The organism is Lactococcus sp. NH2-7C, from assembly GCF_029953655.1.
Classification (GTDB): Bacteria; Bacillota; Bacilli; order Lactobacillales; family Streptococcaceae; genus Lactococcus; species Lactococcus lactis.
Map to the genome: position 1 here is coordinate 1494686 of NZ_CP124538.1, position 114561 is coordinate 1609246.

The 114561-nt window shown below is 34.8% G+C and carries 119 protein-coding genes, 3 tRNA genes, 2 pseudogenes and 1 other annotated feature (2 of these 125 only partly in view); of the genes and pseudogenes, 76 read left to right on the forward strand and 48 right to left on the reverse strand.

Annotation, left to right across the window (positions count from 1 at the left end; translation table 11 throughout):
- From QJV49_RS07545 to QJV49_RS07560, 4 genes are all read left to right on the forward strand, one after another.
- On the forward strand, window positions 1–536 hold the 3' portion of the coding sequence (locus QJV49_RS07545; RefSeq protein WP_225512459.1) for an Rgg/GadR/MutR family transcriptional regulator. Its footprint begins 346 nt before the window's first position; the window shows 536 of its 882 coding nt (coding positions 347–882); its start codon lies beyond the left edge, outside the window; it ends in the stop codon at window positions 534–536.
- Window positions 537–767: 231 nt separating this feature from the next.
- Window positions 768–1655, forward strand: a complete 888-nt coding sequence (locus tag QJV49_RS07550; RefSeq protein WP_225512458.1) for a radical SAM protein — start codon at window positions 768–770, stop codon at window positions 1653–1655.
- 242 nt (window positions 1656–1897) lie between these two features.
- The gene (locus tag QJV49_RS07555; protein WP_281449123.1) at window positions 1898–2038 is read left to right on the forward strand and encodes a hypothetical protein; all 141 of its coding nucleotides are present in this window, start codon (window positions 1898–1900) and stop codon (window positions 2036–2038) included.
- A 69-nt stretch (window positions 2039–2107) separates the two neighbouring features.
- On the forward strand, window positions 2108–3604 hold the full coding sequence (locus QJV49_RS07560; RefSeq protein ID WP_281449124.1) for an ABC transporter ATP-binding protein: 1497 nt from the start codon (window positions 2108–2110) through the stop codon (window positions 3602–3604).
- Window positions 3605–3685: 81 nt separating this feature from the next.
- Here the strand turns inward: QJV49_RS07560 and lpdA are convergent, their stop codons facing one another.
- The 8 genes from lpdA to trpS form a co-directional block, all read right to left on the reverse strand.
- Window positions 3686–5104 carry a dihydrolipoyl dehydrogenase gene (gene lpdA, locus QJV49_RS07565; protein WP_010905074.1) on the reverse strand — a complete coding sequence of 473 codons (1419 nt, stop codon included), beginning with the start codon at window positions 5102–5104 and terminating at the stop codon, window positions 3686–3688.
- A 194-nt stretch (window positions 5105–5298) separates the two neighbouring features.
- Window positions 5299–6915 (reverse strand): 2-oxo acid dehydrogenase subunit E2, encoded by a 1617-nt coding sequence (locus QJV49_RS07570; protein ID WP_225512456.1) that lies wholly within the window; start codon window positions 6913–6915, stop codon window positions 5299–5301.
- Window positions 6908–7888, reverse strand: coding sequence for an alpha-ketoacid dehydrogenase subunit beta (locus tag QJV49_RS07575; RefSeq protein WP_225512455.1), 981 nt, complete (start codon window positions 7886–7888; stop codon window positions 6908–6910). Before QJV49_RS07575 ends, QJV49_RS07570 begins: the two co-directional genes overlap by 8 nt.
- A gap of 2 nt (window positions 7889–7890) precedes the next feature.
- A complete protein-coding gene (locus QJV49_RS07580; RefSeq protein WP_225512454.1) occupies window positions 7891–9015 on the reverse strand; it encodes a thiamine pyrophosphate-dependent dehydrogenase E1 component subunit alpha in 1125 nt (374 codons plus the stop codon).
- Between the two features lie 88 nt (window positions 9016–9103).
- Window positions 9104–10105, reverse strand: coding sequence for a lipoate--protein ligase (locus tag QJV49_RS07585; protein WP_225512453.1), 1002 nt, complete (start codon window positions 10103–10105; stop codon window positions 9104–9106).
- A gap of 199 nt (window positions 10106–10304) precedes the next feature.
- Window positions 10305–11150: a glycerophosphodiester phosphodiesterase gene (locus QJV49_RS07590; protein WP_225512452.1), complete on the reverse strand. Its 846-nt coding sequence runs from the start codon at window positions 11148–11150 to the stop codon at window positions 10305–10307.
- An 81-nt stretch (window positions 11151–11231) separates the two neighbouring features.
- Window positions 11232–11882 (reverse strand): HD domain-containing protein, encoded by a 651-nt coding sequence (locus QJV49_RS07595; protein WP_225512451.1) that lies wholly within the window; start codon window positions 11880–11882, stop codon window positions 11232–11234.
- Between the two features lie 117 nt (window positions 11883–11999).
- On the reverse strand, window positions 12000–13025 hold the full coding sequence (gene trpS / locus QJV49_RS07600; protein ID WP_225512450.1) for a tryptophan--tRNA ligase: 1026 nt from the start codon (window positions 13023–13025) through the stop codon (window positions 12000–12002).
- Between the two features lie 104 nt (window positions 13026–13129).
- Window positions 13130–13364 (reverse strand) — a binding site (T-box leader).
- Window positions 13365–13526: 162 nt separating this feature from the next.
- Between trpS and QJV49_RS07605 the strand changes: the two genes are divergently transcribed.
- Window positions 13527–13964: an OsmC family protein gene (locus tag QJV49_RS07605; protein WP_003132235.1), complete on the forward strand. Its 438-nt coding sequence runs from the start codon at window positions 13527–13529 to the stop codon at window positions 13962–13964.
- Between the two features lie 160 nt (window positions 13965–14124).
- Window positions 14125–15438, forward strand: a complete 1314-nt coding sequence (locus QJV49_RS07610) for an APC family permease (protein WP_023163567.1) — start codon at window positions 14125–14127, stop codon at window positions 15436–15438.
- A 466-nt stretch (window positions 15439–15904) separates the two neighbouring features.
- On the opposite strand, the gene plsX is transcribed toward QJV49_RS07610, so the two are convergent.
- The 8 genes and pseudogenes from plsX to QJV49_RS07650 form a co-directional block, all read right to left on the reverse strand.
- A complete protein-coding gene (gene plsX, locus QJV49_RS07615; RefSeq protein ID WP_225512449.1) occupies window positions 15905–16900 on the reverse strand; it encodes a phosphate acyltransferase PlsX in 996 nt (331 codons plus the stop codon).
- A 102-nt stretch (window positions 16901–17002) separates the two neighbouring features.
- Window positions 17003–17815 (reverse strand): Cof-type HAD-IIB family hydrolase, encoded by an 813-nt coding sequence (locus QJV49_RS07620; RefSeq protein ID WP_225512448.1) that lies wholly within the window; start codon window positions 17813–17815, stop codon window positions 17003–17005.
- Window positions 17816–17940: 125 nt separating this feature from the next.
- Window positions 17941–19578 carry an ABC-F family ATP-binding cassette domain-containing protein gene (locus tag QJV49_RS07625; protein ID WP_225512447.1) on the reverse strand — a complete coding sequence of 546 codons (1638 nt, stop codon included), beginning with the start codon at window positions 19576–19578 and terminating at the stop codon, window positions 17941–17943.
- A gap of 313 nt (window positions 19579–19891) precedes the next feature.
- The gene (locus tag QJV49_RS07630; RefSeq protein ID WP_225512446.1) at window positions 19892–20095 is read right to left on the reverse strand and encodes a hypothetical protein; all 204 of its coding nucleotides are present in this window, start codon (window positions 20093–20095) and stop codon (window positions 19892–19894) included.
- A 14-nt stretch (window positions 20096–20109) separates the two neighbouring features.
- Window positions 20110–20598, reverse strand: coding sequence for a hypothetical protein (locus QJV49_RS07635; RefSeq protein ID WP_225512445.1), 489 nt, complete (start codon window positions 20596–20598; stop codon window positions 20110–20112).
- Window positions 20585–21400 carry a hypothetical protein gene (locus QJV49_RS07640; protein WP_225512444.1) on the reverse strand — a complete coding sequence of 272 codons (816 nt, stop codon included), beginning with the start codon at window positions 21398–21400 and terminating at the stop codon, window positions 20585–20587. The genes QJV49_RS07635 and QJV49_RS07640 overlap by 14 nt, the downstream gene beginning before the upstream one ends.
- 385 nt (window positions 21401–21785) lie before the next feature.
- A pseudogene (locus QJV49_RS07645) lies at window positions 21786–23066 on the reverse strand (O-acetylhomoserine aminocarboxypropyltransferase/cysteine synthase family protein).
- A gap of 226 nt (window positions 23067–23292) precedes the next feature.
- A complete protein-coding gene (locus tag QJV49_RS07650) occupies window positions 23293–24126 on the reverse strand; it encodes an SDR family NAD(P)-dependent oxidoreductase (RefSeq protein ID WP_225512443.1) in 834 nt (277 codons plus the stop codon).
- A 400-nt stretch (window positions 24127–24526) separates the two neighbouring features.
- Between QJV49_RS07650 and QJV49_RS07655 the strand changes: the two genes are divergently transcribed.
- From QJV49_RS07655 to QJV49_RS07675, 5 genes are all read left to right on the forward strand, one after another.
- The gene (locus QJV49_RS07655) at window positions 24527–24994 is read left to right on the forward strand and encodes a universal stress protein (RefSeq protein ID WP_010905090.1); all 468 of its coding nucleotides are present in this window, start codon (window positions 24527–24529) and stop codon (window positions 24992–24994) included.
- 127 nt (window positions 24995–25121) lie between these two features.
- Complete coding sequence (locus tag QJV49_RS07660; protein WP_012896939.1) at window positions 25122–25319, forward strand: DUF4649 domain-containing protein; 198 nt, start codon at window positions 25122–25124, stop codon at window positions 25317–25319.
- Between the two features lie 30 nt (window positions 25320–25349).
- Window positions 25350–25970, forward strand: a complete 621-nt coding sequence (locus QJV49_RS07665; protein ID WP_225512442.1) for an alpha/beta hydrolase — start codon at window positions 25350–25352, stop codon at window positions 25968–25970.
- Window positions 25971–26020: 50 nt separating this feature from the next.
- Window positions 26021–27190, forward strand: coding sequence for a ring-cleaving dioxygenase (locus QJV49_RS07670; RefSeq protein WP_225512441.1), 1170 nt, complete (start codon window positions 26021–26023; stop codon window positions 27188–27190).
- 10 nt (window positions 27191–27200) lie between these two features.
- Window positions 27201–27791: a flavin reductase family protein gene (locus QJV49_RS07675; RefSeq protein ID WP_225512440.1), complete on the forward strand. Its 591-nt coding sequence runs from the start codon at window positions 27201–27203 to the stop codon at window positions 27789–27791.
- Window positions 27792–27994: 203 nt separating this feature from the next.
- On the opposite strand, the gene QJV49_RS07680 is transcribed toward QJV49_RS07675, so the two are convergent.
- A complete protein-coding gene (locus QJV49_RS07680; RefSeq protein ID WP_225512483.1) occupies window positions 27995–28660 on the reverse strand; it encodes a site-specific integrase in 666 nt (221 codons plus the stop codon).
- Window positions 28661–28768: 108 nt separating this feature from the next.
- Between QJV49_RS07680 and QJV49_RS07685 the strand changes: the two genes are divergently transcribed.
- Window positions 28769–28831 (forward strand): hypothetical protein, encoded by a 63-nt coding sequence (locus tag QJV49_RS07685; RefSeq protein ID WP_223804547.1) that lies wholly within the window; start codon window positions 28769–28771, stop codon window positions 28829–28831.
- Window positions 28832–28912: 81 nt separating this feature from the next.
- On the opposite strand, the pseudogene QJV49_RS07690 reads toward QJV49_RS07685, so the two are convergent.
- From QJV49_RS07690 to QJV49_RS07710, 5 genes and pseudogenes are all read right to left on the reverse strand, one after another.
- A pseudogene (locus QJV49_RS07690) lies at window positions 28913–29347 on the reverse strand (hypothetical protein); the annotation flags it as partial.
- 11 nt (window positions 29348–29358) lie between these two features.
- Entirely contained in the window at window positions 29359–29631 is a 273-nt protein-coding gene (locus QJV49_RS07695) for an AlpA family transcriptional regulator (protein WP_225512439.1), read from the reverse strand.
- 66 nt (window positions 29632–29697) lie between these two features.
- Window positions 29698–31068, reverse strand: coding sequence for a Rep family protein (locus QJV49_RS07700; protein ID WP_225512438.1), 1371 nt, complete (start codon window positions 31066–31068; stop codon window positions 29698–29700).
- Between the two features lie 351 nt (window positions 31069–31419).
- A complete protein-coding gene (locus QJV49_RS07705; RefSeq protein ID WP_225512437.1) occupies window positions 31420–31812 on the reverse strand; it encodes a hypothetical protein in 393 nt (130 codons plus the stop codon).
- Complete coding sequence (locus QJV49_RS07710; protein WP_130124200.1) at window positions 31809–32252, reverse strand: hypothetical protein; 444 nt, start codon at window positions 32250–32252, stop codon at window positions 31809–31811. Before QJV49_RS07710 ends, QJV49_RS07705 begins: the two co-directional genes overlap by 4 nt.
- A gap of 265 nt (window positions 32253–32517) precedes the next feature.
- Here QJV49_RS07710 and QJV49_RS07715 point away from each other — a divergent pair, with 265 nt between their 5' ends.
- Complete coding sequence (locus QJV49_RS07715) at window positions 32518–33309, forward strand: helix-turn-helix domain-containing protein (protein ID WP_081043275.1); 792 nt, start codon at window positions 32518–32520, stop codon at window positions 33307–33309.
- A gap of 193 nt (window positions 33310–33502) precedes the next feature.
- Here the strand turns inward: QJV49_RS07715 and QJV49_RS07720 are convergent.
- A protein-coding gene (locus tag QJV49_RS07720) for an IS3 family transposase (protein WP_225512436.1) occupies window positions 33503–34614 on the reverse strand; the annotation gives its coding sequence in 2 pieces (ribosomal slippage) (window positions 33503–34398 and window positions 34398–34614; 1113 coding nt in all).
- A gap of 516 nt (window positions 34615–35130) precedes the next feature.
- Between QJV49_RS07720 and QJV49_RS07725 the strand changes: the two genes are divergently transcribed.
- The 16 genes from QJV49_RS07725 to QJV49_RS07795 all read left to right on the forward strand — a co-directional run bounded on the left by QJV49_RS07725 (window position 35131) and on the right by QJV49_RS07795 (window position 48240).
- Entirely contained in the window at window positions 35131–35448 is a 318-nt protein-coding gene (locus QJV49_RS07725) for a helix-turn-helix transcriptional regulator (protein WP_003131262.1), read from the forward strand.
- A 33-nt stretch (window positions 35449–35481) separates the two neighbouring features.
- The gene (locus tag QJV49_RS07730; RefSeq protein WP_225512435.1) at window positions 35482–36249 is read left to right on the forward strand and encodes a polysaccharide biosynthesis protein; all 768 of its coding nucleotides are present in this window, start codon (window positions 35482–35484) and stop codon (window positions 36247–36249) included.
- Window positions 36250–36288: 39 nt separating this feature from the next.
- A complete protein-coding gene (locus tag QJV49_RS07735) occupies window positions 36289–37068 on the forward strand; it encodes a Wzz/FepE/Etk N-terminal domain-containing protein (protein WP_225512434.1) in 780 nt (259 codons plus the stop codon).
- A 9-nt stretch (window positions 37069–37077) separates the two neighbouring features.
- A complete protein-coding gene (locus QJV49_RS07740; protein ID WP_225512433.1) occupies window positions 37078–37773 on the forward strand; it encodes a polysaccharide biosynthesis tyrosine autokinase in 696 nt (231 codons plus the stop codon).
- Window positions 37774–37827: 54 nt separating this feature from the next.
- Entirely contained in the window at window positions 37828–38592 is a 765-nt protein-coding gene (locus QJV49_RS07745; protein WP_225512432.1) for a tyrosine-protein phosphatase, read from the forward strand.
- A 21-nt stretch (window positions 38593–38613) separates the two neighbouring features.
- A complete protein-coding gene (locus QJV49_RS07750; RefSeq protein WP_225512431.1) occupies window positions 38614–39300 on the forward strand; it encodes a sugar transferase in 687 nt (228 codons plus the stop codon).
- Window positions 39301–39309: 9 nt separating this feature from the next.
- Window positions 39310–39780, forward strand: a complete 471-nt coding sequence (pssD, locus tag QJV49_RS07755; protein ID WP_225512430.1) for a PssD/Cps14F family polysaccharide biosynthesis glycosyltransferase — start codon at window positions 39310–39312, stop codon at window positions 39778–39780.
- Window positions 39780–40262: a PssE/Cps14G family polysaccharide biosynthesis glycosyltransferase gene (gene pssE, locus QJV49_RS07760; RefSeq protein WP_225512429.1), complete on the forward strand. Its 483-nt coding sequence runs from the start codon at window positions 39780–39782 to the stop codon at window positions 40260–40262. The genes pssD and pssE overlap by 1 nt, the downstream gene beginning before the upstream one ends.
- Before the next feature lie 202 nt (window positions 40263–40464).
- Window positions 40465–41562, forward strand: coding sequence for a glycosyltransferase (locus QJV49_RS07765; RefSeq protein ID WP_225512428.1), 1098 nt, complete (start codon window positions 40465–40467; stop codon window positions 41560–41562).
- Window positions 41559–42632 (forward strand): glycosyltransferase, encoded by a 1074-nt coding sequence (locus QJV49_RS07770; protein ID WP_225512427.1) that lies wholly within the window; start codon window positions 41559–41561, stop codon window positions 42630–42632. Before QJV49_RS07765 ends, QJV49_RS07770 begins: the two co-directional genes overlap by 4 nt.
- Window positions 42629–43834, forward strand: a complete 1206-nt coding sequence (locus tag QJV49_RS07775) for a hypothetical protein (protein ID WP_225512426.1) — start codon at window positions 42629–42631, stop codon at window positions 43832–43834. Before QJV49_RS07770 ends, QJV49_RS07775 begins: the two co-directional genes overlap by 4 nt.
- On the forward strand, window positions 43835–44746 hold the full coding sequence (locus QJV49_RS07780) for a glycosyltransferase (RefSeq protein ID WP_225512425.1): 912 nt from the start codon (window positions 43835–43837) through the stop codon (window positions 44744–44746).
- Window positions 44747–44815: 69 nt separating this feature from the next.
- A complete protein-coding gene (locus tag QJV49_RS13235; RefSeq protein WP_396427041.1) occupies window positions 44816–45019 on the forward strand; it encodes a glycosyltransferase in 204 nt (67 codons plus the stop codon).
- 80 nt (window positions 45020–45099) lie between these two features.
- The gene (locus QJV49_RS07785; RefSeq protein WP_225512424.1) at window positions 45100–45309 is read left to right on the forward strand and encodes a hypothetical protein; all 210 of its coding nucleotides are present in this window, start codon (window positions 45100–45102) and stop codon (window positions 45307–45309) included.
- A gap of 525 nt (window positions 45310–45834) precedes the next feature.
- Window positions 45835–47271, forward strand: a complete 1437-nt coding sequence (locus QJV49_RS07790; RefSeq protein WP_225512423.1) for a polysaccharide biosynthesis C-terminal domain-containing protein — start codon at window positions 45835–45837, stop codon at window positions 47269–47271.
- Between the two features lie 54 nt (window positions 47272–47325).
- Window positions 47326–48240 (forward strand): phosphodiester glycosidase family protein, encoded by a 915-nt coding sequence (locus tag QJV49_RS07795; RefSeq protein WP_309568387.1) that lies wholly within the window; start codon window positions 47326–47328, stop codon window positions 48238–48240.
- A gap of 24 nt (window positions 48241–48264) precedes the next feature.
- Here QJV49_RS07795 and QJV49_RS07800 read toward each other — a convergent pair whose 3' ends face one another.
- The 3 genes from QJV49_RS07800 to rpmF all read right to left on the reverse strand — a co-directional run bounded on the left by QJV49_RS07800 (window position 48265) and on the right by rpmF (window position 50379).
- Window positions 48265–49167 (reverse strand): LCP family protein, encoded by a 903-nt coding sequence (locus QJV49_RS07800; RefSeq protein WP_225512421.1) that lies wholly within the window; start codon window positions 49165–49167, stop codon window positions 48265–48267.
- Window positions 49168–50026: 859 nt separating this feature from the next.
- Window positions 50027–50176: a 50S ribosomal protein L33 gene (rpmG, locus tag QJV49_RS07810; protein WP_003132258.1), complete on the reverse strand. Its 150-nt coding sequence runs from the start codon at window positions 50174–50176 to the stop codon at window positions 50027–50029.
- Between the two features lie 29 nt (window positions 50177–50205).
- Entirely contained in the window at window positions 50206–50379 is a 174-nt protein-coding gene (gene rpmF / locus QJV49_RS07815; RefSeq protein WP_010905107.1) for a 50S ribosomal protein L32, read from the reverse strand.
- Window positions 50380–50742: 363 nt separating this feature from the next.
- Between rpmF and QJV49_RS07820 the strand changes: the two genes are divergently transcribed.
- The gene (locus QJV49_RS07820; protein ID WP_225512420.1) at window positions 50743–52524 is read left to right on the forward strand and encodes a heavy metal translocating P-type ATPase; all 1782 of its coding nucleotides are present in this window, start codon (window positions 50743–50745) and stop codon (window positions 52522–52524) included.
- 51 nt (window positions 52525–52575) lie between these two features.
- Here QJV49_RS07820 and QJV49_RS07825 read toward each other — a convergent pair whose 3' ends face one another.
- From QJV49_RS07825 to QJV49_RS07835, 3 genes are read right to left on the reverse strand one after another with little or no spacing between them, the layout of a single operon-like run.
- Window positions 52576–53361: a ParB/RepB/Spo0J family partition protein gene (locus QJV49_RS07825; protein WP_225512419.1), complete on the reverse strand. Its 786-nt coding sequence runs from the start codon at window positions 53359–53361 to the stop codon at window positions 52576–52578.
- A 54-nt stretch (window positions 53362–53415) separates the two neighbouring features.
- A complete protein-coding gene (locus QJV49_RS07830; protein WP_225512418.1) occupies window positions 53416–54675 on the reverse strand; it encodes a replication-associated recombination protein A in 1260 nt (419 codons plus the stop codon).
- Between the two features lie 43 nt (window positions 54676–54718).
- Complete coding sequence (locus QJV49_RS07835; RefSeq protein ID WP_225512417.1) at window positions 54719–55207, reverse strand: GNAT family N-acetyltransferase; 489 nt, start codon at window positions 55205–55207, stop codon at window positions 54719–54721.
- Between the two features lie 152 nt (window positions 55208–55359).
- On the opposite strand from QJV49_RS07835, the gene QJV49_RS07840 reads away from it, so the two are divergent.
- The 8 genes from QJV49_RS07840 (at window position 55360) to QJV49_RS07875 (ending at window position 63582) form a co-directional block, all read left to right on the forward strand.
- A complete protein-coding gene (locus QJV49_RS07840) occupies window positions 55360–55827 on the forward strand; it encodes a DUF3013 family protein (protein ID WP_225512416.1) in 468 nt (155 codons plus the stop codon).
- Between the two features lie 29 nt (window positions 55828–55856).
- Complete coding sequence (locus QJV49_RS07845) at window positions 55857–57410, forward strand: ABC-F family ATP-binding cassette domain-containing protein (RefSeq protein ID WP_225512415.1); 1554 nt, start codon at window positions 55857–55859, stop codon at window positions 57408–57410.
- 129 nt (window positions 57411–57539) lie between these two features.
- On the forward strand, window positions 57540–57824 hold the full coding sequence (locus QJV49_RS07850) for a hypothetical protein (RefSeq protein WP_225512414.1): 285 nt from the start codon (window positions 57540–57542) through the stop codon (window positions 57822–57824).
- Window positions 57825–57862: 38 nt separating this feature from the next.
- Entirely contained in the window at window positions 57863–58351 is a 489-nt protein-coding gene (locus QJV49_RS07855; RefSeq protein ID WP_225512413.1) for a YdeI/OmpD-associated family protein, read from the forward strand.
- Window positions 58352–58368: 17 nt separating this feature from the next.
- Window positions 58369–59322: a 50S ribosomal protein L11 methyltransferase gene (prmA, locus tag QJV49_RS07860; protein ID WP_225512412.1), complete on the forward strand. Its 954-nt coding sequence runs from the start codon at window positions 58369–58371 to the stop codon at window positions 59320–59322.
- Between the two features lie 99 nt (window positions 59323–59421).
- Complete coding sequence (locus QJV49_RS07865; RefSeq protein WP_225512411.1) at window positions 59422–60174, forward strand: 16S rRNA (uracil(1498)-N(3))-methyltransferase; 753 nt, start codon at window positions 59422–59424, stop codon at window positions 60172–60174.
- 24 nt (window positions 60175–60198) lie between these two features.
- Window positions 60199–61155 (forward strand): polysaccharide deacetylase family protein, encoded by a 957-nt coding sequence (locus QJV49_RS07870; RefSeq protein WP_225512410.1) that lies wholly within the window; start codon window positions 60199–60201, stop codon window positions 61153–61155.
- 204 nt (window positions 61156–61359) lie between these two features.
- Entirely contained in the window at window positions 61360–63582 is a 2223-nt protein-coding gene (locus tag QJV49_RS07875) for a bifunctional (p)ppGpp synthetase/guanosine-3',5'-bis(diphosphate) 3'-pyrophosphohydrolase (RefSeq protein WP_225512409.1), read from the forward strand.
- A 14-nt stretch (window positions 63583–63596) separates the two neighbouring features.
- Here QJV49_RS07875 and QJV49_RS07880 read toward each other — a convergent pair whose 3' ends face one another.
- The gene (locus QJV49_RS07880; protein ID WP_225512408.1) at window positions 63597–64532 is read right to left on the reverse strand and encodes a glycosyltransferase family 2 protein; all 936 of its coding nucleotides are present in this window, start codon (window positions 64530–64532) and stop codon (window positions 63597–63599) included.
- A gap of 196 nt (window positions 64533–64728) precedes the next feature.
- Here QJV49_RS07880 and dtd point away from each other — a divergent pair, with 196 nt between their 5' ends.
- The 5 genes from dtd to QJV49_RS07905 all read left to right on the forward strand — a co-directional run bounded on the left by dtd (window position 64729) and on the right by QJV49_RS07905 (window position 69135).
- Window positions 64729–65184, forward strand: coding sequence for a D-aminoacyl-tRNA deacylase (dtd, locus tag QJV49_RS07885; RefSeq protein ID WP_225512407.1), 456 nt, complete (start codon window positions 64729–64731; stop codon window positions 65182–65184).
- Window positions 65177–66172 carry a TMEM175 family protein gene (locus QJV49_RS07890; RefSeq protein ID WP_225512406.1) on the forward strand — a complete coding sequence of 332 codons (996 nt, stop codon included), beginning with the start codon at window positions 65177–65179 and terminating at the stop codon, window positions 66170–66172. Before dtd ends, QJV49_RS07890 begins: the two co-directional genes overlap by 8 nt.
- Window positions 66173–66174: 2 nt before the next feature.
- Window positions 66175–66798 (forward strand): HAD family phosphatase, encoded by a 624-nt coding sequence (locus QJV49_RS07895; protein ID WP_225512405.1) that lies wholly within the window; start codon window positions 66175–66177, stop codon window positions 66796–66798.
- Between the two features lie 136 nt (window positions 66799–66934).
- Window positions 66935–68344, forward strand: a complete 1410-nt coding sequence (locus QJV49_RS07900) for an APC family permease (RefSeq protein WP_225512404.1) — start codon at window positions 66935–66937, stop codon at window positions 68342–68344.
- 149 nt (window positions 68345–68493) lie between these two features.
- Window positions 68494–69135 carry a 1-acyl-sn-glycerol-3-phosphate acyltransferase gene (locus tag QJV49_RS07905; RefSeq protein WP_017863968.1) on the forward strand — a complete coding sequence of 214 codons (642 nt, stop codon included), beginning with the start codon at window positions 68494–68496 and terminating at the stop codon, window positions 69133–69135.
- A gap of 37 nt (window positions 69136–69172) precedes the next feature.
- Here the strand turns inward: QJV49_RS07905 and QJV49_RS07910 are convergent, their stop codons facing one another.
- The gene (locus QJV49_RS07910) at window positions 69173–69664 is read right to left on the reverse strand and encodes a MarR family transcriptional regulator (protein ID WP_309568396.1); all 492 of its coding nucleotides are present in this window, start codon (window positions 69662–69664) and stop codon (window positions 69173–69175) included.
- 34 nt (window positions 69665–69698) lie between these two features.
- The gene (locus tag QJV49_RS07915; protein WP_225512402.1) at window positions 69699–70343 is read right to left on the reverse strand and encodes an NAD(P)H-dependent oxidoreductase; all 645 of its coding nucleotides are present in this window, start codon (window positions 70341–70343) and stop codon (window positions 69699–69701) included.
- Between the two features lie 173 nt (window positions 70344–70516).
- On the opposite strand from QJV49_RS07915, the gene secA reads away from it, so the two are divergent.
- The 5 genes from secA (at window position 70517) to QJV49_RS07940 (ending at window position 77001) form a co-directional block, all read left to right on the forward strand.
- Entirely contained in the window at window positions 70517–73114 is a 2598-nt protein-coding gene (gene secA / locus QJV49_RS07920) for a preprotein translocase subunit SecA (RefSeq protein WP_153242030.1), read from the forward strand.
- Between the two features lie 129 nt (window positions 73115–73243).
- Window positions 73244–74281, forward strand: coding sequence for a 3-deoxy-7-phosphoheptulonate synthase (locus tag QJV49_RS07925; protein ID WP_225512401.1), 1038 nt, complete (start codon window positions 73244–73246; stop codon window positions 74279–74281).
- A gap of 250 nt (window positions 74282–74531) precedes the next feature.
- Window positions 74532–74798, forward strand: coding sequence for a phosphocarrier protein HPr (locus QJV49_RS07930; RefSeq protein ID WP_003132292.1), 267 nt, complete (start codon window positions 74532–74534; stop codon window positions 74796–74798).
- Window positions 74799–74800: 2 nt separating this feature from the next.
- Window positions 74801–76528 carry a phosphoenolpyruvate--protein phosphotransferase gene (gene ptsP / locus QJV49_RS07935; RefSeq protein WP_010905129.1) on the forward strand — a complete coding sequence of 576 codons (1728 nt, stop codon included), beginning with the start codon at window positions 74801–74803 and terminating at the stop codon, window positions 76526–76528.
- A gap of 164 nt (window positions 76529–76692) precedes the next feature.
- Window positions 76693–77001 (forward strand): hypothetical protein, encoded by a 309-nt coding sequence (locus QJV49_RS07940; protein WP_225512400.1) that lies wholly within the window; start codon window positions 76693–76695, stop codon window positions 76999–77001.
- A 40-nt stretch (window positions 77002–77041) separates the two neighbouring features.
- Here the strand turns inward: QJV49_RS07940 and QJV49_RS07945 are convergent, their stop codons facing one another.
- The 3 genes from QJV49_RS07945 to QJV49_RS07955 form a co-directional block, all read right to left on the reverse strand.
- Window positions 77042–77341, reverse strand: a complete 300-nt coding sequence (locus QJV49_RS07945; RefSeq protein WP_010905131.1) for a YbaB/EbfC family nucleoid-associated protein — start codon at window positions 77339–77341, stop codon at window positions 77042–77044.
- 419 nt (window positions 77342–77760) lie between these two features.
- A tRNA-Leu gene (locus tag QJV49_RS07950) sits at window positions 77761–77846 on the reverse strand.
- Between the two features lie 84 nt (window positions 77847–77930).
- Window positions 77931–78866, reverse strand: coding sequence for an alpha/beta hydrolase (locus QJV49_RS07955; RefSeq protein WP_225512399.1), 936 nt, complete (start codon window positions 78864–78866; stop codon window positions 77931–77933).
- Between the two features lie 241 nt (window positions 78867–79107).
- On the opposite strand from QJV49_RS07955, the gene QJV49_RS07960 reads away from it, so the two are divergent.
- Complete coding sequence (locus QJV49_RS07960) at window positions 79108–79428, forward strand: SugE family quaternary ammonium compound efflux SMR transporter (RefSeq protein ID WP_021723289.1); 321 nt, start codon at window positions 79108–79110, stop codon at window positions 79426–79428.
- Window positions 79429–79549: 121 nt separating this feature from the next.
- A complete protein-coding gene (locus QJV49_RS07965) occupies window positions 79550–80713 on the forward strand; it encodes an MFS transporter (RefSeq protein WP_225512398.1) in 1164 nt (387 codons plus the stop codon).
- Window positions 80714–80911: 198 nt separating this feature from the next.
- On the opposite strand, the gene QJV49_RS07970 is transcribed toward QJV49_RS07965, so the two are convergent.
- Window positions 80912–80998: transfer RNA gene (locus tag QJV49_RS07970), tRNA-Ser, on the reverse strand.
- 159 nt (window positions 80999–81157) lie between these two features.
- On the opposite strand from QJV49_RS07970, the gene QJV49_RS07975 reads away from it, so the two are divergent.
- The gene (locus QJV49_RS07975) at window positions 81158–82351 is read left to right on the forward strand and encodes an argininosuccinate synthase (RefSeq protein ID WP_031287878.1); all 1194 of its coding nucleotides are present in this window, start codon (window positions 81158–81160) and stop codon (window positions 82349–82351) included.
- Between the two features lie 30 nt (window positions 82352–82381).
- On the forward strand, window positions 82382–83761 hold the full coding sequence (gene argH / locus QJV49_RS07980; protein WP_225512397.1) for an argininosuccinate lyase: 1380 nt from the start codon (window positions 82382–82384) through the stop codon (window positions 83759–83761).
- A gap of 13 nt (window positions 83762–83774) precedes the next feature.
- Here the strand turns inward: argH and QJV49_RS07985 are convergent, their stop codons facing one another.
- Window positions 83775–84971, reverse strand: coding sequence for a multidrug efflux MFS transporter (locus tag QJV49_RS07985; RefSeq protein WP_225512396.1), 1197 nt, complete (start codon window positions 84969–84971; stop codon window positions 83775–83777).
- A gap of 194 nt (window positions 84972–85165) precedes the next feature.
- Between QJV49_RS07985 and QJV49_RS07990 the strand changes: the two genes are divergently transcribed.
- The 12 genes from QJV49_RS07990 (at window position 85166) to QJV49_RS08045 (ending at window position 92389) form a co-directional block, all read left to right on the forward strand.
- Window positions 85166–85741, forward strand: coding sequence for a TetR/AcrR family transcriptional regulator (locus tag QJV49_RS07990; RefSeq protein ID WP_039114470.1), 576 nt, complete (start codon window positions 85166–85168; stop codon window positions 85739–85741).
- Between the two features lie 135 nt (window positions 85742–85876).
- A complete protein-coding gene (gene rnpA, locus QJV49_RS07995; RefSeq protein ID WP_225512481.1) occupies window positions 85877–86245 on the forward strand; it encodes a ribonuclease P protein component in 369 nt (122 codons plus the stop codon).
- The gene (locus QJV49_RS08000) at window positions 86242–87051 is read left to right on the forward strand and encodes a YidC/Oxa1 family membrane protein insertase (protein WP_010905140.1); all 810 of its coding nucleotides are present in this window, start codon (window positions 86242–86244) and stop codon (window positions 87049–87051) included. The genes rnpA and QJV49_RS08000 overlap by 4 nt, the downstream gene beginning before the upstream one ends.
- Window positions 87052–87138: 87 nt before the next feature.
- Window positions 87139–88053: an RNA-binding cell elongation regulator Jag/EloR gene (jag, locus tag QJV49_RS08005; RefSeq protein WP_225512395.1), complete on the forward strand. Its 915-nt coding sequence runs from the start codon at window positions 87139–87141 to the stop codon at window positions 88051–88053.
- A 131-nt stretch (window positions 88054–88184) separates the two neighbouring features.
- Window positions 88185–88319: a 50S ribosomal protein L34 gene (gene rpmH / locus QJV49_RS08010; protein WP_003131818.1), complete on the forward strand. Its 135-nt coding sequence runs from the start codon at window positions 88185–88187 to the stop codon at window positions 88317–88319.
- Window positions 88320–88525: 206 nt separating this feature from the next.
- Window positions 88526–89437 carry an aldo/keto reductase family oxidoreductase gene (locus QJV49_RS08015; RefSeq protein ID WP_225512394.1) on the forward strand — a complete coding sequence of 304 codons (912 nt, stop codon included), beginning with the start codon at window positions 88526–88528 and terminating at the stop codon, window positions 89435–89437.
- 66 nt (window positions 89438–89503) lie between these two features.
- Complete coding sequence (locus QJV49_RS08020; protein WP_058219472.1) at window positions 89504–89824, forward strand: helix-turn-helix transcriptional regulator; 321 nt, start codon at window positions 89504–89506, stop codon at window positions 89822–89824.
- Window positions 89825–89995: 171 nt separating this feature from the next.
- A complete protein-coding gene (locus QJV49_RS08025) occupies window positions 89996–90154 on the forward strand; it encodes a class IIb bacteriocin, lactobin A/cerein 7B family (RefSeq protein ID WP_225512393.1) in 159 nt (52 codons plus the stop codon).
- A gap of 84 nt (window positions 90155–90238) precedes the next feature.
- Window positions 90239–90919, forward strand: coding sequence for a CPBP family intramembrane glutamic endopeptidase (locus tag QJV49_RS08030; RefSeq protein ID WP_225512392.1), 681 nt, complete (start codon window positions 90239–90241; stop codon window positions 90917–90919).
- A gap of 297 nt (window positions 90920–91216) precedes the next feature.
- Entirely contained in the window at window positions 91217–91483 is a 267-nt protein-coding gene (locus QJV49_RS08035; RefSeq protein ID WP_003131820.1) for an IreB family regulatory phosphoprotein, read from the forward strand.
- Window positions 91483–91914, forward strand: coding sequence for a Holliday junction resolvase RuvX (ruvX, locus tag QJV49_RS08040; protein ID WP_225512391.1), 432 nt, complete (start codon window positions 91483–91485; stop codon window positions 91912–91914). The genes QJV49_RS08035 and ruvX overlap by 1 nt, the downstream gene beginning before the upstream one ends.
- Window positions 91915–92065: 151 nt before the next feature.
- Window positions 92066–92389: a DUF1292 domain-containing protein gene (locus QJV49_RS08045; protein ID WP_003131822.1), complete on the forward strand. Its 324-nt coding sequence runs from the start codon at window positions 92066–92068 to the stop codon at window positions 92387–92389.
- A gap of 31 nt (window positions 92390–92420) precedes the next feature.
- On the opposite strand, the gene QJV49_RS08050 is transcribed toward QJV49_RS08045, so the two are convergent.
- The 4 genes from QJV49_RS08050 to QJV49_RS08065 form a co-directional block, all read right to left on the reverse strand.
- The gene (locus QJV49_RS08050) at window positions 92421–92972 is read right to left on the reverse strand and encodes a TMEM175 family protein (RefSeq protein WP_225512390.1); all 552 of its coding nucleotides are present in this window, start codon (window positions 92970–92972) and stop codon (window positions 92421–92423) included.
- A gap of 96 nt (window positions 92973–93068) precedes the next feature.
- On the reverse strand, window positions 93069–93854 hold the full coding sequence (locus QJV49_RS08055) for an SDR family NAD(P)-dependent oxidoreductase (protein WP_225512389.1): 786 nt from the start codon (window positions 93852–93854) through the stop codon (window positions 93069–93071).
- A gap of 19 nt (window positions 93855–93873) precedes the next feature.
- Window positions 93874–94185, reverse strand: a complete 312-nt coding sequence (locus tag QJV49_RS08060; RefSeq protein ID WP_225512388.1) for a DUF2316 family protein — start codon at window positions 94183–94185, stop codon at window positions 93874–93876.
- Window positions 94186–94194: 9 nt separating this feature from the next.
- Window positions 94195–94980 carry an SDR family oxidoreductase gene (locus QJV49_RS08065; RefSeq protein ID WP_225512387.1) on the reverse strand — a complete coding sequence of 262 codons (786 nt, stop codon included), beginning with the start codon at window positions 94978–94980 and terminating at the stop codon, window positions 94195–94197.
- A 110-nt stretch (window positions 94981–95090) separates the two neighbouring features.
- Between QJV49_RS08065 and QJV49_RS08070 the strand changes: the two genes are divergently transcribed.
- Window positions 95091–95636: a TetR/AcrR family transcriptional regulator gene (locus tag QJV49_RS08070; protein ID WP_010905153.1), complete on the forward strand. Its 546-nt coding sequence runs from the start codon at window positions 95091–95093 to the stop codon at window positions 95634–95636.
- 80 nt (window positions 95637–95716) lie between these two features.
- Here the strand turns inward: QJV49_RS08070 and QJV49_RS08075 are convergent, their stop codons facing one another.
- The 4 genes from QJV49_RS08075 to tgt form a co-directional block, all read right to left on the reverse strand.
- Window positions 95717–97663 (reverse strand): alpha-amylase family glycosyl hydrolase, encoded by a 1947-nt coding sequence (locus tag QJV49_RS08075; RefSeq protein WP_225512386.1) that lies wholly within the window; start codon window positions 97661–97663, stop codon window positions 95717–95719.
- A gap of 126 nt (window positions 97664–97789) precedes the next feature.
- Complete coding sequence (locus QJV49_RS08080; protein WP_225512385.1) at window positions 97790–98110, reverse strand: hypothetical protein; 321 nt, start codon at window positions 98108–98110, stop codon at window positions 97790–97792.
- Window positions 98111–98557: 447 nt separating this feature from the next.
- Window positions 98558–98630, reverse strand: a tRNA-Thr gene (locus QJV49_RS08085).
- 62 nt (window positions 98631–98692) lie between these two features.
- Entirely contained in the window at window positions 98693–99841 is a 1149-nt protein-coding gene (tgt, locus tag QJV49_RS08090) for a tRNA guanosine(34) transglycosylase Tgt (protein WP_225512384.1), read from the reverse strand.
- A 191-nt stretch (window positions 99842–100032) separates the two neighbouring features.
- Here tgt and QJV49_RS08095 point away from each other — a divergent pair, with 191 nt between their 5' ends.
- A complete protein-coding gene (locus tag QJV49_RS08095; protein ID WP_225512383.1) occupies window positions 100033–100725 on the forward strand; it encodes a DUF975 family protein in 693 nt (230 codons plus the stop codon).
- 59 nt (window positions 100726–100784) lie between these two features.
- On the opposite strand, the gene QJV49_RS08100 is transcribed toward QJV49_RS08095, so the two are convergent.
- Entirely contained in the window at window positions 100785–101966 is a 1182-nt protein-coding gene (locus QJV49_RS08100) for an MFS transporter (protein ID WP_225512382.1), read from the reverse strand.
- Between the two features lie 180 nt (window positions 101967–102146).
- Window positions 102147–102584, reverse strand: a complete 438-nt coding sequence (locus QJV49_RS08105) for a CoA-binding protein (RefSeq protein ID WP_225512381.1) — start codon at window positions 102582–102584, stop codon at window positions 102147–102149.
- 134 nt (window positions 102585–102718) lie between these two features.
- Here QJV49_RS08105 and QJV49_RS08110 point away from each other — a divergent pair, with 134 nt between their 5' ends.
- The 10 genes from QJV49_RS08110 to QJV49_RS08155 all read left to right on the forward strand — a co-directional run bounded on the left by QJV49_RS08110 (window position 102719) and on the right by QJV49_RS08155 (window position 113751).
- Window positions 102719–103510, forward strand: coding sequence for a DNA/RNA non-specific endonuclease (locus QJV49_RS08110; protein WP_225512380.1), 792 nt, complete (start codon window positions 102719–102721; stop codon window positions 103508–103510).
- A 165-nt stretch (window positions 103511–103675) separates the two neighbouring features.
- Window positions 103676–103885: a hypothetical protein gene (locus QJV49_RS08115; protein ID WP_010905160.1), complete on the forward strand. Its 210-nt coding sequence runs from the start codon at window positions 103676–103678 to the stop codon at window positions 103883–103885.
- Window positions 103886–103896: 11 nt separating this feature from the next.
- On the forward strand, window positions 103897–104136 hold the full coding sequence (locus QJV49_RS08120) for a hypothetical protein (protein WP_225512379.1): 240 nt from the start codon (window positions 103897–103899) through the stop codon (window positions 104134–104136).
- Window positions 104137–104332: 196 nt separating this feature from the next.
- A complete protein-coding gene (locus tag QJV49_RS08125) occupies window positions 104333–105916 on the forward strand; it encodes a glycosyltransferase (RefSeq protein ID WP_225512378.1) in 1584 nt (527 codons plus the stop codon).
- 74 nt (window positions 105917–105990) lie between these two features.
- Window positions 105991–107205: a pyridoxal phosphate-dependent aminotransferase gene (locus tag QJV49_RS08130; protein WP_281449126.1), complete on the forward strand. Its 1215-nt coding sequence runs from the start codon at window positions 105991–105993 to the stop codon at window positions 107203–107205.
- A 152-nt stretch (window positions 107206–107357) separates the two neighbouring features.
- On the forward strand, window positions 107358–108146 hold the full coding sequence (gene codY / locus QJV49_RS08135; RefSeq protein ID WP_225513024.1) for a GTP-sensing pleiotropic transcriptional regulator CodY: 789 nt from the start codon (window positions 107358–107360) through the stop codon (window positions 108144–108146).
- A gap of 445 nt (window positions 108147–108591) precedes the next feature.
- The gene (gene gatC, locus QJV49_RS08140; protein ID WP_010905163.1) at window positions 108592–108897 is read left to right on the forward strand and encodes an Asp-tRNA(Asn)/Glu-tRNA(Gln) amidotransferase subunit GatC; all 306 of its coding nucleotides are present in this window, start codon (window positions 108592–108594) and stop codon (window positions 108895–108897) included.
- Window positions 108897–110363: an Asp-tRNA(Asn)/Glu-tRNA(Gln) amidotransferase subunit GatA gene (gatA, locus tag QJV49_RS08145; protein ID WP_017864006.1), complete on the forward strand. Its 1467-nt coding sequence runs from the start codon at window positions 108897–108899 to the stop codon at window positions 110361–110363. Before gatC ends, gatA begins: the two co-directional genes overlap by 1 nt.
- The gene (gene gatB / locus QJV49_RS08150) at window positions 110363–111796 is read left to right on the forward strand and encodes an Asp-tRNA(Asn)/Glu-tRNA(Gln) amidotransferase subunit GatB (RefSeq protein ID WP_225513025.1); all 1434 of its coding nucleotides are present in this window, start codon (window positions 110363–110365) and stop codon (window positions 111794–111796) included. The genes gatA and gatB overlap by 1 nt, the downstream gene beginning before the upstream one ends.
- A gap of 455 nt (window positions 111797–112251) precedes the next feature.
- The gene (locus QJV49_RS08155; RefSeq protein ID WP_225513026.1) at window positions 112252–113751 is read left to right on the forward strand and encodes an amidase family protein; all 1500 of its coding nucleotides are present in this window, start codon (window positions 112252–112254) and stop codon (window positions 113749–113751) included.
- Window positions 113752–113833: 82 nt separating this feature from the next.
- On the opposite strand, the gene QJV49_RS08160 is transcribed toward QJV49_RS08155, so the two are convergent.
- Window positions 113834–114561, reverse strand: the 3' portion of a protein-coding gene (locus tag QJV49_RS08160; protein ID WP_225513027.1) for an MATE family efflux transporter. Its footprint extends 613 nt past the window's final position; 728 of the gene's 1341 nt are visible here — the last part of the coding sequence; its start codon lies beyond the right edge, outside the window — the gene reads right to left on this strand; it ends in the stop codon at window positions 113834–113836.

Genomic DNA, 114561 nt, shown 5'->3' on the forward strand with positions numbered 1-114561 from the left:
AAAATAGAATAGATTATTGGAGTGCTTTAGAATACAAGTCATTTTTGGCACAAAAAAACTATAAATCTTATCAGATAAGTGAAGAGGAAATTCAAGAAATTAGTGATGATCTATTTTCCATGTTGGAATGGGGTGAGGCTGAACTCTTTTTATTTAGTGAATTTATTTATTTTTTACCTGAAACTCTCGTTTTTGAGTTTTCAAAAGAGCTGATTAAACGGACAAAGTTTTATCGAAAAATACCAGAAAATAAAACTCAAGTCACCCTCGTTATTCGAGATTGTACCAATTATTTCATTGAAAAATCTCAGGTGGAGCAAGCTGAAGTACTTCTAAATAGTTATGAAAAATTGATTGAAAGTCCGATTGTTGACGTTTATTCTCGTAAAGAGTATCTATTTGTTGAAGGAAATTATCAATTTTTGATTGGTAACATAGAAAAAGGAAATCAGATTTTTGAAAATTTAGCCATTATGTATGAAAAATTAGGTTATGACAAAACGGCAAGTTATATGAAAGAAAAACGTCACAAATAAGTGACGTTTTTTGATTTTGAAAATGGAGTGGTAGAATGGATTTGTGATTAGAAATAGAATTTTAATTTCAACTCATAATAGAATATTTGGAGGATTTTCATCATGAAAATTACAATCAAAAGGAACAAAAAAGCAGAAGATGTACGTGCGCACACAATTAACAATTGCAATAGTTGTTAAAATGTGAAAATTCGTCTTTTAAAGGCGAATTTTTTAATAAGGAGAGAAATGATGAGAAAGTTAAATCAGTTTGTAAAGCAAGTAGAAAATGCTGAGAATATTATTCTATATAATTTTTATAATGGAAAATCAATAAAATATTCCAAAGTTAATTTTCCCACGACTGAAAGTTTTATAGCAAATGATGATATTTATGAATTACTAAAATCTGAAGAATTTTTACTTGAAAACTTTAACTTTAAAAATCCTTATCAAGAATTAGAACGAACCCTTCAACTGATTCTATTAGTTCATGAAGATTGTAATTTTAGATGCACTTATTGTTATGAGAAATTTGAAAAAAGGGCAATGTCATTAGAAACGGCTAATGATATTATTAAATATATAAATAATGAAATCAAAAATAATAGAAGTAAATATGATAAGATTCAACTTTCATGGTTTGGTGGAGAACCTTTATTAAATCTAAAAATTATTGAATATATAAGCTCTTCAGTAATAGAAATTGCACGAAAGAATAAGATTGAATATAGTGCTGATATGACTACGAATGGCTACCTTTTAAATCCAAGAGTTTTTCAAAAATTGGTGAATTTGAAAGTTAAAAGTTTTCAAATCACAGTAGATGGTGGACAAAAATATCATGATAAACAAAGAATACTAAAAAATGGTCATGGAACTTATGAAAGAATTATCAGTAATTTATTATTAATACAAGAAATGATTCCATCTGATATCTTTATTATGTTAAGAACGAATGTTGGAGAAGAAAATTATAAGTTCATGGAGGAGTATATCCATGAATCAATCATAAATTTTGGAAAGTGTGAAAATATTTTGTTCGCCTTTCATAATATTGGTAATTGGGGAGAAAGAAATTCAAAAATTATTGAGAAAGATGTTCGTTTTGAACTGGCTAGTAAAGTTATTGAGCAATGAGGGCACACGGTTCCGTTTATTTGGTCTATGACCGCTTCCAATTTATGCTATGCTTCAATAAAAAATCACTATGTCATAGGGTCAGATGGATTAGTTTATAAATGTACAGTAGCACTTTATCAAGCTAATAATATTTTATCGGTAGGGGCGGAAAACTATTAATTAGCGAAAATAAAGAGTCACTTTGGGTAAATTCTACTGAAACTGAAGAATGTAAAAGCTGCTCGGTATTACCTATCTGTATGAATAATCGTTGTCCCTTGAAAAGATTAAATGCTGATAGCTTACAGTACTGTATTTCCTCAAAAGATAAGACTTCTGATATGATTTTAATGTTAGAAAAGCAAAATTTGATTACTTATGAGATTGGAATTGAGGTTTAAAATATGCTCACTTACATTAAAAAAAACAAATTTCAGAATATTATTCTACTTCTCATAATTATCACTAATATGGCTTTATATGTTTATGGGAACTATCTTAAAGTCAATTTGGTTAATGCTCTGATGAAATCAAATATTTCCAAAGGACTTTTTTGGTTTCTTCTTAGCTTAATTATTTTTCTAATCATGATGATTATTAGAAAAATAGAAGTGGTTCAGACAGAAAAAACAACACAAACCCAGTTAAATTTAATCCGTAAAGATATTTTAAAAAATTTGACTTCACTTACTTATCAGGAATTTTCTAAAGAGAGCAAGGATCAATACAATTCGTGGTTAAATAATGATGCAATACTCTTAGACACAGATGGTTATAAAGAAATATATTTCATGATAGAAAATATTTTTCTGGTGCTTTTCTCAAGTTTTGCCTTATTTACTTTTCATTGGATTCTTTTTGCGACAACCCTTGGCTTAGCTCTTATTTTATTGATTCTTCCAAAGTTATTTCAAAAGAAAATGGTCAAAGCGACCCAAGAGGTGTCAAATAGTGCCGAAAAAGCATTAAAAGAAAGTAATGACAAACTCAAAGGGTATGAAGTAATTTATCACAATCGGCAGTTTGATTTTTTTACTTCTCGCTTGCTTCAAGTTTATGAGCAACTAAAAGCGGTAAAAATAAGCAAAGCAAAGTTAGTCTCGACAGCAATGATGTGTACAGTTGGCCTGAGTTTTCTTTCACAGTCCGTAATTTTGGGGGTTAATGCACTTTTAGCTTTTAAGCATATTGTCCTTTTAGGGACATTATTAGTTTCAGGAAATTTTGCTGGAAATATTTTTAATGGACTGAATACCATTGCTGATTGCTTCACTATTGCTTTAGGAACTGATAAATTACTGACGAAATATCCGAAAGTATCAAATCAAAGAGAAAGCAAGTCTGTCAGTACTTTTGAGAAGAAATTATCTTTTGAAAATATTTCGATTAAATTAGGAGATAAGAAAATTACTTATCCAAATTTTGAAATTAAAAAAGGGAAAAAGTACGCAATAGTTGGTGAGAGTGGGTCAGGAAAAACAACATTAATTCAATTGCTCAATGGAGATTTAGAAGATTATCAAGGGACTATTAAGCTGGATGGTTTAGATTACAAAATTATTGATAAAGGGAAGCTACAATCTATCATTGCAACGATTAGCCAATTTCCCTATCTTTTTAATGACAGCTTAAAAGAAAATTTAAAAATGAATCGAGAAATTACTGACGAAAAATTAGAAAAAGTGTTGAAAGAAGTCAAAGCAGAGGACTTTTTAAAAGGCAAGCTGACCAATAAATTTGATAATAATTTATCAGGAGGACAAAAGCAAAGAGTGGCTATTGCTCGGGAATTATTAGGAGAAAAACCAATTTTAATTATGGATGAAAGTACGGCTAGCCTTGACAAGTTGACAGCTCTAGCTGTTGAACAAAGTATATTACAAAATCCAAGTTTGACAGTAATTATGATTACTCACCATTTTTATGCTGAAACTCGTCCTTATTTTGATGAAGTCATAGAATTATAAAAATTTACTGACAGATTTTCCGTTAGTAAATTTATCCATAGAAAAAATCACTGACAAATCCGTCAGTGATTTTTAATTTTATTAAACGTGAATTGGTAAGCCATCAGCCAATTCAGCTGTATCCATAATCGCTTCACCAAGTGTTGGGTGAGGTTGGATAGTCAATGAAATGTCTTTAGAAGTCAATCCATTTTCAATCGCTAGTGATAAACCAGAAATCAAGTCAGATGCACCAGGGCCAACGATTTGAGCACCGATTAAGGCCCCTTCTTTAGTTTCAGTAATCAAACGTAAGAAACCAGTCGTATCATTCATTGAAATGGCACGGCCATTTGCAGCAAATGGGAACTTAGAAATTTTAACATCTTTACGGTCTTTAACTGATTCAGGCGTTTCTCCAACTGTTGCCAATTCAGTTGTTGTATAAGCTACAGCAGGCAAAGCAACGTGTAAGTCCACGTCGTCCTCAGCTCCAGCAATCGCAGCAGCAGCAACTTTAGCTTGGAAAGAAGCTTTGTGAGCGAGCATTGGACCAGGAACCACATCACCGATTGCATAAATGTGAGGAACATTAGTTGCATAAGAATCGTCAACTTCAATCAAACCACGGTCAGTCAATTTAACATCAGTGTTGTTCAAGCCGATTAAATCAGTATTTGGACGACGTCCAACAGAAACGAGTAAGTAATCACCAGTCACTGTTTGTTCTTTTCCATCAACCTCAAAAGTCAAAGTTACATCTTTATCAGTTTGAGTAGCTGATTTAGCCATTGCTGAAGTAAAGATTTCAGAACCAGCAGATTTAACGCGATTAGCAATGATATCAGACATTTCTTTATCAAACCCGTTTAAAATGTGGTCCAAACCTTCAACAATTGTAATCTTAGAACCAAGCATACGGTAAGCTCCACCAAGCTCAGAACCAATAACTCCTCCCCCAACAATAATCAAATGTTTAGGAACTTCTGGAAGTGACAAAGCACCAGTAGAGTCAATAATGCGACCACCAAATGGGAAAGAAGGAATTTCGATAGGACGTGAACCAGTTGAGATAATCACATCATTAAATTGCAAAAGTTGGAACCCATCTTCTTGTTCAACATTTATTGTATTGTTATCAATAAATTCTGCAGTTCCTTGAATCACGTCAACTTTGTGTTTTTTAAGTAGCATTTTAACGCCACCTGTCAACTGGTTGACAACTTTATCTTGTTTCCATTTTTGGGCAGATTCCCAGTTTAATTTAACATTTCCGACAGAAAGACCAAAAGGATTTTCTCCTTTTTCTTCCTCCAAAGATTCTTGGTAATGATGACCAATATTAATCAATGCTTTTGATGGGATACAACCAATATTTAAACAAACCCCACCAACATTATCTTTTTCAATAATTGTAACTTTTTTACCAAGTTCAGCCGCACGGATGGCTGCAACATAACCACCAGGGCCTGAACCAATAACAACCAAATCAACTTCTGTTGCTTGTGCACCAACAACCATAATATATCCTCTTTCTTGTAAACATTAGTGTCAACTTGAATTTACAATACTGTAAACTAGTTTTTTAAATCTATGACAGAAAGAAACGAAAAAAATATTTTTTCGTTCCTTTACTAATAAGACAATTAGCGAGTATCCTCTAGGGAGACACGCCTGTAATAAATAGATGCTTTAGCACCATTTATTACAGCCTATTAGATTTCCATAAGCATGAACTCAGGGTCAGCCAATAGAGATTTCAAGTAGTTAAGTGATGTTTGACCCAACATACCATCAATCAAACGGTGGTCATAAGTCATAGACAATTTCATGTTTTGTCCCACAACGATTTCGCCTTCACCATTAACAATTGGTTCTTTAACAATTGAACCCAGTCCTAAAATCACGACATCAGAACCATTAATGATTGGTGTAAACCAAGAACCACGAGCAGATCCAATATTTGAAATTGTAATTGTTGAACCTTGCATTTGTTGAGGTTTAAGTGTTCCTTCTCGTGTAGCAGTAGCTAATTCAGCGATTTCTTTAGCAATTTCAAGAATTGATTTAGTCTCAGCTTCATGAATAACTGGAACATACAAACCAGTTGGAGCATTTACAGCTATTCCAAGGTTGACATGTTCATGATAAACAATTTCTTGTTTTTCATAGTCAACAGAAGCATTGATATCTGGGAATTTATGAGCAGTAGTAGCCAAAGCTTTAGCAACATAAGCAAGATAAGTTAATTTAATATCTTGTTTTGCAGCAATTTCTTTAAAGACAGCACGATGTTTCACGAGTTTAGAAACTTCAACTTGGTCAAAGTTTGTTACTGGTGGAATGTGTGTATGTTGAGCAGTCATGACTTTAGAAACAACTTTACGGGTTGGATTCATTGCTTCACGTCGATCACCAGCCCCTGCTTTAACGCTTGGCGCTTTTTCAGCAACAGGAGCTGCTGGTTTGTCAGCCTTAGGTGCTGGAGCAGCTTCTGGAGCTGTTTGAGCGATAGGAGCGACATTGCCAGATTCAAAAGCTTTAACATCAGCCAACGTTGTGTGACCGTGACGACCAGTTGCAGGAACTTGACTTAAATCAATACCAGCCTTGCGTGCGTAATGACGAACAGAAGGCATAGCGAGAATGTGGCCAGTAGAAGTTGTTTTAGTCAATGGAGCATTTGCAGGGCTTGCAGGACTAGTAGCAGGAGTAGCTGCTTTAGGTGCTTCTGCGACTGGAGCAGGACTAGCAGCTGCTGGAGCAGCCCCATTTCCATTGTATTCAATCAAAGGAGCCCCAACTTCTACAGTTGTTCCAGCTTCAACGAAAAGTTTAGTGACTTTTCCAGAATATGGAGAAAGAATTTCTTGCATGAGTTTATCATTTTGAACCTCTGCAACAGGATCATCTTCTTTAATTTCATCTCCAACTTTAACTAACCAGTTGGCGATATCTCCTTCATGCATTCCTTCACCAATATCAGGCATCGTAAAGATTTGAGCTTCTCCAGAAGGTGCATCAGTTGCAGCAGTATCAGAACTAGCTGTTTCTTGAGCAGTAGGAGCAGCTGCAGCTGCAGAAGATCCTGAACCGTCACCATCAAACTCAACCAAAGGAGAATCAACTTCTACGGTTGTTCCAGCTTCAACGAAAAGTTTTGTTACGGTACCAGAATAAGGAGAGAGAATTTCTTGCATAAGTTTATCATTTTGTACTTCAGCAATTGGGTCATCTTCTTTAACCACATCTCCAACTTTAACTAACCAGTTGGCAATGTCTCCTTCGTGCATTCCTTCGCCAATATCAGGCATTTTAAAAATCTCAGTCATAGTCAACCACCTCTTTAACTTTATTCACAATATCTTCAGCTTTTACTGCCCAGTCATTTTCTGCTTGTGCAAATGGGAAAATTGAGTCAGGACCAGTAACACGTCCAATTGGCGCTTTAAGGTTCAAAACAAAACGTTCTGAAATTTCGGCCATGACATTCGCTGCGATACCGGCTGTACGTTGAGCTTCTTGAACAACGACCACACGCCCAGTTTTTTCAACTGTTTTACCAATTGACGCAATATCAAGAGGAGCAACTGTTCTGAGGTCAAGGACTTCAGCTTTAATTCCATCTTTTTCGAGTTGTTCAGCTGCTTTAAGAGCAAGTGGAACTGTTCCACCATAAGCAATGATTGAAACATCAGAGCCTTCTTTAGCGACTGCAGCAGTATCAAGTGGTGTAGTATAGTAACCTTCAGGAACTTCACCTTTAAGTGAGCGATAAAGGTGAAGGTTTTCAAGGAAAATAACAGGATCGTTATTTTCAATTGAAGCCAACAACAATCCTTTAGCGTCAGCTGGATTTGAAGGCATTACAACACGAATTCCTGGGATTTGTGAAAATAGCCCTTCAATTGAATCTGCGTGCATTTCAGGCGTTTTAGTTCCGATTCCATAAGGTGTACGCACGACAATATTATTTGAACGCGTGTTATTAAAACGATAACGTGTCCGGCTCATTTGTCCAGCAATTGAGTCGAAAACTTCAAAGATAAAGGTTCCGAATTGAATTTCCATAATTGGGTGGAAACCTTGTGTTGCAAGACCAATTGCCATTCCACCAATTCCTGATTCAGCAAGTGGAGTATTGAAAACACGTTCTTCTCCGTATTTTGCTTGCAGACCATCAGTAGCACGGAAAACCCCACCATTTTGTCCAACGTCCTCACCAAAAATGAGTGCATCTTTATCTTTTTCAAGCGCCAAATCAAGCGCTTCTGTAATTGCTGCAATATAAGTTTTTACTGCCATTCTTATTTGCCCTCGCTTTCAAATTTTGCAATTTGTTCTGCCATTGCTTGGCTTGGCACTTCAAGTGTATTTTTAATGAAGCTAGAAATTTTTTGTTTTTCAACATTATTGGCTTTCTTAATGTCGGCATCAATACCTGCATCAAGTTCAGCAATATAAGCTTCCTCTTTCTCTGTATCCCAAAGTCCTTTTTCAGTCAGGAAATTACGCATACGAACGAGAGGTTCTTTTTTCCACCAAGCTTCAATGTCTTCTTTAGTACGATAGCGAAGTGGGTCATCACCAGCTGTTGAGTGTGGTTCTAAACGGTTTGTAATTGCTTCAATAACAACTGGACCATTTCCAGCTACTGCCCAAGCACGAGCTTCTTTAGAGGCAAGATACATAGCAATCGCGTCCATTCCATCAACTACGATAGAAGGAGCACCTGCGGCCCAACCTTTAGCAGCCAAATGAGGAGCAGCACTCTGGAGACTACGTGGAGTTGAAATTGCGTAGCCGTTATTTTGGATAAAGGCAACAAGTGGGGCTTTATAAGCTCCAGCAAAGTTAATTCCTTCATAAGTATCACCTTGTGAAGAACCACCATCACCAGTGTAAACGAAAGCTACAGCATCTTTTTTACGTTTTTTGAGTCCGAGTGCCACACCAGCGGCTTCAACATATTGAGCACCAATGATAATTTGTGGGAACCATGAGTTTACAGGTTTACCATCCTCGGTAGTGTATTCATTTCCAAGTTGATGTCCACGAGACCAAAGAAGACCTTTCCAAATTGGCCAACCTTTTGCGTAAATTTGTGGCAAGTCACGGTAACCTGGGAAAAGCCAGTCTTCGTCAGTGAAAGCGAATGATGAGGCCATTTGAGAAGCTTCTTGACCAGCGTGAGGTCCAAAGAATCCCATACGTCCTTGTTTAGCTAATTTCATTGAACGAATGTCAACTTGACGTGCAAAAAGCATGCTTTTAAAGAGTTCAACGAGTTTTTCATCAGAAAGTCCTGCACGTTTAAGACCATCTTCGTCAACAATTTTTCCTTCTTCGTTAAGAATTTGAAGCATTGGAAATGTGGTGTCTTGCAGTTCTAGCTGCGCTTTGAAATCTAAGATTTGTTCTGAATTTGACATAATAGATTCCCTTTCTATTTTATGTGTCTATAATTAGAAATTTATCATTTTTTGGAGAAATTTCCTAAGGTTATGCTTGTGAAATAACTTAATTTGTTCGGTAGTCAGCTTTGAACATTTCAGAAAGTTCAGTATTTTGAATTGTTCCAAAATATTGTCCTTCTTTATTTGTTTCAAGAACTTCAAGAATTGCAGAAGGCTCAAATTCTAGACCAATAAATTGCTCTTTAATATCTCGCCAATCTCGAACGCCTAAGAAATCTCCTTGGAAATTAATTTCAGTGATTTTACCATTTTCGACATTGACTTGAATATCAATGGCTCCGCCGGTAAATTTAGCGTGATTTTGGAAGGAGAATTTTGGTGATTCGCCATAATTCCAATCCCAAGTCGCAAATTGTTCATCTCTTATTTTTTTGATTGAGCTAAGTTGGTCATCAGTTAAAACTAATTCACCATCTTTTCCTTCGTCTGTGAGATAGTATTTTAATGCGTCAATAAAACTATCTAAGGTTAAGTCCTCAGGGGCAAAATCTTTGATATTTCCCACACGAGCGCGAACTGATTTAGCCGCTTTACTGACAAATTTCTCATCAGAAACATTGAGAGAACGAATCATTGCTTCAACATCAGTGTCCCAAAGGAGGGTTCCGTGATGCATCAAATAACCTCCGGCATAGCGTTGGGCATTTCCCGAAATCTTTTTACCCTCAACCTCAAGGTCATTGCGTCCAGTGATTTCAGCTTTGATTCCAACGGCATGGAGTGCTTCATACATCGGTTGAACAAATTTTTTAAAGTTGACAGAGCCAGAATTTTCGACAGGAACAAAAAAGGTGAAACAGATGTTTCCTTCATCATGATAAACTGCACCACCGCCAGATACTCGACGAACAACTTGAACATCATGACTGTCAATGTAGTCTTGATTCACTTCAGCAAAAGTGTTTTGGTTGCGCCCCACAATAACTGCACGTTTATTTTGCCATAAAGCGAAAACAGGCTCAGTTGGTTTTAGGTGATAAAGTAGCCAGCTGTCCATCGCGATATTTGTGTAAGCGTCTTGACCTAGATAGTTAATAAATTGCATGTTTATGCATCCCTTCCAAATCCTTGTGCTTATTTTGTCAAACAAGTTTGACAAAATAACACGCACGATTTAATTATACCCTTTGTGAAACAAAATGTAAAGAGAAATGCTTTACGCTTACAATTCCTGTACTATGTGATTTTTCCCTCAAAAATTTGTGAAATAGATATCATTTATGACAGATGAAAAAAAGACCAGTCTATTTTGACTGGTCTTGGATTTCTCGACGAATTTCGAGGGCACGTTCTGGAAAATCGGTGATAATTCCAGCAACATGATGTTGAAAAGCTTGTCGTATTTCTGTTTCTTGATTAACTGTCCAGAGACGAAGGGGTCTTTTTGAACTTTTGAGAAGAAGTGGGTGCTTGAAGGCGTATGTTCTTCGTGGATGAATTCCTGAAATAAAATCTGTTGAGCTGCCTTTATAATGACTTTTTAGGATTAAAAGATTTTTTGTCAGATAATTAACCTCAGCCTTTGAATCAAAATTGTGTATTTTTTTTAATGAATCGAAATTAAACGAACTATAAATATAGCTAAAAGGCCATTTAGTTTCTGTCATTAAGTCTGAGAGTTTTTTTTCAATTCCGGGATAGTCAAATTTATCAGTTTTAATTTCGATATTTAAATAACCAGTAAATGACAGGTCTGTCAGTAATTTTAAAACCTCTGACAAAGTTGGAATTTTTTCGTCAGTAAATTTTGGATTGAACCAAGAACCAGCATCAAATTTCTTTAAATCTATAGTATTCATATTTTTGACAAGACCTTTACCATTTGTTGTCCGGTCAATTTTCTCATCGTGAATAACAATTAATTCATTATCGAGTGATAAGTGGACATCAAGCTCAATTCCATCAGCATGGACACGAACAGCTTCATGAAAAGCGGCCAATGTATTTTCTGGACAGTTCGATTTAGAACCACGATGAGCAAAAACCAATGTTTTAGAAGTGAGGCTTGGCTTGAATTTCAAATTTTTTTTGATTTTATTTCTGTCAAGAAAATTATGAAGTTTAAAAACTATTTTTGTGAAGCCGAACATTAGTCACTTCCTTTCCATTTGGGAATAATTTTTACTGACAAGGTAATAAAAGAAGCACTGATAGAGAGTCTGTCAGTAAAATTAAAGATGAGTTTCCTTGTATTCTTCTTCAATTTGGCTGACAAAAAGGTGCATTATTTTATCACGCTTTTCGCCTAGTCTTTTTCCTTCGGTTGTATTTAATAAATCTTTTAACAAAAATAATTTTTCATAAAAATGATTAAGTGTGGAGTTGTTTTTTTGGTCATGATAGTCTTCTTTAGAGCTGTAATCTAAAGGTGGCAAATTTGGGTCATAAAAGACTCGATTTTTTGCCCAACCATATTCAAGTGTCCGTACAATTCCCCAAGCTCCCATTGCATCAAGACGGTCAGCATCTTGCACAATTTGTCCATTCAAAGAGAGTGTCTTTTTCTCGATTAAATTACTTGAGAAACTCATGTTGTCAATAATCATAAAAAGTTCATCAATAAGCTTTTTATCAATTTTGAGCTCATTTAAAAATTGAGCAATTTTAGCTTTTTGTTTAGGAACATCCTTTGTTAGTTTTTCATCATAGGTGTCATGTAAATAACAAGTTGCTAAGACAAGTTCTTGATTTGCTGAAGGCTCAGTCAGTAAAATTTTTTGAGCAAGAGCAACGACCCGTTCAATATGGTCAAAACCATGTCCATCATTATTTTTATCATGAATTTCTTGAGCAAATCTTTTAATTTTTGTTAAATCAATCAAGTTAAATCTCCAAAATAGATGACTTGGGTTTACACCAGTGTCAACTAAAACCAAATAGTGTAAACTGGTAAATCCTCAAGATTAGTAAGGCTAAGTAAGTAAAATTTTGAAAATGAATTATTTGAAATAGTTGATTCCCATAGCAGACTTGACTTCATCAAGAGTTTGACTAGCTACAGCTTGGGCCTTAATTGAGCCTGCTTTAAGCATATCGTAAACGTAGTCCATGTTTTGGGCAAACTCAATACGACGTTCACGGATTGGTGAAAGTTCGCGGTCAAGAACATCAAGAAGGAAACGTTTAGTTTTCACATCACCAAGACCACCCGCTTGATATTGGGCTTTCATTTCAGCAATTTGCTCCGCATCTTCATCTTTACCAAAAACGTCAAGATAATGGAAAACCATGTTTCCTTCAATTTTACCAGGATCTTCAACTTTGATATGGTCAGGGTCAGTATACATTGACATCACTTTTTTCTTGAGTGTGTCCATGTCATCAGCAAGGAAAATTCCGTTTCCAAGAGATTTAGACATTTTGGCATTTCCGTCAAGTCCAGGCAAACGACCAGCGGCTTCATTTTCAGGGTAAATTCCCTCTGGTTCAACTAAAACGTCTGTATGATAAGCGTTATTAAATGAGCGAACAATTTCTCGTGTTTGTTCAATCATTGGTTTTTGGTCATTTCCAACAGGAACGTGAGTGGCTTTGAAAGCAGTAATGTCAGCGGCTTGAGAAACAGGATAGACTAAAAAGCCAGCAGGGATTGACTCACCAAAAGCTTTTTGTGCAATCTCTGTTTTAACCGTAGGATTGCGTTCAAGGCGGGCAAGTGAAACTAAATTCATATAATACATTGAAAGTTCAGCCAGTTCAGGAATTTGACTTTGAATGAAAATGGTTGATTTTTCAGGGTCAAGTCCTGCTGCTAAGTAATCAAGGGCAACATCACCAACAGATTGACGAATGAGTTCGGGTTCTTTTGCATGGTCAGTTAAGGCTTGTTGGTCAGCCAAAAAGACAAACATATTGTATTTATCTTCATTTTGCATTTTGACACGATTTTGCAAAGAGCCTACATAGTGGCCAATGTGAAGTTTTCCTGTTGGACGGTCTCCGGTTAAAATAGTTGGTTTTGTCATTTTGTTCTCCTTATGTGTGTTTGGATTAGATTGATTATTGAAAAGTGTAAACTGGTTTACACTAAATAAAAAATAAAAAAAGCACCCATAGAACTATAAAAGGTCCTACGGGCGCTTTGAGCGCGGTGCCACCGTAAATTTAAAATCAAATGATTTTCTTAGAACTTGTCAAAAAACAAGTTGCTCTGTAACGGAAGCGACCGTGATTCTTTATTTTTTAAAATCAAATTTATTAGTTAATCACAAGCCCATTCACTTTGCTGAAAACGTTGGTTTGCACAACCACCAACTTCCTAAAGATTCCAAAATCAAAGCTACTTTCTTGTTGTTTTAAATTTTACACTTTTTGTAATGAACTGTCAAACTTTAAAAAGGAGAAAATCAATTTGCTTGAATTCACAATTGCAAAAAGATATACTCAAATTATAAGAGAGAATTACAAATACAAACTTAAGTATTCAATTCATAAAGCAATTGCACAGTTCTACTAAGGAGGAAAAAATGAAAAATATCTCTACGGCATCAGCACACTGGGAGGACACTTTAGAAAATGGTTTTGGTACAATTTCTGCTGAAAGTTCACAAATTTTTACTGAAACTCCCTATAATTTCAAAGCACGTTCAGAAAGTCAAGCTCATATTACAACGCCAGAAGAACTTTTGGGAGCTGCTCATGCAGCCTGTTTTAGTATGGCCTTCTCAATGGTTTTAGGACAAAAAGGTTTGGTAGCAACTTCTATTGACACAACGGCAGATGTTACTTTTGAAGCAACAGCAGATGGTCCAGCGATTACAAAAATTAAATTGACTAATCGTTCAGTGGTACCAGAACTTTCTGAAGCTGATTTTCAAGAAATTGCCAAAGTAGTAAAGGAAAGCTGTCCAGTATCTAAGGCTCTGTCAGGAGTTGATATTGAACTTGAAGCGACTTTAGGCTAGTCTATTTTATAGAATAAAATAAAAACTAAGTTATTGATGAATAGCTTAGTTTTTTGCATATACTGGTGAAATAATGACTAAAAATGAGGCCTTTCTGATATAATTTAACTAACAATAAATTTAACAAAGTCTTAACTTAATTAAAATAAGTGAGGTTTCAATGAAAGAGAATAAATTACTATCACCAGCAGCTATTTTCTTGTTGGGTGTAAATTCCATTATTGGTTCAGGAATTTTCTTACTTTCTGGCAAAATTTATGAAGATGCAGGAATTTGGAGTTTACTGGCTATTTTATGTGCTGGTTTATCGATTTTTGTGATTGCTTTTGCTTATGCCAACATGAGTAAGATTTATTCAAAAAATGGTGGAGCTTTTGTTTATGCTAAAGAAACTTTTGGGCGTTTTCCAGGATTTATTGTGGGAATGGTGACATGGTTGCTAGGTACAGTAACACTAGCTACAGAGGTTTCGGCTTTACTGACAGCAATGAAAATGATTCTTCCAAATCTTAATAGTCGGTTAATTGGTATCATTATTATTTTGGCCTTAGGAATTATCTCTTATTTTGGGAGTTCAATTATTGCTGGTTTAGACAATCTAACTTCTTTTGTGAAAATTGTCTTAGTTCTTGTTTTTATTTTTACTTGTCTATGGTTGGTACGTGGTCTTAATTTTTCAAGTCCAAATTTACTGACAGCTTCGTCGGCAAATTTAGGTGGCTTTAAAGGATTTCTGTCAGCTTACGGTACTGTGTTCTTTTTCTTCACCGGCTTTTCATTTCTACCAGTGAATGCTGAAAAAATGAAAAATCCAGCAAAAAATTTACCAAAAATGATGTCCCTTGTCATGTTAACCTGTTTAGCTGTTTATCTGATTATTCAAACCATTACCATTGGGGCATTGGGGCCAGAACTGACTAAAACACTTGTGCCTGCGGCAACAGCTTTTAGTAAAATCGTGGGTAGCATTGGAATTCCGCTCTTTGTTGTCGGAATATGTTTTTCAATTTTTGGTGTTATTGTTGCGACCACTTTTAATACACCAACAATTTTAGCCAGTTTGGCTCAGGCTCATGAAGATGTGCCTATGTTTGTTTCTAAAAATAATCGCTTTGGAACCCCCACTTGGGCAATTATTTTGACGACAGTTTGTGGAATAGCTCTCTTTTTGAGTGGAAATTATGTTTTTCTGAGTGGCCTGACTGTCTTTATGAGTTTTGTTCAATATTTATCAACTGGACTTGCTAACATTAAGAAAAAATTCCTTTTGATTGGAATTGGTTCGGTTCTCTTTTCATTGGTTTTACTGACAAGCTTTACTTTATCCGTCCTAATTTTAGGTTTAGGAATCTTGATATTACTTGTTATGATTTATTTTGTCGTTAAATTAGATGATGATGAACGTGAAAAATGGCTCAAAGAACACCAAGAAAAGTCAAAAGGAGCAGATGTCAATACTGTTAAACGTTTGTAAGTAATTTTTAGAAATTTTATTTTACTGAAGAAAGCTGTCAGTAAAATAAGGAGAAAAATATGACAAAAAAAGAATATACATTTTGGTTGTTGAGCAGTATTTTTTTAATAATTGGTCTAATTTTGCAATTCATCCCCAGTCATTCAATACAAATGCTAGTTTTACTGCTTAAATAATTGGATTAGTTTTAGTTTTTTTCATTAAGGACAAAAATGAATCGAGAAAACCATTACCCGAAAAGTTTTATCAGAAAAAAGTTTTTTGGGCTTGGATTTTTATTCCACTCTTTGTAATTTTGTTTATTTATTCTATTTTTTTGAAAAAAGAGTCTCCTTATAATTTTATGATGATAATTTTAGTTGCTGATATGATTATCTTTAACTATTTCGGTACGAAGTATAAATGGTAGATAAAAAAATACTGACAGCTTAATTCTGTCAATAAAAAACTCGGTTTCCCGAGTTTTTTATTTGTCCATTTTTTCAAAATGTTCGACTAATTTACCAGAAACATCTGATTCCAACATTTTATGAATTTGTTTCAAGGCAGAGGCAATCGCCAATTCACTTGAATTTCCGTGAGCTTTAACAACAGGTGCTTTAAGACCAACAAAAGCAGCTCCACCAGCTCCATCTGTACTCATCAAATCTTTAAGTCCAGACAAAGGTTTTTTAATTAGAGCCCCACCAATTTTAGTGGTGACACTACCAGCCATGATGGCTGATTTTATTTCTTTCATGAGAACAGTTGCTGTTCCTTCGATCGCTTTTAAAATGGCGTTTCCCGTGAAACCATCGGTTACTACAACATCAGCCCCGCCTGAAAGTAAATCACGAGATTCAATATTTCCGATGAAATTGATTTCAGGCATAGCTGACAAAATTTGGTGCGCTTCTTTGACAGTTGGCGAACCTTTAGATTCTTCTGCACCATTAGAAATCAAAGCAACTCGTGGTTTTTCAATCCCCCGAACATTTTCAGCGTAATAAGAACCAAGAATGGCGAAATCAACTAAGTGATGGGCCGTATTTTCAGTATTTGCTCCCAAATCAAGCATATCAAAACCGCGACCATCAGTTGTCGGTAAAGTTGACATCAAGGCTGGTCGTGACACTTGCTTAATTCTCTTAACCAAAAGCAAACCGGCAGTTAAAAGTGCACCAGTTGAGCCAGCAGACAAGACCGCATCAGCCTCCCCTTTTTTCACAGCAGTTACAGCCCGGACAAGTGAACTGTCTTTTTTTGATTTAATGGCAGCAACCGGATCATCATGAAAATCAATGACTTCAGTTGTTTCAATAATTTCAATATTTGGTTCATCGTCTAAAAACTGACGAATTTTTGCCCCATCTCCGTAGAGTTGGAAGGTAACATCAGAAAGTTCTTTCTTTGCCAAGTTTACACCTTTGACAATATTTTCGGGAGCAAAATCTCCTCCCATTGCATCAATTGCAATTTTCATATTTTTGTTTTCTCCAAATCAAATAATCTCTCATTAAAATTATAACAAAAAAAGTGACCAGATAGTCACTTTTTTTCACAATGAGAAATCTATTGAATAAAATTATTCTTCATTCAAAATATTTTCAATCTCAACCAGGACAGCATCTTCGTCATTTGAAAGAATGACTTTATCAGCTAGTTCAAGGATTTCAGGTGCTGCATTACTGACAGCAAAAGAAGAACCAGCGTATTCAAACATTTCCAAATCATTCATTTGGTCACCAAAAACAGCTAAATTTTCAGGGAGCCAGTTAAAATGTGCCAACAAATGTGCCAAACCAGAAGCTTTAGAAATACCATTTGGCAAGATGTCAATACTAGTAAAACCAGTTGTCGTTGCCCTTACGAAAGAGAGTCTGTCTGTAATCCATTGTTCACAGTCACGAACATGGTCTTCGGGGAAGTTGGTTGTAACCTTGAGCAATTTGTCATCAATTTCATCTAAGCGATGATAAAGTTGGCAGTTAGGGTAATAAAGCTTTGCATGAGCAAGATATTCTTTAGAAATACCTTCAGGATAATAAGCACCTTTAAGCCCAGAAATTAAATAATCATTTTTGGGGCTAAACGGCATCTCTTGCAAGTCATCAATTAACTCTCGCGTTTGAGCAACAGTCAAATCTTTTGCAAAGAGAATTTCTCCTTTATAAGCAACAACTCCACCATTCTCAGCAACAAAAGCCATTTGATCTTTATATTCTGAAAAAACTTCAATCAAACCCAGCAAAGAACGTCCAGAAGAAGCAGCAAAAAGAAGATTTTTATCTTGAATTTTTTTAATTACTTCAGCAAGTTTTTTGTGATTATACGAATGGTCATTGCGCAGAAAAGTTCCGTCCATATCTGTCGCAAAAAGTTTTAAATTTTGATTCATGACTTCTCCCCCAATCCAATGTTAGCGCTAACAGTGGATGAAAATGAGTTCTGTCAGTAAATTTTACTGACAGAACTGTAAACTTGATTTACACAACACTGTAAACTAACTAAATAATAATAAATTTAATCGGCCCAGAGTGCTTTTACTTTTTCTTGTACTTCCGCATTATCTAAGAAATCATCATAAGTTTCACCAATACGGTCAATGACACCAGATTTACCAAGAACAACAATGTGATTGGCAATGGTATTAATGAATTCATGGTCATGTGAAGCAAAGAGGATTGAGCCTTTAAATGATTTCAAACCATCATTAAGTGCAGAAATCGATTCCAAGTCTAAGTGATTAGTTGGGTCATCAAGAACAAGCACATTAGCTCGTTGAAGCATCATTTTAGAAAGCATGACACGAACTTTTTCTCCCCCTGAGAGGACATTGACAGCTTTTAAAGATTCTTCACCTTTGAATAGCATACGTCCAAGGAAACCGCGAAGATAAGTATTATCATCTTCCTCTTTTGTCAATACAAATTGACGCAACCAGTCAAGAATAGAGTCACTTGTATCAAAATCTTTGGTATTATCTTTTGGAAGATATGAACGAGAAGATGTAACTCCCCATTTAATATCGCCAGTTACGGTCCAATTATCTTCCACATCATCCATTAAAGCACGAAGTAACGTTGTTTGTTGAATATCGTTTTGACCAATAAATACAGTCTTATCACCAGGATTTAAGATGAATGAAATGTTTTCGATAATCATTTCTCCTTCAATCGCAACTGAAAGATTTTCTACACGAAGTAAATCATTACCGATTTCGCGTTCTTGTTCAAAACCAACAAATGGATATTTGCGTGATGAAGGAACGAATTCTTCAACTTCAATTTTATCAAGCATTTTCTTACGTGATGTAGCTTGTTTTGACTTAGACGCATTAGCAGAGAAACGAGCGATAAACTCTTTCAACTCAGCAATTTTTTCTTCAGCCTTACGGTTTTGGTCACCTTGCAGGCGAAGGGCAAGTTCAGAAGACTCTTTCCAGAAATCATAGTTCCCTGGGTAAAGTTTGATTTTACCATAGTCAAGGTCAGCCATATAAGTACAAACATTGTTCAAGAAGTGACGGTCATGGGAAACAACGATAACGGTATTTTCAAAATTAATCAAAAATTCTTCAAGCCAAGCAATCGCTTGAATATCAAGTCCATTGGTTGGTTCATCAAGAAGAAGAACATCAGGTTTACCAAAGAGCGCTTTAGCAAGAAGGACTTTAACGTGTTCGCCAGAAGTCAAATTAGCCATTAAATCTGTATGTTGTTCAGTTTTAATGCCAAGGTTTTGCAAAAGACGAGCAGCGTCAGCTTCGGCTTCATAACCACCCATTTCGCCAAATTCTGCTTCAAGTTCGGCAGCTTTCATGAAGTCATCATCTGTCGCGTCAGGATTCATGTAAATGGCATTTTTTTCTTGATTAATGGCGAAAAGTTTTTCGTTCCCCATCATTACGACATCAAGTGGTGTTTGGTCTTCGTAATCGTAATGATTTTGACGAAGAACAGACATGCGTTCGTTTGGTCCCATTGAGATGTGACCTGTTGTTGGTTGAATTTCACCGTCCAAGATTTTCAAGAAAGTTGATTTACCAGCACCATTGGCACCGATTAAACCGTAACAGTTTCCCGGTGTAAACTTGATGTTTACTTCGTCAAAAAGCTTGCGGTCAGAGAATTGTAATGAAATATCAGATACTGTAAGCATGTATTTTCCTTTTTTATTGATGAGAAAAATTCTCAAATATTTTTCGATAAAGTAGCTTGACTACTTTTGTGCTCAAAAATAAGCATTCTGCCCTTATTTTATCATAAATCTTGGACTTTATAAAGCCCACTTTTTTATAAATCTTGACAAGATTTTCATTCATGTTCTTACAAAAAGATGAAGTTTAGTTTCAATTTAGCGTAATTTTAGCATTACTTAAGTCAAGGTGACTATAATATACTTATTCCAATAAAATTTTTCATAAAGTTTACTCCTAAACAAAAAAATGAGCGTCTGGTTACCGCTCATTTTTTTATTTATCGCTATTTTTAATGAATAAAATAATTGAAATAGCTAAAGCCACAAAACCAATTCCATTAAATTCGATAAATGTTATGAAAACATTTGAAGAATATCCCAACTGATTAAAGATAAGCGTGGCGGGAATTCCTATTCCCCAAATTAATAAGGTTATGGCTAAAAAAATTAAGGCTCCTATAAAATAGTTTTTATTCATATTTTATCTTTCTCCTAACTTTCTTTGGTATCTACAGAAATATTTACAACATAAATAAACAGTAGAATTGAAAATAAACTACCTAATAGACTTGTTAAAAAAAATCCCAATCCTAACGTTCGCCAAAGTCCCACAAATGTTTCTGGGGATAATGCAGTTTTTAATGAAACACCAACAAATATTCTTCCTAAAATAACTTCTAAAAACAAGTCATAAATGTAGATTATCATAAAACTAAAAGAGAAAAATATATTTATTTTCCACTTTTGTAGGCAAGACACACCTATCCCAATAAGCAATAAAAATAAAACTACGCTAGTTACTGGTTTTTGAACGCAAAGATAGTAAAAATAATTCTCACGACTCTTTGCTATATCAAAATTAGCACTTAATTTTAATTGATTGATTGTTGCTGGTAGAAACATTGCAGCAATCCATAAAATGAAAATAAGATAAATTTCCCAAAGTTTGGCTAACTTTCTTTTTTTGTTACCAGTCATCATGAGTAATTCCTCCCCAAGCAAATGCTTGAATTTTTACATCCCAAGCACTCTTTGTACCACGTTTTAAATGAGCTAAATAATTTGCAGACCCACCCGTTCCACCTGCATATGGTATAGTTTTTAAGCTTAAGTTATAGCTAAAACTTCTGGAAGAACCAGGATAAAATTTTTGACTATATACGCTTCCTCCTCTATCCTGTTCTCCAGCATTTACCCAAATTTTGTGGGAAGAATCTACTAGTATTTGTGAATCTCCAGAATATCCTCCTGATACATTATTTAAGGTTGCTGTTGCTTGTGTACCTTTTTGAACAATAGTCCATTTTAACTTTAAAGAAACTTTTATACCGAGAGTAACATCATATACAGGTTTTGGGGTAGTTACTTGGGGAATTGTGCCAGCAAAAACCTCAGTTTCCCAAAGCTTATTCATCCCAATAGAATTTAAACTAACTTTTTTTGAATTCTTAACTTTAGCTTGACTTAAATCTGCAGAAATAGTGGTTACTCCAGAAGTGCTATTTCTATTTTCAGAAATAATCTGGCTATCGACTATGATAGGAGCCGTCAAATCAGTTCCATCTACTGCGTTATCGATTGAAACTCCATCATTGACCTGATATTTCACTTGATTATCTTTACTAGTGATAACTTTATCTGCATCATTTGGAATGACTAAGTTAACATCTCCACTAGACGTGACATTAATGGCGGGAGATACTTCATCTGCTCTTACAGCAACGGTCAACAAGAAAAGTGTGGACATTGTGGCAAGTATGAGTGTATATTGTTTCGTTTTCATAACATTTTCTCCGATTTATAGCTAAAGATTTAGAAAAGTCCAATGAAATTGGGAGAAAATTTCACTAGACAGAGAGAGGGGGTAACTTGAGAACGTAAAGTTCTCGCTTTTGTTTTTTCATACTTTCATTATAATCCAAAAATCAAGTCCAACAACAAAAAAGCCGTAGTGTTATCACTACGGAAATATTACATAATGTTAGAAGTATCCACTAAATTCAAAAATTGTTGAGTGACTTGAACACCAGTAAAAATAAAAGTTTCATTTTAGCCTAGTTTTAGCATTACTTAAGTCAGGGTGACTATAATATACTTATTCCAATAAAATTTTTCATAAAGTTTACTCCTAAACAAAAGAATGAGCGGCTGGTTACCGCTCATTCTTTTTATATTTTTTCTAATGCTTGTTCTAAATCAGCAATCAAGTCAGTTACATCTTCAATACCAACCGATAAACGAATGGTTCCTTTGGAAATTCCTGCACTAGCAAGTTCTTCGGCATTCAGCTGCTGGTGAGTAGTCGAAGCAGGGTGAATGGCCAATGATTTGGTATCTCCAACATTGGCTAGCAGTGAGAAAATTTCGAGATGATCAATCAAATCACGTGCTTTTTTCTCATCTTTGTCTTTGAGTTCAAAGGTAAAGATGGATCCGGCATCTTTTGGATAATATTTCTGATAGAGCGCATGATAAGCATTACTTTCAAGCAAAGGGTGGTTAACAAGTTCCACCTTAGGGTGATTGTCTAAAAATTCTACAATCTTTTTAGTATTGGAGATGTGACGTTCTACCCGGAGTGAGAGTGTTTCTAGCCCTTGCAAGAAAAGCCAAGAATGAAACGGTGATAAAGCCGCACCTGTATCACGTAATAAAATAGCTCTAATCCGAGTTACAAAAGCAATTTCACCCAATTCAGCAAATTTGATCCCGTTGTAGCTTTCATCAGCTTGTGTAAAATCAGGAAACTTACCATTTGCCCAATCAAAGTTTCCGCCATCAACGATGACTCCACCAATAGAAGTACCATGACCACCAATGAATTTCGTTGCTGAATGAACAATTACATTAGCACCATGTTCAAATGGTTTAAAGGCCACAGGGGTAGTAAACGTTGCATCAACAATGACAGGAATTCCATGTTTTTTAGCAATTTGACCAATGGCATCATAATCAATCACATTATTTCCCGGATTGCCCAAAGTTTCATAATAAATAGCTTTGGTTTTTTCATCAATCGCCTCTTCAAAATTCTTCGGGTCATCTGGATTGACAAATTTAGTTGTAATTCCATATTTTGGTAAAGTCCCAGAAAAAAGGTGGTAGGTTCCACCATAAAGGGTACTTGCGGAAACAATATTATCACCGACTGTAGCGATATTCAAGATGGCATAAGTAATAGCTGCTGAGCCAGAACCAACACCAAGGGCTGCACTTCCACCTTCAAGAGCTGCGATGCGTGCTTCAAAAACATCGTTGGTTGGATTTCATAAACGTGAATAAATAGCTCCAGGATCTTGTAAAGCAAAACGAGCTTCGGCATGGTCTGAATTGTTAAAAACGAAAGAAGTTGTTTGATAGAGCGGAACGGCGCGTGAACCTGTGACAGGATCAGGGACTTGTCCTGCATGGACTTGCAAAGTGTCGAATTTATAATTGTGATTAGTCATAGTTTTTTTCTCCTATTTTTGAAAATTTTAGTTAGTATAAAAAATAGTCGTTAATCACATTCGTTGATTATTCGTCAGCAATTCTTGAACCATAGCTTTCTCCTTTAGCTATAAAACTTATTATAATTATAAGAAATTCAGAAAATTATAGCGATATAATTTTTTAATAGATATGATAGAACTTTCAAAAGTAGAAATAAAAAAAATACAACTCAAGGTTGTATTTTTATTGATTATGTTTTTCAAAGTAACGCATTGTAATAAGAAGAGCTTTACGAAAGATTTTTGGATGTCTACGAGCAACATTTACCATAAATTTATCACCGAAAGAGTGGAGGTATCGAAGGCTCGGTTTAATCTCTGTCGCAGCTTTATAAAAAACTTCAGCTAAGTCAGAAGCTTTAGCACTATTTTTCATAAAACGGTCAAGTCCTGAAGCAACAGAATTTACCAAAGGTTGGTAGGCAGAGTTTGGACTCATATTCTTTTTAGAATTTTCTAGAGCAATATTTCCCCAGCTTGACTGAGTTCCACCAGGTTGAACACAAACTGAACGGATACCAAATTGGGCAACTTCGAGGTCCAAAACGTCAGACCATTGTTGAAGGGCGGCTTTTGTAGCATGATAATAAGCACCAAGTGGCATATAGACATCTCCACCAATTGATGAAATATTAACAATTCGTCCATAATTTTGAGCTCTCATTGTTGGTAAGACAAGTTGAGTTAATTCAACCGCACCAAAGAAGTTGGTTTCAAACTGATTGCGAATTTTATCCATTGGGATTTCTTCGGCTGGTCCGTATTCGCCATAACCTGCATTATTGATGAGGACGTCAATATGACCTGCCTCATCTAAAATTTTTTTCACAAAAGCTTGGTTTGATTCAGAGCTAGTAACATCCAGTTTTAGTGCTTTGATGTTGTTTTCATATTGTGGAATTTTTTCAACGCGGCGTGCACCGGCGTATACTTTCCAACCCCGTTTGGCAAAAAGTTCTGCTGCCTCAAATCCCATTCCATTTGAAGCACCTGTGATTGCAACAATTTTTTGTGTCATCTCTTTAGAGTCCTTTCAATTTGTCTGTATCTTGTTTTCATGATTTTAAAAGTAATTATACCACTTTAGTAAATCAAAGGCTAAAAAAACTTCCGCGGAGTAAACGGAAGTTTTAGGAGTATTTATGAAAAAAGTTTATTTAGGAGTATGGAAACTATTATACGTTATAATGCTGAAATGAAACTTAAATGAAAAAGAAAATGTTTTTGTATTTTTAGAATCCCTTTTCTATAAATCAATTCTAACTATAAGGACCTGATGATTGAGTGATAATGCTAGTTTGAAGCTTTCTTAGTAAGAAAGTGATTTTTTATAAATGGTTTATAGAATAAATTGTACAGCGTTTAATTGGACTTGCTCTCTGAAATAACGTAAAATTGTAGTGAGGAGGACGGTTACAATGAGTAAAAATTATAAAAAAATCCTAGTCGCAATTGATGGATCTGAGCAGGCAGAAGAAGCGTTAAAAGAAGCTATTGTCCTTGCTAAAAGAGACAACTCACAATTATTCGTTTTACATGCGACGGATAAAAACAGTATTTATGCAGCTGGTAACCCAGTTCCTGTGGTTCCTGCACCAGCTATTCCAGTAGTTCCAGCAGTTCCCGTACTTGAAGAAAGTGCAGATAATGAAGCTAAAGAAGTTTTAGACAAAGCTTTGGCAATTATCAATAATGAAGTGAAGTTTGAAGAAATTCGAGTTGATGGTTCGGCAAAAAATGAAATTGTCGATTTCGCTAAAGAACATGAAATTGATATGATTGTGATGGGCTCTTCAGGAAAAGGCGCTCTTGACCGAATGTTGCTTGGCTCTACAGCAGTTTACGTGGTTAAACATGCACCTTGTAGTGTAACAATCATCAAATAAATTAGATAGATTTCAAGAATCGGCAAGTATTTGCTGGTTTTTTTGTATTTTAAAAATAAATTCCTTGACAATGAAATTCTTTTCGTTTACAATTGTAAACATAGAAATGAGAAAGTTGGATTGAACAATGAAAGTTACTTTTAAAACCCTTGATGGACGTACAATGACTAAAGAATTTGCTAGTGTAGATGAATTCGTAACACTACAAAATCGTGAAATTCCGGCAATTGATGATTCAGCGAAAGTTCTTGAAGTTGTAATTTCTGGACAAGTTGAAGAATTTAGTGGAAATGTTGCTGATTTGTATTTCAAACTTAGTAAATAAGAATCTGAAATCGTGAATGGAGGAGGAAAGATGACAGATTATGTTTTTAAGGCAGGTCGTAAAGATTTGGCACCTCTTTTGTTATTACATAGCACGGGTGGAGATGAGCATCAATTATTAGAAATTGCTGAAATGATTGCTCCTTCACATCCTATTTTGTCAATTCGTGGACGTATTAATGAGCAAGGAGTCAATCGTTATTTTAAACTCCGAGGCTTAGGTGGTTTTACTAAAGAAAATTTTGATCTTGAATCTTTAGATGAAGAAACAGACTGGTTGACGGATGAGGTCAGTTTGTTGGCTGAAAAACATGACCTTGACGTCCATAAAATGATAGCTATCGGTTATTCAAATGGTGCAAATGTAGCTTTGAATATGTTTCTTAGAGGAAAAATAAATTTTGATAAAATTATTGCCTTTCATGGGATGCAATTGGAAGACTTTGAACAGACTGTTCAACTTGATGACAAGCATGTCTTTCTAAGTTATGCGTCCAATGATATGATTGTTCCTCAGAAAAACTTTGGTGATTTAAAAGGTGATTTGGAAGATTCAGGCTGTCAGCTTGAAATATATGAAAGTTCACTTGGTCATCAATTGACGCAAGAGGAAGTTTTAGCCGCTAAAAAATGGCTTGCAGAAACAAAATAATTTTGTATTGAAAAAATTTCAGTACAAAGTAACTAAATAGGAGAAAACAAATGGCTGAATTAACAAAAATTGAAACAAAAATACCTGAAAATCTTACTCTTGGTGGTGTTCACCACGTAACAGCAATCACCTCAAGTGCTCAAAAAATCTATGATTTTTTCACAAATATCTTGGGCCTACGTCTAGCAAAATTAACAGTCAATCAAGATGATTATGAAACATATCACCTCTTTTTCACAGAAGAAGATGGGCATGGAGCTGATATGACCTTCTTTGATTTCAAAGATATCCCTAAAGGAAATCATGGGGTTAATAATATTGAACGTGCTTCATTTCGTGTACCGACAGATGCGTCCTTAGAATATTGGACTCGTCGTTTTGACAATGCCCATGTTAAACATGGCGAAATTTCTAGTAAATTTGGTCAAAAAACCTTAGAGTTTGAAGATTTTGATGGTCAATTGTACCAATTGATTTCTGACCAAAATAATAGTGGGGATGCTTCAAAGGGGCGTTCTTGGCAACTTTCTAATGTTCCGCAAGAACATGGAATTACTGGACTTGGCCCTGTTTTTGTAAAACTTGAAAATGCCGAAAATCTTCGGACCATTTTGGAAACAGTTTTTGGCTTCCGTTACGCTGGTCAAGAAGATGATTTACATCTTTTTGAAGTGGCGAATGGTGGAAATGGAGCGGCTTTGATTCTTCAAGAAGCCGGTGAAAAAGAATCTTACGCTTATCAAGGTTATGGTACGATTCATCATTTAGCTCTAGGAACAGCAAATCCTGAAACTTTAAACTATTGGATTGAACGCATTAAGGCTTTCCGTTTGCCACATTCTGGTTTGGTTGACCGTTTCTACTTCTCAAGTGAATATGTCAGAGTAGCACCAGGAGTTCTCTTTGAAATTGCGACTTACACGCCAGGAATTGGGGCTTTGGACATGGCCAAATCAGGTCTAGGAGCTGTTGATTCTTATGAAGAGGCTTTGATCACTTCTGGTTTCTGGATTGACCAAACTAAGGAAGAATCAGGTTTATCTTTGAGCTTACCTCCTCATTTATTCCCAGGAGATGAAGCCACAAAAGCCAGAACTGCCGCAAGTTTACGTCCATTAGATACTTCAGATGCTCATTGTGACCGTACAAAAGATGAACTATGGACCGTTGAAAAAGTATTGGAACACAAAGCTGGAACTCCGGCTGAAACAGTGCAATAAAGGAGAACTGATGAAATCATATCAAGCAAATGAGCTCGACGAAAAAACAGTCTATAAACTTCTGTCAGGCAGTATTGTTCCACGCCCAATTGCTTGGGTAACCAGTCAAAATCTCGAAGGTCTAGTTAATGTGGCCCCCTTTAGTTTTTTCAATGTTGCTTCGTCAAATCCACCACTTTTATCCATTTCGTTTACGGGAAATAAAGATAGTTTGAATAATTTATTGACGACAAAAGAAGCAGTGGTTCACCTTGTGAATGAGGATAATGTGGAGCTAATGAATCAAACGGCAGCACCATTAGCGGAGCATATTAGTGAAGCGGAAGAATTTTCATTGGAACTTGTTCCTTCTCAGAAAGTTCAAGTTCCAAGTTTAAAGGAGTCAAATGTTCGTTTAGAAACTAAATTGTATCATCATTTACCTTTAGGAGAGAGTGGACATTTAGTTCTTCTTGAAGTTGTCAATTTCTCTTTTGCAGATGAACTATTGGATGAGGAAAACTTTCATGTCAATCTAAATAAACTCAAACCAGTTGGGCGTTTGGCGGGTGATGATTACAGTACTTTAGGAAATCGATTCAGCCTTTTACGACCTAGATAAATAAAAAAACTTACTGATGATTGGTCAGTAAGTTTTTGTTTGCCTTAAAAATAAAAAAATAACCCGAAGGCTATTTTTATTATTTAACTTCTTTAAAGATGAAGTATATTTAATTTTAGCCGTTCTAGATAGTGATTTTACAAGGGTTTGAGAGATTTGTTTTTTATAAATTAGAGAGAGGTAGAGAAAAAGGTAGAGAGTCTTTATAGAAGTTTCAAAGATGAAATTTTATCAAGATAAATATTGACAGCTTCAACTTTCTTTTTTGGAGCAAGTTCTGCATAGATATCCATTGTAGTTGAGATAGATTTATGCCCCATTCTGACCTGTAATTCTTTCCAGTTTGCACCAGCATTAAGTAAAATTGATGCATGGGTGTGACGGAAAAGATGAAAACCGTAATTTGGGAGGTTGATACTTTCTAACCGTTTTTTCAGCGTAGCTCTTTCGTTTCTGTCGCACATATAGTTACCATAAATAGTTGGGAAAATCAAAGATGATTGAGGTAGCCTATGTTTTATAAAGTAGCTGTTCATTTCCTTATGAAAGGCCTTAAGTCGAAGTAAGCTGTTTAAAGGAACAGATACACGTCGGAAACCAGAGTCAGTTTTGGTGCTCAACTTACATGTAATGCCCCCTTTAATGTGAAGTTTTTTATTTCCGTTTTTCCATACAAGAGTCTTATTTACGGTTATCTCAGAGCTTTCAAGATCTAGGTCAGAGATAGTTAGAGCTAATAGTTCATTTATTCTTAAGCCAGAGCAGAGTAAAGTATCGCAAATAATTTTAAAGCGCCGATTGCCTCTAGTATCGGGTAATGATTCCAAAAAATTAAGCCACTTTGTTAAATCTTCATCATGTAGCACCATAACACGTTTACTATTTGATTTTGGTTTTGGAGGGATTTTTATTGACTGTACTGGATTTGTTTTTAACCCAAAATGAGTTGTTCCAAAATCAAAAATATCACTTAATTTGTGAATAATAGCACCAAAATCTTTTGTTTTTCCTTTGACAGAACGCTTTTTTCCTGTTTCTAAAGCCCCTTGAGCATTTATAGCTAGTTGATTAGCCCAAGCTTGAATCTCAGAAGATGAAATTTTATCAGGCTTGTATTTTCCGAATTGAGGGATAATATAAGTGTCTAAATATCCTCTTACTCGATTTAAGGTGTTTTCAGAACTAACCCAGTTTTTAAAACTATTAAACCAAAGTTCAGATAACTCTTCAAAATTTTTGACTTGAATCTTTTCTTTTTTTGTTGAGTCATTTTTTTCGAAGTTTAATTTGGCTTGTATCAGATTTCTATCAAGGGCTTTAAGGGTTCGAGCCGTAATTGTAGTCGTAACTTGTTTTCCTGTCTTGCTATCTAAGCCAAGATAAGCTCCTTTTAAAGAGTAGGAAATCTCACCGTTAGTTTTAGTTTTCTTGATTACTTTTTTGTTGTTATGAGTAATTTTTTCTATTTTCATTATTGCCTGCTTTCGATTTTGGGTAATTACGAAATTGGCTAAAAAAGGCTTTCTCTCTTCTTTGAGATAAGCCAATTTTACCATATTTTTGTAGGTTAGTGCGCTAAGAATTTTAATACATCATCTAGAAGGTAAAAAACCGAACGTGTGCCCTCGATAGGAGGTTCTAACCGTTTCAAACCGCTATTTTCCCATGCTCTAAGCGTGTTAGGAGAAATGTTTAGCTGTTTAAGTAGTTCTTTTTGAGTGAGTAATTCTGATGATACTCTTTTATTATTCTTTTCTTGAATAAGTGTAATGAGTAAGTTTAGGAGTCTTTCGATATTTTGAATTGAGAGATCAGTGTTTGGAATCTCAGTTTGTATCATGAGTTTTTCGCCTTTCTGTAAATTTTATGTTACGTTGGTTTTGAAAATTTTTTTAAGTCGTTTTGTCTAGTCGGCTTTTTCTGTCATCTTAGATTTTAAGAAATCAAAATCTTTTTCTGTTTTTGGATATATCCGAGGGAGGAGATGTTGACCTAAAAGTTTTTCTGTAAATTCTTCTTGATTGTCTGTTGAAAAGATTGCTTCTAAGTCAAAGTTAATTTCTTCTTTCTCATAAGCGCTGATGTTTCTTACTTTTGGAGAAAATAAACGTTTGGTTTGAGAGAGTTGATAATAAACACCACCCTCATAACCTTTGCCTTGTTGTTTTTCTGATAGAATCGTGCAAAAGTTAATTCGTCTGATATATTGGTCTAATGCTTCGTCTTTAAAAATATTAAAGAACTGTTCTGGAAGCTGTGTATTAGTAATCAATATTAGTCGTGGTACTACTTGTTTATTAGTAAAGCGGGCAGACATTCGAGAAGTATTAATTGGGTCTAAGAGTTTGAGCCAGTCGGCTTTGCGTAGTGAATCAGGGCGAATATCGTCTAATAGGATAATATCTTCTCCATAGTAGTCGTCAAAAGGATTAGAAGAAGAAGCGGAGTAGATACGACTTTTAAATTTATTGTCTTCCGCATATTCTCGTACTTTTTGGGCAATTGTTCTTGCAAGATATGATTTTCCGAGGGAGCTTTTGCCTTGAAAGTACATGACAGTCAATTTATATTTTCCTGTGGTTAAATCTTTTAAATTTTTAAATGCTAACCGTTCAGCGTAAGAATCAAACGCTTGTTTGAATTGTAGCTTGTGATTACTGTAAAGGAGAAATAAATCATCATCTGCTAAAATATCTTCAAGGAATAGTTCGCCTTTTAAAATTTGCTGATTGATTAAATCTAAGCTTTCATCGTTTTTCTTTCTTTTGATTGTTGCACTTTGTTTTTCAAATTTCATAGCATTGCTTAAAATAAAATTTGAATAATCAAATGTTCCAAAGGTTTCGACTTCATGAGTGGGGTATTGATATTTATCTGGTTGTTGTGCATGAGTAAGATAAGCAAGTTGATTTTCTTCAAAATATCTATTTTTATCTTTAGGAAATTCAATATATTGTACATTAATGCCCAATGCTTTAGCAATCCTCGTAAGAGTTCTCTTGTCGGAATATTTTCCATAGAGATGAACATGAGGAAAAATGAATTCATTCAAATCATTTTTATCTAAATAGTGAACGATGAGCGAAATACATTCTAATTTCACTTTTTCAGATTCTAATGTTTTAAGTCTTCGATAAATTTCTTCAAAGATGAGTGCTTTATTAGCCTGCCAATCGTCAAAGAGTTCGAGTTGTTCATCTTCCCAATCCCAATATTCTGCTTTTAATTGTTGTTCAAAAACAAATTGTTTAATTCTTTTTTCTTCGATAAAATACACCTCATTTCTAAAAAGTGTCGATGTGACCGTCTAGAATCGTCTATGTGATTTCACATAGACAGTTTCATAGACAGTAAAAAAGTGAGAGCTTATCTATAATTTTGAAATTGATAAAGTGCTGTTAAGTGTTGGTGTGTTTGGGGTTACACCATTTTGTTGACAAGCCCTAAAATGGTGGGCACGTAGACAACTGTCTAGGTAAGCACATTTTTATCTTCTCTAGGGCATGACTTCCACAGGCTGTTTTGTTCATTCGCCAGCGTTCCCCATGTGGTCTTGCCCTACTCGTCTTGTGCTTCGCAGACGTCAGGCATCCCACATGGCTTGTCGCATTCACACATCCTGTGACAGTCATTCGCCTTTAGATAAAGTGATTTTATCAGTTACGAGTTTAACTCCCCGCCAAGCACTCATTCCCATATCCCAAAGTAAACGAACTTGTGGATTCGTACATTCAATGACCGCTTCTTTTTCTTCATCTTTGTAATCTTGAAGCTCATCTAGTCCACCATAAACCTCAATTGTGATAGGTTTTAATTGGGAAAGATCAACACCAGCTTGTTCTAATACGAGTGCCGTTCCAGCATCAAGCGCTTGTAAAATAGCTTTGTTTCCATCTTTAGAAAATCGAGCTTTAGAAAAGTTCACCATAAATTTTTTCGGAATATCGAAGTTATTTTTATCAAGGTTAACTCCACCGAGTTTTACAGTATTGTCGTTGAGTGTTAATTTATTATTGTTCATTTAAATAGTCCTTTTTTCTTTTTATTATTTTCTTGATAAACTTTAAACTCTTGCGTTAGAGTATCAAGTCCTGTTTTTAGTGATTGATTCTCTTTTTTGAGTGAATCAAACTTTTTGTTTGCTTGTAATCGGTATTTGATAAAAGCTTGTGCTAAGTGATTGTGTTTGCCTTGGATATGTTCTAAGGTCAAAAGTTGTGCATTTCCCCAGACTTCAAAAATTGTTTGTTCTAAACCTTTGGAATCAATTAATTGTGCCATTTTTTGGAAACGTCTCACTTCTTTTGAATCGAAGTCAGGGACTTTTTGAGTCTGATTTCTTCCGATTTGAACTGTTTTTTCTTCAAATTCATATTCTGCCAAATGCTCAATTTGTTTTTTCCAACGCTTGAGAGTAGAAACAGACTTTCCGAGGTCATGAGCTAGGGTCTGAATATCCATATAAATGTTATCCTCTTATATTTAATTTTCAAAGGTCAGTGTGTTATAATCAAGTTATATAATTTTGTAAGTCGTCTTTTTGCCTGGTAGCGAGGACGATTTTTTTATTGGTGGGTCATTCATTTTTAACTCCTTATATGATATAATTTAGTTAAATAATCTAAAAAATAACTTTTTTAGATTTAAAATCTAACTATAATTGTATTTTAGATTATTAATCTAAAAAAGTCAACTGTTAAATATAAATTTTAGAAAAGAATGAAATATGAACTTTTATGAGCGATTACAAGACCTAGCTAAAAAACAAGGGAAATCATTTAATGAAATTGAACAAGAACTTGGATTAGGTAAAAATACTCTCTATAGCTATAAAAAAAATCAGCCGACTGCCCAGCGTTTGAAGCAATTTTCGGAATATTTTAATGTTTCTATTGACTACCTCTTAGGAAGAGCAGGAGGTAATTATACTCAGTATTTTAATAGTGTTAAAGAAAACGTTCGAGCGAATCGATTAAAAAAAGGATTGACACAAAAGCAATTAGCCAAGCTTATTGGGACATCTGTACGAGATATAGAAGAAATTGAAGATGGGACAAGGTATTTAACTGATGATGCTTTGGTTGAATTAGCACTTGTCTTGGAAGTTCCGATTGAACAATTAATGGTTGATAATCCTGAGGTGTCAAAGACCGTACAGGCAGGTCTGATTTTAGAGAGAATAGATACAAATTTTAGATATGAAACAGCTGTTAATGATATTAATGTTATTGAACTACTCTATAAAAAAGTAAGATTTGAAAAAGAGAAAGATGAGTTATCTGATGAAGATATCGATTTCATTCTAGGAGGAAATACAGAACTTGATAGAGATAGAAAAATAGAACTTATTTCTTTTGAGAATTCTCAATTGATTATTAATGAGATTGAAAGATTAGAAGAAAAAGTAAAAGAAAAATTGAACTTATATGATGAGCTTTTTGGATATTACCAAAGAGGAGAATCCCATAAACAACCTTTGAAAGAACTTTACGATCATAAAAACCCATTTAAATTTTAATAAAAAGTACTGAACGCTTTAAAAATTCAGTACTTTTTATTTTTAATTGTGTTTTTATTAAGTGTCTTATTATATATCATAAGTTTAAATTTATATCTTAATATATCAAAGATATAATTTTTAATCTGAAAATTCACTTTGACGTTAAGTCAAGTTTTTAGAGTAACAAACGTAGAATTTTAATCTATTTATTTTAAGCACTTACCTTTTCAAATTGATTAGGTGTAAGATACCCTAAACTTTGATGGATTCGTTTTGAATTATAAAAGGCTTCGATGTACCAGAAAATACTCTGATAGGCTTCTTCAAAGTTCTTATATTTAAATTGGTAGACCCATTCTCTTTTTAAATGTCCATGCCAAGATTCAAGACTGGCATTATGATAAGGGTATCCCCTTCGACTGAAAGAGTGAGTCATTCCATAATACTTAAGCAACTCTTCATACTCTAGACTCGTATACTGGCTTCCTTGGTCAGAATGAAGAATAACAGCTTCTGGATAGTCTTGTGATTTAATGGCCTTATTTAAAGTTCTTTGCACTAATTCTACTGTCATTCGCTTGCCCAAACCCCAAGCAATGACTTTTTTAGTATAACGATCCATAATGGTTGAGAGATAAGCCCATCCTTGTTGAGTAGGAATATAAGTAATGTCGGTTGACCAAACCTTATTTTTCTTTGTAGGTTTAGTCTGTATGAGATTTTTTCGATTGATGTGATCACTTAGTGAGTATCCAGGCTTAAATTTCTTAATGACTACAGACTTGAGTTGAAGTTGCTTCATTAGCTTCTGTACCAGTTTTAACCCGACTTTATCCCCTTGTTTAAGTAGAAGATGATGAATTTTAGGAGCACCATAGATTTCTCGGTTAGCATTGAAGAGTTGAGAAATTTTGAGTGACAGGTATTGTCTCATTAATTGAGTTTTAGATGGATGTCGGTTAATCCGTTCATAATAACTTGATTCAGGAACATCAAGGAGTTGACAGCTTAGTCTGACATTGAGTGCTAAAGTTTGTATGGTTTGAGCCATATCCGCAGCACTCACTTCTTTTTCTCGGCGAATATGGTCAATACTTTTTTTAAGATGTCTCGTTCTTCCTTAACTTTAGCCAGTTGTCTTTTTAATTCTAGAAAATCAGCTTTAGAGACGGAGCTTTCATTAGATTTAGAGTAGAGGTCTATCCATTTATAAATTGTTGCAGGGGCCACGTTGTATTCTTTAGACAGCTGGGTGACGGATTGACCAGAATGATAGAAGGCGATAAGGGTTTCTTTAAATTCTTTTGAGTAGCGTTTTTTCATGTTTTTGTCCTTTGTCTAAATTATACAATAGTGACTCTAAGATTTAAGGATAACATCACTTCTAAATGATAGGAAAGTATAATATACGAGTAAAAAAGGCATTGAGTTTGAATTAATTAATGCGATTAGAAAGTTTGGAGAGAAATCTATTTTTGGCAATTGTTTGAAAATTTTTGTATATTTTTAATATTAAGAGTATACTGATATCATTAAAGGTTTAAGATAGAGTTAAGGCGATAACTTTCAGGAAAATTTTAATTTTTCTGAAAGTAAAGTTGAAAAACCATGCTAAATGATTAAACTTATATCTTTATTTATGCGTAAAATTTCTTGCAGTTTAAAGTTTGAAACCCTTACCTTCACTTGCATTAAAAGATTTTCTTTTATATAATGTATTAATATAGTATTGAAAATTAAAAAAATACCAAAATGGTTTAACTTAAGCAAGTTTTGATTTAATTTTTCATAAAATTAAGATTTTTCTTACAAAAGTTAATAAAAAGAGGGATTATATTTATGAATGATTTATTTTACCATCGTCTAAAGGAATTAGTTGAATCAAGTGGTAAATCTGCAAATCAAATAGAGAGGGAATTGGGTTACCCTAGAAATTCTTTGAATAATTATAAGTTGGGAGGAGAACCCTCTGGGACAAGGTTAATAGGACTATCAGAGTATTTTAATGTGTCTCCAAAATATCTGATGGGTATAATTGATGAGCCTAATGACAGTTCTGCAATTAATCTTTTTAAAACTCTAACTCAAGAAGAGAAAAAAGAAATGTTTATAATTTGTCAAAAATGGCTTTTTTTAGAATATCAAATAGAGTTATAACAATAATAAATTTAGGGAGTTTTTCTTATTAATATGATGAAAAAAGGAATTTTTGTAATTACTATAATGATATCTATAGCATTGATAATTGGAGGTTTCTATAGTTATAATTCTAGGATAAATAATCTTTCAAAAGCTGATAAAGGAAAAGAAGTTGTAAAAAATAGCAGTGAAAAAAATCAGATAGACCTTACCTATAAAAATTATTATAAAAATTTACCAAAATCAGTTCAAAATAAAATAGATGATGTTTCATCCAAAAATAAAGAAGTTACTTTAACTTGTATTTGGCAATCTGATTCAGTTATTTCTGAACAATTTCAACAAAACTTGCAAAAATATTATGGAAATAAGTTTTGGAACATCAAAAATATCACTTACAATGGCGAAACTAGTGAACAATTATTGGCTGAAAAAGTTCAAAATCAAGTATTGGCGACTAACCCTGATGTTGTTTTATATGAAGCTCCACTTTTTAATGATAACCAAAATATTGAAGCAACAGCCTCACTGACTAGTAATGAGCGACTTATAACAAATTTGGTTAGTACAGGAGCAGAGGTGATAGTTCAACCCTCTCCACCGATTTATGGTGGTGTTGTGTACCCCGTACAAGAAGAACAATTTAAACAATCTTTATCTACAAAATATCCCTATATAGACTACTGGTCTAGTTACCCAGACAAAAATTCTGATGAAATGAAGGGGCTATTTGCTGATGATGGAGTTTATAGAACGCTAAATGATTCGGGGAATAAGATTTGGCTAGATTATATTACTAAATATTTTACAGCAAACTAATTAAGTTATAAATAACAATTATTAAATATTGGAGAAGAAATGCAGGAAACACAGGAACAGACGTTTGATTTAAGAGGGATTTTTAAAATTATTCGCAAAAGGTTAGGTTTAATATTATTTAGTGCTTTAATAGTCACAATATTAGGGAGCATCTACACATTTTTTATAGCCTCCCCAGTTTACACAGCCTCAACTCAACTTGTCGTTAAACTACCAAATTCGGATAATTCAGCAGCCTACGCTGGACAAGTGACCGGTAATATTCAAATGGCGAACACAATTAACCAAGTTATTGTTAGTCCAGTCATTTTAGATAAAGTTCAAAGTAATTTAAATCTATCTGATGACTCTTTCCAAAAACGAGTTACAGCAGCAAATCAAACAAATTCACAAGTCATTACGCTTACTGTTAAATATTCTAATCCTTACATTGCTCAAAAGATTGCAAACGAGACTGCTAAAATTTTTAGTTCAGATGCAGCGAAACTATTGAATGTTACTAACGTTAATATTCTATCCAAAGCAAAAGCTCAAACAACACCAATTAGTCCTAAACCTAAATTGTATTTAGCGATATCTGTTATAGCCGGACTAGTTTTAGGTTTAGCCATTGCTTTATTGAAGGAATTGTTTGATAACAAAATTAATAAAGAAGAAGATATTGAAGCTCTGGGACTCACGGTTCTTGGTGTAACAACCTATGCTCAAATGAGTGATTTTAATAATAATACGAATAAAAATGGCACGCAATCGGGAACTAAGTCAAGTCCGCCTAGCGACCATGAAGTAAATAGATCATCAAAAAGGAATAAAAGATAGGAGTTCAGGATGGCTAAAAATAAAAGAAGCATAGACAATAATCGTTATATTATTACCAGTGTCAATCCTCAATCACCTATTTCCGAACAATATCGTACGATTCGTACGACCATTGATTTTAAAATGGCGGATCAAGGGATTAAAAGTTTTCTAGTAACATCTTCAGAAGCAGCTGCAGGTAAATCAACCGCGAGTGCTAATCTAGCTGTTGCTTTTGCACAACAAGGTAAAAAAGTACTTTTAATTGATGGCGATCTTCGTAAACCGACTGTTAACATTACTTTTAAAGTACAAAATAGAGTAGGATTAACCAATATTTTAATGCATCAATCTTCGATTGAAGATGCCATACAAGGGACAAGACTTTCTGAAAATCTTACAATAATTACCTCTGGTCCAATTCCACCTAATCCATCGGAATTATTAGCATCTAGTGCAATGAAGAATTTGATTGACTCTGTGTCCGATTTCTTTGATGTTGTTTTGATTGATACTCCACCTCTCTCTGCAGTTACTGATGCTCAAATTTTGAGTAGTTATGTAGGAGGAGTGGTTCTTGTTGTACGTGCCTATGAAACAAAAAAAGAGAGTTTAGCAAAAACAAAAAAAATACTGGAACAAGTTAATGCAAATATATTAGGAGTTGTTTTGCATGGGGTAGACTCTTCTGAGTCACCGTCGTATTACTACTACGGAGTAGAGTAATTGGAATAAATTTTAATCAAATAAAAGACAGAAATTTGTAGAAGAGGGGAGCAAATGATTGATATTCATTGCCATATTTTACCGGGGATAGATGATGGAGCTAAAACTTCTGGAGATACTCTGACAATGCTGAAATCAGCAATCGATGAAGGGATAACAACCATCACTGCCACTCCTCATCATAATCCTCAATTTAATAATGAGTCACCCCTTATTTTAAAAAAAGTTAAGGAAGTTCAAAATATCATTGACGAACATCAATTACCAATTGAAGTTTTACCCGGACAAGAGGTGAGAATATATGGTGATTTATTAAAAGAATTTTCTGAAGGAAAGTTACTGACAGCAGCGGGCACTTCAAGTTATATATTGATTGAATTTCCATCAAATCATGTGCCAGCTTATGCTAAAGAACTTTTTTATAATATTCAATTGGAGAGGCTTCAACCTATTTTGGTTCACCCTGAACGTAACAGTGGAATCATTGAGAATCCGGATATATTATTTGATTTTATTGAACAAGGAGTACTAAGTCAGATAACAGCTTCAAGTGTCACTGGTCATTTTGGTAAAAAAATACAGAAGTTATCATTTAAAATGATAGAAAACCATCTGACGCATTTTGTTGCATCAGATGCTCATAATGTGACGTCACGTGCATTTAAGATGAAGGAAGCATTTGAAATGATTGAAGAAAGTTATGGTTCTGATGTATCAAAAATGTTTCAAAATAATGCAGAGTCAGTGATTTTAAACGAAAGTTTTTATCAAGAAAAACCAACAAAGATCAAAACAAAAAAATTTTTAGGTTTATTTTAAAAGGATTAAATGGAGTAAATAATGAAAGTTTTTGAGGATGTCTCATCACCTGAACCGGAAGAGCATAAGTTAGTAGAATTAAAAAAATTTTCTCACAGAGAGATAATTATAAAAAGAGGGATTGATATTTTAGGGGGATTAGTGGGTTCAAGTTTATTTCTTATCGCGGCTGCATTGCTTTATGTCCCTTACAAAATGAGCTCGGAAAAAGATCAAGGGCCAATGTTCTATAAACAAAAACGCTATGGAAAAAACGGTAAAATTTTTTATATTTTAAAATTTAGAACAATGATTCTTAATGCTGAGCAGTATTTAGAGCTGCATCCAGAAGTTAAAGCCGCCTATCATGCCAATGGCAATAAACTAGAAAATGATCCCCGTGTGACGAAGATTGGTTCATTTATTAGACAACACTCAATTGATGAATTACCACAATTTATCAATGTCCTTAAAGGGGATATGGCATTAGTTGGTCCAAGGCCAATTCTACTTTTTGAAGCGAAAGAATATGGGGAGCGCCTTCCTTATTTACTGATATGTAAACCTGGAATTACTGGTTATTGGACGACACATGGTCGAAGTAAAGTTATTTTTCCTCAACGAGCAGATTTAGAACTCTATTATCTCCAGTACCATAGCACCAAAAACGATATCAAGCTTCTAGTACTCACAATTTCACAAAGTATTCACGGATCGGACGCGTATTAAAGAAATATTATGAAAAAAAAATCAGTTAAAATTTGTATGGTCTCTTCTTCTGGGGGGCATTTAAAAGAACTTAATGAACTAAGAATGATTTCAGAAAAGTATGATACTTTTCAAATTACTGAACTTGATAAGTTTTCTAATATAAGAATAGGTAATAGGCAGTACTATGTTAGAAAAATTGATAGAGATGAGAAATATTTTTTTTTTAATTTTCTTCTAATTTTTATAAAAACAATGGTATGCTTTTTTCGTGAGAGACCTAATATTATTTTAACTACGGGTGCATTAGTTGCATATCCAGCATGCGTCATCGGAAAATTAATGGGGGCAAAAGTCATCTTTGTAGAATCCTTTGCTCGAACAAAAAAATTATCACTTACCGGGAAATTAGTTTATAAGTTCGTGGATTTATTCATTGTTCAGTGGCCAACATTATCCGAAAAGCATCCAAAAGCTAAATACTATGGGGGACTATTCTAGTGATATTATTGATAGTAGGAACACAAAAATTTCAATTTAATCGTCTTTTGATGACAATTGATAAATTAATCGATGAGAAAAAAATAACAGAACGTGTAGTAGCGCAGGTGGGGAATTCAGATTATAAACCTGTGAATTACGAGTTTCAAGATTTTTTTGATTCAAATAAATTTGATTTGCTTATGGATGAAGCGACTTTAATAATTACTCATGGTGGAGTTGGAAGTATAGTTTCTGCTTTGAAAAAAAACAAGAAAGTTATTGTAGTGCCTCGCTTAAAAAAATATAATGAGCATATTGATGATCATCAATTAGAAATAGTAGAAGAATTTAAAAAAAGAAAACATATCCTTCTCAATACAAATTTAAATGATCTATATTCTGATTTATGCAATATTGAGTATTTTAAACCTAATCTATACAAAAAAGATAGTAATAGGATGTTGTACGAAATAGATAAGTTTATATCTGAAATTAATTGATTTATAGACAGTTTCAGATAAATATATGGAAAATAAGTAAATAGTAAAACTAGAGCTATGCAGAATTTTTTAAAGTTAAGTTTATTTACCAGAAAGTATATGATTTGAGTAGTTTCCATTATAATAGTATAAAATTCATTGTATATAAATATAAAGATAAAAATCACGAAGTGTTTTATAAAGAAAGTAGAGAGGAATAATATTGAAAATATTAATAATTAGTACAGTTGAATTATCGAAAAATGGAATTACTAGCTCAATTATGAGTTATTATAGGGCTATTTTAAAACAGAGAAATTATGAAATAGATTTTTTATATACTGGTTTTATTGACGAATCACTCAAAGATGAAATTTTAAATAATGAGGGTCAAATCTTTTGTTTTGGAAATAGAAAAAGACGGCCTTTACATTATATTTCTTTACTGAGAAATCTCGCTATAAATAAAAAATATGATTATGTATGGGTACATGGGAATAGCTCATCTATGGCATTTGAAGAATTTGCACTAAGAAATCTTGACAGTAAAATTATTGTACAGGCTCATTCAGTAATGACAAACTATTCATTTTTAAATAAGATTCTGAGGAGATATTTCTTAAATCATTTTGATCTAGGGTTAGCAGTAAGTAAAGAAGCAGGTACTTTTTTATTTAAAAACAAACAATTTCAAATTCTACCAAATGGCTTATCAATAAAAAATTATTATTTTTCTGAAAATAGCAGAATGATTTACAGAGAAAAGTATAAAATTTCTTCAGAAACAACACTAATTATTCAATTAGCAACATATACGGCGGTGAAAAATCATAAATTTTCTTTGGAACTTGCTCAAAAATTAAAAGAAAAAGGAATAAATTTTAAACTTCTTTGTTTTGGATATACCCCATTTGGAAATTTAAAGAAAGAATTAGAGAGTGAAGTTGAAAATAATAATTTAGAGAACCATGTAACACTTTTTGATTCAATTGATGATATTAAAGGTATTTTATCAGCTACAGATGGCCTTATAATCCCATCAATAGTAGAATCTTTCGGTATAGTCGCTTTAGAGTCCCAGGCAGCTGGAGTGCCAGTAGTTGTATCTTCAGAAAATTTTATACCAGAATTGAAAATTTCTTCATTTATTGATTATTTACCGTTAGAAGTTGAAAAATGGGCAAAGTGGGTTGAAAACCTTAAAATCAAAGAACATCATGATTCAACTATTGGCGGGAAAGCTATTATTCAAGCAGGATTAGATGATGAGACGATAGCTGACTATTTTATTAAATTAATTGAGAATATTAAAAACAAATGAAGAGAAAAATAAAAATAATTGCCCCCAACCTATCGGGGAAAGGTGGTACAGAGAAAGTATTAGACTATATATTTTCAAGTGCTTTTATTAGGGAGAAGTTTAATTTAACCTTAGTTTTACCAGATATACCAGAATATTACGAGTGGTTAAATCAGAGAATTTATTTTGAAAAAACTGAGTTAAGACAAGGGAATAGAACATTATTTATTTTGAAGCAACTTATTTTTGATGATATTGATGTTGTGATTTGTTTGGGACCTCGACTTTGTTATATTGCCAATCAAGTAAAAAAATATTTTAAAAAAAATTTTATTGTCTTGTCTTGGTTACATTTTCCAGTATTGGGAATGGATTTCATGAATCCAAAATATTTAAAATATGCGGATGGACATTTAGTAATTAATAGTGAAACTGTTGAACAACTAGAAACCTTGGGTATTTTAAAAAATAATATCAAAGTTATTTATAATCCTGTGTCTAGTCAAAAAATAAAAAAACAAGGTACAAAACAAGAAAATCTAATAAAGATAGGTTATGTTGGTAGATTAATATTAGCCCCTCCAAAAAATCTTTCTACTTTATTCAAAGTAGTTGCGGCACTTGCAGTAGAAAAAAAAATAGAGCTTCATATTGTTGGTTCTGGTAACCAAGATAGCGAATTAAAAGATTATGCAAATAATATGTTAAAAAGTCTTCCAGTAAAAATTAACTGGTACGGGTGGCAAGAAAAACCTTGGGATGTCTTGCCATATATTGATGTTTTTCTTTTGACATCAACTTTTGAAGCTTTTGGTTTAGTACTAGTCGAGGCAATTTCAAGAAATATTCCAATAGTTTCTACAGACTTACTTGAAATCAGAGATTTTTTAAAAGAGGGAATCAATGGCGAGGTTGCACCGGCAGATCAAGTAGAAATATTTAAACAAAAAGTTTTAAAAGTATTAAAATATGATGAGGAAACACGTTCTAATATCTACAAAAGTTTAGAATTTTTGTATGATACGAATTACGATGAACGCTTTATACAAGCAATATATTACTTTTTGAAGTGTTTAAGAGGGAAAGAATGAGCGAAAAAAAGAAAACTTATGCAAAATTAGTATTTATTATTTTACTTATCTTCATGTATCAGTTTTATGGTATATTTCCAGTTTCAGATCAAATATCACAAATTATTTGTTTTATTTTATCTATTACTTTCTTTTTAATTTGTTGGAATAAGCGTATTAAAACGAAATTTTATTTTAGTTCAACGTTAGTGTTTATAGGAATTATGGTAACTTCTGGGCTGATCATGACTTTCTTTAATATAGGATTTGTTTTTAACGCTTTTATCAAGTACATCAATGTTCTAGGAATTATGACATTGGCTTTATCAGTATATGTATTTGTAACTGAAGAGTGGTTTTTTACATTAAAATCAATTATTTATGTTTCAACTATTGGTAATTTTATTATGTTACTTCAAGTAATCTATTTTAACTATTCAGGATTTTTTTTTCTAAAAGTTCCTTATGGATTTCGAAATGGTCCACGTTTTTCCCTGGGAGGAGCTATTCTACCGTTTGTAGTTCTTCTCTTACTGTCCTTAGTTATTACGAAAAAACATAAATTAACTCCAATTTTTGCGGTTAATATTATTTCTGGATTTGCAGCTATTTTATATGCTATTCAAACACGGCAGGTTTTCATTTCTCTTATTATATCAGTTTTTGTAATGCTCTTCTTTTCAATAATTTCCAAGAAGAACATAGTCCTTCTTTTGATTTTAAGTACTTGCATTTTTTTTATATGCCTTTTCGGAGGTTCTTCATACATTAATCATTATATTAATTCTTTTACAGAGAGCACGGGTGATTATGCGGGATCAAGTTCAGTTAGACAAGGGGAACTCAATTGGTATTTATATACAGTGATCCCAATGCATTTTCCTTTAGGGATAGGTCTATACGATAATGTGCAATGGGGGGAGATTACGTATCTTGCTCATGGTCCTTATGGCTCTTTTACGACTACAGATATAGGGACCATTGGAGATATTGTAAACTTTGGAATTTTTGCTCTACTTGCAATTTTTTCGATAATAAGAAAAATGATAGTAATTAGTATCAGAAATCCACTATTAATTGGTATTGCGACTTTTATTATATACTGCCAACTTACAACACTTTCATATCTTGTTTTGAGTAATTCAATGGAAAGGTTTATTACTTTGATGTTTATTATTGGACTGATGACTGCAATTGATAGAATTGAAAGGGAGGGAATCTGAATGCTTTCAGCAGGTGCTGTTATTTTAAATTATAATTCTGCAAACGATTCAATTCGACTTGCTAATATTTTGGTGAATTTCAAATCCATAAAAAAGATTATTATTGTAGACAACGCTTCTACAGACAACTCTAGAATCCAACTTAATCAAGTTGTTAATTCTAAAATAAAAATAATATTGAATAATAGAAATTCAGGATATAATGCTGGAAATAATATAGGACTAAAGGAATTAGTTGAAAAGGATAATCTAGAAATATGCTTTATAATTAACCCTGATGTTTCACTTTCAGAAGAGACAATTATAGAGGTTATTGAAAATTTTGAAAAACATGAGGACTATGCTGTTTTATCATCAATCCATGATGGACCCGGAATTGCCGAAGAATGGCAATGGTTTGATCGAAAAGATTGGTCAATTAATCTTTTGGAAATATTTACTATTACTAGATTTCTTCAACGAAAATTTAAGGGAAAAAGTTTGGGTCGAGACAGAACACTTGAAAAGGCAAAGGCACTTCCAAAGTTATATGAAGTTTACGGTGTTATAGGGGCCTTTTTAGGCATCCGGTCAGATATTTTAAAAGAGATAGGATATTTTGATGAAGATGTATTTCTTTACTGGGAAGAGATAATTCTTGCGGAGCAAATCCAATCTTTAGGGAAAAAGATTGGATTGCTTAATCAAGTAAAGTTTGAACATTTACATGATTATTCTAGAAGTTCAGTATTGAAAAATCTTCAAACAAAATTGATACTTTACCAATCATCTTTAGTAGTGATCAAGAAATATGCTACTTTATCAAGAACTCAGCGACAATTCTGGATTTTCTCAACCATGGTTAAGATAACTGAGGCAAAGTCGGTGATATTTATATTAAAAATTATAAATAGAGGGAGATTCATAAAGTAAAATGAAAAAATAGGAATAGTTATTTTAAATTATAAAGTTTTTAAAGATACAATAGATTGTATTAGTTCGATTCAAGCTCAAAGTTATCAAAATTTTGAAATTGTTATTGTAGATAATGTTTCAAACAATGGATCATTTGAGTATTTAGCTGATAAATATAAGTATTTTTCTAATATTCATTTGATTAAGAGTAGGGATAATATAGGATTTGCACAAGGAAATAATTTAGGAATAAAATTTTTAAAAAGAAAAAAAGTATTTTTAATATATTAGTTATTAGTGCAGATACAATTTTAGATGATACTGAATATTTAAAAAAACTTACCTCAATAAATTATTCAAAAAAATGTGCAATGATTGGTTCCGAAATTATTGGAAGGGATGGTATTAATCAAAACCCTTATCACCTTGCAGTTGATCAACACAAAGTATTGAGATTTCGCCAATACACAAATATTAAACAAATCTTTTTGATGTCGCTTATTCATGGTAAAATTTATCAAAAATTAAGAAAAATAATGTATCTATCAGAAACAATGGAGATTATTCTCTTAGGACTCTAGATCTTTTTGAGGAAAGCCTAATGGGTGCCGCAATTTATTTTACTGAGCATTATTTAGAAAGATTTATAGGCTTTTTCCCAGAAACTTTTTTATACTAGGAGGAAGATTATCTAGCACTGATTTGTACCTCATTCATTGGCCAAATCCTAAAGGAGAAGAGACTTCTTGTTGAAAGTAAAAAATTTGGAAAGAGACAGAAAAAGTTTAATAGAGTACAATTAATTGATTTAATAAAAGATAAAAATAAAAAATTGTGACACTTTGAAGATCTTATTTGTTAGGAAGATATATTTTCAATATTTTATTTCATTAAAACTTCAAAAATTTTTTGTTTTCTAATTTATAATAGAATTAGATATAATTTAAAATTTAACTGCGCCATACAAAAATTCTAGAGACACTTATAAATAGGATTAACAAATTAAATGAGTTTGATTAGAGCTGTAATGGTTAGCTAATATTTTCTAATTTTATTTTATGAAAAGATATATTCGCGCAAATTAGTTTATAATACAAGGGAGAAAAATGCGTATATTAAAAAATTACTTGTTAAATAGTTCTTACAAAATTTTAATAATTTTTTTGCCACTTATAACTTCGCCGTATCTCTCTAGAGTTCTTGGGGTTGACGGTATCGGTATTAATACTTTCACAAGCTCATTTACACAATATTTTATTCTTCTTGCAGTTTTAGGAACATCAAGCTATGGTATTAGAGAAATTGCATCTTGTCAGCAAGATAAAAAGAAGAGAAGTGAAGCTTTTTGGGGTATAACCTTCATAAGTTGGATAGCTTCTATTGTTGCTCTCATTCTTTTTTTCTTGGTTATTATTATTAATAAAAAATACCAGGAAATTTTTATTTGGCAATCTATTGCAATTTTTGCAAGTATGTTTGATATTTCATGGTATTTTTTTGGTTTAGAAAAATTTAAAATTACGGTCATTCGAAATACTATCATTAAATTTTTAAGTGTATTTGCAATTTTTGTTTTTGTTAAGAACTATAATGATTTAGCAATTTATATTATTATTTTAAATGTAAGTTCTCTAATTAGTAATCTTTCGCTATGGCCATATATGATAAATGAAATTTATTTTCCAAATAAATTAAAAAATATGAACATACAATTAAATAAACATTTTAAAAATACGCTAGTTCTTTTTTTACCAACAGTGGCACTAACGATCTATTCAATGTCTGGAAAAACTTTTCTGGGTATTTTTACCTCAGTTGTACAAGCTGGTTTTTTTAACCAATCTGATACTCTGATTATAATGTCATTGTCATTAGTTGAATCAATAAGTGTTGTTATGATGCCTTATATTACTCGTTTATTTAGTTTGAGTGAAAATGAAAAAATAAAAAAAATGATTATAAAGCTTTTTAATATCAATACAGGCGTAGCACTTGGTATTGCCTTTGGAATTGCAGGAATTTCCCTTCAGTTTGCGCCCTTCTTTTTTGGAAAAGACTTTACAAAAGTGGGGGAAGTCATGATGTTAGAAACTATTGTGGTGCCCTTGATCGCATGGAGGGGAGTTTTGGGGACACAGTATCTTTTGCCATTAAATAAGTTAAAGATTTATTCCACTTCGTTTGTAATTGGCGTTATATTTAATTTAGTATTTAACTTATCGTTAATTCCATTATTTGGTGTCTTTGGTGCGGTCTATAGTTTAATCATTACAGAAACTGTTATTGTATTTTATCAATATAACGGAGTAAAAAAGGATTTTAAACTCTTTGAGCTATTTTTGGGAGTCTGGAAATACTTTGTTTCGGGTTTAGTAATGTTTAGTTGTGTGTTCTTGATGAATCAGACATTTAAGATGACGATTTTACAGTTGCTCCTTCAAATCTTTTCAGGTGTTGTAATTTACAGTTTAATGAATTATTTTCTAAAAACACAATTATGGTTGATGTTCAATACTTTGATTAAGCGGAATGTAATCAGATAATACTTATAAATCTACAGTTTTATGTTATATTTAGCATTACGATTAACTTATATTATGGAGGATAAATTGGAAAGAAAAAAAAAGATGAAAAAGAATATTTGGGTGATAATTATACCTATCTTAATTTTTATTGCCCTTATAGGAGCGGGGGCTTATGCCTTAAGAGATTCACTTATTCGTACTGATCATATGAAAACAAATAGTTCGGATCAACCGACCAAAACTTCAGCTTCTAACGGTTATGTAGAGCAAAAAGGTGAAGAAGCTGCTGTGGGTAGTATAGCACTTGTAGATGATACTGGTATACCAGAATGGGTTAAAGTTCCCTCAAAGGTAAATCTAGATAAATTTACTGATTTATCTACGAATAATATCACTATTTATCGAATTAACAATCCGGAAGTCTTAAAAACAGTTACCAATCGTACGGATCAACGGATGAAAATGTCAGAAGTTATAGCTAAGTATCCTAATGCTTTGATTATGAATGCTTCCGCATTTAATATGCAGACAGGACAAGTAGCTGGATTTCAAATTAATAATGGAAAGTTGATTCAGGACTGGAGCCCAGGTACAACGACTCAATATGCTTTTGTTATTAACAAAGATGGTTCGTGCAAAATTTATGATTCAAGTACACCTGCTTCAACTATTATTAAAAACGGAGGGCAACAAGCCTATGATTTTGGTACTGCAATTATCCGTGATGGTAAAATTCAACCAAGTGATGGCTCAGTAGATTGGAAGATCCATATTTTTATTGCGAATGATAAAGATAATAATCTCTATGCTATTTTGAGTGATACAAATGCAGGTTATGATAATATAATGAAGTCAGTGTCAAATTTGAAGCTCCAAAATATGTTATTACTTGATAGTGGCGGCTCAAGTCAACTATCTGTCAATGGTAAAACGATTGTTGCTAGTCAAGACGATCGAGCCGTACCGGATTATATTGTGATGAAATAAAAATAAAAGAACCTCTTGGTTCTTTTATTTTAGAGATTTTTCAAAAAGGGTTTTGACTGAGTCTAATTCTGTTTGAGAAACGACCTTAGCTCCATTTTCATCTGTTGTATGTAGATTGAGCTTGCTGGTATTCTTTAGAGCCTTATTGTAGCTCATAACGATCGTTTTAGCATCATTGAAACTTATATTGGTTTTAACAGTGTTTGAAAAAGCATAGAGAATTTCTCGATAGTAATTGAAACTTTCAAGTTTTTTCATATGAGCAATTTTTTGAATATTTCCGTAGAGTTCCATTGAGACATTTTGAATCCGAGTGATTGAAGCATCCAAATCAGTATCGTCAATTTGTGTCATATAGGCTTGGACTTGATCAGCAGTTTGTAAATTAACAGTTCCTTGTTTAAACTCATAACCTTCAGCATTGAATGCCTTTGGATTTTGCATGGTGATTCCACCAGTGGCCTGTACAAGTGACCCCATTTTATTAACATCAATCTGAATTACTTTGTTAATGGACACATTCAATAGATCTTTAACCATCTGGAAAATTCCATCATCTCCATTCGTATTGTAAACTTCAGTGATTGTTTTTTGATTAGGCATTGTCGCAAAAACTGGGAAGTTCATGAAAGTAGTTTGATTTGTCTTTACATTCGTTGAGGCTAAAACAGTAGCATAAGCTGTATTTTTAGAATTATTTTTACCAGTTGCAATGATAAGTGTGGTGAATGTTTTAGACTTTTTTAAGTCGATACTTGTTGTTTTAGGGAAATTTTCATATGATGTTGAAAATGATGATTCAACATTTCTATAAGCGGCGTAGGCTATAGAAGCAATAGCGATAATTACTAATGCAAAAATAATTGAAACAACTTTTAGTACTGTGTGTTTTTTCTTACGATAATAACGCCTCTTTTTTTGAGTCATGGTATCTCCATATATATATTATATACCTTAAATTATATCATATTTAATAACAAATTTAAATGTAAGAAAAGTGATGTTATCCTTAAAGCTTAGAGCGTGTATTGTATAATTTATACAAAGGGCAAAATCATGCAAAAAGGACACGCAAAAGAATTTAAAGAAACCTTTATAGACTTCTACCATTCTTGGAAATTCGTCACTCAGCTTTCTAAAAAATACAACGTGACTCGTTTAACGATTTATAAGTCGATGGACCTCTAAGTCAAATGAAGAATCACTCTCAAAAGCTGATATTTTAGAATTTAAAATATGATATCTCACACCCAATCAATTTGAAAAATAAACGCTTAAAATAAATATATTAGAATTATACATTATTTACTATAATAATTTGATTGAACGTCACTTGTTTATAAAGTCACTCTTCATAATGAGTGCTGTTAGTTCATTTTTGTTTTATAATTTAAGTAAAATAATACAGTTATTTTTTATTGGAAAATGAACTTATAATATTTTAAAATTTTTATGGTAAGTGTATGTTTAGAGGTTATATTTGGAAAATATCTAAGAGTAATAAAATTTAAGATAGTTTATTCATTAATGAAAAATAAGTTGATTTTAAAATATTATGGTATCTGTTATTTTAGATATAAAATAAAAGTAGATAGAATTAACTCTATCTACTTTTATGAGAATTTATTTACGCTGGACTCTTTCTTTTCTCCATTTTATATTTTCAAAAAAGGTTGCCAAAAAGGTTGCCATAAGATTTATTTTTAGTGAAATGTATTGAAAGTAAAAAACTTATAAAATCACTAAAAATCAAGGTTTTACAAGTCTATTGACGTGTAATGAAACCTTATTTAACCTCTTTAAAGATTACGTGTTTACGCAATTTTTTAGAGTATTTTTTAAGTTCCAATTTATCTGGAGTGTTGCGTTTGTTCTTTTGAGTAAGGTACAGACGTTCACCAGATTCTTTGTGTTCAAGTGTAATATTTACGCGCATGATAGTCCCTTTCTATAACTTTTGTCGAATTATTTAGTGTCGCGAACTTTGCGGCCTTTGTAGTAGCCTTTAAGTGAAACGCGATGTGAGTGACGGTAGTCACCAGTAGTTTCGTCAAAAGTAACAGTTGGAGCTGTCAATTTGTAATGTGTACGACGACGGTTTTTCTTTGCTGATGAAGTGTGACGTGCAGGTACTGCCATTGTTTTTTTCCTCCGTAGAATTTTATCTCGTTCTTGCAGAGTGCAAAAACGTACTTTATTAGTATAGCATAAATTTTCAGAAATGCAAGTTTTGTAAAGTAAAATTACTTGACAAATTTTTGTAAACCTTTCTGTCAGTAAAATTTGAATAAGAAAAAGTACTGACAAATATCTTTGACAACTAAAATGTTAGGCTCCTTAGCAGAAATTTGGTAGAATGGAAGTAAATTAACGGGTAACTTAAAAATTTAAGCTCAGCTTCGAAAGAATCAAAGCGGCGTAAGGAGAAGACAATCAGGTCGTAAAAACTCCTCACAAAGCAGGGCAATGTTCTAGGACAATTAAATTTTTAAGGAGAAAAGAATGAAAAACTGGAAAAAACTGATTCTTGTTTTTGTCATTGCAGGCGTGGCATTGATTGCTTACTTTGGCTTTAATCAGCCTTTTTTGGCACGCTTAATTGTTACAATTGCTGGAGGAGTCTTGGCTTTCTCAATGCTGATTGAAATGATTAAAACTTTACGGTCTGGCTCTTATGGTGTTGACTTATTGGCCATCACGGCCATTATTGCTACTTTACTAGTGGGCGAATATTGGGCCTCTTTGATTATTATTCTCATGCTTGTTGGAGGTGAGAGTTTAGAAGACTATGCAAATGGTCGAGCTCACCGAGCTTTAGCTGCTTTATTAGATAAGTCGCCTGATATTGCTCATGTGCAAAAAGGGGACAAGGTGGTCGATTTGCCGATAGACCATGTGGAAGTCGGGAGCCATTTATTGATTAGACCGATGGAAATTATTCCAATTGACGGGAAACTTATTTCTGAGGCAGTGGTACTTGATACGGCGTCATTGACGGGTGAAACCAAGCCGAATGAATTAGTAAAAGGTGATCCTGTTCTTTCGGGTGCTATCAATGGGAATTCCAGTATCCAGATTGAAACTACGGTGATAGCGGCAGAATCACAGTTTCAAAAGATTGTAGAACTGGTTAAAGAAACGGAGAAAACTCCAGCTCAATTTGTACGTCTGGCTGATCGTTATGCTGTTCCTTTTACAATTATTGCCTATCTTATTGCAGCAATTGCTTACTTTATTTCTGGTGACCCAGTACGAATTGCGGAAGTCCTAGTGGTTGCCAGCCCTTGTCCATTGATTTTGGCAGCCCCTATCGCGTTTGTTTCGGGAATGAGTCGCTCTAGTCAAAATGGAGCTTTAATCAAAAATGGAACAGTCATCGAAAAATTAGCAAAAGCTCGAGAAATATTTTTAGATAAAACAGGTACAATTACTGAGGGAACAATAAAGGTTGACAGCCTAAAGCCAATAGAAACAGAGGATGAGGCAGAACTTTTACAGTTGGTTTACACAGTTGAAAAATCAAGTGGTCATATTTTAGCAAAAGCTGTTGTTGAATATGCTGAAAATAAAAAGGTTCAACCATTAAAATTGACCTCTTTAACTGAGGTTGCTGGACTTGGTGTGATCGGAGAAATCGAGGGTCAAGAAATTAAAATTGGCCGGAGCTCTTTTACTTTTGCGCCTGAAAATCTTAACTATGAAACAGCATTTTATGTGAGTAAAGCTGGTAAATATATCGGAGCGGTCACTTTCTCTGATACTTTAAGACCAGAAGCCAAAGAAACAATTGCTCAGATGAGAAAAATTGGTCTTGAAAAGATTACAATGTTGACGGGTGACAATCAACTTGTTGCTGATAAAATTGCGAACACTGTTGGAATTGACAATGTTTATGCGGGTTTAATGCCAGATGAAAAATTAAAATTTATTAAAAATGCGACCAATAGACCAGTAATTATGGTGGGAGATGGAGTTAATGATGCTCCAGCTCTAGCCACAGCAGATGTTGGAATTTCAATTGGTGTGGGCTCAGGTACAGTTGCTAGTGAAGCGGCCGATATTGTTCTGTTACAAAATGATCTTAGGAAAGTGACGACTTCTATTGAAATCAGCCGTGACACTTTAAGAATTGCTAAACAAGCGGTCATGATTGGGATTATCATTTGTATTATTTTGATGTTTATTGCAGCTTTGGGAGTGATTCCAGCTGTGATTGGAGCTTTGTTCCAAGAGATCATTGATGTTGTTTCAATTCTCTATGCACTTCGGGCTTTAAGAGGATAAAGAAAAAATTTACTGACGAAATGCTTAAAAGTCCTCTGTCAGTAAATTTTTTTATTTTTTTAGTAATTTTATTAGATTTTCTAGTTCATCAAGATTATCAAAGCGAATGGATAAATTCCCTTGATATTTTTTATTTGCTTGAATCTTAACCCTATTTCCCAATTTTTTCATCAGTTCTTTTTCAGTTTCGTCAGTAAAAAGATTGATATTTAATTTACTGACAGACTTGTCAGTAACTTTTTCTTCACCATAAATAATAGCTTCAAGTCCTCTGACATTGAGCTGCTCTTTAATTATTTTATCAACGAGCTCTAATTGCTTTTTAGGATTTTTTTCAGCTAAAAGTGTTCTGGCGTGAGCAGGTGAAATATCTCGATTTTCAACGTGCTTCAAAATTGTATCAGGTAAACCAAGTAAACGAATAAGATTAGAGACATAAGACCTTGATTTTCCAAGGGCCTTAGCGATTTGATCGTGGGTCATTCCCAATTTGTCAGCCAGTTGTGCCAAGCTTTTGGACTCTTCTAGTGGATTGAGATTTTCTCTCTGCAAATTTTCTAAAATTGAGAGAGTCATCATTTCTTCATCAGAATAGCTTCTAATAATTGCTGGTATAGTTTCTAAACCAGCTAATTTTGAAGCTTGAAACCGACGTTCACCTGCTAAAAGCTCATAGCCAACAAGTTTTGATTTACGAACGATTATGGGTTGTAAAACGCCATTTTCTTGGATAGAATTAGCCAATTCTTTTAATTTATCCTCATCAAAAACAAGACGAGGCTGGTAAGGGTTTTTTACAATTGTTGACAACTTAAGTTGAGTGATTTGTTCTGTCATATTCTTCACTTTCTGTCAGTAAAATTTACTTCGCTCTATTTACTGACAGATTTGTCAGCTCCTATTTTTTTGTTCATCAATCCATTCTTTACGACTATGGAGTGCTTTTTCATATCTTCCCGTGTCATCAGGGCGGAAATAATCGGCATCTTTAATTTTATCAGGTAAGTACTGTTGGTTTACCCAGTGATTAGGAAAATTATGAGCATATTGGTATTCTACAGCTCTTCCTAAATCTTTTGCCCCAGCGTAATGGCCATCCTGTAAGTGCGCTGGTACAGCAAGATTTCCATATTTTCCTAAATCAGCAATCGCTTCATCCATCGCCAAATAAGCCGCATTTGATTTAGGGGATAAAGCCAAGTCAATAATGACATTGGCAAGGGGGATTCGTGCTTCAGGAAAACCGAGTTTTTCGGCCGCTGATAATGCAGAAACCGTATGAAGTGCGGCATCAGGATTTGCTAAACCAATATCTTCATAAGCCATGACGGTTAAGCGCCGGGCTAGACTCTGCAAATCTCCGCCCTCAATTAAACGAGCCGCATAGTGTAAACTTGCGTTGACATCAGAACCACGAATTGACTTTTGTAAAGCAGAAAGCAAGTCATAATGAGCATCGCCATCTTTATCAAAAGTTGCAGCTTTTCTTTGTAAAGAATTTTCCATATCATCTAAAGTGACATGATGTTCTTCTGAGGAAAGAACAGCTAATTCTAAGGCATTAAAAGTAGAACGTAAATCGCCAATAGTTGAATGAATTAAAAAGTAGAGTGCATCATCGTCAATGGTCACATCAAAATCAAATCCACGTTCTTTATCTTGTAAACTTAGGTTTACAGAAAATTCTAAATCTTCTGGTTCTAAAGGTTTTAATTCAAAAATCTGTACGCGAGAACGAATCGCTGGAACAACTGAAAAATAAGGGTTTTCAGTTGTTGCTCCAATTAAAATAATTTGTCCATTTTCTAAAAGTGGTAAAAGAAAATCTTGTTTAGGTTTGTCTAGGCGATGGATTTCATCAAGTAATAAAACAAGTTGTCCAGAAAATTCGGCTTCTGAGGCAATTTCTTGAAGTCTTTTTTTAGTATCTGTCGTTGCATTAAATGTCCGAAAAGCAAAATTCATTGTTCCAGCAATTGCTGAAGCAATTGAAGTTTTACCAATGCCAGGAGGTCCGTAGAGAATCATACTTGAAAGAAGTTGAGTTTCGACCATTCGGCGAATGATTTTTCCTTTACCAACTAAATGTTTTTGTCCAACAATTTCATCAATATTTCTTGGTCTCATTCGTCTTGCAAGATTTTGTGCCATATTATTCTCCAATCCATAGGTTTACAATAAACGTAAACCTGGTTTACAAAATGTTTTTGTCTAGATAGAAGGCGAGAATGCAATCATCAACATATTCACCATCAATGAAAAATTCTTTTTTCAAACATCCTTCTTCAACAAAGCCTAATTTATTATAAAGTTTCAAGGCTGCTGGATTTGAACCCATCACTTGAATTGTAATTTTTTTGAATCCTTCTTTTTTTGCAAAATTAATAAAGAAGTTTATTAGTGTAGTAGCTACGCCCTTACCTCTGGCTTCTTGTGCTGTCATAATGCCAAAGGTGACAGTATGTCTTCCAAATTCAGATTTGTGGCGGGGGCCGTAATCAAGTATTCCAAGAATTTCATCATTTTCTACTGCCAGAAAATAAGTGGTCCCAGTCATAATTTTACCGATAACTTTTTCTGCTGAGGAATCCATGACATGTGGAGTTGAAGCTAAGGTCCAATTTTCATTCTCCAATTGAGCAACTTTGACAAAGTCACGTGGTTCTATTTTTCTAATTTCCATTAAATCTTTCTCCAAATTCTAAAAAAATATCTATTTATACATTCTAAACGTAAAAAAAGCTATTAAATGAGCTGATTTATTAAGTCTTGCGACTTTTCTAGAGCAAATTTTTGTTATAATTATTTTAACATAATATAAAGAGGGTGTGAACAATGGCTAAATTTGGATTTTTAGATGTTTTGGAAGAAGTTTTAGAAAAAGGATTTACTTATGATTTTGAAATGAATTGGGATAAGCGTAATTTTGCGGTAGAAGTCAGCTTTTTACTAGAGGCAGAAAATAGTTCTGGAGCGCTTTTGACTGATGCAGAAGGAGTAGAATCAGCAGAAAATATCGTCTATGAGGATGCAGTTTTATTTTATAATCCAGCTAAATCACGTTTTGATGAAAATGATTATTTGGCAACAATTCCTTATGGTGAAAAAGGCTTATCTCGTGAATTTTTGACTTATTCTGCTCAATTTTTACAAGAAAGTGCCGATCAAGGTTTGGATGATTTAATGGACTTTCTAGCTGATGAAGCTGCCGAAGAATTTTCAGTCAATTGGGATAAAGAAGCTTTTGAAAGTGGTATTGCTAATTTATCTGAAACAGAATTTTATAAGTATCCAAGATATTAAGAAATTTAGAAAGATTTAAGAAATAAAAAATGAGTATTTTAAATGTAAAAAATCTATCCCACGGTTTTGGTGACCGCGCAATTTTTGAAGATGTAAGTTTCCGTTTGCTAAAAGGCGAGCACATCGGCTTTGTTGGGGCAAATGGTGAGGGTAAATCAACTTTCATGAATATTATCACAGGGACTTTGGTTCCTGATGAGGGAAAAGTAATCTGGTCGAAAAAACACCGGGTTGGCTATATGGACCAACATGCTGTGCTTGGAAAAGGAAAAACGACGCGTGAAGCATTGGCTGAGGCTTTTCAATATCTTTTTGATATAGAAGCGCAAATCAATGATACTTACATGAAAATGGCGGAAATGTCAGAAGACGAGATGAATGCTGCGCTTGAGAATGTAGGAGAACTTCAAGAAGAATTGGATAATAGTGACTTTTATCTAATTGATGCCAAAGTTGAAGAAACAGCACGAGGTCTTGGTTTAACTCCCCTGTTGGATAAAGATGTGGCCGAACTTTCTGGAGGGCAAAGAACGAAAATTTTACTTGGCAAACTTTTGCTTGAAAAACCAGATATCTTGCTTTTGGATGAACCAACGAACTATTTGGATGAAGAACATATTTTATGGTTGAAAAATTACCTTAAAAACTATGAGAATGCCTTTATTTTGATTTCGCATGATGTGCCCTTTATGGATGAAGTGGTCAATATCATTTATCATGTGCATGGTCTCGGAATCACCCGCTATTCAATGGGGTATGCGGAATTTGAACGTGTCTTTGAAGAGAAAAAGGCACAGCTTGAAGCTTTGCATAATGCGCAGGTCGCTGAGCAAGCTAAACTGAAAGATTTCATAGCCCGTAAAAAAGCGAATGTGGCAACGTCTGGCCAAGCAAAAGCGCGTGAGAAAAAATTGGCGAAAATGGAAATTGTTGAGACTATTTCTGAAAAGCCAAAACCTCATTTTGATTTTAAATTTAGTAGAAAACCAAGTCGTCTCGTTTTTGAGGCAAAAGATTTAGTCATTGGTTACAATGAACCTTTGTCGTCAGAAATTAATTTAAAAGTAGAAGCTGGACAAAAAATTGCCTTTATTGGTTCCAATGGGATTGGGAAATCGACGTTGCTCAAGAGTTTAATGGGCTTGATTCCAAGTCTTGATGGGGAAGTTGAAAAAGGAAATTTCCAAGATATTGCTTACTATGAGCAAGAAATCAAAAATCCTTCGCAAAAAACGGTACTTGATGATTTATGGGATGAGTATCCAAGTTGGAATCAAGCAGAACTCCGCGGGGCACTTGCTCGGGTGGGATTAACTGCTAAACAAATCGAATCACGTGTTTATGTTCTTTCAGGAGGAGAACAAGCAAAATTACGTTTTGCTAAATTAATGAATACCGAATCTAACATTCTCATCTTGGATGAACCAACCAATCATTTGGACGTGGACGCTAAAGAAGAACTCAAACGTGCATTGATTGAATATCCGGGAACTGTTTTGATGGTTTCACATGAACCAGAATTTTATGAAGGCTTGGTTTCTGATGTGATTAACTGTGAAGAATGGACAACTCGTATTTTGTAATTACTGATTAATTCTTATGCTAGTTCATTCTAATTTTTCTTAAAAATTGGTAGTGGAACTGCAGTTATACTGGCTTGCACAAATGCAAGGAATGGTTTGTGTGAAAAGTTAAACAGTATTAGGAGAAAAATGACTCAAAAACTTCATTCTTGGGAAAATCCCGAACAAGATTATGCACGAACTTTGGCAAAACGCCGCTCTGAGCGGCGTTATCGGAGTTTACAGTTAGTAAAAACTCTTAAAATTTTACTGACAGAATTTAAAAAGCACGATGTGAAAAAATTTAACTCAGAGATATTGAGCTGGATTGATTTGCTTGAAGATGCTGTTGAATATGTTGATGACGAAGATTTTAAGTCAGTAAAAAAATTTGTTTCGAAAATGCAAAGAGAATTAAAAAAACTTGAAAAGTAAATTTTTTACTGACAGGAAAAGAGGACTTCAAGAGCACTATGAAAAGTTATAGTTTTCAAGCTGAACTGGAAATTATCGGTATCAATCCCTTTGTGGCTGTACCACCAGATATTTTGCAGAAAATATTTCAGGATTCAGGCCGAGAAAAATCGCCAATTCCTATTTGTGGTCAGATTAATGAAAAAACTTATCAGCAAAATCTAATGTTTTTCAAAGGGGATTGGCGCTTATATGTCAATACGACGATGCTGAAAAATTCGCCTAAAAGAATCGGGGAAATCTTTGATTTTACAATTTCCTATGATTCAGAGCCACGAATTGTCAAGCAACCACAAGATTTAAGTGAAGCATTAGCCAAAAATCCGGAAGCAAAACAAGTATTTGACCAATTAATTCCCTCTAAACAAGTTGAAATTAATCGTTATATTGCAAGGTTGAAAACAGAAGAAGCCATCGAACGAAATATTAGGCGAGCGATTGGCTTCTTACTGGGAAAGAACTCCTTTGTAGGCCGAGATAAACCATAGAAAGAAAGATGAAATAAATGAATAATTGGAATTCAATCACAATAAAAATCAGTCGCGAAGCTGAAGAAGCTATTTCAGCTTTGCTGATAGAAGCGGGTTCATCCGGTGTTGAAATTAATGACAGCGCTGATTATCTCAATCACGAAGACCAATTTGGCGAGGTTCTTCCCGATATTGAACAATCTGATTTTGTTGAAATTACTGCTTATTATCCAGAAAATATGCCAATTGTGGAACTCAAAGCCGAAATTGAACATAAAATCGCAAATTTAAGTGATTATTTTTCACTGACAGGTCTGTCAGTAACAACGAATAATCTGTCAGAAACAAATTGGGCAGAAGCTTGGAAAAAATATTTTGAACCAGCACGAATTACGCATGATTTAACCATTGTGCCGAGTTGGACAGAGGATTACGTGGCGACAGGGTCTGAAAAATTGATTCGACTTGACCCTGGTATGGCTTTTGGAACTGGAACACATCCAACGACCAAAATGTCACTTTATGCCTTAGAGCAAGTTCTTCGTGGAGGTGAAACGCTACTTGACGTTGGAACGGGTTCGGGCGTTCTATCTGTTGCAGCTTCATATCTTGGTGCGCAAAAAATTTTTGCCTATGATATTGATGAAGTTGCTGTGCGCGTGGCTTTAGAAAATATTGAACTCAATCCGGGTCATGAAAAAATTCACGTTTCAGCCAATAATTTGCTTGAAGGAATTGATAAAAAGGCAGATGTCATTGTGGCTAATATTTTGGCTGATATCCTTGTTTTAATGACAGAAGACGCATTCCGCTTGGTCAAAGAAGAAGGTTACCTCATTATGTCAGGAATTATTGCTGACAAAGCGGACATGGTCATTGCATCAGCAGAAAAAGCTGGATTTTTCCTTGAAACACGAATGATTCAAGGCGAATGGAACTGTCTGATTTTTAAGAAAACAGAAAATCGTGAAGGAGTCATTGGCGGATAAAAGGCTTAAATAAAGTCGCTTATCTTTCAGTCAATGGAGAAGCACAATAAAGAAAAGATTACATTCAAAACTTTATTCTAAGAAATGATTGGAAAAAACATGGCCAACCAATATTTTGTATTTAAAAAATTACCGGAACCGGGCGAAGAATTTATCATTGAAAATCAAGCAGCAGCTCATCATATTTTCACTGTGATGCGGGCTAAAAGTGGTGACCAAATCCGTCTTGTTTTTACTGACGGTGAAATTGGGCTGTCAGAAGTCGTTTCGCCAAGTGACCAATCAGTGAAGCTGATAAAATTACTGACAGAGTCCTCAGAATTGCCCGTTCAAATTACCGTGGCTGTAGGATTTCCTAAAGGAGATAAGCTCGATTTTATTGTTGAAAAATCAACAGAATTAGGAGCTACAGCCATTTGGTCAGCACCTTTTAAAGCTTCTGTCAGTAAATGGGACAAGAAAAAACTGACCAAAAAACAAGAAAAATTGGAAAAAGTCGCTCTAGGAGCGGCCGAACAATCACGCAGACAAATGATTCCAGAGCTTCAACTTTTTGAGCAATTTACTGATTTACTTGATAAATTTACTGATTTTGACCAAGTCCTTATCGCTTATGAAGAATCAGCAAAAACTGGTGAAAAAACAATGTTTAAGCAGGCACTGACAGAAATGTCAGCCGACCAAAAAGTACTCATTATTTTTGGACCAGAAGGTGGGATTCATCCAACTGAGATTACAAAATTTACTGATTTGGGTGCAAAAACGATTGGATTAGGTCCACGGATTTTAAGAGCAGAAACCGCACCATTGTATGCTCTATCAAGTCTTTCAGCTTATTTTGAATTATTATAAATAAAAAAATTAAGGAAAACATTAATGAAAAAGCGAGTACAACGTAGCAAAAAACGAATTCGTTGGGCTTCAGTCCTCACAGTTTTCGTTCTTTTAATTGGAATAATTGCAATTGCTTTTGCTGCTGTTCATTTGTTGAATCCTAAAACAAATACAAGCCCAAAAAGCAGTCAAACTTCTAGTCAAAACAAATCTAAAAGCACTGTTTCATCTAGTTCTTCTCAACCAAAAGAAACAAAATGGTTCACTGGAACAAATGAAAATCAGCTGCCCATTTTGATGTTTCATTATGTCACTTCAAGAGCTGATCAGCTCCCACAAGATAGTAATAACATCAATAGTGTAACCTTTGAAAATGAATTAAAAGCGCTGAAAGAAAAAGGCTACACAACGGTTAGTGGCTCAGATGCCGAAAAAATTCTAACAACTAAAGAAAAACCAAGTGATAAAATGGTTTGGCTTACTTTTGATGATGGTTCAGTCACAATGTATACTGAAATTTTCCCTTTATTGAAAAAATACAATATGCACGCCACGAATTTTATTATTACAGGTTATGTGAATAAAGCCCAAGGTGGAATTTTGACCTGGGAACAAATCAAGGAGATGAAAGCAAGTGGTCTTGTTGATTTTGGCAGTCATACAGTCAGTCATCCTGATTTAGGAAAGCTCACTTTGGAAGCTCAACGAACAGAACTTGAACAATCAAAAGCAGATTTAGATAAAAACCTTGATCAAAAAACAGATATTATCTGTTATCCAGCAGGTGGTTACAACCAAAATACCTTAAATTTAGCCAGCGAATTAGGCTATAAGTTTGGCTTGCTTGACCCAGGTCGTAACGGTGCTGTTGCAATAGCAGCCAAAGAAAGTGATGGTCTATTAACGCTACCGCGCTTTAGAATGATGAGTTCTACCACTACTGAGCAAATGCTACAAATGATTCAACCCTCCACCGATTATAATGAAAAAAATAAATAAACTCCGAATAATCGGAGTTTTATCTTTAGTTTTGCAATAGTCATACTTTTGCTTAACCTACAAATGTGATAGAATAGATTAAATTAAGTGAAATGAAATAAACCTTAACTTACAAAAATTAATGAGATAATATTTTAATCTAATAAGGAGGAAAACTGGTCACCATTTTAGAATCAACGTTAAAATGGTCTAGTATTTAAAGTTATGCCACAAGAACCAGTCTTAACCGGAGCAGAAGTTGTTAATATCTGTTCTGATTATATGAATGAAACAGACCTTTTACTCGTGGAAAAGGCACTTGCTTGTGCCTCGCTTGCCCACGCAGACCAATATCGTGCTTCAGGAGAAGCTTATTTTGTTCACCCTACTCAAGTTGCAGGAATTTTAGCCAAATTAAAACTGGATGCCGTTACTGTTTCCTGTGGTTTTTTGCATGATGTTGTTGAAGATACTAATTTTACGCAAGGCGATTTGCAAGAATTATTTGGTGATGAAATTGCTGAAATTGTTGATGGAGTTACTAAGTTAGGTAAAGTTGAGTATAAGTCACACGAAGAACAATTGGCTGAAAATCACCGTAAGATGCTTATGGCTATGTCCAAAGACATTCGTGTTATTTTGGTCAAATTGGCTGACCGTTTGCACAACATGCGCACGCTTAAACATCTCAGACCAGATAAACAAAAGCGGATTTCACGTGAAACCATGGAAATTTATGCCCCTCTTGCTCATCGCTTGGGGATTGCCAGCATCAAGTGGGAATTAGAAGATTTATCATTCCGTTATCTTGAAGAAGCAGAATTTTATCGCATTCGTGGTCTCATGAATGAAAAAAGAACAGCTCGTGAAGCGCTTGTTGCTGAAGTAATTGGTAAATTACAAGAACGAGTCGAAAAAGCAGGAGTTGACGCAGAAATTTACGGGCGTCCGAAACATATTTATTCTATTTATCGTAAAATGCACGATAAGAAGAAACGTTTTGATGAGATTTATGATTTGATTGCCATTCGTTGTATCACAGAAACAACAAGTGATGTTTACACCACTTTAGGCTATATTCATGACCTTTGGAAACCAATGCCAGGTCGTTTTAAAGATTATATTGCCAATCCAAAAGCCAATGGTTATCAATCTGTCCATACAACTGTTTATGGTCCCAAAGGCCCAATGGAATTCCAAATTAGAACACGGGAAATGCACCAAATCGCAGAGTTTGGGGTCGCCGCTCACTGGGCTTACAAACAAGGAATTAAAGCAAAAGTTGATGTTCATGAAATTTCTGAAACCTTGAATTGGATTCATGAACTTGTGGAATTGCGTGAAGAAGCTGGTGATTCAGCAGAAGATTTTGTCAAAGCCGTTCAAGAAGATATTTTATCAGATAAGATTTATGTCTTCACTCCAAATGGTGAAGTCCAAGAATTACCAAGAGGTTCAGGCCCTATTGACTTTGCTTATGCTATTCATACAAAAGTCGGTGACCATGCGACTGGAGCCAAAGTAAATGGACGAATGAAACCATTATCTGTTCAACTAAAAACAGGTGATCGGGTTGAAATTATTACCAGCTCAAGCTCTTTTGGACCAAGCCGTGACTGGATTAATCTAGTTAAGACTAATAAAGCTCGAAATAAAATCAAACAATTCTTTAAGAACCAAGATAAAGAATTGTCGGTCAATAAAGGCCGTGAAATGTTACAAGAGGCTCTGGAAGAAGCTGGGTTTGTTCCCAATCAATATTTAGATAAGAAGCACCTAGACGAAGTCTTCAATAAGATTAGCTACCGTAATGCGGAAGCTTTGTATGCAGCAATTGGATTTGGTGAGCTTTCAGCAACAACAATTGCCAATCGTTTAACTGAAAATGAACGTCGTGAAGTTGAGAGGGCCAAACAAAAAGCAGAAGCTGAAGAGCTGATGAAGGGCGAAGTTAAACGCGAATCAAGTAAAAATATCATGAAGATTCGTCACGATGGTGGAGTCAGTGTTTCAGGGATTGATAGCCTACTTGTTCGTATCGCCAAATGTTGTAATCCTGTTCCAGGAGATCCAATTGTGGGATACATTACAAAAGGGCGTGGTGTTTCAGTTCATAGAGCTGATTGTCAAAACGTTCGAAGCATGGAAGACTTTGAACAAAGACTTGTTGAAGTTGAATGGGATGATTCAGAAAACTTAGTGAAAGAATATGTCGCTAATATTGATGTTTATGGTTTTAATCGTCCTGGATTACTCAATGATGTGATGCAAGTTTTATCAAATTCTACTAAAAATTTAATTTCAATTAATGCTCAACCCACTAAAGATAAAAAAATGGCGAATATTCACATCGCTTTAGGTATTAAAAATCTCTCAGATTTGACTTTGATTGTTGATAAAATCAAAATGACCCCAGATGTCTACTCCGTAAAACGGACAAATGCTTAGGAAAAGAGCTTGACTTAGTCAAGCTCTTTTAAATTACTTTCTTTAATAATATAATTGGGACGTTTTTTGGTCTCTAGGAATATTTTAGCGATATATTTACCAATAATTCCAAGAGAGAGAAGTTGTAAGCCACCTAACAGTAAAATCAAAACAATCAAAGTTGGAAAGCCTTGAACAGGGTCACCAAAAATCAGTGTTTTAAGAAGATAAAAAATACTGAGCAAAAGTGAGGCTAAAAAACTGATAAAACCAACAAATGTCGCAATATTGAGAGGCATTTCCGAAAAATTAATAATCCCATCAATAGAATAACGGAGGAGTTGACTTAAAGACCAAGAAGTCTGACCAGCACTTCGTTCGTGATTTTCGTATTCTAAATAAGTTACATCATAACCAACCCAAGAAAAAAGTCCTTTTGAAAAACGATTATTTTCTCTGAGTGTCAAAATACTATCCACAACTTGACGAGTCATAAGCCGAAAATCTCTGGCTCCGTCCACAATAGGTGTAGTTGATACTTTATTAATGATCTTATAAAAAAATCGAGAGAAAAAAGAAATCAGTGGAGATTCACCAGAACGCGAAATTCTGCGAGCACCAACACTATCATAGCCTTCTTGAAGTTTCTGATACATGGAAACAAGTAGTTCAGGTGGATCTTGTAAATCAACATCCATTACTGTAACAAGAGGCTCTTTAGTGGCTTCTAAGCCTGCAAGTAAAGCTGCTTCTTTACCAAAATTTCTTGAGAAACTAATGTAGTTAATATTGTCAACTTGACTCGCTAATTTTTTTATAAGAGGGAGCGTTTGGTCACTAGAACCGTCGTTTACAAAGTAAAAAACCTTTTTTAGCTTGAGTTTTTCTGTTTTGTCATTTACCTCTTTAATAAAGAGCTCAATCGTTTCTTCTTCGTTATAAACGGGGACAACAATCGCTAATTCTTCCATTTTTTTCCTTTATTATTTTTTTAATCTCATTTTAGAACTAATAGTTAGAGACTCTTATTCTATGATAATACCTAAAGAGTGATATGATGTCAAGAATTCTTTAGGCATTGTTAAAATAAAAGTAAGTCGAGAAAATGAGCGTTTTTATGCTATACTGTCAGTAAAGAGATTATCATAGGAGTGAAATATAAATATTATGAAAATAGTAATTCAACGTGTAAAGTCAGCTTCTGTCAGTAATGATGGTGTCCTTAAGGAAAAAATTAATCAAGGTTTCTTGTTGTTGGTTGGGGTTGAGGATGCTGACAGCAATTTTGATTTGGATTATGCAGTACGTAAAATCGCGCAAATGCGGATCTTTTCAGATGAAGATGATAAAATGAATCTCTCTGTTCAAGATATTCAAGGAGAGATTTTGTCAATTTCTCAGTTTACTTTGTATGCGGAGACTAAAAAAGGGAATCGTCCGAGTTTTTCTGCAGCAGGGAAACCTGATTTTGCTAAAGCGATGTATGAAAAATTTAATGACAGTTTGGCTCAGATTTTATCAGTTAAAGCAGGCGTTTTTGGTGCAGATATGCAAGTTGAATTGATAAATGATGGCCCTGTCACTATTATTTTAGATACGAAAGAAGCTAGGAAAAATGCCTAAGAGACTGCAAAAAAGTAGCGTAAAAAAACGAGTTCCTGTTCGCTCTGTCAGTAAAACAAAAACTTCAAAGACTTTAGAAAAAACTGACCAAATTGGTGAAATCTGGCAAAATAATATGATTCAATCATTTGATGAAGATTATTCAAAGGAACAGGCAAGAAAACAGCAAAATAAAAACTTGACTGAGCGTCAGAAACGAAAAATTGAGGAAATGCAAAGCAATCCGGAGATGATTCAAGCGCGTGAAGAACTTAAAGAAGAGTTTCTCAATACGCATCCACAATATGCCAAGATGACGAGTGAAGAATTGCAAGAATCAATGACTCGTCATGCTTTAGAAGATGAAAAGCTTAGAAAACAAAAGCTCCGTCATCACATTGAAGCATTTGCTGACGGAATTATTGCGGTCATTATTACAATTATGCTCCTTGAAATTCCTGTACCTTCTGGTAATCAAGGCTATTGGGAGTTCATCAGTTCAGTTGGAATCTTCTTAGTAAGTTTTGTTGTTACAGCTAATTTTTGGTTCAATCGACACAAAATTTTTGCTCTGACTGAAGAAATTACAGAAAAAATTATTGTTCAAGATTTTATCTTTATTGGTTTGCTTTCACTGATTCCGTTGTTGACCAAATGGATTATGGTTGCTCCAACATCATTTAGTGCCTTGAATTTTGGTCTGGTTTTGATTGTGATTTTACTTCAGCAGGAGCTTTTAAGTTATTCAATTACTAAAGATCATTTTCATAAAATGCCAAAATCCTTTAAATTCTGGCGTCGTGTTTGGTTAATCAGACTATTTTCAACCATTCTAATGAATGTTATCATCATGATTATTGCCATTATTTTTCCATTTTATGGACATTGGCTCTTTGTTATTGTTCCTATTTTTAACTTTTTGTTCCGCATGGTTAATGACCGCAATCAAGAAGAAGAAGTTTATGCTGCTACACGTTCTATCGGTGTTCCCTATTTGAAAGAAGGTTAATTATGACTGTAAAAAATATTATTTTTGATTTAGGTGGTGTAATTTTAGACTTAGGTTTTGAGCGAATGGTCAACTCCTTTGAGGACTTAGGAATAAAAGATTTTTCTGCTTATTTTAATCCGCAAAAACAAGTCGATTTTTTTGAGGAACTAGAATTGGGCCTTATTTCTCCCGAAATTTTTTATGACAAGTTTAGAGAAGCAACAAATAGCCAACTGACAGATGAAGTAATTGAAGAAAATTGGAATTTAATTCTAAAAAATTTTCAAAAAGAACGAATGGATTTACTGACAGAGCTATCAGCAGATTTCTCACTCTATCTTTTTTCAAATACTAATGCTATTCACGCTAAATGTTTTGAGCAGCGTTGTATCGATGAGATGGGTCGACCTCTATCAACTTATTTTAGAAAAACTTATTATTCACATGACTTGCATTTGAGAAAACCAACAGTTGAAAGTTTTCAAGAGGTTCTTCGTCAGTCAAATTTAAAGGCTGATGAAACTTTATTTATTGATGACAATGCGGATAATATCTTGGGGGCGCAAACAGCAGGTTTGAAAACGTATCATCTAAAGGCACCAAAAGTACTGACAGAACTCAATTTTCAAGAAATAATTTACTGACAAGTCTGTCAGTAATTTTTTTGTAAAAAAGTTTTTATACTGCATAAGGTTTGTTCTTGACAATTGTCAGACAATTCGGTAAAATACAGTTTATTGAAATTATTTGGTTACAAATTCAGAAAAATGAGGATTTATTATGGGATTTATGAGAAAAGCTGATTTTGAGCTTTATCGAGATGCAGATAAACACTATAATCAGGTGTTAACTACACGTGATTTTCTTGCACTAGGTGTTGGAACAATTATTTCGACTTCTATTTTTACTTTACCAGGTCAGGTTGCTGCACAATTTGCAGGACCAGGTGTTGTCTTTTCTTATCTGCTTGCTGCTTTGGTCGCTGGTTTTGTTGCCTTAGCTTATGCTGAAATGTCAACAGTGATGCCATTTGCAGGTTCAGCCTATTCTTGGATTTCAGTCTTATTTGGCGAAGGTTTTGGTTGGATTGCTGGATGGGCTTTGCTTGCGGAATACTTTATTGCCGTTGCCTTTGTTGGATCAGGTTTCTCAGCAAATTTGCAACAGTTGTTAGCACCACTCGGTTTCCATCTACCAAAGGTATTGGCCAATCCATTTGGTACAGACGGTGGAATTGTTGATATTATTTCACTTTTAGTCATTTTACTCTCGGCAATTATTGTCTTTCGTGGGGCATCTGATGCTGGACGAATTAGTCAAATTCTTGTTGTGCTTAAAGTGGCAGCTGTCATTGCTTTTATTATTGTTGGTATTACGGTCATTAAGCCAGCAAATTACCATCCATTTATTCCGCCACACAATCCCAAAACAGGTTTTGGTGGCTTCTCGGGAATCTGGTCTGGGGTGTCAATGATTTTCTTGGCCTATATCGGTTTTGATTCAATTGCAGCCAATTCAGCGGAAGCTAAAAATCCCCAAAAAACAATGCCACGTGGAATTATTGGGTCGCTTCTCATTGCTGTTGTTCTATTTGCGGCAGTAACCTTGGTACTTGTAGGGATGCATCCTTACTCAGCCTATGCAGGAAATGCAGCTCCAGTTGGTTGGGCTCTTCAACAATCAGGTTATTCTGTTTTATCAGAAGTTGTAACAGCTATTGCACTTGCCGGAATGTTTATCGCCCTTTTGGGGATGGTTCTTGCAGGTTCACGTTTGCTTTATGCTTTTGGACGCGATGGACTTTTACCTAAAGGTTTGGGTAAAATGAATGCCCGAAATCTTCCAGCAAATGGTGTGTGGACCTTAGCCATTGTTGCTATTGTCATCGGGGCGTTCTTCCCCTTTGCTTTCCTTGCTCAACTTATTTCAGCAGGAACTTTGATTGCTTTCATGTTTGTTACACTTGGAATCTATTCACTTCGTCGTCGTCAAGGAAAAGATTTGCCAGAAGCAACTTACAAAATGCCTTTCTACCCAGTTTTACCAGCCCTTGGTTTTCTTGGTTCATTATTTGTATTTTGGGGACTGGATGTGCAAGCAAAACTATATTCAGGAATTTGGTTCCTTATTGGAATTTTGATTTATTTTGCTTATGGAAATCGTCGAAGCAGAAAATCAGAAGAAAAATAAAAAGATATTATAAAAAAATGGTCTCAAAATCTTTTGGAACCATTTTTTTGTCATCATTTTGGAGCGGACAAAAATTGCTAAAATTACTAAAATAAGTTAAAATAGGGAAGTTATCAGCAACTATGATATGAGGAGTAAATTACCCAAAAATGAAAGAATATGAAAAACAACACCGAATCTTTTATGTCTTTTTACGCAATCTTGTCGCTTTTTTACTTTTCATTTTGAATGGAAAAAGTAAATACTACAATGTTGACCGAATTCCTAAAGATGAAAATTATATATTAGTCGCCCCTCACCGAATGGCTTGGGAGCCAGTTTGGTTTGCTTTTGCAACTCGTCCTAAACAATTTATTTTCATGGCGAAAAAAGAATTGTTTAAAGGATTCGGGGGTTGGTGGATTAAAATGTGTGGTGCCTTTCCAGTTGATCGCGAAAATCCAGGAACTAAGCCTTTAAAACATGCGGTTAAAATGCTTAAAGAATCAGATAAATCAATGATTATGTTTCCATCAGGAAGTCGTCATAGTGCAGAGATGAAAGGTGGCGTTGCGGTTATTGCTAAAATGGCAAAAGTCCGGATTGTACCTGCCGTCTATCAAGGGCCTTTGACGATGAAAGGTGTTTTCAAGCGTCAAAAAGTTTCAATAAATATTGGACATCCAATTGATATTTCAGATATTAAAAAAATGGATGAAGCAGGCATTGCCGAAGTTAACCGTCGAATGGAAGTTGCTTTTGCAGAGCTTGATAAAGAATTGAACCCAGATTTTCATTATGAAGCAAAATAAAAAAATCTAGCAAATTAATTTGCTAGATTTTTTTGACTTATTCTGAATCAAAAAGTTGGGCTTCTGTCAGATTGAAATCAGACAGAAAGCTTAAAATAACTGATTTTTCTTGTTCATTATATTTATCGAAAATTTGTCCAAGTTTAATATCCATGATTTTATGCATTTTATCGTGAATGGTCGCTACTTTTCGACCTTTGACTGTCAGGTGATAGAAAATTTTCTTTTTATCACTTTCAGATTGATAAGTAGTTAAAAACTGATATTTGATTAAATTTTGAACAGCACGAGTCACTCCGCCACGAGTGACGGATAATTTTGTGGCTAATTCGATACCGGTTAAATCTTCTTTGGTCAAAGCTGACAAAATGTGAAGGGCAACAACTGACAAAGTCAAAACTTCTTTTTCCAGTTTATCATTGTCCAATTGAGCTAAAATCCAGCTTCTTTCCTGAGAACGATTGTCAGTTGCATGTCTTAGCTCATGCAATTCTTTTGAAATTTGTTGGTTTAGGTCTGCTGAGGTCATCTTATCCATGCTTACATTATACAATAAAAGGAAATTAGAAGTCTTTCCCAAATTTTTCTGCACTGGTAAATGCTTTTTCTTTTAGTTCATCCGCATATTCTGGGTAGCGAGCATATCCTTCAACGAAAAGTTGTTGACGATTCTCGTCAGTAATTCCTACCATTTTCATTATTTGGTCAATATAAGCAGCACCTAAATCGTTAGCCATATGTGTTGGGTCTTGTTCATTATGATAAAATCCTCCTGCTGATTGAATGTGAAGCGATTTTTTTCCTTCAAGTAAGCCAATCGGACCATTTTCAGTATAACGGAAAAGTTTTCTAGGCACAGCAATAACATCAATATATTGCTTCAATTCAGCAGTGATAAAGCCGTTGTACATAGGGTTGACGAAAACATATTTGTCAGCTGATAGAAATTCTTCTAAATATTCTTCGTGTCGATGTAGTAAATTTTTATCATTAACACTCAGTGTATCAGGAGCATATTTATTACGTTTCCAAGCAGCAAAAGTTTCATTATCAAGAGCTGGGACCTTTTCTGAAAATAAATCACGGATGATTAGTTTATCTAAAGGATGAGACTCCTGATAAGATTTTTTGAATTTTTCTACTGTAGCAAGAGACCAGCTAAAGTCGTCAGTATGTGGGTGGGCTAAAATTATAAGTAAAGTTGTCATTTTATTCTTCTTCTTTCTTTTTTGTTGACAAGCAACATTATAATCTTAATTTTGTTGCTTGTCAACATGAAAACGAATTAAATTCGAATTATTTGTGGTATTCCAGTTTGTAAAAGCTATGTAAAAGTGTTACAATTAATGGTAATATCCACTTATTTTGTGAAAGAGAAATTATGCCGAATATTATTAGAAAACTTGTCGAAAATGACAAAAAAGAGCTCAAAAAGCTCAATAAAATGGCGCTTCAAGTTGAAAGTTTCGCTGATGAAATGGAACATTTGACTGATGAGCAATTGAAAGCCAAAACTCCCGAATTAAAAGAACGTATTGCAAAAGGAGAAAGTCTTGATGATCTTCTCTATGAAGCATTTGCTGTCTGTCGTGAAGCAGCCCGCCGTGTGCTTGGTTTGTACCCTTTCCATGTTCAAATTATGGGAGGGATTGTCTTACATAACGGTGACGTTCCCGAAATGCGTACCGGTGAAGGTAAAACTTTAACTGCGACAATGCCGGTTTATCTTAACGCACTGTCAGGTAAAGGCGTTCACGTTGTTACTGTCAATGAATACTTGGCAACTCGTGATATGACTGAAATGGGTGAACTTTACAGCTGGCTCGGATTGACTGTTGGATTGAACTTGAATTCAAAATCACCAGAAGAAAAACGTGAAGCTTACAACTGTGACATCACTTATTCAACATCAGCTGAGCTTGGCTTTGATTATCTTCGTGATAACATGGTGACACGTGCCGAAGATATGGTTCAAAAGCCATTGAACTATGCTCTTGTCGATGAAGTTGACTCAATTTTGGTCGATGAAGCCAGAACACCTTTGATTATTTCTGGACAAGCTGAAAGTTCATCAGCACTTTACTATCGTGCTGACCAATTCACTAAGACATTAAAAGGTCAAAACTTGAATGTTGCTACTTCTGAATATGAAGAAGGCGACGATTACAAGATTGATTTACAATCAAAAACAATTTCCTTAACTGAAGAAGGAATTGATAAGGCTGAAAAATTCTTCCAAATCGAAAATCTTTATGATATGGAAAATGTTGCATTAACTCATTTTGTAGATAATGCTTTACGTGCCAACTTTATCATGCTCCACGACATCGACTATATGGTTGATGAAAACCAAGAAGTTTTGATTATTGACCAATTTACTGGGCGTACGATGCCTGGACGTCGTTATTCTGATGGTCTTCACCAAGCAATTGAAGCTAAAGAAGCTGTGCCAATTCAAGATGAATCAAAAACAATGGCTTCAATTACGATTCAAAACTACTTCCGGATGTATAAAAAACTTTCAGGGATGACAGGTACTGCTAAAACAGAAGAAGAAGAATTCCGTGAGATTTATAACATTCAAATCACACCAATTCCAACCAACCGTCCTGTTCAACGTTTAGACCATCCAGATTTACTTTACCCAACTTTGGAAGCTAAATTTAAAGCAGTTATTGATGACATTAAACGTCGTCATGCTGAAGGTCAACCAATATTGATTGGTACTGTTGCTGTTGAAACTTCCGAATTGATTTCTAAGAAATTGGTTGAAGCAAAAATTCCTCATGAAGTTTTGAACGCAAAAAATCACTTCCGTGAAGCGCAAATCATCATGAATGCGGGTCAACAAGGAGCAGTAACGATTGCGACCAACATGGCCGGTCGTGGGACTGATATCAAGCTTGGACCTGGTGTAATTGACCATGCAGACCCTGAGTTCCGAGGTCTTGCTGTTATTGGTACTGAACGTCATGAATCTCGCCGTATTGATAATCAATTACGTGGTCGTTCTGGACGTCAAGGTGACCCAGGGGTTTCACAATTCTATCTTTCTCTTGAAGATGAATTAATGAAACGTTTTGGTTCGGAACGTGTTTCAGCTTTCCTAGATAGAATGCGTATTTCTGGTGAAGATGCTGTCATCAAATCTGGGTTGATTACTCGTCAGATTGAAAGTTCACAAAAACGTGTCGAAGGTAATAACTACGATTCTCGTAAACAAGTCTTGCAATATGATGATGTAATCCGCGAGCAACGTGAAGTTATTTATGCACAACGTCAGGAAGTTATCTTGGCTACAGAAGATATGACTCCTGTTTTGATGGGCATGTTCAAGCGAACAATTGATCGTCAAGTGGATGGTCATGAACTTGCAGGAAGTCTTAAAGATGAAGAAAATGTCAAAAATCTCTTGCAAACATTGCACAACACAATGTTGCCAGAAGATGGCATTGAATTATCTGAACTGACAGGTTTGTCAGTACAAGCAATGAAAGATTTAATTTTTGATAAAGTCAAAGCTCGTTATGCTTCGCAAATGGAAAAATTATCTGACCCAGAACGTCAGTTGGAATTCCAACGTGCAGTTATCTTACGAGTTGTTGATAATAACTGGTCAGAACACATTGATGCGCTTGACCAAATGCGTCAATCAGTAGGACTTCGTGGCTATGCCCAAAATAATCCTATTGTTGAATATCAAGAAGAATCATATAAAATGTACAATAATATGATTGGTGCGATTGAATTTGAAGTGACTCGCTTGATGATGAAAGCTCAAATCCAGCCACAAACGGCAATCCGTCAGGAAGCGCCAAGAATGACAACCACAGCTTCACAAGAAAATATTACAAATGTTGATACTGAACATTCTGTCAGTGAAGAAATTTCATTTGAAAATGTTGGTCGTAACGACCTTTGTCCTTGTGGGTCTGGTAAGAAGTTTAAAAATTGTCACGGACGTACACATATTGCCTAAAAGGCCAATTAATTTACTGACAGCTCTGTCAGTAAATTTTTTTATCACTAATGGACGCAAATAAGTATAGAATTAAATAAATTTTTGATACAATAGATAAAATAATAAAGCGAAATACGAGGAATTGGAATGAGTTTTAAAGAAATAAGTCCTAAGATAAATATTGATGCAATTAAGATGTTGGGACATCTTAATAGTGAGCAACAAGAAAAAAAATTGCAACGAGATAAAGAACTTGAAGCGATTATAAAAGGTGAAGATGACCGTTTACTTTTGATTATTGGGCCATGTTCGTCAGACAATGAAGAAGCCGTTTTAGAATATGCTCGCCGTTTAGCTAAACTTCAAGAAGCAGTTAAAGATAAAATTTTTATGGTCATGCGTGTCTATACTGCAAAGCCTCGTACAAATGGAGATGGCTATAAAGGATTGATTCACGAACCAGATGCTGATGGTCATACCGATTTAATCAATGGAATCAAAATGGTTCGTGACTTACATTACAAGGTCATCACTGAAACTGGTTTGACAACTGCAGATGAAATGCTTTACCCAGAAAATCTTCCAATGGTAGATGATTTGGTCAGCTACCATGCAATTGGTGCACGTTCTGTTGAAAATCAACAACACCGTTTTGTTGCTTCTGGGATTGATGTACCAACTGGCTTGAAAAATCCAACATCAGGAAATTTGAAAGTGATGTTTAATGGAATTTACGCTGCTCAACAAGCACAAGATTTCCTCTTTGGTCGTGCAGAAGTTCAAACATCAGGAAATCCTTTAGCACATGCGATTTTGCGTGGTGGACAAGATGAAAATGGAAAATACCATCCAAACTACTACACTGATAACTTACTTGATACAATTGAAATTTATGAAAAAATGGGCTTGAAAAATCCTTTTATTGTCATTGATACAAACCATGATAACTCTGGTAAGAAATTTATGGAACAAATCCGTATTGTTCGTCAAACCTTAGTTAATCGTGACTGGGATGATAAAATTCGCCAAAATGTTCGTGGCTTCATGATTGAATCTTACCTAGAAGATGGTCGCCAAGATAAACCAGAAGTATTTGGTAAATCAATTACTGACCCATGTTTAGGTTGGGATAAAACAGAAGCACTTGTTCAAGAAATTTACGAAGCTGAAAAGAAAAATAACTAAAAATAAAAGCTGTCAGAACTGACAGCTTTTTTTCAGCTCGTTTTCTTCAAGAAAATAATATAAAAAATACTTATTTGATGATAAAAGAAATCAAAGTCTAGCAACCATTCAAAAGCAGCCATGAAAAAAATAATGAAAAATTAACAGCAGATATTGCAAACCCTTTCGTTTTGTGGTACAATTTCAAGAGTGATAGATATTTTAGATATCGTCAATAAAAATGAAAAAACATCTAAGGAGAACCATAAAAATGGCATCTAAAGAATTCCACATCGTTGCAGAAACTGGTATCCATGCACGTCCAGCTACATTGCTTGTGCAAACAGCTTCAAAATTCACATCAGAAATCACTTTGGAATACAAAGGTAAATCAGTAAACCTTAAATCAATCATGGGTGTTATGTCACTCGGTGTTGGTCAAGGCGCTGACGTTACTATTTCAGCTGAAGGTGCAGATGCTGACGATGCAATCTCAACAATCGCTGAAACAATGACTAAAGAAGGACTCGCAGAATAATCATGACAACTATGCTTAAAGGTATCGCCGCATCATCAGGTGTAGCAGTAGCTAAGGCATACTTGCTTGTCCAACCAGATTTGTCTTTCGAAACAAAGACAATTGCTGATACAGCTAATGAAGAAGCTCGCCTTGATGCAGCACTTGCTACATCTCAAAGCGAGCTTCAACTTATTAAGGACAAAGCAGTAACAACCCTTGGTGAAGAAGCAGCATCTGTATTTGACGCTCATATGATGGTCCTCGCTGACCCAGATATGACTGCTCAAATTAAAGCAGTAATCAACGACAAAAAAGTTAACGCTGAATCAGCCCTCAAAGAAGTAACTGATATGTTTATCGGTATCTTTGAAGGAATGACTGATAATGCTTATATGCAAGAACGTGCAGCTGACATTAAAGACGTTACAAAACGTGTTTTGGCTCACCTTCTTGGTGTTAAATTGCCAAGTCCAGCGCTTATCGATGAAGAAGTAATCATCGTAGCAGAAGACTTGACACCATCTGATACAGCTCAATTGGACAAGAAATTCGTTAAAGCCTTTGTTACTAACATTGGTGGACGTACTTCTCACTCTGCAATTATGGCTCGTACTTTGGAAATTCCTGCTGTTCTTGGAACAAATAATATTACTGAACTTGTTTCTGAAGGCCAACTTTTGGCTGTTTCAGGATTGACTGGTGAAGTAATTCTTGATCCATCTACTGAACAACAAAGCGAATTCCATAAAGCTGGTGAAGCTTATGCTGCTCAAAAAGCAGAATGGGCTGCTCTTAAAGACGCTGAAACTGTTACAGCTGACGGACGTCATTATGAACTTGCTGCCAATATCGGAACACCTAAAGACGTTGAAGGCGTTAACGATAACGGTGCTGAAGCAATTGGTCTTTATCGTACTGAATTCTTGTACATGGATGCACAAGATTTCCCTACAGAAGATGACCAATACGAAGCATATAAAGCTGTACTTGAAGGAATGAACGGTAAACCAGTTGTTGTCCGTACAATGGACATCGGTGGTGACAAAACATTGCCTTATTTTGACCTTCCTAAAGAAATGAACCCATTCCTCGGATGGCGTGCACTTCGTATCAGCCTTTCAACAGCTGGTGACGGAATGTTCCGTACACAATTGCGTGCACTCTTGCGTGCTTCTGTACACGGACAACTTCGTATCATGTTCCCGATGGTTGCTCTCGTAACTGAGTTCCGTGCAGCTAAGAAGATTTATGACGAAGAAAAAGCAAAATTGATTGCTGAAGGTGTTCCAGTTGCAGATGGTATCGAAGTAGGTATCATGATTGAAATTCCAGCAGCAGCAATGCTTGCAGACCAATTTGCTAAGGAAGTTGATTTCTTCTCAATTGGTACAAACGACCTCATCCAATATACAATGGCTGCAGACCGTATGAATGAGCAAGTTTCTTACCTTTACCAACCTTACAATCCATCAATCCTTCGTTTGATTAATAATGTAATCAAAGCAGCTCACGCTGAAGGTAAATGGGCTGGTATGTGTGGTGAAATGGCTGGCGACCAAACTGCTGTACCATTGCTTATGGGTATGGGGCTTGACGAATTCTCTATGTCAGCAACATCAGTACTCCAAACTCGTTCACTTATGAAACGTTTGGATTCTAAGAAAATGGAAGAATTGTCTAGCAAAGCTTTGAGCGAATGTGCAACAATGGAAGAAGTTATTGCTCTCGTTGAAGAATACACTAAATAATCTTTTCAATTGATTTGAAAAAAGGAATCCTGTCAGTTCTGACAGGATTTTTTGTAATCTATTTATCAACAACAAATTTACTGACAGAAAAACTTATCCACGTGGATAAGTTTTTTTGTGTTATTTTAATGTTAAAATGTAAAATAATGATAAGTGGAGGGTAAATGACAAAGTTAAATTTTTTTGATTACTGGTTAATTGGAGAAGTAGGTTACAGTCTCATTTTGGTATTGATTTCACCTAGCCAAATTAATATTAATTTCTGGCTTATTTTGACGAGTAAGCAAACTAGCGGTTCAGTTTTTAATATTATTGCCCTACCAATTTTGATGGCCTTGCCGAATCTAATTCAACGGGTGATGACCTCAAATTCTATTTACTGGACTAAACAAAAATATATTATTCTGATATTGAATTTTATTTTACTTTTAGTGACAACTTTTTGGTTGCTAACATTGCCTTTTGGACAGTAAAAAAGTTACTGACAAAAATCTGTCAGTAACTCATACATGCTTAAAATGGCAATCCTTTAGTGAATTTTCCAAGTTTTTGTTCAGTAACTTTTTCGATTTGGCTTAGCGCATCGTTAACAGCGTCAGTGACCATATCTTGTAAAGTTTCAGGATCTTCAGGGTCAATCACATCAGGTTTGATGTCAAGAGATTTCAAAGTGCGGTCACCTGAAAATTCAACGGTTACAAGGTCTTGGGCAGATTTACCAACAAAAGTTGTATTGGCAATTTCTTCTTGTGAAACTTGCATTTGCTTTTGAAGTTTTTGTGCTTGTTTCATCATTGATTGCATATTCATCATGGAAATATTACCTCTTTTAGAAATTTTGTTGAAAGCCTTTCAACACTTCTCTATTTTACCATAAAAAAAGATAATAAAAAAATAGGAAAATGAAGGAGGAGCAAATGGAACTTAATAAGAATCAAAAAGAGCGTGACTATTTTAAAGTGCTAAAAGTCCATCGAATTAGCCAAAAATTTTGCTGAAATAATGAGTGAGCTTTTGAAAGATTGGGTGGATATCCCCAATTCTCCAATAGTCAATTGTTTTACAGAAGAATCACGTCTGAAAATGTTTGTAGGGAGGAAAAACTCATGGATTTTCAAATTATCAAACTAAAAAATAAACAAAAAATGAGTCTATACATCTGTAAAGTCACTTTTTATTTCTGTCAGTAAAAATTGAGACAAAAAAACTCAGCCTTAGCTGAGTTTTATTAGTGCGGTGGGCGGGACTTGAACCCGCACCAAGAAAATTCCCGACAGGATCCTTAATCCTGCGCGTCTGCCAATTCCGCCACCACCGCGAAAACAGTACCTAAATATAATACCATTTTCATTGTTCTCTGTCAAGAATTAACTCGTAATTTACTGACAAGATTCATAGTAAATTATGGATTATAAGCTTTCATAAATTTTGAAATTGTTTGGCGGTAAAGTTCAGGATTTGTTTCAAATGATTTGGCATGAGCAGCCCCTTTGATAACTAATAATTCTTTTGGTGTTCCTTTTTTAACAGCTTTATAATTTTCATAAACCATCGAAGTAGGAACGTAAGAATCATTACTTCCATGAATCAATAGAATAGGAAGTTTATCTTTTGTCAGTGCTTTTGTAGCACTAGCCTCTTGGAAAAACCAGCCTTGTCGCAATTTGCTTTCAAGAGAAACACTATAAACGAGTGGGAAAGGTGGAATATTATAACTTTCTTTTGCTTGATAAGTAATTTCATCCCAAGCGTTGGTATATCCACAATCTTCAATAATATTTTTTACTGACGAAGGCAAAGATTTTTCGCTAGAAGCCATCATTACCGTGGAAGCTCCCATGGAAAGTCCGTAAAGACTGATTTGGCTCTCAGGATTCTTGTCAGTTAAATAGTTAGCCCAAGCAATGACATCAAATTTGTCATGATAACCAAAAGTGATGAATTTGCCTTCTGACTGACCGGCCCCACGATTATCTGGCATGAGCACATTATAACCTAATTCATGAAAAAGTTGACCATACTGGCGCATAGCCGACTTATCCTGGCGAAAACCATGTACCACGATTACTGTATTATTAGTTTTGTACTCAGCTGGAACATACCATGCATCAAGTTTCAAATTATCATTTGTAATTGACACAGTACTTTTTGATAATTTATCGAATTTCTGTACCAAAGAATAATTAGGACTGCTACTTTTGACCTGCCCAATCTGTTGATTATTTCGAACACAGGCAATTTGATAAAAATATAATGTTGCTCCCAAATTAATAACTAAAAGAAGAGCAAAAAGGCCAATTATCACACGCCGAATTTGTTTTTTTCTAAATTTTTTCATGAATTTTATTATACATGAAATTCAATGTAAAACCAAAATTAAAAGATTCTCGGTTTTAATAATAGGTTTAATCATTCAGCTCTAAAAAGTTTATTTAGCTTTTTTAATAAAAGTGTGATAGAATGAAGAAAATAGAATAAATACTCCACCGGGAGTTAAATCGTATGAACGATTGTTTGCATTTCAGTAGGTCTGAGAAGAAATGTAGATGGTCGTTCTTTTTTTAGCTGAGGAGGCAAAAATGACTTGGATTTATTTACTTATAGCGGGAACATTTGAAGTGGCTTGGGCAACAACAATGAAGTTGAGCCACGGCTTTTCAAATTTGAAGTTTACACTACTGACAATCATCGGAATGATTGCTAGCTTTGGTTTTCTTGCGCTAGCTCTAAAAAAATTACCTTTAGGGATTGCTTATCCAATTTGGACGGGGATTGGAGCCGTTGGCTCAATCTTAATCGGACTTATTCTATTCAAAGATAAAGTCCCACCATTAACTTGGCTTTTCATTGCCTGTTTAGTCGTGGGTATTATTGGAATAAAAGTAACAAGCGGTCACTAAAGATGATACAGTCTTTTAATTTTTTAGTATATAGATTTCATGATATAATAAGAGAATTGGTAAAAAATAAAAGAAATAGCAATAGAATAATCTATTTGCTATTTTTAATGAGGAGGAAAAAATGAAAAACAAAAAAAGCATGATGAATTTAGCAATTTCTAATCTCTTTTTAGTATTTTTGGGTGCAGGTTTAGTCATTCCTGTTTTGCCAACCCTTAAAGAACAAATGCACTTTTCAGGAACAACAATGGGAATGATGATTTCTATTTTTGCAATTGCTCAATTGGTTGCTTCACCAGTCGCTGGTGCTTTATCTGATAAAATTGGGCGCAAAAAACTCATTGCCATTGGAATGATTATTTTTTCTTTTTCTGAACTTTTATTTGGTTTAGCGCAAGCAAAAACAGGTTTTTATATTTCACGAGCGCTAGGGGGTGTCGCAGCAGCGATGCTCATGCCTTCAGTTACTGCTTATGTGGCTGATATGACCACAATTGCTGAACGTCCTAAAGCAATGGGACTTGTTTCAGCAGCAATCAGTGGAGGCTTTATTATTGGTCCTGGAGTGGGTGGTTTTATTGCCCATTTTGGAATACGTGTTCCTTTTTATGTTGCAGCAATCTTAGCTTTCCTTGGTTTCCTTTTAACAATTACAATTTTAAAAGAACCAGAGCGGACAATTGAAAGTCATCAAGAAATCGAAAAAGTTTCATTTCTCGATATTCTCAAAAATCCATTATTTGGTTCACTCTTTATTATTATTTTGATTTCATCATTTGGTTTACAGGCCTTTGAGTCAATTTATAGTATCATGGCAAGCATTAACTTTGGTTTTAGTATGAGTGAAATTGCTTTGGTTATTACAGTGAGTGGAATTTTGGCCCTCTTTTTCCAACTTTTCTTATTTGACGCAATTGTTAATAAAATTGGTGAGCTTGGATTGATTCAATTAACTTTCTTTGCCAGTGCAATCTTCATTGCTATTATTGCCTTTACAAAATCAAATTTAGTCGTTGCTCTTTCTACATTTGTTGTTTTTCTGGCCTTTGATTTATTTAGACCGGCTGTAACAACCTATCTTTCAAAGCATGCGGGCAATCGCCAAGGGGCAATCAATGGGTTAAACTCAGCCTTTACAAGTTTTGGAAATATTTTAGGGCCAATGGCTGCTGGTTATATGTTTGACCTTAACCATTTATTTCCATATTATATCTCTGCGATTATTCTACTGGGAACCGGATTTTTATCACTATTCTTAAACAGAAAAAATTTCAGTAAAATCTAAATAAAAACTTTCAATCTTATTATATTTATAACTACTATCTTGTAAAGGATAGTAGTTTTTTCATTAATAGAGTTGTTTTCCTGAATAAAAAAACCTCCTGATGTAATCTTATACAGTCAGGAGGAAAAGGAGTAAGCAAATTGGTCATTGGATTTTCTATAATTTTTCTCAAATAGGATAGAAAGATCCATTTGTATAAGGAGTCAAGGGGATTTGAACCCCTGCGCCGCTTTACACGGTTCGACGGATTTCGAGTCCGCTGCATTACCACTCTGCCATGGCTCCACTCCTTTATCTAAATTAATTATATCACAGTTGATTCTCTTCTTGAAATAATATGAAATTACTAAAATGAAAATAAAACGCATATTTATACAAAAATGTTGACAAATGAATAAATATGCTGTACAATTGCATTTATATTAATTTGAAAGAAGAAAAATGATGGGAAACAAAAAAATTGTCTTGGCATATTCAGGTGGATTGGATACAAGTGTTGCTGTTAAATGGTTGACTGATAAAGGATTTGACGTCATTGCTGCCTGCATGGATGTTGGTGAAGGAAAAGACTTGAATTTTATTCATGATAAGGCGCTTCAAGTAGGGGCGGTGGAATCTGTTGTTTTGGACTGCAAGGAAGAATTCGCTAAAATATTTGTTGGAGCAGCACTCAAAGGAAATTTAATGTATGAAAATAAATATCCTTTAGTATCCGCTTTGAGTCGTCCTTTGATTGCTCAAAAATTAGTAGAAGTAGCTAAAGAAAAAGGGGCGACTGCTATTGCTCATGGTTGTACAGGAAAAGGAAATGACCAAGTGCGTTTTGAAGTAGCCATCCATTCTCTTGCGCCTGAGCTTGAAGTTATTGCTCCAGTTCGTGAGTGGCATTGGGCTCGTGAAGAAGAAATCGAATACGCCAATCAAAATGGTGTTCCTATTCCTGCTGATTTAGATAATCCTTACTCAATTGACATGAATTTATGGGGGCGTGCGATTGAAGCTGGTGTTCTTGAAAATCCTTGGAATACTTGTCCAGAGGATGCTTTCTTTATGACTAATTCTGTGGAGGATGCTCCAAACGAAGCTGAATTTATTGAGGTTGAGTTTAAAGAAGGATTACCAATCGCCTTAAACGGAAAAAGCTTAGAATTGCATGAAATCATCAAAGAAGTGAATATTATTGCAGGAAAACATGGAATTGGTCGGATTGACCATATTGAAAATCGGTTGGTTGGGATTAAATCACGTGAATTTTATGAATGTCCTGCTGCGATTACTTTGTTAAAAGCCCATAAGGATTTGGAAGACTTAACTTTCGTTCGAGAACTTGCACATTTTAAACCAGTTCTTGAAAATGAATTAGCAAACTTGATTTATAATGGTTTGTGGTTCAATCCTGCTACTAAGGCTCTGATTGCTTATCTTGACGAAACTCAAAAAGTAGTTAATGGGATTGTAAAAATTAAATTATATAAAGGTTTAGCTACACCAGTGGGACGTAAATCAACTAATTCGCTTTACAGCGAAAAATTAGCAACCTATACTGCTGCAGATGAGTTTGACCAAGCAGCGGCAGTTGGATTTATTAAATTATGGGGACTACCAACGCAAGTCAATGCTCAAGTAAATCTCAAATAATAGCTATAGGAAAATTTGGAAAGTGAGAGAATGGTAGAAAAACTTTGGGGAGGACGTTTTGAGGCGTCTTTAGATAAACAGACGGAAGCATTTGGAGCATCAATTAAATTTGAGCAACGACTTGCCCCTTTTGATTTAAAAGGATCATTAGCTCATGTGAAGATGTTGGGTGAAGCAGGAATTATTACTACCGAGGAATCCCAAAAAATTGCCGAAGGTCTGAAAAAAGTAGAAGAAAAGCTTCTTAATGGCCAAATTGAATTCAAGATGGAAAATGAAGATATCCATATGAATATGGAATCCTATCTTCATCAAGAAATTGGTCCATTAGCAGGTAAATTGCATACGGCTCGTTCTAGAAATGATCAAGTGGCAACAGATATGCATTTATACCTCAAAAGTGTCTTAGAGTCCGTTTTAGAAGCTTTAAAAGAGTTAAGAGAAACAATTGTAAAGCTTGCTGTAAACCAAATTGACACTATTATGCCTGGTTATACTCATTTGCAACATGCACAACCAATTTCCTTTGGTCAGCATCTAATGGCTTATTATCAAATGCTGACACGTGATTTTGAGCGCTTTGAATTTAATATTAAGCATACAGATATGAATCCTTTAGGAGCGGCAGCTCTAGCTGGGACGACGTTTCCCATTGATAGAATGCTGACGACAGAATTACTTGGTTTTGAGAAGGCTTATGATAATTCAATGGATGCGGTCAGTGACCGTGACTTTATTTTAGAGTTTCTATCAAACGCGAGTTTGTTAATGATGCATTTATCAAGATTTTGTGAGGAACTTTTACTCTGGTCTAGTCATGAGTTTAAATTTGTCAGTCTGTCTGATGCATATTCTACAGGTTCTTCTATTATGCCACAGAAGAAAAATCCAGATATGGCAGAATTAATTAGAGGGAAAACGGGACGTGTTTACGGAAATCTTACGGCTTTATTAACTGTAATGAAAGGTTTACCTTTAGCTTATAATAAAGATTTGCAAGAAGATAAAGAAGGGATGTTTGATAGTGCTGATACTATAATAACTTCTTTAACTGTTATGAACGGGATGTTGTCAACTTTAACTGTAAACCGTGTAAACATGGAGAAGTCAACTGAACAAGATTTTTCTAATGCGACAGAGTTGGCAGATTACCTTGCAACTAAAGGGCTTCCTTTTAGAAAAGCTCATGAATTAGTTGGTCACTTGGTTTTAGATTGTATAAAAAAAGGAATTTACCTCCAATATGTAAATTTACAAGATTATCAAATGTTATCTCCTTTAATCAATGAAGATGTTTATGAAGTTTTAAAATCAAGAACAGCTGTTTCACGAAGAAATTCTTTAGGTGGAACGGGATTTGAATCGGTTAAAAAACAGATTGAAGAAGCAAAAAAAGAACTTCAAATTTGAAGTTCTTTTTATATTAGTTTTTTACAGCCAGTGATTTAGTATGTGTAAAGTAGTTTATTAAATTGAAAATAACCAGAATTGCTGAACCCACAAAGACATAGCGATAGTCAATAAATCCAGCAATAGCTGAACCAAGTAATGGACCTGCAAAAGCACCAATTGATTGAGCAGATTGATTATAAGAGAAAATTCGACCAGTAATAGCTTGTGGAGATTCTTTAGCCAAGATGGCTTGAACCGAAGGGAGAATTGCCGCATCAGAGACTCCGACAAGTAGTCTCATAACAATTAAAAACCAAACATTAGTTGTCATTGCTGTGATTGAGAAGACGATTAGTGAAAAGAAAAGTCCAAAACCAAGGATTTTTCTTTGACCAACTTTATCACCTAGACGACCTAAGAATGGAGCAGCCACTAATGTAACGATTCCTGGGGCAGCAGCGACAATTCCGGCCATGAAAGTAATGTTTCCTTGACCATGCATAAGTTCTTGGACATAGAGTGAAAGAACTGGATTAATCGATTGATTGGTCATTTGAGTAATGAGGGTTGCAAAAAACATGCCCCAAATAATGGCTGGGTGGGTAACAACTTCCCAAACTTGTTTATAGGAAAGCATGTTTTTCTTCTCAACGGGCTTAAATGTTTCTTTGACAAAAAATAAAGCAAGGAAAAAGACGAGAAACATAATAATTCCTGTGACGCTAAAAACGCGACGATAACCAGTTATATTAACAAGTATTCCGCCAATGATTGGACCGATAAGAGTTCCAGCAACAGATCCTGTTGTAAGGAGCGATAAGACGGCCCCTGATTTTTCCTTTGGTGCAGAACTGGCCATTAAGGCCATTGAATTAGAGACAAAACCAGAAAAGGCCCCAAGTAGCATGCGTAAAATAAGCAATTGCCAAGCAGCTGTAACAAAAGCCATTAATGAAATTGAAATTGCCATCCCAAGAGAAGCGCGTAAGAGCATCAATTTCCGACCTTTCTGGTCAGCTAATCTTCCCCAAAGGGGAGAAACGATTGCTAAAACAATAAAGGTGGATGAGAAGACCAAGCCTGACCAGATGTTTAATTCCGTTTTTGAATAATGGCCAAGTGTACTGATGTAAAGTGATATAAAAGGGGCGATAAGGCTTGAACCTATCCCCGTCATAAATGTCCCAAACCAAAGGACAATTAAATTTCGTTGCCATGATTCTTTCATGAATGAATGTCCTTCTTTCTTGATGTATTCATAATAATATTATAAAACTATTGTTCGTAGTTTGTCAATGACGAATCATTGCTTGAAAAAGATTGAGAATAGTTTTATACTGATAGTAAGATAGTTTGAATCGACTATAAAAGTTCAAACTTCGAGTAAACTTTCGCATCGAAAGTATTGAAAGGAATCCAATTATGGCAAGGATTGCATTGACTCGTGATAAAATCGTTCAAGCTACTATTGAACTAGCTGGTAAAATTGGTCTCTCTAATGTTAGTTTTCCGCGCTTAGCTGAGTATTTTGGAATTAAAGCTCCGTCACTTTATAATCATTTTAAAAATATGGAAGAAGTACGTGTGGCAACGGCAGTCTACCTCCAAAAAGAATTAAACTATGAACTAACTCATGCAATGGTGGGACTAACTCCTTTGGCAGCACTTAGGGCTTATGCTGAGAGTTATAAAAGATTCGCTGAAAAATATGAAGCAGTTTATGAACTGATTAATGTAATACACCAAACAAATAATGGAGAACTGGAATATTTAGCAAAAGAAAATATTCGGTTGGTTCGTCGAAGTTTGGAAAATTTTCATTTATCAGAAGAAGAAAATTTTCATATCAGTCGGATGTTTCGCTCAACGCTTCATGGATTTATCACTTTAACACAATTAGGATATTTCCGTCAGTCTGGTTCGATTTCCAAAGAAGAATCCTTTACTTACATGGTCAATCATCTGCTTAGTCGTCTTGACAATCCAGAAAATATTTAAAAATACTATGTTAAATACATGGTATTTTTAAATGCTAAATTTAATTATTAATTTCTTCAACAAAATAGAACGTTTTCAGGTGATATAGTGACTTTTTAGCAAGTTTATGATAAAATTAATATGATAATTTCTAAAATGGGAGAGAGTGGCTTGGCTATAAAAAAAACATATCGCGTTAAACGCTCAAAGGATTTTGACCAAATTTTTTCAGCGAAACATAGCTTTGCCAATAAAAAATTTGTGGTCTATAAATTAAACACAAATCAACCTCATTTTCGTGTAGGTCTATCAGTAAGTAAAAAGCTTGGTCATGCGGTTTTACGTAATCGAATTAAACGTCTTTTACGCCATGCCATTGCTGAATTTAAACCTTATCTGACAGATGAAGATTTTGTAATTATTGCACGTTCGGGTGTTGAAACACTCAGTTTTGAGGAAGTAAAGAAAAATCTAAGACACGTTTTGAAGTTGTCAAAAATCTATGTGGATGGAGAAAACGATTGAAAAAGAAATTTAGTTTGATCGCAATGGCAGGGGCGGCTCTTTTGTTGCTTACAGCTTGTGGAACAACAGCTGTGACAAGTAGTTCAACCAACCTTTGGGACCAAATTGTATATGGCTTTGCACAGGTTATTCGTTTCTTGTCATTTGGTGGTTTGACCGGAGTTGGTATTATTTTATTCACGATTGTTATTCGGGCAGCTTTACTCCCGTTAATGAACATTCAAATCAAATCTAGCCAACGTATGCAAGAAATTCAGCCAGAAATCAAAAAAATTCAGGCTAAATACCCAAGCAAAGATATGGAATCTCGTCGTTTGATGAACGAGGAAATTCAAAAACTTTATGCAGAAAATAAAGTCAACCCTTACATGGGTTGTTTGCCATTAGTTGTTCAAATGCCGGTGCTATGGGCACTTTACCAAGCCTTGTCTCGTGTGGATTTTTTGAAACACGGAACTTTCCTATGGTTTGAAATTGGTGCTAAAGACCCTACTTTTATTTTGCCTATATTGGCTGCGGTCTTTACTTTCTTGAGTTCATACTTGATGATGAAATCTGCTCCAGAAAGAAATGCAATGACAACTTCAATGACTTATATCATGCCTATTTTCATTTTGATTATGGGAGTTAACTTTGCTGCTGGGATTGCGCTCTACTGGGTCATCTCGAATGCTTTCCAAGTATTCCAAACAATGCTGTTAGCAAATCCTTACAAAATTATTGCAGCGCGAGAAGCTAAAGTACAGGTCGAAAAAGATAAAATTAAAGCTCGTGAAAAAGCATTGAAGAAAGCAAGAAAAAAATAAAAAATACCATTGGCAGTTTTTATTTTAATTGGAAGTTGTGCTAGAAATTGTCAATAGGCTTTATCATATGACAGGAGTAGTTTTATTATGGCTATTTTTACTGGTGAAACGGTCGAAGATGCAATCGAACGTGGGTTAAATCGCTTAGGTGTTAAGCGTGAAAATGTTCATATTCATATTGAACAAAAAGAAAAAAAAGGTTTCTTAGGTTTTGGAAAGAAACGGGCTCGGGTTAATATTGAGCCAATCCATGAGGAAACAGTACGTAAAGCTGACCATCTAGCTGAACGTGGTGTTGATGATACAATCAATCTCGGAGTGCCTAAGGCACAATCTGCTATGGAAGCAACACTTGAATTAAGCCAAGTGGTTAAAGCTGTCCGTGCAGCTGAGAGAGAACAAAAAGGTGAAATCACTGAAGAAGAGCGTAATGCAATTATTGAAGTGGCTAAAAAGACGGTTGTCCAAAATCGTCAAGGAACAGCAGATCTCTCTGATGTCGTTTCTGCTGTCAAAGAAGAAGTTGAAGCGAAGAAAGAAGTTTCAAGTGAAGATGAAAAAATTGCTTCAAAAATTTCAAGCTATTTAACAACTATCACACAAGAAATGGGAATTGCAACGCGCGTTTCAGTTTCTCGTGACGGGAATTTAACAATTTTTAATTTGACTTCTAATCATGATGCTTTGCTTATTGGTAAACATGGTAAAATTTTACAAAGTTTGCAAATTTTGGCAAAAGCTTACGCTAATAGCATTTTGAATACACGAATGAATATTGCTGTTAATGTAGGTGATTATCATGAAAAACGCAAAGCTTATATCGTAAGCCTTGCTCATCGTGCAGCTGAACGTGCGCGTGGCGGTGAAACGGTTTATATTAATGATTTACAGTCTAATGAACGTAAAATTGTTCACACTATTATTGGTCAGGAAAATGGTGTATCAAGTCATTCAGAAGGACAAGAATATAATCGCTATATTGTTGTGTCTAAAGAGATTTAGCCTTGACAAAAGACCTTTCATAGTGTAGAATTGTAAGGTATGCTTTTAATAGCAGTAAAAAGATGAAAGGAACACCGAAAAGGTGGAGCTACTTTCAACCAAAAGTGAAGTAGCCCAGGGACTTATATAAAATGAAACGTACTTACCAACCACACAAAAAATCTCGTAAGACTACTCACGGATTCCGTAGCCGTATGGCAACTAAAAACGGACGTCGTGTCCTTGCAGCTCGTCGTCGTAAAGGACGTGCTTCACTTACAGTTTAATTTGTAAATGAAATTGAAACCAGCTTATGGCTGGTTTTTTTATTTGATTATGTCTAAATATAACAGGAGTCGATTGACGATTAAATATATTTTGTTAAACGGTTTCATTAATTGTGTTATAATGGTTTTATTAAATAATTAGTGAAATTTTTTCCTTTGTTGATTGAAGATAAGGTGAAATCTCACACTTAAAGGAGAGTTTTGTCGTGAAAAAATTCAAAATTGGTGAACTTGAAGCTTCTCAAATTATTTTAGGCTGCATGAGAATTAATGAAGAGGGAAAAGATCCGGTTGCTGTAATTGAAAAATCAGTGGAGCAAGGGATAAATTTCTTTGACCATGCTGATATCTATGGGGGTGGAGCTTGTGAATCGATTTTTGCAGATGCTCTAGAAAAATCGTCAGTAAAACGAGAAGATATTATTTTACAGTCAAAATGCGGAATTGTTCCTGGAAAAATGTTTGATTTTTCAAAAAAACATATTATTGAATCGGTTGAGGGGAGTTTAACTCGTTTAAAAACTGATTATTTGGATACTTTGCTCTTGCATCGTCCAGATACTTTAGTTGAACCTGAAGAAGTAGCTGAGGCTTTTTATGAATTGGAAAAAGCAGGGAAAGTACGTTATTTTGGGGTTTCTAATCAAAATCCTGGTCAAGTTGAACTGTTGAAAACAGCGGTGAAAGAGCCATTGTTGTTTAATCAATTACAGTTTGGCTTGAAACATACGGGAATGATTGATGCTGGGATTCATGTAAATATGAGCGATGAAGGTTCTTTTGTTCATGATAATGGAATTTTAGAGTATTCTCGTATTAATAAGATGACTATTCAGGCTTGGTCACCTTTCCAATATGGTTTCTTTGAAGGTGTCTTTGTTGGAAATGAAAAATTCCCTGATTTGAATAAAAAATTGGAATTTTATGCAGAAAAATACAATTCTACTCCAACTGGAATTGCTGTCGCTTGGATTAATCGTCATCCTGCCAATATCCAAACAATTATTGGAACGATGACATTGAGCCGAATTGAAGAAATTGCTGCTGCTTCAGATATTGTCTTGGAACGTGCGGAATGGTACGACTTGTACATGGCGGCTGGAAACATTTTACCTTAAATATAATTAAAGTAGGAGACTAGTTAAAAAACTAGTCTTTTGATTACTTTTTTGGGAGGAAATCTGATGGATTTTTCTAAATATTTCAAGAAAAAGAATGACAGTAAGGTAAAAATTTTTTCAAAGTTAGAAATTTTTGAGAAAGTCAATGATGAAGAATTGATAGAGGTTTCTGGAGGAAATTTTTCTAGTAATCTTCGACAAAAAAGGGTTATAGCGGGGCTGACACAAAAAGAACTTGGGAAACTACTTTATTCGAGTAAACAAGCTGTCTGTAATTGGGAGCACGGGCGACGTGAACCGAGTTTAGAACTTGTCCAAGAGATGGCAAATGTATTTAAATGTTCAATAGATGATTTGTTAAAAGATAGTGAAAATATAAACTAAAAGTACACAAAAAGAATATTAAAGCAGCATTGACTAAATGTTCAGAAAAGTTTAAAATATACTTGTAATTAATTACGGAGATGCCGAAAATTTGATGAGCCTTTCTAGTGGAAATGTTTATTGACTAAAAATGCTCAAAACGAGTCCGATTGGGCCAGAAAGTGTGCTTTTATGGAATTGCAAACTATTTTTGAAGAATTTGAAGTGTTGACTGATGAGGAATTGATGGAAGTTAGTGGAGGAGGGGGGTTAATTAACTATTCTCAAAATTATATTTCTTCAGTTTTACTTGGAAGTGGTAATGTTATTGGTGATATTTATGACCGTTAATCTAATCGTTTTTTGTTAATTCTAGTTTATTTTAAGCTAAAGGATTGTTAATATAATTTAGCAATCCTTTTTTGGGGGTCTTTTATGATTGAACATATAAAAAAATCTTTACAGACTAAATTAAAAGTAGTCCTATTGCTATTAGTGACATTGATTCTCTACAACGGTTGGGAACCTAGACTAGGTATTTTTCCACCAACTTTCTATGATTTTGCTTTTAATTATTATGGATTTGTGGATATTTTAACTTTTTTAGTAATAATAGTTATTGCTTATAAAAATGATGCTTTTAAAAAGATTTTTGATATATTTCGTCCAAAAAATTTGTTATTTATTTTGTTTTTTATTGTTGGTGGAAATATTTTTATTGCTTTGGCATATCATTTATATTTTCAGATGACACCAGCTTTAGAAGCTTTTCCAGAACATTCAATAGATTTGGCAAATTATTTTGCACGGACTCCTTTTTGGTCGCATTCATTAGATTTATTCGTGATTGGACCGATTAGTGAAGAGTTGATTTATCGGGAATATCTTTATCGACTTTTTGATAAAAAATGCTTGGCTTGTTTTGTGAGCATCACTGTGTTTGCATGGGTGCATACTGGTTTTACTTACTCTTTCTTTTTATATCTGCCTATAAGTTTAGTTGTTACTTTGGCCTATCACCGGCGTAAAGCAATTGGGGAAAGTATCGCTCTTCACAGTTCAATAAATCTGATAAATACTTATTTACCAAATTTATTAAGCTTTTGGGTATTCTGAGTAACTAGTGATTAGGCTTCCTATTCTTTGGTAATTTTCAAATTAAAATTCTCTTTTTATTTAAAATTTAAAAGTCTTGATAGAAGGCTTTTATTTACTTTAATGGAGAAAACGGTTGAATTCAAGCAAAAAATAACGTATAATTAACATGTATCTAAGAAATTTTTAATGGGATATTTCTGTCAGTAAATAAAAGATTTGTCTTCTAAAAATGAGGAAATCGCTTGGCTGACGGGATGGAAATTATTGATTTTTAGTTTAATCTGGCTTTACAGATAAATTTAAAGGAGGTGTCTTATGAGTTTTACAGATGAAACAGTCCGTTTTGAATTTGGTGATTCGGACAAGAAAGAAATTGGCGAAACACTCGTTGATGTTTACAATGTGCTTGAGGCTAAGGGTTACAATCCTATCAATCAAATCGTGGGTTATGTTTTGTCGGGAGACCCTGCTTATATCCCTCGTCATGATGATGCGCGTAATAAAATTCGCCGTTTTGACCGAGATGATATAGTTGAGGAATTAATCAAGAATTATTTGAAAGATAATGGTGTCAATTTATAGTGTTTGCACGAATTTTAGGGCTTGATGTCGGAACAAAAACTGTAGGAGTTTCTGTCAGTGATTTACTTGGGATGACCGCTCAACCTGTTGAAACCATTAAGATTGACAGTGAAGCTGATGAGCTTGGCTTTGAACGTTTAGGCGTTTTGATTAAAGAATACAAACCTGAAAAGGTAGTTCTTGGTCTTCCAAAACATATGAACGGTGATGAAGGGATTCGTGCCGAAGCATCACGGGATTATGGTACAAAGTTGTCCAATGAATTCGGTTTGGAAGTCGCTTATCAAGATGAACGATTGACAACTGCACAAGCTGAAAAAGTATTGATTGATGGTGGTGTGCGTCGTAAAGATCGCAAAAAATCAATTGATAAATTGGCTGCTGTTTTGATTTTACAAAATTATTTGGATGCTCATGCATTAAAATTATAATTTTTGGTTTGCTGATGAAAGCTTTAGTTTATTTGTAAGTATAAAAATACTGACAAGTATTCGTAGGATTTTCTGTCAGTAAAAGTTGTCTATTTATTTATTATGAATAGCAGAAAATTCCTCTAATTAAGGATGAAGAAAAGGAAATAAAATGACTCATACACATGATCACGAACATGACCATAATCATGAACCTGACTATATTACTTTGGTTGATGAAAATGGAAACGAAAGCTTGTTCCAAATTTTGATTACCATTGATGGACAAGAAGAATTTGGCAAAAACTATGTTGTTTTACAACCTACTGAGTTTGAAGAAGATGAACAAGGTCTTATCGATGTTTTGGCTTACTCATTTACTGAGAATGCTGACGGTACTGAAGGTGATTTGCAACCAATCCCTGAAGATGCTGAAGATGAATGGGATATGATTGAAGAAGTCTTCAATAGCTTTATGGATGAACAAGAAGATTAAAATAAAAAGCTGTCATTAACTGACGGCTTTTTTATTTCTTTAAGAAACTTATGAGGGATATTGTAGCAAGCACAGCAACGCAAACTAAGCCGATAGGAGGCCAAAACCAAACAATGATAATAGAAAGAAAGTTGATGAGAAAAAGATTTCTACCTGAAAGACTGTGTGTGAGTTCTTTGTATTCTTTATCAGGATTTTCTTTGAGTAGCTCATGGTCCATAAGGTGAAAAACAGCCGCCCAGAGAAAAATAATAATCAAATAGAAAAATTCAGGGAGAAATTCACTTGCATGTTTTCCGACCCAACCAGTGGTGAAGGGGAAAAACGACATAATGAATAGCCAGAGTGTATTCAATAAGAATATTCGAGGGGTGATATTTTTAATATCACGGTAAAGTTGATGATGATTATACCATACGGTCATAATCATAAAAAAGCTCAAAGCATAGGCTAAAAGTGGGATGGTTAATTCTGCCAGAGCAGGCCAGCCACTTTTATCAGGGGTTTTAAATTCTAAAACCATAATCGTTGCAATGATGGCAATAATAGCATCTGTAAAGGCCAAAAATCTTTCTTTTTCCATGGAATTATTTTATCATAAATGTTAAGATTTGCTTACGTTTTTTTCGAAAAATAATAAAAAGTTGCTGACAAATCTGTCAGTGACTTTTTTATTTATTTATTTTTTAAATTTACGCTTTAAACCGTTTTTGGCGACATCTTTAATGACTTTGTTACGTAAGCCTGGTTCATAGTTATCATAAATTGTTCCGTCAAAATTAATAATTTGAGCATTATGATTTTTATCATCAAAAATAAATTTACTAATCATTTGAGCTGTTTCTTCAGGTGATTTTACAAATGGACTATCGCCAACTTTTGCACCGTTCAAATCTGTTGCAACTGCACCGGGCATAACAGCAAAGATTTGTTTTTTAGATTTATCTTTTTTGAATTGATGACCAAAAGCAAAGGTCATGGCATTTTGTGCGGCTTTTGAAGTGACATAAGCAAGTGGCATCCAATATTCTTGAGAAACGGGTACGGTGATATTAATAATTTTAGCGTTCTCTGTCAGTGAATGTGGGAGGAGTTCTTTAATGACAGCATGTGTTCCCAAAAAATTGGTCTTAATTGTTTCTTCTAAATCAATTGTTGAATAATCAAAAGCTGATTTTTCCATATCAAGATGCCCTTTATCTGAATGAATATTCCCAGAAATTCCAGCATTATTAATAAGTAAGTCAATATCTGTCAGTGCTGACAGACTCGTCAATTGATTTAAGTCATCTAAATCTACTTTGACAAATTCGGCAGTAATTCCTTCGGCTTTCAGTTTTTCAACGGCTTCTTGTCCACGCATTTCGTTACGGGCTCCGACCAAGACTTCATAGCCACGATGACCAAGGTTTTGAGCAAGTGCAAAACCAATTCCTTTGTTTGCACCAGTGATAAGTGTTTTCATGATTTTTCTCCTTTGAGTTTTAGTTGTCGCCTTTAGACATTTGTTGCTGGTCAATTAGATTGGCCTTTAAAAACCAGTGACGGTGCCAATCTCCAGCTAAAGCGGTAAAGGGAACAGGTTGTTGGCCTGTTTTTTCTACTTTTTCTAGTAAATAATTTCGTAAAATCCAAGTGTCTTCGAGTGCTCTTTGTTTAAGATTAAATATTTTTTCAAGTTTTACTTCGCTAATTTTTAAATCAGTAGCAACTTCAGATTTGCTAAGTCCTGTGATTTCAAAATTTTTGCGGAGTTCTTTTTTGGTATTATACATTTGAAGGGGATTAAGTGACATTTTTCTTCTCTAGTCTTTCATTTTTGGAAAATAATTGCCAAGCATTTGTTGAGAAAGTAGTTTGGTGTTTTCGTCACTATTTACTTTGCCCATTTGGTGAAGTTGTTTGGCAAAACCAGCGTCAATCCGATCTAAGCCATTTTCAAGTCCGGCTAAAGTTTCACTAATTAAGTCTGAAAGTGCCATGTTATTGGGTGCATCAGTATTTGTATGGCTCTCAAGATTTGTTTCAGCAACTAATGGTGGAACTAGTTCAATGACTTTTAAAGTCTTTTCAAAATATTTGGCTTGTTCTCGAAGCGCATCAGAGTAAAAATGAACCCCAGCTTTGGTCAAATTGTAAATAGGGTGTGCACCGTCAGCCAGATTTGATAATCCTGATGAAACATTAATGACTAGTCCATTATTTTCGACAAGGATTTTCAAAAATGCTTGTGTCACAGCAATTGTTCCTAATAAATTAATATGAATTTCTTCTGTCAGTACTTCCAGAGAATTGTCAGCTTGGTCAAACAAATTGATCGCACGCATAATTCCGGCACAATTCATAATGACATCAAGTTGAGGGAAATTTTCTTTGATGAAGTTGACTAATGGGGGAAGAGAGTTTTTGTCAGCAACATCACTGACAAATCCTGTAAAAGTTGGATTTTCATCTAAAATTTGATTAAGACGTTTTTCATTTCGGGCGGTAATGATGACTTTATTTCCTAATTCGGAAAACTTTTTAGCAAAACCCAGTCCGATTCCGCTTGTACCACCTGTGATTAAAATCGTATGTCCTGTAAATGTCATGATTTCTCCTTTTTTGAGGTTATTTTTTTTAGTTTTTATAACCAACAAAATGAATTATAAACCAGAAAGTTATATTTGTCAAGAATTATAACTTGTGTTACAATTAATTTATGAATACACGTGAAAAGATATTAGGAAAAACAGAAGAATTTATCTTAGAGAATGGAATAGAGAAACTCACCATTTCAAAAATTGCTAAAGAACTCAATATTAGTCAACCGGCTATTTATAAGCATTTTAAAAGTAAAGATGAACTTTTAACGATACTTGCTCTTCGTTGGCTCAATGGCCAGACACTTGTAAAAATATTTCCTTTTGACACAAGCAAGTATGAACATCAAAAAGAGATTGTTCATGATTGGCTCTGGTCAGTCGCCATTGCCAAATATGAAGCACATCGAAAAACTCCAGAAATGTTTGCCTTATACACAACCTATATTGGGGAAAATTTAGAATTAGGGCGTAAACATATTTTAGAAATGGTTGAGAGTCTAAAGACAGCTGCTAAATTTGAAAGTGAAGAGGAAGCTGCTGCTTATATTCAAGCTTTTGTTTATTTTCATCACCCAAAAATTGCCCCACAGTGGGATGACCAATTTCAAAATCAATTTGAAAATCTCTGGACTTTGCTTGAACCGAATTTAAATGCCTTTTAAAGTTACTGACAGACTTTTTGGATTTCTGTCAGTAACTTTTACGATTTTGTCAGTAAAAAAACCTGTCAATTGACAGGTTTTTATTCTTTAATTCGGAAAACCATGGCAGTTCTAGGTTCAAGGATTAGATTTAAATGCCCTTTTGACCAACCAAAACTACTTCTTGGACCAAAACCACCAAATTTTTGGTCATCACTATCGAAGATAAGTTCTGGTTTTTCAGGAAATTGGAGTTGAAGCTCTTGTTCATAACTAGGATGGAAATTAAAGACGAAAAGAAGTTGCCCTTTTTGGTAAGCTAGTAATTTATCCGAATTTTTTATCCAAAGTTGTTGGACAGGTTCTGGGCTTTCTAAAAACTTGTAATGTCGCTCTAGATTAATCATCACTTGGTCAAATGCCAATAAATATTGGAAACGCAAATCTTTATTATCAGCTAAAGACCATTGTCTTCTAGCATGTTGGAAATCATCATGATTTTCTTGACGCGGAAAATCAAGCCATTCGGGGTGGCCAAATTCATTACCCATGAAATTTAAATAACCCTCACCAGCCAAACTAAAAGTAATTAGGCGAATTAATTTATGAAGCGCTATAGCACGGTCAATTTTTAGAGATTGACTATTAAGGTCCATTTTCCAATAAATCTCTTCATCAGCTAACCACATCATAATCGTTTTATCACCAACTAAAGCTTGGTCATGACTTTCAGAATAACCAATATTTTTTTCACCAGGACGTCGCGTCGTTAATTCCCACCAGAGACTCAACAAGTCAAGACTATTATCCGTTTTTTCTTTCAATTGTTTAATCCAAAAATCAGGAATTCCCATTGATAAACGGTAATCAAAACCAATTCCGCCACTTGAAATAGGTAGGGCCATTCCTGGCATAGCTGACATATCTTCAGCGATTGTTGTTGCTGATGGATTGAATAAATGTGTTAATTCATTTGCCAACATCAAATAAGTCACCGCTTCGATGTCTGTATTGAGCGAAAAATATTTGCTGTAATCAGTAAATGCAGTTCCTAAACCATGATCATGATAAAGCATTGAAGTCACACCATCAAAACGAAAACCATCAAAATGATAAGTATCCAACCAAAATTTAAGATTTGACAGTAGAAAATGAATCACTTCATCTTTGCCATAATTAAAAAGTTTCGTCTTCCAAGCTGGATGATTCCCCTGTTCACCTTCATGAAAATACTGATTTTCTGTCCCATCAAAATAGTTGAGACCATCTTCAATATTTTTTACAGCATGTGAATGAACCACATCTAAAAGCACTCGCAAACCCATACCATGTGCTTGATCAATCAATTCCATCAAATCTTCTGGCTGACCAAAGCGACTAGAAATTGCAAAAAAATTGGAAACTTGATAACCAAAACTAGCATAGAGCGGATGCTCCATAATTGCCATCAGTTGAATAGTATTGTAACCAGCCTTTTTAATTCTTGGTAAGACATCGCGCGTGAATTCTTTATAAGAATTAATTTTATATTCTTCAGTGGAAATACCAATATGTGCTTCATAAATTAAAGGAGCTTCTTTTAACTGAGGCGCTTTATTCTTCCAATCGTATTTTGGTTGAACAATCACTCCATCCAATCCATGGCGTTCATTGGGGACAGCAAACATGATATAAGAAGGGACACGATAAACTGTTTCACCAGATGGTAAAAGCAGCTTAACCTTCACCTTAGAACCCACTGGCAACATACCCGGAATTGAAATTTCCCAAGTCCCACCATAGGCCTGTTTCAACTCAAAATTGTTTTCCCAATTATTGAAATCTCCAACCAGCCAAGCTCTTTTAGCATTTGGTGCCCATTCGCGAAAAGTCCAGTGTTTACTTTCTTGTTGAAAGCCAAAATACTTATAACCATTAGCAAAATCAACAAGCGAACCATCAGTTCCTAAAAGCCGTTTTTTTGTCCGAGCAAATTCAAAAAGCCGCAAAGACAAATCTTCTTTGAAAGGTTCCAAATAAGGGTCATAATCCAAAATATTTAGAGGCATAAGCTATTCTCCTTTTTACTGAAAATCATTTCTAGCTCTATTTTATCACTTTTGCAAAGGTTTTCACAACGAAATTCCCATATAAAACAAAAAATATTTACTGACAGAATGGGTCAGTAAATATTTTTATTCATCATTAAAACCAAACCAAGGGTCTTCCTCACCTCCGAGTGCTTCTTGACCAAAAGAAAGAGTTTCTGGAATTTTGGGAGCATTAAAAAATTGTGAAGGAGTTGCTGCATTTTCTGTCAGCAAATTTTTTTGGTCAGCAACTTTTTCGTCATTAAAAAAATGAGCTTCTAGGCTTTGAATATAGTCATAAAACTCTGTCAGTAAATCATAATAAGCCTTTAATTCACTTGTTTTATTTAAATTTTTATAATTAGCCTGAAACTCTCCCCAACGTTCAGCAATATGTTTACTTTTCATAAAATCATTATAATCCATATTCATTCTTCCTCTTTTCTTTTTCCATTATAACTTATTTCACTTTAGCAACTTAAAAACTTGGCTTTAATCTTAAATAATAAAAAGGAATAGGTGTTTAGAAATTAATATAAAAAATAATTTTTTTAAGTTCAAGTGGTAGTTGTCTAATTTATTCAGGAATATCTTTTGGTTTTTCGATGGCTGAAAAAAGAGACGGAATTTTTGACTCAAATAAAAAGATATTGTGTGAGTAGGCAATTTGTAGTGCGAATAAAAAGGCTTATATTTCAATGATATATAAAACCTAAGCTTTTTTAAAAGGGTAATTTTGTACTTTAGCATTTGGATATAATAATTCTCGTATTCTAATATTTGAGGGAACCAGGGTTATAAGAATATGATAAAAATAGAAACAAGAGTAAAGAAAAAGCCTTATATATCAACAATATAAGACTTTTGATTTAGTGCCGAGTGCAGGAATCGAACCTGTGACCCCTTCGTTACGAGTGAAGTGCTCTACCGACTGAGCTAACTCGGCGCATAATAAAAGTGTGTGACCACTTTTATTATGATACAACTTTTTATTTGCTTTTTCAAGAACTAAAAGTCTTTGGCATTAGGTTGATTGTAGCCATATCGCTCACAGAAATCTTCTCGGAATTCAAGAAGATTATCATCCATAATGGCCCCGCGAACGTCTTTCATTAAATTAACAAGGAAGTGAAGATTATGGTATGAACAAAGACGAAGACCAAAAGTTTCATCAGCTTTGATTAAGTGACGAAGGTATGCGCGCGTATAGTTAGTACATGTGTAGCAATTGCACATTGGATCAAGTGGAGTAAAGTCGTGTTCGTATTTAGCATTACGAATGTTAACTCGACCGAAATGAGTCATTAGAGTTCCATTACGAGCAATTCGTGTAGGAAGAACGCAGTCAAACATATCAACTCCACGAATAACACCATCAATCAAGCTATCTGGTGCTCCAACACCCATTAAGTAGCGAGGCTTATCTTCCGGAAGCATAGGAGTTGTAAAGTCAAGGACAGCATTCATTTCTTTATGAGATTCACCAACGGCAAGGCCACCGATAGAATATCCAGCGAAATCCATTGAAGTCAAGTCTCTAGCTGATTGACGACGTAAATCTTCAAAACCAGCTCCTTGAACAATCCCGAAAAGTCCTTGGTCATTTGGACGACGGTGAGCATTGAGACCACGCTCAGCCCAGCGGGAAGTTCTTTCAACAGAGGCTTTGACATAGTCATAAGGTTGATAGAAAGGTGGACATTCGTCAAAGGACATCATGATATCAGAGCCGAGATTATTTTGAATGCTTATTGCTTTTTCGGGGTTAAGAAAAAGTTCACGTCCGTCTAAATGGCTCTTAAACTTGACGCCTTCTTCTGTGATATTTTTTTTGTTTTGAACTAAGCTGTAAACCTGAAAACCACCGCTATCAGTCAAAATAGGTTGGTCCCAATTCATAAATTTGTGAAGACCGCCAGCTTCAGCGACAAGTTCATCTCCAGGTCGTAACCAGAGGTGATAAGTGTTTGAGAGGATAATCCCTGAGCCTAATGTTTTGAGTTCTTCTGGGCTCATTGTTTTAACGGTAGCTTGAGTCCCAACGGGCATAAACATTGGAGTTGGGAAGGTACCGTGTGGTGTGATGATTTCTCCTAATCTTGCTCCTGTATGTTTTTCTTTTTTTATTAATCTGTATTTTATTGCGTGTTCTGTCATAAGATTCCTTTATATACTCTTAGAATTGAGCCTTCTTGTAGCTTAAAAAGCAAGCACTTATAAGTATAACAAAAATTAAATGGTTTTTATAGATGATTTTTTGAAAATCGGGCGAAAGTCTTAGAAATTTTGCTTATTTATTGATATAATTAAGTAAATATAATGTAAGACAAATTATTGGGAGGTATTTTATGTCAAGATGGGAATTGAAAAATCAAGCCAAAGGAGCTTTAAAAGATAATTTTGGTTCAAAAATGTTACTCTTTATTATTCCAATTATTGCGGGGATTTTAGGTGGAGGAAATGGTGTAAAGCAGTCAATGGACTACAATACTTCTAATTTTGACAGTATTCCAGGTAGTGTTTGGATGGTGATTAGCTTTGCGACTTTGCTTATTGCTATTTTAATGATTGTTGTGGCCTTGTTTATTTCAGTGGTCACAGTCGGGGCAATTTTTAACTATATCAAAATTTTCCGTGGTGAACGAAATAATCCGCAATTTAAAAATGTTTTTGGGCCTTTCTATGATGGTTCAGCTGGCAAAATTATTCTTTTAAGTATTGTCAAAGGGGTGATTTTTGTTGCCTTGATGTTTATCCCAGTAATTGGTTGGGCATTTGCAATTTATTTGGGACTTGGTTGGTCACAAGCAACTTATGTTTTGTTTGATCAGTTAGAAGAAGGACGTTACAGTGGTGTGATGGGCGTTCTTAGCGAATCAGCAACAATGATGAAAGGTTTGCGTGGAAATTATTTCATTTTCAAATTGAGTTTCTTCTGGTGGTATGTTCTTTATGGTATCTCAGGTGGTTTAGCAGGATTTTGGACTACTCCTTACCTCAACATGGCTTCAATTGCTTATTATGAAAATATTGGTAAATAATAAAAAAGCTGTCAAAGTTACTGACAGCTTTTTTATTTACTGACAGAATAATCAGTAACTTAATTTTCACGTTTAGCATGACGTCCATGAACGAAATGGTAAATGACAGCAATTAGAAGTGCAAGAATTGCCGATGCAAAATAGAGATTACGATAACCTAATAGAGGCATAAACATTCCTAAAATAAAGGGTCCAAAACCGACACCCATATCCATGAATCCAAAGAAAGTAGAAGTGGTGATTCCTAAACGATGAGCTTCTGAATTACGGATGGCAATTGCTTGTCCAAAAGGTGAAAATGAGCCATAGCCTAAACCGATAAATATAGCAGCAAGGAGCAACATCCATCCAGAATGAGCAAAACCAATTATTAATAGACCAAGTGCAAAGAAGAGATAGGTTGGGTACATTACAAAGTTATCACCAAAACCATCAAAGACACGACCAGTAATTGGACGAGAGAGAAGGACTGTGATAGCATAAACTAAGAAGAAAAATGAGGCGGCCTCTGAAAGGTGAATATTACGGGCATAGGCATCCATAAATGACAGAATACTTGAGTATGAAATACCTATGAGAAAGGCAATTAATGAAATTGGTAAAGCTTCTTTTTCAAAATAATTTGACCAAGCGAATTTTTTATGTACTTTATTATCGACGGAATTAGAGCTGTCAGTAGTTTTTTCAACATGTATGAAGAAAATTCCGACTAAGGCAATAAATAAAAGTAAGGCAGAAAGCCAAATTAATGAGTAAAAGCCAGATGTTCGGTAAAGAAACATTGACAAAAAGGGACCAACTGCTGATGATAATGTGACAGAGAGCGCATAATAACCAATTCCTTCACCCCGTCTTGAAGAAGGAACAATGGCACCAGCCAAAGTTCCAGAAGCTGTTGCAGCAATACCAAATCCAAGTCCATGTACAAGACGTAAAATTAAAAGAAGAATAACACTATGCACAAAAAAATAAGCAAAGGTAAACAAGAAATAAATGATTGTCCCTATGTACAAAAGCTTTTTTGCACCAAGGCGTTTCATATTATTTCCAGCCCATAGCCGAGCAATAAATCCGCCGACAATAAAAATTCCAGATAAGATACCAGCGATACTAGCAGAAGCGTGATAACGTTCCATAGCCATTGTACCAATAACAACAGTAGGGAGATAAAAAACAAGATAAAAAATAAAATTAAGTAACATATTAACAACGAAAGTTGTTGTCCAAAGTTTTTCTTTCATAAAGTTCCTTTCTTTGAGAAAAATTTATGAATGCGTAAACATCCGGCAAAAAAACAGATAAAACTCCCGCTTTTTAGACGAGAGTTTTGTGTTTGCGTAATTCAACTATATTATTGTATCAAAAAAAAGGAATAAAATGTTGCCAGGGAAACGTAATAATCTATAGTAAGAGGATTAAATTCATTTTTTTCCTAAACCTGAATAGGCATATTCAATTTTAATACAGCGATTCATCACAATTTTATCTCTTCCTGCTTCTCGAAGAATTTGTTCAGCTTCTTGAGATTGTAAGCCCAATTGTGCCCAGAAAATATCAGCGTCTGTTTCAATGAAATCGCGAGCAACATCTGCCAAAAATTCGCTCCGACGAAAGATATCAACGATATCAATATGAAAAGGAATCTCTTTAATAGAGGCATAAACTTTTTCACCTAGTAATTCACGACCAGCAAGTCGTGGATTGACTGGAATAACATGGTAGCCATTTTGTTGTAATCCTTGAGCAATTAAAAAAGATGAACGGTCTGTTTTATCGCTAATCCCAACAACAGCGATAGTCTTTGCATTTTTGAGATAATCAAACATTACCTCTTGTTTTGGATTTTCAAATTCGTACATTAGATTTCCTCCTCCTGCTTTGTTTTTATTATACAATATTAAAGGAAGCGGTGTGGTTTAAAAGGTTCTTTAAAATGATTATAAAAATTTTTCAGAATTGTAAAATCCTTGAAATTTTTTGCTATAATTAGGCTATGAATAAGAAACAAATAAAAACACTAACAAGCGTCATTGTAGTTATTATTGCACTGGCTGTAGGATATTTTGGCTCAGGACGTTTGCATTTGGGACAAGGAAATAATCCGTCTGCCAATAATAGTAGTCAAGTTTCCACAAAATCACTGGCAAGTTCGGTCAAACAAGCACCTTTATCTTTTAAAAATCAAAGACAAATGGTCATGGCAAATACTGATGCTTTAGGTCGTGCGGTTGATTCACATATTCAACTGAAAGATTCTCAAGAACCCAAAGTCAAACGTGAACCCTTGACCTATAATCCGGTTGGTTGGCATAATTATAATTTTTATTATAAAAAATCAGATGGTTCGATTGGTAAAATGTGGCTAATGGCTCGTGGCCATTTGGTGGGTTATCAATTTTCAGGTCTAAATAATGAAGCAAGAAATTTAGTGCCAGAAACGGCTTGGTTCAATGGTGGAAATTTCACTGGAACGAACGATGGAAATACAGCCAGCATGCTTTATTACGAAAATCGTTTGGACAGTTGGCTTGCTAACCATCCCAATTATTATTTAGATTATCAAGTGACACCACTTTACAAAGGAAATGAACTTTTGCCTCGACAAATTCGTTTGGCCTATGTTGGAATTGATAAAAATGGTCAAACCTTGTCTATCAAACTCGGTGGTGGTCGTGAAAAGTCAGGAAATGGTGGAGCAACTGTCGTTGTTCTTGACAATGTCGCTCCAAATGCAAAAATTAATTATGCTGACGGGACCGCAGTTAATACAGTCAGGCCTAAATAGTTACTGACAAGCTATTCTGTCAGTAAAATAAAGCTCTATCATTAAAAAAATGCTTGAAAAATCAGTCAAAAGACTGAGAATTTCGGGCATTTTTTCTTGTTATAATTAATATATAAATACAAATTCGTGAGTTATGAGAATTTGTTGATTATCGGAGGAAAGAGAATGTTTTTACTACTTATATTATTTTTAGCTATGTTACTTTTTATAAAAGGATTCTTTAAAATTGTTTTACCTGCTTTGATTATATTAATGATTTTGAAATTTTTGTTCGGTGGTTTAATGCTCTTACTTAGTCCACATTTCTGGGGGACTTTGCTCGTAATTAGCATTATTGTGTGGCTTGTGAGAGCCAGTCGTAGTCGTTACTACTAAAAGGAGAAAAAATGTTTGTAGGATTATTATCAGGTTTAATTGTAATGGGGGCCTTGCTATCAATTTTGTTAGTACTTTTGGGAGTGATGGCATTGAGAGTTTTTCTACGCTATATCTTGCCCATTTTACTTATTTTACTGATTATTCGTTTGATTATTTCAGGAATTGTACTTTTGTTTAACCCGCACTTTTGGTTATTCATTGCTGTTGTCGCTTTGGTCCTTTGGATTCTTGGTAAAATTAGGAATTAAGTAGTGTATAAATAATATTAACTTATAGAAATTACTGACCTTTTTGTCAGTAATTTTTTGCTTATAATATTATAATCATTTTTAACTTTATTGAGTGTTTTCCAAAAATTTGGTATAATTTTTTTACAACTGTGTATTTGAAACAAGCATTTTGTTTATAAAAAAGATTTCCGCTAAGGAAACATCGGAGGACGTCATGTCAAATGAATACAGATCCCGCTCGTCACGTCATGAGCGGAGAAGCTCTCGTTGGGCAAATAAAGATTCTGATGTCGTGGAAGCGGCAGCGAATCAAGCAATCAGGCATTTAGAAGAAGAACCAGAAGGTCAAAACGTCGAACGAACTTCAAGACAAAAATTGACACATGAAAAAACACTCAGAATTCCTTTAGCAGTCTATGGATTACTTACAGGTCTATCAGTGCTTTTAGCATTAACTTTTTATGCATTTCCTTTGTGGAAACCAGTGGCCACAGCCAGCCAATCACAAAACCTTTATTCAGGATTGGCAATGCATCATGGCTTAATCCCTTTTAATGATTTTTATGGGACAGGCGGCTCAGCTTTTTACCTTATTAACTGGTTAGGGAATATTGGTGGGACGACTTGGCTTTTATGGCTTTTTGAAATTATTGCTTTACTAATCAGTGGGATTTTAGTTTACCGATTAGTGGGTCAACAAACGAGAAATCAAGCCGCATCACTTACTGTTTCAGTATTTACTTTAGTGATTATTGCAGGTTTGGCAAGAGGAGGAGATAGTCCAACGCTCTTTGCGCTTCCCTTTGCATTATGGGCGGCACGATTTTTGAATTCTTATTTCCAAGATAGCTCAACAGATAGAGGGTTTATTCGTTTTGGGATGGCCGCTGCTTTTGCCTTAGTCATTTCTCCTGTCATGTCAGTTTTCTTTATTTTATCTGCTATCGCTCTCATTATTCATAATGTGGGTAGCCGTAAAATCGGACGTGGTTTTTATCAAATGTTGGCAACAATTCTGGGAGTTTTACTAGTAGGTTATTCCATCGCTTACTATTCTCTGGAAGAACAAACAATCTACACTTCAATTGAGCAGTCCATTTTGATTCCTTTTACTCATTTTGGACCAAGTGGTGATTTATTATTAATCCTTGCTAAAGCTTTAGTTCTTACACTTATTTTTGGGATTGTTGCAGGTTTCGTACAAGGAGTTATGCAACTTAAAAATGGTGGTCCGGCGAGAGTTTGGTATGTCATGATGCTTATTGGCATTGTTGGACTGACAACAATGATTGTTTTTGCTCAGACTTTTGATAGCTCTAATCTTTTGGCTGTCCTCCCCTTTACAGTAGTCTTTGCAGGTCTTGGGCTGACAGATAGTGACCAAATTTTGTTGAAATATCTCCAAAATCGTTTGTTTGCACCGATTTTGGCAATACTTTTTGTCATTTTTACACCGATTAGCTATCATTTTATGAATCGATCTGTTGCTTCTGAGGAACAAAGTGTGTCACAATATATTAAGACAAATTCTAAAAGTTCTGACCGAGTTTATGTTGTTGCTGATGGCAAAAATATTAATAATTTGACAAAAACAATTTCAACTTTAGATAATGTTCCGGCAAATTATCCAATTAAGTTTACCCAAAGCTATGACCTGAAAGTTGGAAAACTCTCAGATAGATTTGTTGTTTTACAAGCTGGCAAAGAAGTTCCGACTAGTTTGAAAAAAGTGTTAGACAAAAATTATAAAGTGACTAACTATTCTGGCAAATATTTCCAAGTTTATGAAAAGAAATAGATGAGGAAAAAATTAGCAGAACCTATTTGTAAGTTTTGAAACTCAAAACTTCATAATGTTAACGGAGGTCAATAATGAGAAAATTTGAAAAATCGCATAAACTTGATAATGTCAGCTATGATATTCGTGGTCCAGTATTGGATGAAGCACAAAGAATGCGAGCCAATGGTGAAAAAATTCTTCGATTGAATACAGGAAATCCAGCTGAATTTGGCTTTCTTGCTCCTGATGAAGTCATTAGTGACTTGATTCAACATGCTGTGGATAGTGAAGGATATTCAGATTCTAAGGGGATTTTCTCGGCTCGTAAAGCGATTATGCAATATTGTCAGCTTAAAGGTTTTCCTAATCTTGATATCAATGATATTTTCACAGGTAATGGGGTTTCTGAATTGATTGTTATGGCCATGCAGGGACTTTTAGACACAGGAGATGAGGTTTTGATTCCTATGCCTGATTATCCACTTTGGACGGCTTCTGTCAGCTTAGCTGGGGGGACAGCTGTTCACTACCTCTGCGATGAACAGGCAGGTTGGTTCCCTGACATTGATGATATTCGCTCAAAAATCACAAGTAATACAAAAGCCATTGTCTTGATTAATCCTAATAATCCAACGGGTGCATTGTATTCTAAAGATTTACTACTTGAAATTGTGCAAGTGGCTAGAGAAAACAATTTAATTATTTTCTCAGATGAGATTTATGACCGATTGGTTATGGACGGAGCAGTTCATGTTCCGATTGCTAGCTTGGCACCAGATCTTTTTGTGGTCACAATGAATGGCCTCTCAAAATCACACCGCATTGCGGGATTCCGTGTGGGGTGGATGGTTCTGTCAGGTGAAAAATCGCATGTCAAGGGTTATATTGAAGGTTTGAATATGCTGGCTTCAATGCGACTTTGTTCCAATGTTTTAGCTCAATCAGTCGTACAAACTTCACTTGGTGGCACTCAATCAGTTGATAAATTGCTGTTGCCGGGTGGACGAGTTTATGAACAAAGAGAATTCATTTATAAAGCCATCAATGGTATTCCAGGATTATCTGCGGTCAAACCTCAAGCAGCTTTCTATATTTTCCCTAAAATTGACAGAGAAATGTATAAAATTGATAATGATGAACAATTTGTCTTGGACTTTTTGAAGCAGGAAAAAATCCTGCTTGTTCATGGTCAAGGATTTAATTGGAAAGAGCCAGACCATTTCCGAATTGTTTATCTGCCTCGTGTGGACGAATTAGCGGAAATACAAGAAAAAATGGAACGTTTCCTTTGGCAATATCGTAAATAATAAATAGAAAAAGATGTATGAATAATTCGTATATCTTTTTTTGTTGAGAGTAATTTTCTGACAATTTTTATTGTTTTTCATGCTTTTTTATGTTATACTGATTATGAAAAATTTTGTATAAAAACAAGAATATAAAAAAATAGGAGAACAAAGTGGCTACATTACTTGAAAAAACACGTAAAATCACCGCGATTTTGCAAGATGGAGTGACCGATTTGCAACAAGAGTTGCCATATAACAGTATGACTGAACGCTTGGCAAACGTCATTGATTGCAATGCATGCGTGATTAATACGAAGGGCGAGTTGCTTGGTTACTCATTGCCTTACAATACAAACAATGACCGTGTTGACCAATTTTTCTATGATCGTAAATTGCCTGATGAATATGTTCGTGCGGCAGTACGTATCTACGATACAATGGCAAACGTTCCTGTTGACCGTCCATTAGCAATCTTCCCAGAAGAAAGCCTTGGCGATTTTCCAAAAGGTGTGACAACTTTAGCACCTATTTATGGTTCTGGAATGCGTTTGGGAACATTTATCATGTGGCGTGAAGACGGCGAATTCACTGATGATGATTTGATCTTAGTTGAACTTGCAACAACAGTAATTGGTGTTCAACTCTCAAATCTTAAACTTGAACAAATGGAAGAAAATATCCGTAAAGACACCATGGCAACTATGGCTGTTAACACACTTTCATATTCAGAAATGAAAGCTGTTAAAGCAATTATTGAAGAGCTTGATGGTGAAGAAGGACATGTTATTGCTTCTGTCATTGCTGACAAGATTGGTATTACACGTTCAGTCATCGTTAATGCCTTACGTAAACTTGAATCTGCTGGTGTAATTGAATCACGTTCACTTGGTATGAAAGGAACTTATCTTAAAGTTCTTAATACTGGTTTATTTGATAAACTTGCAGGACGTAATTTCTAAAAGCCAGGGTCTTAGCGCTTAGACTTCGGCTTCACAAAAAGCTCCTATCGCAGATGGGAGCTTTTTATGCTTTATAAGACTTTTAATCAAAATCCTATCAGGTTTAGGTCAGAACGTTGAACTTGCTGACAGAAGCCGCATACGTGGTCAGAGCACTATTTAGTTTCACAAACAGCTCCTATCTCAGATGGGAGTTGTTTTCGTTTTATAAAGATTATCGATTATAGATTTATAATTATTGACGAAATTGTCTGTCAGCAATTTTTAAAATTTTATCAGAGATAAATTCTTTTGTCAGTAATTTTGCTTTCTATTTTTACTGACAAAGAGTTCTGTCAGTAAAAAAATGACTGGTAAATGGTTTAAAATCACTGATAGACTGTTAAAATGCCGATTTTTTGTTATAATTAACAAGAATAAACTCTAAAAAATGGAGATTGAAAATATGAGTCAAATTACAGAGGAACAAGTCAAGCACGTGGCGCTTTTGTCAAAGCTTGAATTCTCGGAAAATGAAGTAAAATCATTTACCGATACTTTTGGAAAAATCATTGATATGGTTGAAATGTTAGATGAAGTTGATGGTGAAGGTGTCCCATTTACTATGAATGTGGCAGATAATCTCAACTTCATGCGTGAAGATGTGGCAGAAAAAGGACTTGACCGTGAAAAACTCATGGCAGCCGTTCCTGAAAAAGAAGACGGATTTATCAAAGTTCCAGCAATGCTTTCTGATGGAGGAGATGCTTAATGTCATACAATAACAAATCAATCAAAGAGCTTCATGAGCTACTTGTAAATAAAGAAATTTCAGCTCTTGAACTGACAAAAGCAACTCTTTCTGATATTTCTGCACGTGAACCACAAATTGATGCTTTTTTGAAAATTACAGAAGAAAAAGCTTTGCAAGATGCTGCTGCAATTGATGCTCGTGGAATTAATCCAGACGTTGTGACTGACGGAATTTCAATTGCTGTCAAAGATAATATTGTCACAGAAGGAATTGAAACAACAGCTGCTTCAAAAATTCTTGGAGGTTGGATTCCGCCTTATAATGCAACGGTTGCGAATAAATTGAGCGAATCTGGGTTAATTACAATTGGTAAACTCAATATGGATGAGTTTGCTATGGGTGGTTCTGGTGAAAATTCTTCGGTTAAGCCAACCAAAAACGCTTGGGATCAAACAAAAGTACCTGGCGGTTCTTCATCTGGTTCTGCGGCTTCAGTTGCTTCTGGTCAAGTTCGTTTATCATTGGGTTCAGATACGGGTGGATCAATTCGTCAACCTGCGGCATTCAATGGGATTGTTGGTTTGAAACCAACTTATGGTCGTGTGAGTCGTTTTGGTTTGATTGCTTTTGCTTCATCATTAGACCAAATCGGCCCATTGGCACCAACAGTTGAAGAAAATGCTCAACTTTTGAATGTCATTTCTGGCTTTGATAAAAATGATAGCACATCATCAAATGTTGCAGTTCCTGACTTTACAAGTAAAATTGGTCAAGACATTAAAGGAATGAAGATTGCTTTGCCTAAAGAATATTTTGGTGAAGGAATTGATGAAAAAGTAAAAGAACAAATTTTGGCAGCAGCTAAACATTTGGAAAAATTGGGTGCCATCGTTGAAGAAGTTAGTCTTCCTCATAGTAAATATGGTGTTGCAGTTTATTATATTATTGCCTCTTCTGAAGCCAGCTCAAATCTTCAACGTTTTGATGGTATTCGTTACGGTTATCGTGCACAAGACATCAAAAATCTTGAAGATTTGTATGTTAAATCCCGTTCTGAAGGATTTGGTCCAGAAGTTCAACGTCGAATTATGTTAGGAACTTTCAGTCTTTCAGCAGGTTCTTATGATAAACATTTCAAAAAAGCAGGTCAAGTTCGTACTTTAATCATCAATGATTTTGCAAAAGTTTTTGAAAAATATGATTTAATCTTAGGCCCAACAACTCCGACACCAGCTTGGGACTTGGGAGCACGTGTTGATGATCCACTTTCAATGTATTTGGCGGATTTATTGACAATTCCAGTCAATCTTGCTGGACTTCCAGGAATTTCAATTCCTGCTGGTTTTGCCGATGGACTACCTGTGGGAATGCAATTGATTGGTAAACGTTACGATGAAGAAACGATTTATCAAGTAGCGGCTGCTTTTGAAGCAACTACTGATTTCCACAAAAAACAACCGATTATTTTTGGAAAGGTACAATAATGAACTTTGAAACAGTAATTGGGCTTGAAGTCCACGTTGAGTTAAGTACAAACTCAAAAATTTTCAGTCCCGCCTCAACAAAATTTGGTGGAGACCCTAATACAAATACAAATGTGATTGACTGGTCACTTCCTGGTGTTTTACCAGTAATGAATAAAGGGGTAATTGATAGCGGAATTAAAGCGGCTCTTGCTTTGAATATGGATATTCACAAATCAATGCACTTTGACCGCAAAAATTATTTCTATCCTGATAATCCCAAAGCTTACCAAATTTCACAATTTGATGAGCCAATTGGTTACAATGGTTCCATTGAAATTGAACTTGAAGATGGCCATAAAGCAACGATTCGCATTGAGCGTGCTCATTTGGAAGAAGATGCTGGGAAAAATACCCATGGAACAGATGGTTATTCTTATGTCGATTTGAATCGTCAAGGAGTACCATTGATTGAGATTGTCTCAGAAGCTGACATGCGCACTCCTGAGGAAGCTTATGCTTATCTGACAGCACTTAAAGAAGCTATTCTTTACACAGGAATTTCTGATGTGAAGATGGAAGAAGGTTCAATGCGTTGTGACGCCAATGTTTCGCTCCGTCCTTATGGCCAAGAAGCTTTTGGTGTGAAGACAGAAGTTAAAAACATGAACTCATTTAGCAATGTCAAAAAAGCATTGGACTTTGAAGTCGCTCGTCAAGCTAAGATTTTGCGTGCGGGTGGCGAAATTCGTCAAGAAACACGTCGTTTTAATGACAAAACGGGTGAAACAATTTTGATGCGTGTTAAAGAAGGTGCCTCTGATTACCGTTACTTCCCAGAGCCAGATGTCCCTCGTTTTGAGATTTCTGATGAATGGATTGAAGAAATGCGTCAAAGTTTGCCGATGACGGCAAGTGCTCGTCGTGCGCATTATATTAATGATTTAGGCTTGTCTGACTATGATGCGCGTCAATTGACTGCAACTAAAGAAGTTTCTGATTTCTTTGATCAAGCGATTAAATTTGATACTGACCCTAAATTGGTTTCAAACTGGTTGCAAGGTGAAGTGGCTCAATATTTGAATAGTGAGAAAAAAGAACTTCATGAGATTGGCTTAACTCCAGAAAATCTGACAGAAATGATTCGTTTGATTTCAGATGGAACAATTTCTTCAAAAATTGCTAAAAAAGTCTTTATTGAATTAGCAAAAAATGGTGGTTCTGCCGAAGAATTTGTCAAGAAAGCTGGTTTGGTTCAAATTTCTGACCCTGCAGTTCTTTTGCCAATCATTCATGATGTATTTGCTAAGAATGAACAATCTGTAGCAGATTATCGTGGTGGGAAGCAAAATGCGGCGAAAGCTTTGGTTGGTCAATTGATGAAAGCAACTAAAGGACAAGCTAACCCAACGGTTGCTCAAAAACTTTTGTATCAAGAATTAGATAATTTCTAAGTATCAGCTGTCTCTAATCTACTTTTAAAGGGGAAAGAGTCAGTCGGAATGAAAAAATCTACGCTTTTCTAATCTCCAACCTGAAAGATCCTTTTTCATTCTCTTCCAGCTATGGCGAACTTCCTGCCATTTCGTCTTGACAGCTGTGCTATGGATAACGTAGTGAAACAAAGTAGATACCTTATTACTCTCGCAATAGGGAACGCCCCTAGATGAAACAACTAGCATATCTGTAAGCCAGTGAACTGGCAACAGCTATCCTACATTTCGTTCGGTCATGGATTAGTGGAAGACCGCAATATGAAAACTTCATTTTGTTTTGCTAGTTATAATATCAAAAAATATCCGTCCTAATTTGGAACGGATATTTTTTATTATGCTTGATAAGTATGGTAAAATGTTGGCAGAATGAGTTTGTCAGCAAATATATAAAACTCAGCTTTCAAAGGAGAATCATGCTTGAAATTAAAGATGCAACTTATTGGGCGGAGCAATTAAAATCAGGAAATCTTTCTGCCAAAGCGTTATTAGAAATGACAAATGACAAGATTCAAAAGCTCAATCCGCGTTACAATGCGATTGTTGCTTATGATTTAGAAAAGGCAAAAGCTGATTTAGCTTTAACGAGTCAAGGTTTTTTTGCTGGTCTTCCTTTTGCTTTGAAAATGTTGGGACAAACTCATAAAGGATTGCCTGATACGGCTAGCTCTCAGCTCTTTTCAGAGAATGTGGCATCAGAGGATGACAACTATGTTAAAGGGCTCTTAGAAGCTGGTTTCACGCCATTTGGACAAACGAATTCTCCAGAGTTTGGCTTTAAAAACATTTCTGATTCAAAACTCTACGGAGATACACGAAATGTCTGGAATGAAGCTTATTATTCGGGAGGGTCTTCTGGCGGAGCGGCGTCTGCCGTGGCTTCTGGGATGTTTGCAATTGCTGGAGCTTCAGATGGCGGTGGGTCGATTCGAATTCCAGCCTCATTTTCGGGCTTGATTGGACTTAAAATGACGAGAGGACGGATGCCACAAGGGCCTGATTCTTACCGAGGATGGCAAGGAGCATCGATTTCCGGAGCTCTTACTGTATCTGTGCGAGATACGGCTCGTTTTGTGCTTGAAATGCAAACCCTACAAGAAGCAGCTCCTTATCAGGCAAAATTGTTGGACGAAAAAGAACTTATAGCGCTCACTAAAAGTACTGACCAAGCTGTCAGCAATAATTTATCAAGAAAATTGAAAATTGCTTATTCACTCCAAAGCCCGATTTCTGGAATTGAATTATCAAAAGACGCCATAAATGCATGCCTAAAGGCAGTAGAGTTTTTAGAGCATCAAGGTCATGAATTGATAGAAGTTGATTTTCCTATAGATGCTCGTCCTTTGATTCAGTCTTATTATCGCATGAATGCCGCTGAAACAGTTGCCATGTTAGAACCTTGGGAACGGGCTGCCGGACGAAAATTGACGAGTCAAGATGTTGAACTTTTGACTTATGCGCTTTTTGAAGTCGGAAGAAAAGCTCCAGTGTCTTCATATATCAATGCTTTAGCTCAGTGGGATATTGCGGCTAGAGATTTTACTGACAAAATTTATAAAGATTATGATTTATTTTTGACGGCAACAACTGCTAAAACAGCCCCTAAAATTGGTCAGGAATTAATGACAGCGGAAGTATTAAAAGAAATGTCAGAAATTAGCCAATATGAATTTGAACAGCAAATAGAGATTATTGAAGCCGCTTTTGAGCGCTCATTGGCATTTACGCCTTATAATTTCATCAGTAATTTAACGGGTCAGCCTGCGCTTTCTCTGCCCGTTTATGTTAATGAGGAAACGAATCTGCCACTTGGAATTCAACTTTGGGGACCAAAAAATTCTGAAATTGAATTACTGAAAGTTGCTAAGGAATTTGAGGAAGCGGGTCAATTTATTTTACCCAAAGCTTATCAATGAGTTTGACGATATTTTACTGACAGAAAGTATAAATCAAATCTGTCAGTAAATTTAAAAGAAAAAACCGCCCTAAGTGGCGGTTTTATGCTAAATCCTGATTTTGTCTAAAGCGTTTAATCATGCGGATGGTTGTTGGAATTAAGATAGAGGTTGAACCTAGCCAAGCGGCAGGATTACTTGAGATAATAACCGTATAATTGAGTAAAAGAACACCAATGATAGCGACTCCTGCCCGCATGAAAAGCTCTGCAAAGCCACATAATGTTGGAATCTTGGCATTACCTAAGCCTTGAATCGTTGAGCGAGTAACGAATAAAATGGCTAACAACCAATAGAAACTCCCGTTTACAAGATAATAGTGACTCGACATCTCAATAACGGCTGTTTGGCTACTTGAAATGAAAGCAGTGGTGAAATAGAAGTGGGCAAGATTTAAGATAATGGCAAAGATAATTGACCAACCGACAGCAATTGTAAGAGCCCGTGTTAAACCTTGATTAATTCGTTTGTACTGTTTAGCCCCATAGTTTTGTGCCCCAAAGGTTGCCATGGCAAGTCCGATTGAAATCATCGGGAGCATCGCAAATTGGTCAATTTTAGAAACGATGGCTTGGGTAGCGACAGCATTTGTTCCCATTTTATTCAAAGCGACTTGGAGCGTGATAGAGCCGATGGCAATAATACTTGATTGAAAGCCCATTGGAATACCAAGTCTAGCATGGTGGACAATTTCAGCACGATCTAGTCGCCATAAATTTTTTGAAATTTGAAATTCGGGAACTTTTCGTTTGATGTGCCAAAAAAGAAATA

Excerpts from the sequence above, each read along its gene's own strand:
- QJV49_RS07735 (WP_225512434.1), top strand. The coding sequence starts at position 36,289 with ATGCAGGAAACACAGGAACAGACGTTTGATTTAAGAGGGATTTTTAAA.
- QJV49_RS07850 (WP_225512414.1), top strand. The coding sequence starts at position 57,540 with ATGACTCAAAAACTTCATTCTTGGGAAAATCCCGAACAAGATTATGCA.
- rpmG (WP_003132258.1), bottom strand. The coding sequence starts at position 50,176 with ATGCGCGTAAATATTACACTTGAACACAAAGAATCTGGTGAACGTCTG.
- QJV49_RS07605 (WP_003132235.1), top strand. The coding sequence starts at position 13,527 with ATGAAAAATATCTCTACGGCATCAGCACACTGGGAGGACACTTTAGAA.
- gatC (WP_010905163.1), top strand. The coding sequence starts at position 108,592 with ATGAGTCAAATTACAGAGGAACAAGTCAAGCACGTGGCGCTTTTGTCA.
- QJV49_RS07550 (WP_225512458.1), top strand. The coding sequence starts at position 768 with ATGAGAAAGTTAAATCAGTTTGTAAAGCAAGTAGAAAATGCTGAGAAT.
- lpdA (WP_010905074.1), bottom strand. The coding sequence starts at position 5,104 with ATGGTTGTTGGTGCACAAGCAACAGAAGTTGATTTGGTTGTTATTGGT.
- QJV49_RS08065 (WP_225512387.1), bottom strand. The coding sequence starts at position 94,980 with ATGACATTTACAGGACATACGATTTTAATCACAGGTGGTACAAGCGGA.
- QJV49_RS07730 (WP_225512435.1), top strand. The coding sequence starts at position 35,482 with ATGATGAAAAAAGGAATTTTTGTAATTACTATAATGATATCTATAGCA.
- QJV49_RS08060 (WP_225512388.1), bottom strand. The coding sequence starts at position 94,185 with ATGTCACTTAATCCCCTTCAAATGTATAATACCAAAAAAGAACTCCGC.
- QJV49_RS07710 (WP_130124200.1), bottom strand. The coding sequence starts at position 32,252 with ATGGATATTCAGACCCTAGCTCATGACCTCGGAAAGTCTGTTTCTACT.
- QJV49_RS07960 (WP_021723289.1), top strand. The coding sequence starts at position 79,108 with ATGACTTGGATTTATTTACTTATAGCGGGAACATTTGAAGTGGCTTGG.
- QJV49_RS07965 (WP_225512398.1), top strand. The coding sequence starts at position 79,550 with ATGAAAAACAAAAAAAGCATGATGAATTTAGCAATTTCTAATCTCTTT.
- QJV49_RS07870 (WP_225512410.1), top strand. The coding sequence starts at position 60,199 with ATGAAAAAGCGAGTACAACGTAGCAAAAAACGAATTCGTTGGGCTTCA.
- QJV49_RS07610 (WP_023163567.1), top strand. The coding sequence starts at position 14,125 with ATGAAAGAGAATAAATTACTATCACCAGCAGCTATTTTCTTGTTGGGT.
- QJV49_RS08050 (WP_225512390.1), bottom strand. The coding sequence starts at position 92,972 with ATGGAAAAAGAAAGATTTTTGGCCTTTACAGATGCTATTATTGCCATC.
- QJV49_RS08155 (WP_225513026.1), top strand. The coding sequence starts at position 112,252 with ATGCTTGAAATTAAAGATGCAACTTATTGGGCGGAGCAATTAAAATCA.
- QJV49_RS08100 (WP_225512382.1), bottom strand. The coding sequence starts at position 101,966 with ATGAAAGAAAAACTTTGGACAACAACTTTCGTTGTTAATATGTTACTT.
- QJV49_RS07945 (WP_010905131.1), bottom strand. The coding sequence starts at position 77,341 with ATGATGAATATGCAATCAATGATGAAACAAGCACAAAAACTTCAAAAG.
- QJV49_RS08115 (WP_010905160.1), top strand. The coding sequence starts at position 103,676 with ATGTTTTTACTACTTATATTATTTTTAGCTATGTTACTTTTTATAAAA.
- QJV49_RS08130 (WP_281449126.1), top strand. The coding sequence starts at position 105,991 with ATGAGAAAATTTGAAAAATCGCATAAACTTGATAATGTCAGCTATGAT.
- QJV49_RS08080 (WP_225512385.1), bottom strand. The coding sequence starts at position 98,110 with ATGGATTATAATGATTTTATGAAAAGTAAACATATTGCTGAACGTTGG.
- QJV49_RS07745 (WP_225512432.1), top strand. The coding sequence starts at position 37,828 with ATGATTGATATTCATTGCCATATTTTACCGGGGATAGATGATGGAGCT.
- QJV49_RS08105 (WP_225512381.1), bottom strand. The coding sequence starts at position 102,584 with ATGTACGAATTTGAAAATCCAAAACAAGAGGTAATGTTTGATTATCTC.
- QJV49_RS07800 (WP_225512421.1), bottom strand. The coding sequence starts at position 49,167 with ATGACTCAAAAAAAGAGGCGTTATTATCGTAAGAAAAAACACACAGTA.
- QJV49_RS07590 (WP_225512452.1), bottom strand. The coding sequence starts at position 11,150 with ATGTTCGGCTTCACAAAAATAGTTTTTAAACTTCATAATTTTCTTGAC.
- QJV49_RS07915 (WP_225512402.1), bottom strand. The coding sequence starts at position 70,343 with ATGACAACTTTACTTATAATTTTAGCCCACCCACATACTGACGACTTT.
- QJV49_RS07555 (WP_281449123.1), top strand. The coding sequence starts at position 1,898 with ATGAATAATCGTTGTCCCTTGAAAAGATTAAATGCTGATAGCTTACAG.
- QJV49_RS07890 (WP_225512406.1), top strand. The coding sequence starts at position 65,177 with ATGCCTAAGAGACTGCAAAAAAGTAGCGTAAAAAAACGAGTTCCTGTT.
- QJV49_RS08025 (WP_225512393.1), top strand. The coding sequence starts at position 89,996 with ATGGAATTGCAAACTATTTTTGAAGAATTTGAAGTGTTGACTGATGAG.
- QJV49_RS07740 (WP_225512433.1), top strand. The coding sequence starts at position 37,078 with ATGGCTAAAAATAAAAGAAGCATAGACAATAATCGTTATATTATTACC.
- QJV49_RS07955 (WP_225512399.1), bottom strand. The coding sequence starts at position 78,866 with ATGAAAAAATTTAGAAAAAAACAAATTCGGCGTGTGATAATTGGCCTT.
- QJV49_RS07670 (WP_225512441.1), top strand. The coding sequence starts at position 26,021 with ATGGCTGAATTAACAAAAATTGAAACAAAAATACCTGAAAATCTTACT.
- QJV49_RS07715 (WP_081043275.1), top strand. The coding sequence starts at position 32,518 with ATGAACTTTTATGAGCGATTACAAGACCTAGCTAAAAAACAAGGGAAA.
- pssD (WP_225512430.1), top strand. The coding sequence starts at position 39,310 with ATGAAAAAAAAATCAGTTAAAATTTGTATGGTCTCTTCTTCTGGGGGG.
- QJV49_RS07895 (WP_225512405.1), top strand. The coding sequence starts at position 66,175 with ATGACTGTAAAAAATATTATTTTTGATTTAGGTGGTGTAATTTTAGAC.
- QJV49_RS07625 (WP_225512447.1), bottom strand. The coding sequence starts at position 19,578 with ATGCTTACAGTATCTGATATTTCATTACAATTCTCTGACCGCAAGCTT.
- QJV49_RS07795 (WP_309568387.1), top strand. The coding sequence starts at position 47,326 with ATGGAGGATAAATTGGAAAGAAAAAAAAAGATGAAAAAGAATATTTGG.
- ptsP (WP_010905129.1), top strand. The coding sequence starts at position 74,801 with ATGACAACTATGCTTAAAGGTATCGCCGCATCATCAGGTGTAGCAGTA.
- QJV49_RS08045 (WP_003131822.1), top strand. The coding sequence starts at position 92,066 with ATGACTCATACACATGATCACGAACATGACCATAATCATGAACCTGAC.
- QJV49_RS08125 (WP_225512378.1), top strand. The coding sequence starts at position 104,333 with ATGTCAAATGAATACAGATCCCGCTCGTCACGTCATGAGCGGAGAAGC.
- gatA (WP_017864006.1), top strand. The coding sequence starts at position 108,897 with ATGTCATACAATAACAAATCAATCAAAGAGCTTCATGAGCTACTTGTA.
- QJV49_RS07575 (WP_225512455.1), bottom strand. The coding sequence starts at position 7,888 with ATGGCAGTAAAAACTTATATTGCAGCAATTACAGAAGCGCTTGATTTG.
- QJV49_RS08020 (WP_058219472.1), top strand. The coding sequence starts at position 89,504 with ATGGATTTTTCTAAATATTTCAAGAAAAAGAATGACAGTAAGGTAAAA.
- QJV49_RS07865 (WP_225512411.1), top strand. The coding sequence starts at position 59,422 with ATGGCCAACCAATATTTTGTATTTAAAAAATTACCGGAACCGGGCGAA.
- dtd (WP_225512407.1), top strand. The coding sequence starts at position 64,729 with ATGAAAATAGTAATTCAACGTGTAAAGTCAGCTTCTGTCAGTAATGAT.
- QJV49_RS07785 (WP_225512424.1), top strand. The coding sequence starts at position 45,100 with ATGATTGGTTCCGAAATTATTGGAAGGGATGGTATTAATCAAAACCCT.
- QJV49_RS07910 (WP_309568396.1), bottom strand. The coding sequence starts at position 69,664 with ATGACCTCAGCAGACCTAAACCAACAAATTTCAAAAGAATTGCATGAG.
- QJV49_RS07655 (WP_010905090.1), top strand. The coding sequence starts at position 24,527 with ATGAGTAAAAATTATAAAAAAATCCTAGTCGCAATTGATGGATCTGAG.
- rpmF (WP_010905107.1), bottom strand. The coding sequence starts at position 50,379 with ATGGCAGTACCTGCACGTCACACTTCATCAGCAAAGAAAAACCGTCGT.
- QJV49_RS07900 (WP_225512404.1), top strand. The coding sequence starts at position 66,935 with ATGGGATTTATGAGAAAAGCTGATTTTGAGCTTTATCGAGATGCAGAT.
- QJV49_RS07825 (WP_225512419.1), bottom strand. The coding sequence starts at position 53,361 with ATGACAGAACAAATCACTCAACTTAAGTTGTCAACAATTGTAAAAAAC.
- QJV49_RS07820 (WP_225512420.1), top strand. The coding sequence starts at position 50,743 with ATGAAAAACTGGAAAAAACTGATTCTTGTTTTTGTCATTGCAGGCGTG.
- QJV49_RS07585 (WP_225512453.1), bottom strand. The coding sequence starts at position 10,105 with ATGCAATTTATTAACTATCTAGGTCAAGACGCTTACACAAATATCGCG.
- QJV49_RS07845 (WP_225512415.1), top strand. The coding sequence starts at position 55,857 with ATGAGTATTTTAAATGTAAAAAATCTATCCCACGGTTTTGGTGACCGC.
- rnpA (WP_225512481.1), top strand. The coding sequence starts at position 85,877 with ATGGGAGAGAGTGGCTTGGCTATAAAAAAAACATATCGCGTTAAACGC.
- QJV49_RS07580 (WP_225512454.1), bottom strand. The coding sequence starts at position 9,015 with ATGTCAAATTCAGAACAAATCTTAGATTTCAAAGCGCAGCTAGAACTG.
- QJV49_RS07880 (WP_225512408.1), bottom strand. The coding sequence starts at position 64,532 with ATGGAAGAATTAGCGATTGTTGTCCCCGTTTATAACGAAGAAGAAACG.
- QJV49_RS07855 (WP_225512413.1), top strand. The coding sequence starts at position 57,863 with ATGAAAAGTTATAGTTTTCAAGCTGAACTGGAAATTATCGGTATCAAT.
- QJV49_RS07560 (WP_281449124.1), top strand. The coding sequence starts at position 2,108 with ATGGCTTTATATGTTTATGGGAACTATCTTAAAGTCAATTTGGTTAAT.
- QJV49_RS07940 (WP_225512400.1), top strand. The coding sequence starts at position 76,693 with ATGACAAAGTTAAATTTTTTTGATTACTGGTTAATTGGAGAAGTAGGT.
- QJV49_RS07620 (WP_225512448.1), bottom strand. The coding sequence starts at position 17,815 with ATGAATCAAAATTTAAAACTTTTTGCGACAGATATGGACGGAACTTTT.
- argH (WP_225512397.1), top strand. The coding sequence starts at position 82,382 with ATGGTAGAAAAACTTTGGGGAGGACGTTTTGAGGCGTCTTTAGATAAA.
- rpmH (WP_003131818.1), top strand. The coding sequence starts at position 88,185 with ATGAAACGTACTTACCAACCACACAAAAAATCTCGTAAGACTACTCAC.
- QJV49_RS07770 (WP_225512427.1), top strand. The coding sequence starts at position 41,559 with ATGAAGAGAAAAATAAAAATAATTGCCCCCAACCTATCGGGGAAAGGT.
- QJV49_RS08075 (WP_225512386.1), bottom strand. The coding sequence starts at position 97,663 with ATGCCTCTAAATATTTTGGATTATGACCCTTATTTGGAACCTTTCAAA.
- QJV49_RS07790 (WP_225512423.1), top strand. The coding sequence starts at position 45,835 with ATGCGTATATTAAAAAATTACTTGTTAAATAGTTCTTACAAAATTTTA.
- QJV49_RS07695 (WP_225512439.1), bottom strand. The coding sequence starts at position 29,631 with ATGATACAAACTGAGATTCCAAACACTGATCTCTCAATTCAAAATATC.
- QJV49_RS07930 (WP_003132292.1), top strand. The coding sequence starts at position 74,532 with ATGGCATCTAAAGAATTCCACATCGTTGCAGAAACTGGTATCCATGCA.
- QJV49_RS08055 (WP_225512389.1), bottom strand. The coding sequence starts at position 93,854 with ATGAAAACACTTATCACTGGTGCAAACAAAGGAATTGGTTTTGCACTT.
- QJV49_RS07650 (WP_225512443.1), bottom strand. The coding sequence starts at position 24,126 with ATGACACAAAAAATTGTTGCAATCACAGGTGCTTCAAATGGAATGGGA.
- gatB (WP_225513025.1), top strand. The coding sequence starts at position 110,363 with ATGAACTTTGAAACAGTAATTGGGCTTGAAGTCCACGTTGAGTTAAGT.
- QJV49_RS07840 (WP_225512416.1), top strand. The coding sequence starts at position 55,360 with ATGGCTAAATTTGGATTTTTAGATGTTTTGGAAGAAGTTTTAGAAAAA.
- QJV49_RS07570 (WP_225512456.1), bottom strand. The coding sequence starts at position 6,915 with ATGACTGAGATTTTTAAAATGCCTGATATTGGCGAAGGAATGCACGAA.
- QJV49_RS08120 (WP_225512379.1), top strand. The coding sequence starts at position 103,897 with ATGTTTGTAGGATTATTATCAGGTTTAATTGTAATGGGGGCCTTGCTA.
- trpS (WP_225512450.1), bottom strand. The coding sequence starts at position 13,025 with ATGACAAAACCAACTATTTTAACCGGAGACCGTCCAACAGGAAAACTT.
- QJV49_RS07705 (WP_225512437.1), bottom strand. The coding sequence starts at position 31,812 with ATGAACAATAATAAATTAACACTCAACGACAATACTGTAAAACTCGGT.
- QJV49_RS07750 (WP_225512431.1), top strand. The coding sequence starts at position 38,614 with ATGAAAGTTTTTGAGGATGTCTCATCACCTGAACCGGAAGAGCATAAG.
- QJV49_RS07925 (WP_225512401.1), top strand. The coding sequence starts at position 73,244 with ATGAGTTTTAAAGAAATAAGTCCTAAGATAAATATTGATGCAATTAAG.
- secA (WP_153242030.1), top strand. The coding sequence starts at position 70,517 with ATGCCGAATATTATTAGAAAACTTGTCGAAAATGACAAAAAAGAGCTC.
- QJV49_RS07680 (WP_225512483.1), bottom strand. The coding sequence starts at position 28,660 with ATGGTGCTACATGATGAAGATTTAACAAAGTGGCTTAATTTTTTGGAA.
- QJV49_RS07985 (WP_225512396.1), bottom strand. The coding sequence starts at position 84,971 with ATGAAAGAATCATGGCAACGAAATTTAATTGTCCTTTGGTTTGGGACA.
- QJV49_RS07905 (WP_017863968.1), top strand. The coding sequence starts at position 68,494 with ATGAAAGAATATGAAAAACAACACCGAATCTTTTATGTCTTTTTACGC.
- QJV49_RS07775 (WP_225512426.1), top strand. The coding sequence starts at position 42,629 with ATGAGCGAAAAAAAGAAAACTTATGCAAAATTAGTATTTATTATTTTA.
- QJV49_RS07835 (WP_225512417.1), bottom strand. The coding sequence starts at position 55,207 with ATGGAAATTAGAAAAATAGAACCACGTGACTTTGTCAAAGTTGCTCAA.
- jag (WP_225512395.1), top strand. The coding sequence starts at position 87,139 with ATGGCTATTTTTACTGGTGAAACGGTCGAAGATGCAATCGAACGTGGG.
- QJV49_RS07875 (WP_225512409.1), top strand. The coding sequence starts at position 61,360 with ATGCCACAAGAACCAGTCTTAACCGGAGCAGAAGTTGTTAATATCTGT.
- prmA (WP_225512412.1), top strand. The coding sequence starts at position 58,369 with ATGAATAATTGGAATTCAATCACAATAAAAATCAGTCGCGAAGCTGAA.
- tgt (WP_225512384.1), bottom strand. The coding sequence starts at position 99,841 with ATGACAGAACACGCAATAAAATACAGATTAATAAAAAAAGAAAAACAT.
- QJV49_RS07990 (WP_039114470.1), top strand. The coding sequence starts at position 85,166 with ATGGCAAGGATTGCATTGACTCGTGATAAAATCGTTCAAGCTACTATT.
- QJV49_RS07975 (WP_031287878.1), top strand. The coding sequence starts at position 81,158 with ATGGGAAACAAAAAAATTGTCTTGGCATATTCAGGTGGATTGGATACA.
- QJV49_RS07630 (WP_225512446.1), bottom strand. The coding sequence starts at position 20,095 with ATGAATAAAAACTATTTTATAGGAGCCTTAATTTTTTTAGCCATAACC.
- plsX (WP_225512449.1), bottom strand. The coding sequence starts at position 16,900 with ATGAAAATTGCAATTGATGCAATGGGAGGAGATTTTGCTCCCGAAAAT.
- QJV49_RS08110 (WP_225512380.1), top strand. The coding sequence starts at position 102,719 with ATGAATAAGAAACAAATAAAAACACTAACAAGCGTCATTGTAGTTATT.
- QJV49_RS08035 (WP_003131820.1), top strand. The coding sequence starts at position 91,217 with ATGAGTTTTACAGATGAAACAGTCCGTTTTGAATTTGGTGATTCGGAC.
- QJV49_RS07725 (WP_003131262.1), top strand. The coding sequence starts at position 35,131 with ATGAATGATTTATTTTACCATCGTCTAAAGGAATTAGTTGAATCAAGT.
- QJV49_RS08095 (WP_225512383.1), top strand. The coding sequence starts at position 100,033 with ATGTCAAGATGGGAATTGAAAAATCAAGCCAAAGGAGCTTTAAAAGAT.
- QJV49_RS07665 (WP_225512442.1), top strand. The coding sequence starts at position 25,350 with ATGACAGATTATGTTTTTAAGGCAGGTCGTAAAGATTTGGCACCTCTT.
- QJV49_RS07780 (WP_225512425.1), top strand. The coding sequence starts at position 43,835 with ATGCTTTCAGCAGGTGCTGTTATTTTAAATTATAATTCTGCAAACGAT.
- QJV49_RS08070 (WP_010905153.1), top strand. The coding sequence starts at position 95,091 with ATGAATACACGTGAAAAGATATTAGGAAAAACAGAAGAATTTATCTTA.
- QJV49_RS08030 (WP_225512392.1), top strand. The coding sequence starts at position 90,239 with ATGATTGAACATATAAAAAAATCTTTACAGACTAAATTAAAAGTAGTC.
- QJV49_RS07635 (WP_225512445.1), bottom strand. The coding sequence starts at position 20,598 with ATGATGACTGGTAACAAAAAAAGAAAGTTAGCCAAACTTTGGGAAATT.
- QJV49_RS07675 (WP_225512440.1), top strand. The coding sequence starts at position 27,201 with ATGAAATCATATCAAGCAAATGAGCTCGACGAAAAAACAGTCTATAAA.
- QJV49_RS07660 (WP_012896939.1), top strand. The coding sequence starts at position 25,122 with ATGAAAGTTACTTTTAAAACCCTTGATGGACGTACAATGACTAAAGAA.
- QJV49_RS07830 (WP_225512418.1), bottom strand. The coding sequence starts at position 54,675 with ATGGCACAAAATCTTGCAAGACGAATGAGACCAAGAAATATTGATGAA.
- QJV49_RS07640 (WP_225512444.1), bottom strand. The coding sequence starts at position 21,400 with ATGAAAACGAAACAATATACACTCATACTTGCCACAATGTCCACACTT.